Source organism: Maribacter sp. 4U21 (assembly GCF_002742365.1).
GTDB lineage: Bacteria > Bacteroidota > Bacteroidia > Flavobacteriales > Flavobacteriaceae > Maribacter.
Window position 1 is genome coordinate 57,672 of sequence record NZ_MDGN01000072.1, and the last position, 115,343, is coordinate 173,014.

Consider the following 115,343-nt stretch of genomic DNA (forward strand, 5'->3'; position numbering starts at 1 on the left):
TAAAACCTTTCTCCTCTTCTGTGAGCACTTTATTACCAATGTAGTCCGAAATCTTATCAATAAAATAGGCCTCTTCCCCAAAAAGAAAGTATATAGGTCTTATACTTCCCTTACGAATATCATTAACAATCTGTAGTGCTTCATCCATTCGGAAAAAATCATCAATTTTGTAAAATGCAACCGCTCAACTTTCCCAGTTACAACTTTAGGGTCAAAAATAGTCAAAATAAAGCCCTGATTTTTGACCTAATCCGGAAAAAGTTCATCGTTTTGACTCCAGAGGAATGGGTTCGCCAACATGTGGTCATTTATCTCATAAATAACAAAAAATACCCACAAAGTCATATCAATGTCGAAAAACAGATTGTAATCAATGGTTTAAAAAAAAGATATGATATTGTAGTTTTCAATCCTGATGGAACCATTCACTTACTTGTAGAATGCAAAGCTCCGGAAATTAAGATATCGCAGGAGACTTTTAACCAAATTGCGAGGTACAACCTAGATTTAGACGCCACCTATTTAATGGTGACGAATGGCATGTCTCATTTTTATTGTCAAATGAGTAAAAGTGATGAAAAATATCAATTTTTGAAGCAGATTCCTGAATTTAGCCGTTAATTTGTCAACATTTTGAAAATAGCCGTAGTCATATTGAACTGGAATGGAGAAGTGCTTTTGGAGCGTTTTCTCCCCGCTGTGGTCAAATATTCGAAAGATGCAACCATTTATGTGGCCGACAATGCTTCTACTGATGGCAGTATTGCATTCCTTGAAAAAAACTATCCATCAATCGCTATTATTAAAAACAAGGTCAACGGCGGCTTTGCACAGGGCTATAATGAAGCTCTGCAACATATTGAGGCCGATATATTCTGTTTATTAAACTCGGACGTAGAGGTCACCGAAGGGTGGTTGTCTCCTATACCAGATGCTTTTAAGACACTACCGAAAGTAGCGATTATTCAGCCGAAAATACTGGACCTTCTAAATAAAGAATACTTTGAATACGCGGGTGCTGCAGGTGGTTTCATTGATCAGTTGGGTTATCCCTTTTGTCGCGGTAGAATCTTTCAAACTTTAGAGAAAGATAACGGACAATACGACGATACTAAGGAAATTTTCTGGGCAACCGGAGCTTGTATGTTCGTAAAAAAAGAAGTGTTTACGGAACTCAAGGGCTTTGATGCCGATTATTTTGCCCATCAAGAAGAGGTAGATTTTTGTTGGCGCGCCAAGAACCACGGTCATAAGGTATATTATATAGGCACCTCTAAAGTATATCATCTTGGAGGTTCTACCTTAAGCAATATGAACCCGAAAAAGACCTATCTCAATTTTAGGAACTCCCTCTTCTCCATTACCAAGAACGTGCCCCTTCATAAGGCATTTATTATTATTTACGTTCGACTACTGCTAGATGGTATTGCAGCCGTGCGGTTTATTTTTCAATTTAGGTTTAAACATTTCTTAGCCATCTTTCGAGCACATTTTAGTTTTTACAGGCAGTTTAGAAGAATGTACAGAAAAAGGGAAAAGACTAAATTTTTATTAAAATACTATACTACAAAGTCCATAGTGTGGTCTTATTTCGTAAATCAAATAACTAATTTTAACATTTTAGTAAAAGATTAACTAATAAGTCGGTTTAGCGAAATACAAAATATATAATTTTGGTCTCGCTTAAGGCAAAATCAAGTAAACAAAAAACATTAATATAGTTAAACAATTATGAAAAAAATCATTTTAGGATGTCTTGGAGTTACGCTTTTATTATCTTCTTGTGTATCACAGAAGAAATATGCGGACCTCGAAGCAAAACAAAAAGAAACTCAAGATTTATTAAATTCTGCAACGGTTAAGTTAAATGACTGCCTCGAAGAAAAAGCGACTGCGGCTTCTAGACTACAAACCTTAGAAGATCAAAACGCATTTTTAAAGTCTAACAACCAAGAGCTCATCAACAACATGGGCAACTTGACGACGTTAACTACAAAAGGTGCTGAAAACCTTGAGAAGTCATTAGAGAGTTTACAAGAGAAAGATTTGACCATTCGTAAATTAAACGATGCGATCACAAGAAGAGATTCTGTAAACCTATCCCTAGTTCAGAGTTTAAAAGGTGTTCTAGGAAACTTGGATGATGAAGATATTGAAATCAGCGTTGAAAAAGGTGTTGTTTTTGTTTCCATCTCTGATAAATTGTTATTCAGCAGTGGAAGTTACAACGTAACGAACAGAGCAAAAGAAGTACTTGGAAAGGTAGCTAAAGTTGTAAACAACAAGCCAGATTTTGAATTTATGGTAGAAGGTCACACAGATGACGTTCCTTACAGAAAGAATGGTGTGTTATTGGATAACTGGGATTTGAGTGTAAAACGTGCAACGGCCGTTGTTAGAATTTTACAGAACGATTTTAATGTTGATCCTAAGCGTATGACGGCTGCAGGTAGAGCAGAGTTTGTACCGGTATCTGCAACGGAGAAATCTAAGAACAGAAGAACTAGAATAGTTGTTCTTCCAAAAATTGACCAATTCTATAGTATGATAGAAGAAGGAATGAAGGATTCAGCAATTGGAGGAAAGTAATTCCTAAATAGTATAATGAAAAGCGGTCTTTTTAAGACTGCTTTTTTTATACGCATATTTTAAAGGATTAAAGAATATCAAGACTTCCCTTACCCTCTCGTACCACCGTTGGGTAACCTTCGGAAAGGTCAATAATAGTTGAGCCAACATTGCCGCCGTAGCCCCCATCGACAACAACGTCTACGATTTTTTCCCATTTCTCATAAATTAGCTCTGGGTCCGTAGTGTATTCGAGCACATCATCGTCATCCCTGATAGATGTAGATACTATAGGATGGCCCAAAGCATTAACTAAGGCAATGGCTATACTGTTATCTGGAACTCTAATACCAACGGTCTTTTTCTTTTTGAAATCTTTCGGTAAATTGTTGTTCCCGGGCAATATAAAGGTGTAAGGACCCGGCAAGGCTCTTTTTAATATTTTAAAGGTGGCGGTATCAATTTGACGCACGTAATCAGACAGATTGCTTAAATCCGCACAGAGAAATGACCAATTTGCTTTGGCAAGCTTTATGCCCTTTATACGGGCCAATTTTTCCAAAGCTCTTGAATTAGTGATATCACAACCCAGACCGTAAACGGTATCTGTTGGATAAATGACCAAACCCTCTTTGCGTAGTACATTTACTACCCTATTAATTTCCTTTGGATTTGGATTGTCTTCATAAATTTTTATAAACTCTGCCATAGTTCACGTATTCTTAAAAGATAAATCCTTTTTCCTTAACTCGATAGACAAGATTTATTATGCTCCGTAACTCGTGTCAAATTCAATGACGGCTTTCCCTCTAATGTCTCTTGGGCTTGCCCCAAGTTCATTTACTTTCAAATGACCAAAAAGGAAATTCCTGAACCTAGCCTTTAAAGCAACTCTAACTTAGCAAACCGCAATAGCAGTTTTTTAATATCCCCTTTATCAAACTGTATTTCAGCTTTTCTATCATTTCCCGCACCCTCAATCTTCAATACCTTACCCCGACCAAAACGTGTATGGTTCACCAAGGATCCCACGGTCAAATTTGGGTCTATCGCATTAGTATTGCCTACGGGTCTAGAAAGTTCTGGTTTTATCTTACGTAATTTCTTTAACTGGTTTAAATTGGGCTGACCTACAAGGGGTGGTGTACCGGCTTTTGGCTTTACCTGTCTTAATTTTGACTTGTCTACTTCACCGAAGATATCGGCATCTATCAGTGATTTATAACGGTATCCTCCATCTACAGGAGTTAAGTTCTCTACGTATTGCTCATCAATCTCCTCTAAAAACCGACTTGGTTCGGCATCGATTAATTTTCCCCAGCGATACCTATTCTGCGTATAGGTCAAATAAGCTTGCTTCTCCGCTCTGGTCAAGGCCACGTAAAAAAGCCGACGCTCCTCTTCCAATTCGCTCCGTGTGTTCATGCTCATAGCGGAAGGAAACAAATCCTCTTCCATGCCTACGATATACACGTAGGGGAACTCAAGACCCTTAGCCAAATGAATGGTCATTAATGCCACGCGGTCATCATCTCCCGTATCGTTATCTAAATCGGTCGCCAAGGCTACATCCTCCAGAAACTCACTTAAGTCACCGGTAGCATCTGCCAGTTCCTTTTGTCCCTCGACAAAATCTTTTATACCGTTCAGTAATTCTTCAATATTCTCCATTTTGGCGATACCTTCCGGAGTCCCATCCTTTTTAAATTCTAGAAGTATACCCGTTTTTTTAGAGATATGTTCCGCCAAGGTAAACGCATCCGCTCCTTCGTTCATAATCTGAAAACTTTTGATCATGGTAACGAAATCCTCTAATTTTCTTTTGGTACCCGCATTTATCTTAAGGTCTATTTTGGCAATATTCTCCATGACCTCAAAAATAGAACGGTCATAATGATTTGCTGCTACTACGAGCTTATCGATGGTGGTTTGCCCAATACCCCTTGTCGGGAAATTAATGATACGTTTTAGCGCTTCTTCATCCTTAGGGTTTATAACCAATCGTAAATAAGATAGTACGTCCTTTATTTCTTTCCGTTGATAAAAAGAGAGTCCGCCATATATTCTGTAGGGAATGTCCCGTTTTCGCAAGCCATCCTCAATAGCCCTAGACTGGGAATTGGTCCGGTACAGAACGGCAAATTCACCATTGGTCAGCTGATTTTGCATCTTGTTATCCCAAATGGAGCCTGCAACGAACCTACCTTCTTCGGCATCGGTTATACTGCGATGTATTTTAATGGCGGCACCCTCGTCATTCGCGGTCCATACCACTTTTTCTAATTGATTCTTATTCTTGGCAATTATGGAGTTTGCGGCATTTACAATGTTTTTGGTAGAGCGATAATTCTGCTCCAAACGGTACATGCCTACGTTTTCATAATCGCGCTGAAAATTTAAAATATTACTAATGTTCGCCCCTCTGAACGAATAGATACTTTGCGCATCGTCCCCTACCACACAGATATTTTGAAAACGATCGGCCAAAGCCTTTACGATTAGATACTGGGAGTGATTCGTATCCTGGTACTCATCTACCAGAATATACCGGAACCGGTCTTGATACTTCATGAGAACATCGGGGAAGCGGGTCAGCAATTCATTAGTCCTGAGTAATAAATCATCAAAATCCATGGCACCGGCCTTAAAGCACCGGTCTACATAATTTTGGTAAATATCCCCTACCCTTGGTCTTTTGGACATCGCATCTGCCTCCATGAGTTCAGGATTATTAAAATAAGCCTTCACCGTGATAAGGCTGTTCTTAAAGGACGATATCCTGTTTTGAATCTGCTTGTATTTATAAATGTCCTTATCAAGACCCATTTCTTTAATAATAGAAGCAATGAGCCTTTGCGAATCTTGTGTATCGTAAATCGTAAAATTACTTGGGTAGCCCAGTTTGTGACCATCAAAGCGTAGTAACTTGGCAAAAACCGAGTGAAAGGTACCCATCCAAAGGTTTTTAGCTTCAGATGTACCCACAATGTCCGCGATACGTTTTTTCATTTCGCGCGCGGCCTTGTTCGTAAAGGTCAAGGCCAAAATATTAAAGGAATCTACCCCCTGCGCCATCAAATGGGCTATTCTATAGGTAAGCACCCTTGTTTTGCCAGAACCTGCCCCGGCAATAACCATTAAGGGACCATCTTTATGTAAAACAGGTGCCTTCTGGGCTTCATTTAATTCATCTATAAACGTACTCAATTCACTCTTAGTTTAGGAACGTGAATTTAGCCATTATAACGGGATGGCGGAAGCGCTATTTTTCAGAATTATGAACAATAACTGGTAATTCCTTTCAATTTGAATATATTTAGCATCTTATTATCTAGAAAATGCGTCGAAGACTATTAATACCCTCTTTTTTTTACCTTTTCACTATCGGAATTGTTACGAATTGTTTGGCTCAAGCAAAACAAAGTGGTCCGGTAATAGAAGAATTTGGAAAAGTATGGCGTATAGAAAACACGGATTTTAAAGTAGATACCACAAAGACCTACAAAGCCGTGTTTGACATCATGAACTCGCCCGAGGATGTTTCACAAAGAAATGCAAGTTTGGAAACCGCAGCTCGTTTTTTAAATATGCACGCACAGAGCGGTATTCCTCTAAATCAGCTTAAAGTAGCGTTGGTAGTTCATAATAAAGCATCGAAAGATGTCATTACCTCTGAGGCCTACAATCGTAAATATAATGTTGAAAACCCAAATGAAAAGATGCTACAAGAATTAATGGGCGCTGGCGCAGAAGTTATTTTCTGTGGACAATCTTCTGTTTCTAGGGATTTTCCAAAGGAAGAATTGATTGCTGGTGTGCAGCTCTCCTTATCTGCCATGACGGCATTAATACACTTACAGAACGAGAATTATAGATTGATTAAATTTTAAACATACACTATGAGAAAATTAGGAGTATTGGCTTTATTGCTATTTGCCTTTTCCTTGCAAGCACAAGGACCCAATTTAAGTAAGGATTATGAGGCTATAGAAAGTAAGGTTATTGATTGGAGAAGAGATATCCACCAAAATCCAGAGTTGGGAAATCGCGAATTTAAAACGGCGGAGAAAATTGCCAAACATCTGAAATCATTGGGTATTGAAGTGCAAACAGGTGTTGCCCATACCGGTGTTGTAGGACTACTAAAAGGTGATATGCCCGGTAAAGTTGTAGCCTTACGTGCCGATATTGATGCGCTACCCGTGACCGAGCGTAATGATTTGCCTTACAAATCTACCGTTACCTCTACCTTTATGGGCGAGGATGTTGGAGTAATGCATGCTTGTGGTCATGATACGCATACCGCTATTCTTATGGGTGTTGCAGAAGTTATGTCCAAAAACAAGGATAAAATCAAAGGCACCGTTAAGTTTATATTTCAACCCGCTGAGGAAGGTCCGCCACCTGGTGAAGAAGGTGGTGCTTTACTCATGGTAAAAGAAGGTGTTATGCAGAATCCAAAGGTTGATGCTATTTTTGGTTTACACATTAACTCCCAGACCCCGGTAGGCACTATTAGATATAAATCTGGAGGTACCATGGCCGCCGCTCAAAGCTTTACGATCAAAGTAAAAGGAAAACAAAGTCACGGTTCACAACCATGGAGCGGTGTTGACCCCATTTTAATAAGTGCCAAGATTATTGATGGACTGCAGACCATTATCAGCAGAGAAACTAACCTTACGAATGAGGCCGCTGTAATTACGGTAGGTAAGATTAAGAGTGGGGTACGTTTTAATATTATACCGGAAAGTGCGGAAATGATCGGGACCATTCGCACACTGGATTATGATATGAAAGATAAACTGAACAAACGTATGGTAGAAATGGTAAGTACCATAGCCAAAGCCTATGGTGGTGAGGCTACCTGCGAAATCAAGGATGCTACGGATATTACCTACAATAACCCGCAACTGGTAGAACAGATGTTACCGACGATGAGACGCGTTGCAGGTGAGGCCAACATCCAAACCCAAAAAGCGATTACGGGAGCGGAAGACTTTTCTTATTTCCAAAGAGAGGCTCCAGGTTTCTTCTTTTTTTTAGGGGGAATGACTCCCGGAAATACAGAATCGTTTCCACATCACACACCGGATTTTAAGATTGATGACAGTGATTTATTATTAGGCGTAAGAACCTTGACAGAAATGAGCCTAGACTATTTGAACAGTGATAAAACACCACGGTTGGATACCAAACCGAAAGGATAATATAGATGTCAGAAATTGCAGCTCTATTAACTAGTTTCCCTTGGTGGGCGTGGATTGTTTTGTTTATCTTATTGGTGGCTATTTGGGATGTTTTTATCCAAAAACGGCACACCATAAAACACAACTTTCCCGTGGTGGGTCATTTGCGCTACTGGTTAGAAAGTATTGGCCCGGAAATGCGACAATATTTTGTTGCGAACAACAGGGAGGAACTACCCTTTAATCGAATAGAAAGAGGATGGATCTATGCCTCTGCCAAACAAGAGAACAATTACGAAGGATTTGGCTCTGATAGGGATTTGTACGCGCATCAACATGTTTTTATAAAAAATAGAATGATGGCCTATCAAGCACCTGTGGGACATCCTAATCTAGAAGACAAATCGTTTATGCCCTGTGCCAAGGTCATGGGCGCGTATAATAAAAGAAAACGCCCGTACAGACCTGCGAGTATTATCAACGTTTCTGCCATGAGTTTTGGCTCCTTATCCGCAGCAGCGGTAGAAGCAATGAATAAGGGGGTATTTAAAGCTGGTGCATATCATAATACGGGAGAAGGCGGATTGTCTCCCTATCATAAACAGGGGGGTGACGTAGTTTTTCATTTCGGCACAGGTTACTTCGGTGTACGTACCGAAGATGGTAATTTCTCCATGGAAAAAATGAAAAAATTGGTGGCGGACAATCCTTGTATCAAAGCAATAGAGATAAAACTGTCGCAAGGGGCCAAACCTGGAAAGGGAGGCGTACTCCCAGGTGCAAAAATAACAGAGGAACTTGCCGAAATACGTGGGGTTGAAGTGGGTAAAGACGTTCTTTCTCCTGCCACGCACAAAGCATTTTCCAACGTTCCTGAACTTATGGCCTTCATCGAGGATATTGCCCAAGAAACGGGACTCCCGGTCGGCATTAAAGGAGCCATAGGTAAGCTGGACCAATGGGAAGAATTGGCGGATTTGATGTTAAAAACAGGCAAAGGTCCTGATTTCATCACCGTAGATGGTGGTGAAGGGGGAACCGGTGCAGCCCCACCTTCCTTTGCGGATCACGTTTCCCTGCCTTGGGTCTATGGTTTTTCTAGTTTGTATCGTGTCTTTCTAGATAGACAACTAACGGACCGTATCGTCTTCGTAGGGAGCGGTAAGTTGGGCTTTCCTGCAAAAGCGGCCATGGCCTTTGCCATGGGAGTAGACTGTATTAATGTTGCACGAGAGGCCATGATGAGTATTGGTTGCATTCAAGCACAGGTTTGCCATACCAATAGATGCCCTGCCGGTATTGCCACACAGAACAAGTGGTTGCAAAAAGGTGTTAACGTGCCTCTAAAGTCGGACAGACTAGCGCAATATTTCAAATCGTTCCGAAAAGAGTTTCTAGAAATTACCCACACAGCGGGCTATGAACACCCGTGTCAGTTTACCATGGACGATATTCAGGTAAATGTTGATGACAACGACCTTAACCGTAGCCTAGCCTCTACTTACGGCTACAATAAAGTTAAAGTTGACTTCAAAGGTGTGGAAGAATTAAAAGACTGTTCGTATCTTGGCGGCAAATAAAATCTAGTCCTATTCTTAATCAAATCGTATCATTATGAAGAGAATTTTACTCCTTTCCATAGGTATCTTTTTATTTGTTTCAAATATACAGGCTCAGAAAAAGAGTGAATTGATAGCGCAAAATCAAGATTTAAAGTATCGCTTGGATTCAGTGAACAGGATTGTTTCCAAAGCAATACAAGGCGAAAAAATAAGTGTATTAAAGGCTGATGAACTCCAAAATCAAGTAACGGAACTACAAGCGGCCAATGCCACACTTTTAAAGAACCTGAACAGTTTTGCTGCGCTCTCTAGTCAAAATTCTGAAAACATAAATAAGACCCTAGCGACATTAGAACGTAAGGAAGCCCAGTTAAAGGGGCTTGTTGATGGTTTCGCTAGTGCCGACTCTACCGCTTTGGTAGTGCTGACCAATGCTAAAAAGACATTAGGTGAGAATGCCAAAGTACAAGTGAATGATGGTGTGGTCATTATCTCAGAAAAACTGGACTTTTTCTTCGCGGATGGTTTGGGCACCAATCTTTTGGATACTTCCAAAGAGTGGTTAACGAACGTAGCAAAGCTTATCAATGCCAGTCCAAAAGCAGCCGTAACCATTACGGGCATGACGATAACTGGGGAGTTTGACATTGCTATGAATCAGGCCAATACCATTGCAGGGGTTTTGATAAAAGAAAATTCGGTAAGCGGTACCCGCTTAAATGTAAAAAGTGGAGATGGTGGATTTAAAGAATCCATACAGATTAAAATACATCCAGACTACAAGGCTTTTTACGAAGGAGCTAAAGCCGATATGAAGAATTAATTAGAGCCAGAATTGCGCTGGTTATTCTGAATTAATTACTCATATTTTATTTGATTTTTCTATAAGATATATTGTCCTATCATTACTGTGAGATATTAATATCAGTACTTTTCAAGTTAAGTACTAATTCAAGAAATCCAAACTAAGGATTCTGCATAACGATACCATTCACCGGCTTCATCCTTTTTACAGAAAATCAATTCTAAACCGTTCGGACTTCCCAAAAAGTAAGCGGAAATCGTGTGGTCTTGGTTAAAAACAGGAACGGAGATACGAATGGCTTTCGAGCTCTTAGCATTAGTTTGGTATATTTCAGTGCTATAGGCGTATGATACAAAAAGATGATATACTTCTTCCCTTATAAAATTAGCATTATATTGCTTGCCTATGTATGATCTTTCATAAATTTTCATGGGATTACTCGGATTAAGAACTAAGGTGGAATTAATAACCTTATACATTTCATTTTCCTGAGGTTTCACTAATTTGCTCGAAAGACAAGAATTTAAATTCAAGCTCAATATTGATAGGACTATAGTTCTTCTTAAATTCAATCGCATCGTACACTTTTTGATAACAACAAACTGTTGTACAAACGCTTTTAAATGACCCAATTCTAAACAAGATATAGCGTTGAACTACATAACTTCTTCCACTTAGCTCCAATTTTACGATAAATATAAATATAGCCTCCTAAGGGAGTTTGGTCTATAAAAACGCCATAAGTTCCATTACCTGTATTCATAATGACTGGAAAGCTAATAAAGTGTACCGCTTTCTTCACCCTACCTACATTATGATAATCGGCATATGTACCAATCTCATAGTTTAAAGCTTTAGGATTATCAAATTTAGAGGCATCTAATTCTACCACTTTTAAATTCATCATTTTTTTGTCTAAGCGCTTTTTATCCATTGCGGTAAACAAACTATCTACGGGACATTTAACTATCTCTTCTTCATTTTGATGGTTGATATATTGGTCTAAACCATCCTTCAGGACATCACTATAATAGTCACTGGAGACGTCATAAGGATTATTTGTTTTGTAATAAAGGCTTCCTTGTACGCCCTCCATATTTTGGCCATAAACCATGTTTAATAGGTCATAGGCAATTTCGGAATTTGAGTTATTATCAGGAAATGGTTTTGACTGAGATTTACAAGCTAGGAAAACAAGAATAACGAAAAACCATTTTTTCTTTAGGACTACCATATAACTTTGATTTTAATAAAATGAATTTTTACACTAGAACGATAAATGACTTAAGAAAATGAAATCCAAGTATTTGCATGAAGATGCCAATTTCGCATACTATCTTTTTTACAAAAATAAATTTTCATAAGAAATGAGGTGCGGATAAAATAGACACAAAGAGCCTTATCTACACTAAAAACAGGTACCGAAATCTGTGCTAGATTTTTATCTTTATACAGCCTAATATTATTAGCTAGGAGTTCATTATTCCATTTTATTTTCTTGTCAGCCATCTTTGACATTTCTATAAAATCGCTATCATTTAAAAAATCAGTTACAAAAACTTCGGAATTTTGACAAATACTATCCAAAAGATATTCTTTTCTCTTGTAAGGCAACTCTTCATTATCCTCGATAGATTTAGCAGTGTTGAAATTATTCCTGTGTATTTCTGTCGTATTTGGGTAAGACACTAAAAGATTTTCTAACTCTTTTTTTATAAAGTTGTGATTAAATTGTTTATCCACATACGATTTATAATGAATGTTGGCGGTATCTGTTTGATGTACTAAAAACGTACTATTTATAACTTGATAAACCTGTTCCTCTTGAACGTTTGCTAATCTACTTGAATAGCAGGAGTTTAAGAGTAACAACCCTAATGAAACGCCAATGATTTTAATGACTTTTAATCGCATCTTATACTTTTTGATTTACAAAAAATCAAGAACACCTTTTTGAAGATTTTAACATAAATTATACTTCTCGCACATATTTTTATTCGCTATCTAGAATTAGATGTGTACCATAATCATCAACCTATTTCAGGTAAAATAAAGCGTTGTTTCACAGATTTTAATCCAGTAATCATCTTCTTTTTTGAAAATATAAAGCAATCCTCCATCTAAATTTTCTTCGCAAAAAATACCATAAACGATATTTTTTTTTCTATAAATCAAAGGGAAAGTAATGAAGGTATGGGCACCTTGAATTATTCTAACATTTTCATCAGTCTTAATAGTAACTTTATCCAAACCCAAGATAGCTTCATTATCAAATTTTGAACTATCTAGAATTTGAGATTGACTAGAGAGGAAACTTAAATCAATTTCTTTTTGCTCCTGCATAGTAAATAAACTATCAATGTTACATTTAAAAAGTTTTAGATCTGTCGCATAGTTAATAAAATTACTTAAGCCATCAATTAAAATAGTATCGTAAGGATACTCATCCTTACCCTTTGTATAAGAAAATAGAAAACCAATAGATTCGTTCTTACCATACACTGCATTAAGTAAACTATAACCCAAATCCATAGATTTTTTTTCTATTGAAAAATTCTCTCGTTGAGCTTTACATGCAATCATTGTAAATAGAGGTAGTATATACAGTAAAGTTTTAACATTTTTCACCTTTCGCATCGCTTGTACCATTTTGTTCATTTTCTATTATTCTAATTGTCTTATTCCTTTCACTTTCATTTGGAACTAAATCTTTAAAGGCATCAACGGGCTCCAAAACCTCAGTATTATTTTCTTTTTTCACATAAAACAGACCTCCAAAAGCCATAGAATAATAGTAATCCCATCCTAAATCTTTTTAAGACCCATATTTTTTGTCCCATTGATATAATGAGTGAGCCATTCCTGTGACAAACTGTTTCATAAACTCATGATGTATTCGATTCTCTTTATAACCATTTTTCTGAGCGTATTGATTTAATAATACGCTGAATTCGGCATTACTAGTCATTTTATAACCTAGATAGGCATGCACGGATTCATGTATTAAGGTTCTCGCAACAGAAAGTTTAGTGGCATTATTCAGATAACTCTTTGATAACGTAGTTGTTAGTTTGTAGCCTTTAGCAGCTCTATCATATTTCCTTAAGGTACTCGCCGTTACTCCCGATAACTCTCCAACTCCTACTATATTATGATATTTGGTCGATTCATTAAATAATTGCTGAACCGCAGCAGAAAAATTCATAGTTAACCTAAGAGAAGGAAGATATATTTCAGGTTTTATAGGGTCGTTGTAGTAACCAACCCTACCCAATTGAAGAAATATTTGTCCCAAACAAGGTGATTTCTTAACAGATTTATCAACTAATAACAACTTAGGTCTACTTCTAGTATTTTCTGGTTTTTTACTAGAGTAAGTAGTATTACCATTATCGTGTGTTGCATAATTCAAAGATGTTCTACTTCTAGAACCACCACTTGTATTACTAACGTAGACATACTCCCGTGCTATACAATTGGATTTTGTCGGCATTTAATTCATTCTTAACTTTAATTTATGTCCAAAAAACAATTCTGTAACTGAAAGATAAAGATTACATGGAACTAAGAAACAAAATTCTGTATGATTTTAATGTAGAAAAAATATGCATTTCATCGATTAGGTATTATAATAATTGATGAAATTGGTCGTTCTAAAGTCATAAATCAACTACTAATTCAGTAAATTTTAATAATGACATCTGACCAAATTTTTCAACTTTTCGCTTATTTATTGCCATCCGTGGTTACGGGAGCTATTGCTTTTTACTTCTTTAGAATGCACACCAATAACGAAGAAGGGAGAAGGCGTTTTCTATTGCATAAAGATTCTCAAAAAGACACTTTGCCTATTAGACTACAAGCGTATGAGCGCATGGCCTTGTTCTTAGAACGTATGGCATTACCAAGTTTAGTAGTTCGTGTGGCTCCAATAACAAAGGACAAAGCTGCATATGAAAATTTATTGATAAAAAGTATTGAAACGGAGTTTGACCATAACCTGTCCCAACAAATCTACATGACCGACGAGTGTTGGAATGTCATTAAGGCCGCAAAAAATGCTACCGTACAAATGATACGTAAGGCCGCGATGAGCGAAACGGAAACAGCGGATAAACTCAGAGAGGATATTTTAACGGAAACCATGGAAAAGGCTTCCCCGTCCGCTACCGCACTGGCTTTTGTTAAAAAGGAATTGGGCGAGCTTTGGTAAGAAAAATACAAGTTTCAAGTTCAATTATTTTTAGTCTTTGGGTATTGGCTTCTGAATAATCATCGTCACCGAACATTTCAACCGATAAACCTGTATTGCCCTGAGCTCAGCGGTCGTTAACTTAGCGTAGCAGAAGGGAACGGCAAACTACTGAAATTTTTCAAATTTGAATTGGGATTAATTTCCCCCCTTTGGGGGTTAAGGGGGCCTTATTCATTCTCATTAGGCTCAATTGGATTGGTTTCCTCGTTTTTATTCTTAGCGTACAGATACCCCCTTTTCCACCACAATGTCATTTTATCCTTATCGAATATGAGGGAATTCGTGGTTAATATGGTCGGCGTATAATACAGGTTAATAATAGCATTATGTTGGTTGGCCACTAATTTTCCTATACGTATGTTCTGATTTTCAATACGGTCCAGAATAAAACTTAACATGGTGGTTAAAAGTTCAAACGGGTTCCTTGAAGGCATACGGTTCATATAATTCACTTCGGTATGTAATACCACAACATCCACCTCTGTGGCGCCTCTTTTTATAGCCTCTTCTATAGGCACGATACTACCTAGGCCGCCATCCGCATACTCACATCCATTCTTACGAACCAAACTCATGAATGGGGTATAGTTAGATGAAATCCAAATCCAGTCGCAGAATTCATCATAAGTACACTCGTCTATAGACTTATATTCTACTTGGTTCAAAGACAAATTGGAGACCGTAACCACAACATCCTTATTACTTTCTTGAAGTTCCTTAAACTCGGCCACCGTAAGACTGTTCCTAATAAGGTCTCTAAGATTCTCACTTTCTCCAAAGGTTTTCTTTCCTCGGATAAGATTCTTAAGCACGTTCCAATGATTTATGGATATTTCATTGATGCCGTATTTTTTACGAACTACGAACGGACAGTTATTGAATATGGTCTTTTGGTTTACGTTGGAGTAGATTTCCTTGATTTTATCAACCTTACCCAAAGCCAAATGCGAAATAAGCAAGCTACCTGTAGAGGTTCCTACGAAAAGGTCGTACTTTTTGCCCGATTCCTGTATTAGAAACTGGGCCACTCCGCCGGCAAAGGCTCCTTTGCTTCCGCCTCCTGAAATGACTAATGCTCTCATGGTAAATTTAACTTGGTCTTTAGATAACGTAAATCATCACGCTTTAGTTCTCTAGCTGCATTTAGAATTTCCATTTTACTAGTGTCATCTTCCAGTTTTTCATCCAAAAGACGTCTTGCAAAGTTCCGAAATTGCCACGAATGGTGATTGGTCGCTTTTATGAGTTGTCGGTAAACACTAGCATTCATTGCATTGATATTCATTAAATACTGAAAAGCCAACTGTCTTACCTCCGGATTGTAAGTAGAAAAAGTATACTTCACCAACTCATTCAACCATCTAGTTTTCTCCACACCGCCATACTCGGGAGTAACCAAGGCAAGCGTTAACCATAGCAAGCGTACATTTTTATTGGGCAGGCCAACAATGTCTTTTGTGCGATTTAGATAAACACTTCTATATTCCGGAAAATTAGACCATAAGTTAATTAGTGCCGTTTCAATGGTCAGATAGCTATCATCTTCTAGAAGCGTTTCATAGCGGGACTTTAAACTTTCTGAAGATGCACGAGCACCAGAAATGCGATATAAAACCTCTGCTAAAGTTTGTCTAACTGGCACGGTATCGGTCTCAAAAGCCCTAAAAATTAATTCTTTAGGTAAAATTCGATGGTATTCTTTTATGAGGTATTTCTTAAAGTGAACCGATTCACTTTTGTTCCAATACCGCTCATAATCCAAATCATCACTTTGAATGCGTTGAAATTCATCTTCCATCGCAAAGACGGGACTAACGGAAGATGAAGTATTTCTTAGGAAGGATTTCATTTTATCAAAAGGAAGCTCCGTACGCTCTAGCCAATCTGACTTAAAAGTTGACAAGTCAAAGCCGCTTGCTTGTTCTATTTCGTTCAGAAAATCGGTTATGGTAACACTTTTATATTGGTGTTTGACTAGATATTGTTTAACTCCATTTCTAAAATTCTCCTCTCCCACTAGGTCCTTAAGCATCACCAATGCCCAAGCCCCCTTTTCATAAAATGTAAGACTACTGGCTTTTGGATCGGTCAAGGCCTCCCCTTCTCCCTTATCCGATACGCTTTTTAGTCGCACAGCGGTATCGTATAATTTCCAATAATAATGGTTATTCCCAAAGAGTTCTTTCTCCGCCAAATACGCGTAGTAGGTTGCAAAACCTTCATGCAGCCAATGATGATTACCATCTTTTTCGGTCACCAAGTTCCCAAACCATTGATGAGCCAGCTCGTGTGCGTTAACGTTTACGTAGTTCTTGTCTACAAAAGCAATAGAATCGATGACATAGGTATCCGAAAAAATAGTGGTCGTGGTATTTTCCATTCCGGAGTATAAAAAATCACGAACGGGAACCTGTTTATAATTTTGCCATGGATAGGGAAAACCAATTTCTTTTTCCAAAAAATCAAAGATTTCCTTGGTATAACGATAGGTAGGTTCCGCCTTAAGACTATCCTTTGGGTAGTAGTAATTTTCAATAGGAATCCCTGAAGCGGAAAACAGCTCTTGTTTTTTATAGTCACCAATCACAAAAGCCAAAAGATAACTACTCATGGGTTCTTTCATATCGAAAGACGTGATGGTGCTTCCGTTATGATTACTTTTAACCTCCTTGATTCTGCCGTTAGCAATTGTAATAGGCTTATTAAGATTTGATTTAATACTCAAGTCGAACTCCACCTTCTCCTCCATATCGTCAAAACTGGGCAACCAATGGCTGGTATATTTGCCTTGGCCTTGGGTCCATAGCTGCTCATTGCCTTCAACGTCATCATCCCAACCAAGGAAATAAACGGTCTGTTTTGGTGTGCAATCATATTGTAAAAGCAATTCGTACTGTTCTCCTTCCTTAAATTGATGGTGCACTTTGATGATTTGTTGTGTATTTTCCGACCTAATTGGATTCCCACTAAGAAGTGTTTTAGAGAAATGCATGTTCTTAGCATCCAGGAATATAGAATCTACGTCTGCAAGTATTTTTAACTGGTAGCTTACAAGGCCTTTTAGTCTTTTTTCCTGCGGAATCAATTCAATACTAACATCTGCACGAATAAAATCGACCTTATCCTGATGCTGGGCCGTTATCGCACAAAAGAAAAAAACAAAAATTATAAGTAAGCACTGTCTCATTTTGTAGTACCGGTAAAATACACACCAAATTTAACACTTTAGACCAATAGTCGCTTTGATATGCCCTTAATTAAAGATTACGTTGGTACAACATCGCTTTTGACCATACCTTTTGGGGGTTAATGGTCTTATCCCTAAATTCGTGTAATGAATGCCGGTTTTCTTCAAACACCAGTTGCTTATCTAAAAGGCGTTGGCCCTAACCGGGCGGAAAGCCTTCAATCCGAGTTGGGTGTTCATGTGTATCAAGACTTACTTAATCTTTTTCCCAACAGATACATAGACAAGACGCAATACTATAAAATAAACCAGCTACAGAAAAGTAATGCAGATGTTCAGATTATTGGCAAAATAGTTCATCTGAAGACGGTTGAGCAAAAGAAAGGAACGCGTCTTGTAGCCAAATTTCAAGATGACACTGGTGAAATGGAATTGGTTTGGTTTCGGGGTCAAAAATGGATTCGAGAGAATTTAAAACTCAATACACCCTACGTAATTTTCGGAAAATGTAACTGGTTCAACGGGGTCTTCTCTATGCCTCACCCAGAGCTAGAACTACTCAAGGAACACCAACAGGGACTAAAAGTGCATATGCAGCCCGTGTATCCATCTACCGAAAAGCTAAGCAACAAAGGTGTCACCAATAGAGTCATCAGTAAATTAATGCAACAACTTTTCTTGGAGACCAAGGGCAAGTTTTCCGAAACACTCTCCGATGGACTTTTACAGGAACTAAAATTGATATCCAAGAGTGAAGCACTATTCAATATTCATTTTCCTAGGAGTCAGGAACTACTGGCAAAAGCCCAGTTCCGTTTGAAATTTGAAGAATTGTTCTATCTGCAGATGCAGCTTATTGCTAAGAACATGCTGCACAAACAGCGAATAAAAGGATATAATTTTGACCAAGTAGGAGAACTGTTCAATGATTTTTATGCAAATCAGTTACCTTTTGAATTAACCAATGCGCAAAAAAGGGTCGTCAAGGAAATCCGGGCGGATTTAGGGAGCAATGCCCAGATGAACCGATTATTACAAGGAGACGTGGGTTCCGGAAAAACTATCGTTGCCGTATTGACCATGTTGTTGGCTATAGATAATGGATTCCAAGCTTGTTTAATGGCTCCAACAGAAATTTTAGCCAATCAACATTATACCGGCATTTCGGCATTGCTAAAAGATACGGGGATAACCTGCGAACTGTTAACGGGCTCCGTAAAAAAGTCCGCTCGGAAACCCATACATGAACAATTGGAAAATGGGGAACTTCAGATACTCATTGGTACGCACGCGTTATTGGAAGATAAGGTGAAATTTAAAAATTTAGGTTTGGCCATAATTGATGAGCAACATCGTTTTGGTGTGGCACAGCGATCTAAACTTTGGCATAAAGGTAGCCCACCCCTAACCCCTCCCAAAGGGAGAGTAAAAGAAATTCATTACAAATACCAAACAGCAAGACCATCTACCTATGGGCTACTAAAAGAATTACAACAAGAAAACAAAAAACGAACCTCGGAGGCAGCGCAGCTACTTTGGCAGAGTGTGAGGACAGAACAAACATATGGTCAATTTCAGAGGCAGCATCTTATAGATAAATTTATCGTTGATTTTGTATGTATTTCTAAAAAGTTGATTGTTGAAGTTGATGGAGGATATCACGACAACCCCTCTCTAAAAGAAGCCGATACTATGAGAACTCAAATTCTCAATGATTTTGGTTATAAAGTAATACGGTTTAAAAATGAAGAGGTAATCGATGCCATTGATATTGTATTGCATACAATTGAAAGAATATTAAAAAGCCTCCCCTCAGGGGAGGTTGGAGGGGCTATACCACCACATATCCTAGTAATGACGGCAACGCCTATTCCTAGGACGCTAGCGATGAGTTTATATGGTGATTTGGATATTTCAGTTATTGATGAACTCCCACCTGGCAGAAAACCGATAAAGACCGTACATAGGTATGATTCCAATCGCTTAAAAGTATTTCGGTTTATCCGAGACGAAATTAAGAAAGGAAGACAGGTTTACATAGTATATCCACTCATACAAGAATCAGAAGCCTTGGATTATAAGGATTTGATGGATGGATACGAAAGTATTGTGCGGGATTTTCCGATGCCGGAATTTCAGATATCCATTGTACATGGACAAATGAAACCCGTAGATAAGGACTATGAAATGCAGCGTTTTGTCAATGGTGAAACCCAAATCATGGTTGCGACCACAGTGATAGAAGTGGGTGTTAACGTACCCAATGCCTCCGTTATGATTATTGAAAGTGCGGAACGCTTTGGATTGTCACAATTACACCAACTTCGGGGACGGGTTGGACGTGGAGCGGACCAAAGTTTTTGTATTTTAATGACGAGCCACAAACTTTCTTCAGAAGCAAAAACGAGGTTGGAAACTATGGTCCGGACTAATGACGGATTTGAGATTGCCGAAGTAGACCTAAAACTGCGTGGCCCGGGTGATATTATGGGTACGCAACAAAGCGGTATTCTTAACTTAAAAATTGCGGATATCGTAAAGGATAACGAGATACTTAAATCCGCTCGCTATTACGCCCTAAAACTTCTAAAGGCCGACCCATCCCTAGAGAAACCAGAAAATTTGATCATTAGGCACAGCTACGCCCTATTAGTGAAATACAAGAATATTTGGAACTATATAAGTTGATTTAAAAGTCGTCATTAGCTTTTGAACATCGTAATTTCAATTTCAGTTAATTTCCAAAAAACCCCTTGTTTTAATAGATTTGTCTCTTATATTAAGAATACTATGAGCGTATCAAAGACCTTATTTGACAAAGTGTGGGACTCTCATGTCGTACATAAAATTACAGATGGCCCGGATGTACTATTTATAGACAGGCACATGGTGCACGAGGTAACGAGTCCGGTGGCCTTTTTAGGATTAAAAAACAGGAATATCGGGGTAATGCATCCCGAAAAAACATTTGCCACCGCAGATCATAATACCCCAACCATTAACCAACATCTCCCGGTGGCCGACCCTTTGTCTGCAAACCAGTTAAAAATGTTGGAAGAAAACGCCAATGAATATGGTATTTCTTACTGGGGCCTTGGCCATCAAAAGAATGGTATTGTTCACGTTGTGGGTCCGGAATATGGAATAACGCAACCAGGTGCCACCATTGTTTGTGGGGATTCACATACCTCTACACACGGTGCTTTTGGCGCTATCGCTTTTGGTATCGGAACTTCCGAGGTTGAAATGGTTCTAGCAACGCAGTGCATTATGCAGCCAAAGCCTAAGCGCATGCGCATCAATATTACTGGAGAACTACAATACGGTGTAACGCCCAAGGATGTTGCACTGTTCATCATTTCGCAATTGACCACTTCTGGCGCAACGGGCTACTTCGTAGAATATGCTGGTGATGTATTTACGGATATGACCATGGAAGGCCGTATGACGGTTTGTAACCTGAGTATAGAAATGGGTGCCCGTGGTGGCATGATTGCTCCGGACGAAAAGACCTTCCATTACGTAAAGGGACGGGAATTTACACCAAAAGGAGAAGCGTGGGATAAAGCTATGGACTACTGGCAAACCCTTTACACCGATCCAGATGCGATTTTTGATAAAGAACTTACTTTCGATGGTTCCTTAATCGAGCCTATGATTACCTATGGAACCAATCCAGGTATGGGCATGGGAATTTCTAATGATATACCCAATGCCGATGCGGTGCAAGGAGGTGCCACTACCTATAAAAAGTCTTTAGAATATATGAAATTCGATGAAGGCGACACCATGATCGGAAAACCGATAGATTTCGTATTTCTTGGAAGTTGTACCAATGGTAGAATTGAAGATTTCAGGGCATTTGCCTCTATCGTAAAAGGGCGCAGAAAGGCCGACAACGTTACCGCATGGCTTGTACCCGGTTCGCACAAGGTGGAAAGTGCCATCAAGGAAGAGGGTATTTTGGACATCCTTACCGAAGCAGGTTTTGAACTACGCGAACCAGGCTGTTCTGCATGTTTGGCCATGAACGATGATAAAGTACCACCGGGTAAATTGGCCGTGAGTACATCTAACCGAAACTTTGAAGGTAGACAAGGCCCAGGATCAAGAACGCTATTAGCAAGTCCTTTAGTGGCGGCTGCGGCAGCTGTTACGGGTAAGGTAACCGATCCAAGAGAATTAATGGAAAAAGAGATGGCATAACCAATGTACTCTTAGCTATTGGCCACTGGCCTTTATCCAAATAAATATTAAATTAAAGCTATAGGCAAACAGTCGATAGCAAAAAGCTAGAAAAAATGGCATACGATAAATTCGACATATTAAGAACAACCGCTGTACCGCTTCCGATAGAGAACGTAGATACCGATCAGATAATTCCTGCACGTTTCTTAAAAGCTACGGAACGGGTCGGGTTCGGTGATAATCTGTTTAGGGATTGGCGTTACAACCAAGATAATTCAATCAAGGAAGATTTTGTACTGAACGATGAAAAATATAGTGGCAAAATTTTGGTCGGCGGTAAAAATTTCGGTTCGGGGTCGTCAAGAGAACATGCAGCATGGGCCGTTTATGATTATGGTTTTAGATGTGTTATCTCCTCCTTCTTTGCGGACATTTTCCGAGGTAACTGCCTAAATATAGGAGTACTACCTGTACAGGTTAGTGCAACTTTTCTGCAAAAGATTTTCGCTGCTATCGAGGCGGACCCTAAAACGGAAATAGAAGTTAATCTACCGGAACAGAAGGTTACCTTATTGGCAACGGGAGAAAGTGAGTCTTTCGATATCAATGACTACAAGAAAAATAACATGACGAATGGGTTTGATGACATCGATTACCTTTTGAACATCAAAGAAAAAATAACATCTTTCGCTAAGACTACGCCACTTTAAAATCAGATTTCCAACCAAAGGAGCACACTAATGAAAAGAAAGGTGGAAATCATGGATACCACCCTCAGGGATGGGGAGCAGACTTCCGGAGTCTCATTCTCCGCATCGGAGAAATTGACGCTGGCCAAACTATTACTGGACGAACTTCATGTAGACCGTATTGAAGTTGCTTCTGCAAGAGTCTCTAAAGGCGAATTGCAAGCAGTACAGCAGATTACGGCATGGGCCGCTAGTAAGGATTATCTAGACCGGGTAGAAGTGTTGACTTTTGTAGACGGAGGAGTTTCGTTAAAATGGATGGAGGAAGCTGGGGCTAAATCCCAGAACCTATTAACAAAAGGTTCTTTGAATCACCTAAAACATCAGCTTAAAAAGACTCCAGAGGAACACTTTGCGGAAATAGCAGCAGTTTTTGAACAGGCGAAACAAAAAGGAATCATCAATAACGTTTATTTGGAGGATTGGAGCAACGGAATGCGAAACTCAAAAGCCTATGTTTTTGATTTCTTGGATTTCCTTTCCACACAACCTATAAAACGTATTTTATTGCCTGATACTTTGGGAATACTAACTCATAGAGAGACCTATGACTTTCTGAAGGAAATCGTACAACGCTATCCTAAAATTCATTTTGACTTTCATGGTCATAACGATTATGACTTAGGTGTTGCAAATGTTATGGAAGCGGTGAAAGCGGGTTGTCATGGTTTACACCTTACCGTAAACGGTATGGGTGAACGTGCTGGTAATGCTCCTATGGCCAGTGCCATTGCGGTCATCAACGATTTTCTGCCAGAAATTGAAATAGGTGTTAACGAATCTTCGCTCTTCAAAGTGAGCAAACTGGTATCTGCATTTGCCGGACTGGCCATTCCGGCCAATAAACCTATTGTTGGCGATAGTGTGTTTACGCAAACAGCTGGCATTCATGCAGACGGGGATTCCAAGAACAACCTTTATTTTAGTGATTTAATGCCAGAGCGTTTTGGTAGAAAGCGCAAATATGCTTTGGGTAAAATGTCGGGGAAAGCTAATATTCAGAAAAATTTACAGGAACTTGGCTTAAAACTCAATGATGATGAGTTAAAAAAAGTGACCCAACGTATCATTGAGCTTGGAGATAAAAAGGAACGGGTCACCAAAGAGGATTTACCTTTTATTATATCCGATGTGTTGGATACAGAGGCGCATCAACAGAAAATTTTCGTAAAGTCTTACGTATTAACACACGCCAAAGGCTTGATGCCCTCCACTACCCTTTCCGTAGAAATAAATGGTGAAGTATTTGAGGCGAATGCGCAAGGAGACGGACAATATGATGCTTTTATGAATGCTTTGCATAAAGTATATGCATCCAAAAAAATTACCCTTCCGGAGCTCATAGATTACGCGGTTAGAATACCACCCGGAAGTAATTCCGACGCCCTTTGTGAAACCGTCATTACCTGGTCTTTGAACAAAAAGGAATTTACCTCGAGGGGCTTAGATTCCGACCAGACGGTTTCAGCGATTAAGGCCACAGAAAAGATGTTGAATATAATATAGAAAATAGCTTTAAACAGACAACTACAAGCATCAAACAACGATAAAAGAATACAAAATGAAATTAGACATAGCTTTATTGGCCGGTGACGGAATTGGCCCAGAAGTAATAGATCAGGCCGTTAAAGTCTGTGATGTAATCGCAAAAAAATACAATCACGAGATTAACTGGAAGCCCGCATTGACGGGAGCAGCGGCAATTGACGCCGTAGGAGACCCTTATCCAGAAGAAACACATGAAATCTGTGCAAATTCCGATGCTGTTCTTTTCGGTGCTATTGGTCACCCTAGATTTGATAACGACCCTTCTGCGAAAGTAAGGCCCGAACAGGGCTTATTGAAAATGCGTCAAAAATTAGGCCTCTTTGCCAATGTCAGGCCCACCTTTACCTTTCCTTCCTTAATAGATAAATCTCCTTTAAAAAGAGAACGTATCGAAGGAACGGATCTTATCATTTTAAGAGAATTAACCGGAGGGGTTTATTTTGGAGAACGTGGGAGAAAAGATGATGGTAATACCGCCTATGACACCATGACCTACGAACGTTTTGAAATAGAGCGCTTAGCGCATAAAGGTTTTAAAATGGCCATGAAACGTTCAAAAAAACTATGCTGTGTGGATAAGGCAAACGTGCTGGAATCTTCTAGATTATGGAGAGAGACCGTACAGGCAATGGAAAAAGAATATCCGGAAGTAGAAGTCTCTTACGAGTTCGTTGATGCCGTTGCCATGCGACTCGTGCAATGGCCAAGTGCTTATGATGTAATGATTACTGCCAATCTTTTTGGGGATATCTTGACCGATGAGGCATCTGTAATCTCCGGTTCTATGGGACTAATGCCTTCTTCTTCCGTAGGAAGTAAAGTGTCTTTGTACGAACCTATACATGGCTCCTACCCGCAGGCAGCAGGTAAGGATATCGCCAATCCGTTGGCTACCGTACTGTCCGCAGCGATGCTATTTGAGGATATGGACCTAGCGGAAGAGGCGCAAGCTATAAGAGATGTGGTAAATAAATCACTCGCAGAAGGCATCGTTACCGAAGACTTAGCGGAGGGAGCGAAAGCCTACAAAACTAGCGAAGTTGGAGATTGGTTGGCAGCCAATATATTAGTTAATCGCTCAACAAAATAAGAAGCATCGCTTAGAACATGACTATGTTTTGAGTGGTGCTTTTTTCTGTTTGTTAGGAAGTGACAAAGAGAATTAAAAAGATTTCAAAGCTAAACGTGTACCTAATGATAGATGTTGCTATAAGCTTCAGAAATAATAGCGTATACATCGGGGATTACAGTTTGTGCCAATCTAGAATTTCCGTTAAGTAATACGCAAATACCCAAATCATCCTCGGGATAAAGGGCAATTTCGTTTCTATAGTTGTTTACGCTACCGCCATGATGCCACACGGTTTTTTCTTGTTTTGATGTCTCATTTTTAAAAGAATGAATTCGCCAACCATAGCCATAGTGCGATTGTACATGATCGGGCCAACGTTGATAGTATTTGTTGTTATAATTAACTTCAACAAAGGGCTCAAAAACTTGTTCAATGGTTTTAGGTTTTAATACCTCTGGATGATGTCCTAATAAGAAACGCATCCATTTGGCCATATCCAAGGAACTTGCATTGATACCACCTGCAACGACCGCATTGTAATACTTATCGGTCAGCGGTAAACTGCGCCAATGGTCATTCCTTTTGGAATGTGGGAGCGCAACATTTTTTTGATTCGTCAGAACATCATGTTCCATGGAAACGGAGGTCATACCTAGCGGCTTAAAAAACCTGTTGTCGAGAAGCGCGTTTACTTCTTGTCCCGTAACCTTTTTAGCCACCTCTTGACTAAGGGAGAACATGGCATTTTGATAACTATACATGGTCCCGGGGCCACTAATAGGTTCCACCTCCTTGAACCGTTCGGTAATTTTTTCAACAGAAATACCGGCTTCGACCAAATTGGTGTAGCTATGATATGGTGTCCCAGCGGTATGGGAGAGAATATGGGAAAGTTTTATTTTTTTGGTATTTGCACTGTCACCAAATTGAAAACTAGGAAGGTAGTCAACCACTTTATCGTTCCAATCCAGTTTCCCGTCTTCCTGCAAACTAGCCATGAGTACTCCGGCAAATCCTTTTGACAAGGAACCTAATCGAAATACCGTTTCACCATCGATAAAATCATTTTCTTCTACTGCACGTTTACCAAATCCGCCTGAAACCAATATGGAATCTCCGTAGACGATACTTACTCCTGCGCCTACTATATCACCAGAATCTATGGCTATATTAAAATAATCCTGTAAAGCCCTATTTAAATTTGCTTGGAATAGGGTATGACGCTTCAACGACTCTGCATCAACTTCAGTAGTAGTTGATAGTATCTCTCTTTTGGAAATAGCACTTGAATCCACGGGGATGTATGAAGATACCACCAGAAATGTCATGAACAGAAGCAAGATATTCCAGAGCGTTTTATGCTGCTTTTCAAAAATTGATTTAATAGGTTTGAACACGGAATTTTAAGTTGGATTGCTCTTTATAAACTAAAAATCGAGACAAATTATTGTATTAGGTTTTATTCGTCCAACGAAACAAGACATGCGTCAAAGCATAATTAATCTAGATTGTCTACTACTTACCGTTTTTAAAACTTAAGACCGTAAGATATTATTCTTTTGATCCGTAGGGCACAGCTATTCATACCGATGTGAAATATGAATGACTTCATCATCAAACCGTTTTATTTGAATTAACTAGACTCAGAAGAAAAATACTCCTAAAAGCTGGTCAAAGTAATATTACTAAGCTCACATAAGTGGACTTGCTAGAGGATATAATCCGTACTTACAAAGTTGGATAATTTAGCTTCTAACAACTGCTGAATAGTCTCATTATTCAAATCATTGTCTTTAAAGGCGACAAATGTTCGAATCGAGAACGACCTCAAAGCATCATGAACACTTAATGTTGCCTGCGCCGAATCTTTTCGCCCCGTAAAAGGATATACATCGGGTCCGCGTTGACATGAGCTGTTCAAATTAACCCTACACACTAAATTGACCAGCGTATCGATTAAAGGTGCCAGCGCATACACGTCCTTACCAAAAAGGCTTACTTGCTGTCCGTAGTTGCTTTCCGCCATATCATCTAAAGGCTCTTCAATATCAGAAAACGGAACTACAGGTATAATTGGTCCAAATTGTTCTTCTTGATAGACACGCATATCTTTTGTCACTGGAAACAAAACGGCGGGCCAAATATAATTTTCTGTTCGCTGTCCCCCCTTGTCGTTCATGATTTTCGCACCTTTTTCGAGAGCATCATCAATCAATTCTTGAATATAATCGGGTTTCTGTGGTTCTGGTAGCGGTGTCAGTTTCACGCCTTCGTCCCAAGGGTTTCCAAATTTTAGGTCATCTATGGCCTTACTGAACTTCTTTAAAAATACGTCCTGCGCCTCATTATGCACATAGACTACTTTTAGTGCGGTACAACGTTGCCCGTTAAATGAAGTGGTCCCCGCTACGACTTCATTAATGGTGAGGTCCATATCCGCGTCAGGTAAAATAACAGCCGGGTTTTTCGCTTCGAGACCCAAAACCAAACGTAGTCTATTACTTTTTGGATGTTGCTCTTGTAAGGCGTTTGCAGATTTACTATTTCCTATCAAAGCCAAAACATCTACCTTACCCGTTTTCATTATTGGTGCCGCTACCGCTCTACCACGACCAAAAATGATATTGACTACACCTTTAGGGAAACTGCTTTGAAAGGCCTCCAACAAAGGTATTATTAAAAGTACACCGTACTTTGCCGGTTTAAAAATGGTAGTGTTTCCCATGATGATTGCAGGGATCAATAAAGCGAATGCTTCATTAAGCGGATAATTATAAGGTCCTAGACAGAGAACGACACCTAGAGGACCACGCTTAATATGCGCATAAACACCATCTTGTTTTTGAAATTTGGCTGCATCCCTATCCAATTGTTTGTAATCCTCTATGGTATCTTCAATATATTCAATGGTACGGTCAAATTCCTTTCTAGAATCGGGCAGGGACTTTCCAATTTCCCACATGAGCAATTTTACAACTTCCTCGCGCTTGGTTTTCATCTTGGAAACAAACACCTCCATACATTCAATACGATCTTTAACGTGCATGGTTGGCCACACACCCTGTCCCTTACCATAAGCTGCCAAAGCGGCATCCAGTGCCTCCAAAGCCTCTTTTTCCTGCATGTCCGGAATACTTCCCAAAAGCGTAGGCTTATAGGCTTCAGTAGCTGAAATTGTGGAGAAAACCTCAGTGGTTTCCCCGCTCCAGGGCTTTAATTCTCCGTTCACCAAGTAAGTTCTTTGGTCTATGGTATGTTGTATTTGAAATTCTTCTGGAATAGCCATATATGTGTTCTATTATGAATTAAACTAAATATTGATATAGGTCCGGTTTATCGTTTAAATAATCGCCAAAAAAGTTATTTTCCTTCATTCTATTTACTAGCGGCTGCAGGTCAGAGGCAGACTTGAGTTCTATACCCACTACAGCCGGAGCATTCTCCCTACTCGATTTCTTAGCATATTCAAAATGCGTAATATCATCGGTGGGACCCAGAATATCTACAACAAATTCTTTCAGCGCTCCCGGGCGTTGTGGAAAACGTACGATAAAGTAGTGTTTTAGATTACCATAGAGCAAGGCCCGCTCCTTTATTTCCGCCGTTCTTGTAATATCATTATTACTTCCGCCAATAATGCAGACAACGTTCTTACCCTTAATCTCTTCGGAATATTGTTCAAGTACCGAAATGCTTAGAGCTCCCGCTGGTTCAACAACTATAGCGTCCCTGTTATAAAGATCCAAAATCGTTTGACAAACTTTTCCCTCAGGGACGGTCGTCATGTTGTACAATCTATCTTTACAGATAGAAAAAGTAAGGTCCCCCACTCGCTTTACCGATGCACCATCAATAAACTTATCAATAGTAGCCAGCGTTGTGTTCGCATTATTCTCGATAGATGTTTTCATGGAAGGTGCTCCTTCTGGCTCAACACCAATGATCCTGGTACTGGGGGATAGCTTATTAAATACGCCTAGTAATCCAGAAGCCAAACCCCCGCCACCGACGGCAACAAAAATATAATCAATAGCTTCTTTCGTTTGCTCAATAAGTTCCAAACCTACAGTTCCCTGTCCTTCTATGACCTTGGGATCATCAAAAGGATGAATGAACGTCATTTTCTCTTTTTCGCCATATTTAAGCGCTGCAAGGTAGGCATCGTCAAAAGTGTCTCCTTCTAAAACTACCGTAACCCAAGAATCTCCGAACATCTTAGTTTGTTCCACCTTCTGTTTTGGCGTAACCGCAGGCATGAAAATAGTGGCATTTATACCAAGGTGATTGCAGGCAAACGCTACTCCTTGTGCATGGTTACCAGCACTTGCACAGACTACCCCTTTTTTATGCTGCACTTTGGGTAGTGTGCTTATCTTATTGTACGCCCCTCTTATTTTATAGGAACGAACTCTGTGTAAATCCTCTCTCTTTAAGAAGATATTGGCACTGAAAAGTTTGGACAAACGAATACTAGGCATAAGCGGCGTTACCTCCGTTACCTGCCGGATGGTCAACGCCGCCTTTTCTATATCCTCGATTTTAGGAAAATATTCCATGTAATGTGTCCTTTCCTAATCAGATTGGTCTATATATTAAACAATGGGTTTCATCGCGGTCATTGATTCTCGTAATCTCGTACCAACAATTTCTACAGGATGTTCACGTAAGATTTTGTTTATTTCAATCAATTTGGCATTATCCACGCCATTATCCTTTCCTTCGCCAAAATGTTTACCGATGACATCTACATCTATTCTCTTCATGAAATCCGTCAATAAAGGTTTACATGCATGATCAAAAAGATAACAACCGTACTCCGCCGTATCAGAGATTACACGGTTCATCTCAAAAAGTTTTTTACGTGCAATTGTATTGGCGATCAGTGGTGTTTCATGTAAAGACTCATAATACGCAGATTCTGCTATAATTCCGGATTCGGTCATGGATTCAAAGGCCAACTCTACTCCTGCCCTAACCATAGCAATCATTAGAACACCGTTATCATAAAACTCTTGCTCGGTGATCTCATCGCTTCCGGCAGCGGTTTTTTCAAAAGCAGTTTCTCCCGTTGCGGCACGCCATGACAATAGATTTTTATCATCGTTGGCCCAATCTTCCATCATTGTTTTAGAGAAATGGCCCGTCATGATATCGTCCATATGTTTTTGAAATAACGGACGCATAATATCCTTTAGCTCCTCTGACAACTCAAAAGCCTTTACTTTGGCCGGATTGGATAAACGGTCCATCATATTGGTTATTCCACCATATTTCATTCCTTCGGTTATTGTTTCCCAACCATACTGGATTAATTTGGAGGCGTATCCCGCATCGATTCCCTTTTCGACCATTTTATCGAAGCACAAAATTGACCCTGTTTGCAGCAAGCCACAAAGAATAGTCTGTTCGCCCATTAAATCCGATTTTACTTCGGCAACGAAAGAAGATTCTAAAACCCCGGCCTTATGGCCGCCCGTTCCCGCAGCATAAGCTTTAGCCTGTGCCAATCCTTTTCCTTCGGGGTCGTTTTCTGGGTGTACTGCAATCAACGTTGGCACACCGAATCCCCTTTTATATTCTTCCCTTACTTCGGAACCAGGACTCTTTGGTGCTACCATGATAACCGTTAAATCTTTACGTACCTGGGTACCTTCTTCAACGATATTAAAACCATGTGAGTAAGACAAGGTTGCTCCTTTTTTCATCAAGGGCATTACCGCACCAACTACCGCTGTATGTTGTTTATCTGGAGTAAGGTTTATGACCACATCTGCGCTAGGAATCAATTCTTCATACGTACCAACGGTAAAACCATTTTCCGTGGCGTTGATAAAAGATTGTCTTTTCTCCTTAATCGCAGCATCTCTTAGCGTATAGGAAATATCAAGGCCAGAATCTCTCATATTCAAGCCTTGGTTAAGGCCTTGAGCCCCGCATCCAACGATGACAATTTTTTTGCCTTTTAAGGCCGTAACACCATCAGCAAATTCTGAGGAATCCATGAACCTACATTTTCCTAATTGGGTTAACTGATCTCGTAATGATAGTGTATTAAAATAATTTGCCATTTTGTGTTCTGTTTAATTTAGCGCCGTCCCCGATTGGCATCGGTAATTTCCAGCAGTTGTTTATTATTATAGTTGTTATTAATTGTGTTGAAATTCCTTAATTAAAGCTGATATCTGCATCTCGTCCTTTGATACCGAAATACGACCGGACCTCACAAATTGCATAATGCCAAAAGGTTTTAATTGTTCATGCATTTCATCTATTTCAAACCTTCTACCACTTTTGGCCAAAACAAAAAAGTCTCGTGCAACTGTGACAATCTGTGCATTACTATCTTTTATAATATTCTGAATTTGTCTCTCGTCGAATAAGAGGTCGGACGCAATTTTGAACAAGGCAGATTCTTGATATATGGTCTCATCATCCTTGTGATAAAATGCTTTAATGACTTCAATCTGCTTTTCTATCTGCCCTACGATATTCGTAACCCATTTGTTTGTCGTGTAGACTACTATGGTAAATTTAGAAACCTCGTCAATCTCTGATTTTGAGACGTTTAAGCTTTCGATATTAATATGCCGCTTTAAAAATATACCTGATATTCTATTCAGTAATCCTACATTATTTTCGGAATATACCGATATGGTAAACCATTGCTTTTCCATACTCATTTATCTATGTGCTACTATTCTTATTCTTTTATAATCTGCGAACCATTTACCATCTACGTATAAATCTGGTCGAAGAAATTCCTGCACTTCTGTTAAAATATCGATGACATCCGAATTATCTACCTCCACCAAAAAAGGTTTGCAAAACATTTGAAGCCAATCTTTAATTCCTGTTTTATTATCCGCGAGTTCTGTTGGTCTGGCATACCATTGCGCCGAACTAACCAAGAAACCAACAGACTCTAATACCATTGTATATTCACCTATTGAGGGAAAGTACCAAAGCTTAAGCTCAGCTTGTTTTTTATATCCTCTCTTCAGAAGGGACTTCCGTAACTGCGTGGTAATCTTTTTTACATTATCCTTACCTCCAAATTCGAGTACTATTCTTCCTCCCTTCTTCAAATTAAGATACATGCAAGTAATGGCCTCATTATAATTAGTTACCCAATGTAAAGCTGCGTTAGAAAATATGGCATCAAAAGGGGCATCGAAATTAAAACGAATGGCATCTCCCACTTTAAATTTGCATAAAGGAAACTGAGTTTTTGCCTTACTAATCATCTCCACGGATATGTCCATTCCAACAACATCCTTACTTCGTTCATTTATTAAAGCCGTTAATTCTCCTGAACCACACCCTAAATTCAGTATACGTTCGTTTACTTTAGGATTTAGAATATCGATCAAAGAAGCCCCATACGCATATACAAACGAGTGTTTATCGTTATATAAATTAGTATTCCATTGATGCGTCAATTGTTCCATATTACTTTTTAACCGCAATTATAATGCCCGTGGACCAATTCATCTTCGTTAGACTAAAATCTGTTCTATCCTCTAAGTAACGGACCAATCTATCCACATTCTTATCATGACCTTCTGGCCAGTTAGCTTGCGCAGTCATATCATCTATCACATAAAATCCGCCAGGATTGATCATTTCTAAAACAGTTTCAATCTCACTATATTTTCCCGGCCACGCATCCGCAAAAACAAGGTCAAACTTCACATCTCTATTTGCCTTAAGCCATGCTGCGCCATCATCACAGACTATAGTAAGCCTTTTATCATGCCCAAAATATTGTTTTGCTATGGCTATCAATTCGGAGTCATTATCTACGGTGGTTAGATGCGCGTCCGTATCCATACCCTCTATCATCCAAGACAAAGAGAGACCAATCCCCGTACCTAACTCAAGAACTTGAGCTCCGGGCTTGGAACTAATCAAAGTTTTAAGCAAAGAACCAATAAGCAAATCGGAAGGCATGGAAAAACCTATTTCTTCAGATTTACGTTGAATCTCTGGATAAATTTTAGGAATATCAGTAATATTCTCTTGTTGCATCTTTAATGTCATTCTAGGATACTATGAAACCTTATTTTAAACGAACCTCGGAAACCGCAGCGCCTGATGGTATCATTGGGAACACGTTATCCTCTTTCTCCACTTTCACTTCCAAGAAATAAGGTTTGTCCGAAGCAATCATTTCTTTGACCGCTGCCTTTAAATCCTTTCGCTCGCTCACACGTTTTGCTTCGATATGATATCCTTCGGCGATTTTAACAAAATCCGGATTAACCATTACCGTGGAAGCGTAGCGTTTATCAAAAAATAGTTCTTGCCATTGCCGAACCATTCCTAAATGATCATTGTTCAAAACGACAATCTTTACAGGTACGTTATGCTGGTATATGACACCTAGCTCTTGAATGGTCATTTGATAGCCTCCATCGCCTATAATGGCAACGACCTCTCTGTCCATTGCGCCCATTTTAGCACCAATGGCCGCGGGTAGGGCAAAGCCCATGGTTCCGAGACCACCAGAGGTTATATTGCTCTTTGTTTCCTTGAATTTAGCATACCTACAAGCAATCATCTGGTGTTGTCCAACATCGGTTACTACGGCAGCCTTATGTTCTGTAGCGATATTTATTTCCTCGATAACTTCACCCATGGTCAAACCTTCTTTTGTAGGATGGATATCATTTTTGATGACCGTATCGAACTCAATTTTATACTTCTCCTTAAAGACATTATGCCAAGATTCATGAGATTTAGCATCAATCAATGGAAGTAAACTTTTTAAGGTTTCCTTGGAATCTCCTAATACAGCTACATCAGCATGGACATTTTTATTAATTTCCGCAGGATCTATTTCAAAGTGAATTACTTTTGCCTGCTTGGCATAATCTTCTAATCTACCGGTGACACGATCGTCAAAACGCATTCCTATGGCCAACAATACATCGCACTCATTGGTAAGAAGGTTTGGTCCATAATTACCATGCATCCCTACCATACCCACATTTAGGGGATGATCCGTATCTAAGGCAGAAGCCCCCATAATGGTCCAAGCGGCAGGTATCCCAGCTTTTTCTACCAAAGCTTTTAGTTCTTCTTCCGCTTTGCCCAAAATAACGCCCTGACCCCAAACGATAAAGGGTTTTTTTGCCCCGTTGATAAGTTTAGCAGCGGCTTCTATAGCTTCAGTTTTGGGTTTTGGTGTTGGGTTATAACTCCGAACTCCTTTGCATTTCTTGTATGAAAAATCGAACTCCTCAAACTGGGCATTCTTTGTAATATCGACCAAAACGGGACCCGGTCTTCCAGATTTGGCGATATAAAATGCTTTGGCCATGATCTCCGGAATTTCCGAAGCCCTAGTGATTTGATAATTCCATTTTGTCACTGGAGTGGAAATACCGATAATATCGGTTTCTTGAAAGGCATCTGAACCTAGCAAATGTCTTGGCACCTGACCTGTGATACAGACCATTGGCGTAGAATCTATCTGCGCATCTGCCAATCCGGTCACTAGATTGGTTGCTCCAGGACCTGATGTGGCCATAGCCACGCCAACTTTACCCGATATTCTGGCGTAGCCTTGTGCAGCATGCGTGGCTCCCTGCTCATGCCGGGTTAAGATATGTGTTAATTTATCCTGAAATTTATATAGCTCATCATATACGGGCATTATTGCGCCACCCGGATATCCGTAAAGCAAATCGACACCTTCTGCCAATAAACAATGAATGATTGCTTCAGCTCCAGAAATCTTAATAGTAGATGCTGTCTTTGATGTCTTTTGTTTTTCTTTTATTGTTTCCATAGTACAACTCAAATTCAAGCCTTACGCTCACATTCAAAAATTATATTTTTTACCAATAGCTATCTCTATTGTTAGAACTCGTCCGTTACACAACCTTGAGCAGCCGATGATACCGAACGTGCGTATTTGTATAACACGCCCTTTTTAAACTTTAGTTCCGGTGCTACCCAAGTAGTTTTACGCTTCGCCAACTCCTCATCGGAGACATCTACACTAATGGAATTTGTCTCCGCATCAATGGTGATGACGTCCCCATCCTTAACCAAGGCAATGGTACCTCCCTCCTGGGCTTCTGGAGATATGTGGCCTACTACAAAACCATGGGTGCCTCCAGAAAAGCGGCCATCGGTTATCAAGGCTACGTCTTTGCCCAAACCTGCACCCATTATGGCGGCAGTTGGTTTAAGCATTTCCGGCATTCCGGGTCCGCCTTTGGGCCCTTCGTATCGGATAACGACAACATCTCCTTTTTTTACCAATCCCGTACGAATCCCGTCATTGGCATCATACTCACTATTGAACACTTTGGCCGTTCCTTTAAAAAGCAGACCTTCCTTACCGGTAATTTTCGCAACTGAACCGTTTGTGGCCAGGTTTCCGTAAAGCATTCTTAAGTGGCCCGTTGCCTTAATGGGCTTATCCAAGGGCATGATTACATCTTGACCTTCTTCTAAATCCGGCACATTCTCTAAATTCTCCGCCAAGGTCTTTCCGGTAACCGTAAGACAATCGCCATGTAAGAGACCATTCTTTAATAAATATTTTAATACTGCGGGGATACCACCGACCCTGTGTACATCTTCCATTAGGTATTTTCCACTTGGTTTTAGGTCCGCTATAAACGGAGTGGTATCACTGATATGTTGAAAATCTTGGAGTGTAAATTCTACATCTGCAGCCCTTGCGATAGCTAAAAAGTGAAGTACCGCATTGGTAGAACCACCCATAATGGTGACTAATCGGATAGCATTCTCTAAAGATTTGCGAGTAACGATATCCAAAGGCTTAATATCTTTCTCTAAAAGAATACGCATTTGTTTTCCTGCGGCAATGCACTCCGCTTCTTTATTATTACTTATGGCAGGATTCGAAGAATTGTAAGGCAAGGACATTCCCAATGCTTCAATTGCGGACGCCATGGTATTTGCCGTATACATACCACCACAAGCTCCAGCACCTGGAACGGATTTCTTTATAATAGACTTATATTCCGATTCTCCCATAGTTCCAGCTACTTTCTCTCCCCAAGCCTCGAATGCAGAAACGATATCTAATTTTTTATCATTGTGACAACCAGATTCTATGGTACCACCATATACTAGAATCGAAGGACGATTAAGACGCAGCATAGCCATTAAGGCTCCTGGCATATTCTTATCACAACCCACAACCGTAACCAAGGCATCGTAAGACATTCCCTGTACTACGGTTTCCATAGAATCTGCGATGATATCCCTAGAAGGTAATGAAAAACGCATTCCAGGAGTTCCCATAGAAATACCGTCACTCACACCAATGGTATTAAAAATCAATCCAACAGTTTCCTCGGTGTTAACGCCTTCCTTAACCAATTTGGCCAAATCATTAAGATGCATATTACAAGGATTACCCTCATAACCCGTACTCGCTATACCCACCAGTGGCTTGCTAAAATCTTCATCCTTGAAACCAATGGCATAAAGCATGGCCTGTGCTGCAGGCTGGGTAGAATCCTGTGTAACGTTTTTACTGTATTTGTTCAATTCCATAATCTAGTTCTCGTAAGCTCTTAATCGATTTAATTCTCGTCTACTATCAAAGATAAAAGTTTAAATAGCGCAATAATTTTAACAAAGACAACTGGTTCAAATTCAATTTCATTAAAATTAGTTTAAGTTGTTGACTATAAGCAAAATAACGCTTCTTTTTATATCATATTCAATAAACATCGCTTTTGATTTAATAACATAAAAAAACCTGTATCGGAAGCATCTGATACAGGTTTTTTAAATCAATAAAAAAGCTATATCATTCCTTAGCGGGAATAATTAGAATTACATTGACCGTTACTTTGTTAGTTTTCATTAAGCAATAGTACATAAAAATTTTCATTTGAAAATTGGCAAACAAGAATTAATTACTTTCGTGGCTTTTTAAACCCTAAATTTCCTTAAAAAAATTTTATGGAGAAAACCGCAACCAAAGCCATACAATACAGGCGTTCCGTACGGGTCTTTAAAAAAGACCTAGCACTAGATGATGAGAAAGTAAAACAATGCCTCAGGAATGCCGTGCTAGCCCCTACCAGCAGTAATCTTCAAATATGGGAATTTTATCATATTACAGATGCTGCCATTCTGAAAAAAATGACCGAAGCATGTCTTGGCCAAAATGCAGCAAAAACAGCACAACAATTGGTTGTAGTAGTGACTAGAAAAGATTTATGGAGGCAACGGGCCAAAGCGAATAGTAACTTTTTAAAAAAGAGCTTCGGTGACAAAGACCCAAAAGACTACAGCAAGCGAGAGAAATTTGCCCTGAACTATTACCAAAAATTGATACCCTCTATTTATACGGATTTTCTTGGCATATTGGGTTGGTTCAAATATATCGTATTCCAAATCATTGGCCTCTTTAGACCTATCTATAAACAGGTGAGAAATTCCGACATGCGCGTTGTTGCACATAAAAGTGCCGGACTAGCAGCACAGAATTTTATGATTAGCATGGCGGCAATAGGTTATGATACCTGCCCCATGGAGGGCAGCGATACGGGAAGAGTTAAAAAGATACTTAACATTCCAAAATCAGCTGAAATAAATATGGTCATCGGCTGTGGCATACGTGATGAAAACGGTATCTATGGGCCCCGTTTTAGAGTTCCCTTTGAAGAGGTCTATAAAAAAGTATAGGCTACAGCAGCTTAAAAGCGATTTTAGAACCTGCTCTTTTTTGTGCCAAGATAGCCGTTGCCTTATGTGATAATTGTAATATTCTTGGATAGCCACCTGTTGTCTGTCCGTCTTTCATCAAGACAATTAATTTACCGGACGGAGTCAGTTGCACGGTACCCGGTAGGGTTCCGGATGTAAGCATGTTGATAGCGTGACCATCAATACATTCTTCTAACTGGTAGGCCATTCTATCGTTCTCTTTTGCCACCGTAAAATCGCCATCAAATAACTGCGCTAATTGCTCCTCTTGCAACAAATCGTACTCCGGCGCCCTATATACTTCCAAAACGGTTTCCTCTAGGAACGAGTCTACCTTTATTTCAAGAATCTTTGGCTTAAAAAGCTTATTGTATTCAAAAGGCACTACATCCCCATCCTTAAGTCGGTTTTCTCTGGTAATTGGTTTGTATAGGGAACAACTATTAAGAATGTTTTTCAATTGAAAGCCTCCCTTTACGGCCAAATACGCACGAAATCCCTTATCCAATCTTCCGTAGGAAAGAATATCCCCAATATTAATCTGATATACCTTGTAATTCTGAATGGGCATATTATTCAAGGTAGCGGACATTACAGCACCTGCCAACGTTATATAGGTCTCTTCTTCAAATATCAATGTTGGTCCCGTCATGGTTATTTCCAACACAGCATCCGTAGTGTCATTTTCCAATAACGTATTGGCCTTAAAAACCGATAATTGGTCCATGACGCCAGACACGGGAACACCCTTGTTCCTAAAGTTAAATCTACCTAAATCTTGAACCGTAGTGTAAAAACCGGACTTTAATACTTTAAGCATCTATCCTAATTTTTTCTGGTTGATAAATACCTACTTCTGCCTCTATTTTGTGTAAATCATATTCCGCTCTAGAAATTTGATAGAATTGAATTTTATCGCCTACACTCACAAAGCATGGGCTCTCATTCTTAAGATTGAAAATAGGAACGGTACAACTACCGATAATATTCCAACCTCCAGGAGATTCTTGTGGATAAATACCCGTTTGCCTACCCGCCAATCCCACAGCACCTTTTGCTACTTTAAGCCTTGGTGTTGCCCTTCTTGGTAATTCTAAGGCTTCCGGCAAACCACCTAAATACATGAACCCCGGCAGAAAGCCTATGCCGTAAACGGTGTATACATTTTTTGTATGCAGTGCTATTACTTCATCCGTACTGATACCCAAGGTCTCCGCTACGTATTCCAGATCTATTCCAAATTCCAAATCATAACTCACGGGCAAACGCCACAAATAACGTTGCCCCCTTGTGATTTTTTTTTCCTCCTGATACCAGTCTTGAATTTTATCCCTGAACGCGGCATAATCTAATGGGATATTTCTGTTCAAAACCAAAAGCGAATTATAGGCCGGAACGGTTTCCCAATCTTCCCCCTCTAAACAGTTTTCGTGCAGATAGTTTTCAAACTGCAATATGCTATTTAGTATGGTTTCGTTTACCTCATTGGGCCATTCTATTAGAATAGCATGGACACCATAAGGTTTTATATGGATGGAGGGAAGTTTCACCTGGCTAAAAATATATTATGATTTGGTAATTCCTTAGAAAGATACGCTAATATTTGAAAAGCTGAAGAAGTATCGCCGTGTACACAAAAAGTTTCAGCAACGATAGGCGTTTTTCTTCCAGAGCTTGTTAGCACACATTTTTCTTTAATAAGCATTACTACATGCCCTAAGACATTAATGGGATCCGTTATTAATGCATTGGTTTCTGTTCTTGAAACAAGACTTAAATCGTCCCTGTAATTTCTATCAGCAAAGGCCTCTAGTACAATTTGAAAACCCATTTCCACTGCCCGGTGTGCCACTACAGAACCAGGAGGCACATAAAGTTTGAACCTCGTTTTATATATTTCAATAGCCTCTAAAAAGACATTTGCCAATTTTTCATCCTTGGCAATATCATTATATAAGGCGCCATGAGGTTTTATATGCCGAAGCGCTATTGCTTCATCCTTACAAATCAAAGCTAAGTCAGCTACCTGTTTCTGGATACTTTCCTGTAGCAGGGACGGACTTATCGCCATAGAAACCCTTCCAAAATTCACCTTGTCAGGATAAGACGGATGCGCACCAATTTTCACGTGATGTTTTTTTGCTAACGCAACAACGGCTTTCATACTATCGTAATCTCCGGCATGACCACCGCAGGCAATACTGCAAGATGAGATGTAGGGAAATAGATCAGCTTCATTACCAACACCCTCGCCCACATCACAATTTATGTCAATAGAATAATGTTTCATTTACAACAATCCAAATACCTTTAATATACTCTTGGCACCAAGTAAAATAGAGAGCGCCAAAATCACTATCCCAATGATATTCTGAAATTTGGTATTCTTATATGTTCCCATAACCGAAGCCCTATTAACGACCCATAATAGGAATACCGCTATTACCGGAAGAAGAATGCCATTGGCAATCTGTGCGAATTTTATAATCTCAATAGGTTTTATACCAAATGAAAGGAAAAATACGCCCAGACCTAAGATAAGCATCCATACCAATCTAAACTTTATGTTTTTCAAATCGGCCTTCCATCCAAAACAACTATTGGCAACATATGCAGCCGCTAATGGCGCGGTTATGGCAGATGTTATTCCTGCGGCGAACAGGCCAATACCCATAAAGTATTTGGCAGCCGAACCATACAATGGTTCAAGGCCCTTGGCCATATCCATAACGTTGTTCACCGTTGTACTCTGAATGGCCGAAGCCGAAATAATAATACAAATAGACACCAATCCGCCCAATATCAATGCCACAAAAGTATCCCTTCTTGCCGCTTTGAGGTCGGCCGTGCTTTTCCACTTTTCGCTGACCAAGGACGCATGTAAAAATAGGTTGTAAGGCACTACAGTAGTTCCTACCAAGGCGATAATGGTTAAGATACTATCACTAGGTACGGTAGGTACTAGTAAGCCTTTTAATACCTCTAGCATATTAGGTTGGGTTATCGCCGCGGTTAGCACAAAGGACAAACTCATTATAATCACAAGAAAGACAAATACCTTTTCCAATATCTTATAACTACCAAGATATAGCAGTACAAAGGCCAGCAATCCAATGACGAGGGGATAGTATGAAATATGAGCTTCCCCAAAAATAGCTTCCAAGCCTAATGTTCCACCGCCGATATTACCAGCTTCATAGGCGGCATTACCAATAACTATAGCCCCAAGGATAATGGCCAGTACCGTGTTTCGCAACCATGGTGTCCTTAATTCCTGCTTAATGACATCGGCCAGTCCCTTTTGGGTGACAATGCCCAAACGTGCGGACATTTCCTGTAATACCACCGTTGCTATGATGGATAACAACATGGCCCATAATAAGGTATAACCATAACCTACCCCTGCGAGAATACAAGCGGTAACCGTACCCGGGCCAATAAAAGCCGCAGCTACCAGGACTCCCGGACCAACTTTCTTGAACATACTATTTGGTATTATTTAGGGCATAGATGGCGAAGGAACCTAACCAATGGGTACCTCCATAATTATCATCTACGATATTCGGTAATGAATATGTTATATGTTGTTTTGCGATTTCTTTGAGGTGTGCGTATTCCGGTAATACTTCCGCAATTCCATACAAACACCAGGCTCTGCTAAAATTAAGTCCGTCTAAATGCACCAATTTACCATCAGTTCTATCTAATATTTTTCCTGGAGCCAACTCGAATTTTGGGTTGGTCAATTGCGGCAAGAAAGCATCGAACCAAATTTTAAAATTCTCTGGCTCATAAACCCTACTAACCAAATACGCTTCCTCTAAACAAGGGGACAAGAAATCAAAACCGCTTGGTTCCCATTCCAAAGGACAACCGCCCATGGTATTATCGTTGGCGTAAAACCGTTTTACCGTTCGCTCAATGGCTTCCTTTAAGCTAGTGTTGTTCAAAGTTTCCGCATAATCAAGAGCAAAAGAAAGCCCAAAAGCTGAATTGGAATGTTCTCCCACACGAATAGGATAATTCAGTTTGGGCAGAAAATCCAAATAAGATTGTACCATTAAATCTGTAAGCGGTTGTAAATTTTGCGCTAAGTCTCTCGCCAATGGGTCATTCCAAGTATGGAGTTCTTCTGCTAACTTCAGTATCCATGCCCATCCATACGTTCGTTCAAAGGAAGCGTTACCGGGAATTTTGAAGTACGCTACTTCCAATGCGATGTTATCTTCTGAAAGTGAGGCCGCTAATTTCTCACGGATTTTATCGGCTTTATCCAAATTAGGGAATTGCTTCAGAAGTGAAATCAAGGACCAATGTCCATGAACGGCAGAATGCCAATCATAGCAACCATAAAACGCCGGATGCAACTCACTAGGCTCCGCAATAAAAGATTTATCATTTAAAGATTGATTCAATTTATTCGGATACTCAATTGAGATACATTCCAAAGGAAGTGTAGCCAAACGATTTGCCTCTTCAAGGATTAGTGTGGGGGGAGTATGTGTTATGCTTTGAGCAAGTTCGGTTTTTACCTCATTTTTACAACCTATCAATAAAGTTGTTGAGAATAGTAGAAATAGTATGAATTGGCGCATAGCAAAAAAGGCTTCTTAAAATTAGTTCGTAAACTACCCCCGGGCAAGCCCGCAAGACATTAAAATGAAAATCGCGTTTACTTTCAACACAAGCGTCGGAGCATTTTAATCTCGACTATCGAGTAAATATAAGTTCAAATTAGGTAAATGCCCACAAGTTGCCAGCCTGTTTTCACCACAGTTTTAACATTTTTTGATGCCGTTTATCTAAAAAAATGCAGTTCGTCTAAAAGTTGGGTGTCATACATCGATAGTTCATAATAATTCAAAAAAGCCACGGTTATACTAATCCCAAACCAAATTTAACCTACTTAATGACTTGTTTAGAATGTAAGAAAGAACTCGGTTATTTAGACCATAAAAATGCAATGGATAGCCTAGGTGTAGAACTCTGCGCCCATCATCATACCATGATGAAAGAACTGATTAAAAAGAACAACACACCCCTTGAAGCCATACAGTTGTATTATGGCCTTAAAGAAGCCGGCGTTCATGCCATGTTAGAATGGTGGGACGGTAAAAAGTCCATAGACATTGCCCTTTCTAGGGTAAAACTGAATATTGAAATTGACTCCGACTATGAAAAATTAACGGAGGACCAGGCCATTAATAATCTAGAGGAAGCGATGCATTCTTTTAAAAATGGATTTACCACCATTAGGGTTCCCCATATCGTAGTACGCAATTACCTCGACGAAACGGTGAGGAATATCATTGGGATTACGGAGGGGCTAAAAGCAAATACCAAAGTGATTTAAAACAAAAACCATGAGAAATTCCCATAAAGTTTTAAAAACTCCCATACGATTTGCCTTAGCGGCATTACTAGGTGGCGTGTTGATGCGTATATTACAGATACCTTTCGCATCTGTAGTCACTTTCATGTCATTTTTGGCGATAGCGGTATTATACTTCGTTAGGTTCAGTAAAAAAGTGGACAAGAAACCCGTTGCTTATATTAAAATGGTACTGGTACTTTTTTGGACCACCAACGGTCTTTTAAGAATATTGGACTTCCCCTATACTATTATTTTTCAGATAGGTACGGCCATTACCTTTATTACTTGGTTTGCCATGGAAGGCACCTCCTATTTTATGGACGATGACCGAAAAGCCAAGAACAGTATTATAGAAATCATATGGAACTTTGCCATGGTCGTGGGCGTCTTAACTATCATTTCCGGTGGTTTGATGCATCTGCTCAACTGGGAATATGCCATACCTACATTGACCGTTGGCCTCAGTATCGTAACCGTATATATATTGAAAGATATTTTCAGTCCCGCAAAGGAAATGAACAAAGACCCGAATAACGAAGAATTTCAATTGTAAAGCATAGCCCTAAATCTTTAATTACCTACTTTTCTAGATTTTCGTATCTTAAACCAAACGTTTAGGTTATGAAAAATATAGATCGAAGACAATGGCTAAAAACTGCCGGTTTATCCGGCAGTTTTACTTTTTTAGGAGGTTTGCCTGCGCTGGCAATGGACTCACCCCAACACATCACTACAGAAGGAGGAAGAATTGCCAAACTAAATTCTAACGAAAATCCGTATGGACCATCCAAAGCCGTCCGTAAGGCTATTGTCAAATCCTTTGATAAAGCCTGTAGATACCCCTCGCTGGTGTACAAACCGTTAATTGCACAAATCGCTGAAAAAGAAGGCGTACCAACCGAATACATCGTTTTAACAGGAGGCTCTACAGAAGGCTTAAAAGCTGCGGGGCTGGCGTACGGTAGCCAAGGAAAGGAAATCATAGCGGCAGACCCTACCTTTCAGTCCATGCTTACCTATGCTGAGAATTTTAAAGGCTACGTGCACCGTGTTCCTGTAGATGAAAGCATGGGCCACGATTTAAAGGAAATGGAGCGCCGTATGAACTCCAAAACCGGTTTAGTCTTTATTTGTAACCCCAACAACCCCACAGGGACTTTATTGGATAAGAATGTCCTTCGCGATTTCTGTATCGCCACCAGTAAAAAAGCTATGGTCTTTAGCGATGAGGCCTACTACGATTTTATAACCGAGCCCGATTATCCTTCCATGATAACGTTGGTCAAAGAAGGTATGGATGTTATTGTATCCAAGACCTTTTCCAAAGTATTTGGCATGGCCGGCCTACGCATTGGTTATCTGGTAGCACGACCGAAAATTGCGGATACCTTAAAAAAACATGTGATGGCCATGACCAACCTTTTGGCCATAGAAGCGGCCAAAGAAGCCTTAAAGGATAATGAATTCTATAAATTTAGTATCGCAAAAAATGCAGAGGCCAAAGCCGCTATCTACAAAACCCTAAATGACTTGGGCTTAGACTATGTGGAGTCCCATACCAATTTTGTCTTCTTTAAAACGGGTAGACCAATTGAGGAAATGATTACTGCCATGGAACAAGAAAATGTACTGATCGGAAGGCCCTTCCCTCCTTTCTACAAGTGGGCGCGTATAAGTACCGGAACTATGGAAGACATGGTACTGTTTGATAAAGCGCTACGGAAGGTGATGGGGTAACTTTATTCTTTACTGACCAGACCTTATGGTTTTCTTTAGGTTGATAATTTAAAACTTACTCTTGACGGCACGAGCACGATGCTCGCACTAGCGGGGGAATATCAACAAATTTTCATAATTTTAGATGCAGCAGAGAAAACAATTGCATCAATTGAACAATCATTTTCAACGTTAACAACGTCAAAAAATATAGATGGACTATCTTCAAAAGGTGATTGTTTTTGGGATTGTATGGCTTCTCAATGAAAAGGCATTGCGCGTAGTATGGTAGGTGGTGCGGTTGCTGGTACAGGTGTAGGTGCAATTATAGGGGCTGGCGGTGGCACAATAGTATTTCCAATTTTAGGAACAGCAACAGGAGCTGTTGCAGGAGCTGTTTCGGGAGGAGCAGAAGGTGCTATTTATGGAGCTACTACTGCGGCGATGTTTGCAGCAGCCGATTGTGGTATTCTTTGTGGACAAACTGATGTTTCGGGTTCGGGTGGTTCTTGGAGATTAACTAGCGCAGGTGGTTGTACAAGAGTTGAAGAACCAATAGGAAATACTGGCAATATTATGGTTTTCCAGGTATGTCAATAAATTATAAACTTATGAAATATTTCAAACCTTTTATAAAAAAGAATTTTTATACTATTAGAATTTTTTTAATCGCAACTAATACTTTACTATTTCTTTATCTTTTATACTTCTATGATAAGAAAATATCTTTTGATAATGTTATGCAATATTTGACTGACTACAGGATGTATTTAGCTTCTATCTTTTCTGTTCTGGGTGCATTCTTGGTAAGCAACACTTTATTTAACAAAAAAAATATCGAAAACATTACTTCATCATAACATTCAAACATAGTATTCAAACTAAAGGGTTGTTTAAGTATTAAACAACCCTTTACTGGTTTACACTTGACAGCTATAAATACTTTACAACCTGTAGTCCCACCCTCATAGTAGCATCACTTTTAACCTATCCAAAACCGTTTCCATCATCCAAACTATGTTCTAGTATTACTTAAAACTAAGAACCAATTATTTCTGTATCTTGAAAAGCGATAAATAGTCAAGTAAATTAAGATTCAACTATGAGAACAACTAAAATTTTTATAGCCCTACTGCTGACCCTAAGTAGTACCCTTGCGCATGCACGTATTAACAAAAGCAACAGCAAGAGTGGTATTGCTATCCCCAATGATTCGTTGCGCATAGCGGAACTCGACAGTTTTTGGGCAGAAGTTTCAAGAACGGTAGCGGAGGGAGATTTTGATGGTTATGCCGCCGCCTACCATGAAGATGCGGTCGTTGTCTTTACCACTGGAGAAAACAAAACCTCTGTTTCCATTGCTAAAGCACTAGCGAACTGGAAACAGGGTTTTATAGACACCAAAGGAGGAAAAACAACAAATAATGTGTCTTTCCGTTTTTCACAGCGAGTAGGCAGCGAAACAACGGCCCACGAAACCGGAATTTTTGCCTTTCAATCTAAAGATGGTACCGGTAAGACAAGTCCAAAGCAATATGTGCATTTTGATGCCTTACTCATAAAACGTGATACCATGTGGTTAATGGTCATGGAATATCAAAAATCCAAGGCAACCGAAGCGGAGTGGAATCTTTTGGAATAGCATATACAAAATACGCGGTACAAATAGTAACCAAATGATACAGGCCGTCCGTTCGAGTTATTTTGAGCTGGTCACTGAGCGGAGAAGGTATTGTGGTAATTTTTATGCTTTAGTGACCAGACGGTTTCCTCTGGGTCAATAATTTAAAACGTACTCTTGACGGCACGAGCATGATGCACGCGCTAGCGGGGGTTGGACTGGTAGACCAGCGCCTTATAAGGAAAATTATACAGGTAGAGATTTTTGTAATTAATTTACTAAATTTCCAATTTTACAATGGTTCGTTCTTTAATTATATCAATCTTATTAATCAACTTCAATATGCAGCAATTTAATATTGATGAAAATATTTTGAATCGTAGTTTCTCGGATTACGAAAGTGAATATTTTATTAAAATAGACCAAGAAGAAATGCACGATTATGAAATAAGCTACCATTACAATTATTATTATCCTTCTGGAACCCCTTTCAACTTTAGTTTTATGAAACATCGTGTTTCAAAAGCAGGATTTGCAGTAGCAAAGGATAAATCCATTGAACAGGTTGTATTATACTTAAAGATTTTTGATATTGATATGTTTTATAAAGATTTGGTCAAAAGGTACGGGAAACCAGAAACAACAAGTATTTCTAAATTTTATTTGGAAAAACATGGATACAAAATCCCCTCTGAAACTGATGGGTTCAATGAAAATTCGTATGATTCTCTACCTACACCACTATTAAAAGATTTCAAAAACCTTAGAAATGTTACTTGGTATGAAGTAAACGACTCTGTTAACAAAATAGAAACCAATCTCATTGTTAGGAACAAACCAAGCAATATAATTTTAGGTACGCAAACCCATGAAGTGGAGATTACATTCAGAAGATAGAGATATTTTTAAAGATTTCCCATCAAGTTAAAACTTTAATATCTTGATGGGAATTTTTTTAATATTAATACTAACTTATCAGGATTATTTATTGAATTTTTTTGTCGTCCTCGTTCGGTCTAATGGAGGTTTATTGGAATAAAAAAAACCAGCTGGCGCGAGCGTCACGCTCGTGCCCATGGTTCTAGTGACCTTTCATAAAAACTAACCGCTTCTACTCACGCCATTTTCTTGAACACCCTTTTACCATAACGGGCCAATAAAATGCCTTCATTATCAATTATTGGCACTCCCACAACCACGCTAATCCATTGCGGTAGGCAACAAACTTAAAAAGTAGTACTCATATAGTATTATTTTGATTGAACGTGACACGCTTTGCTAATCGCGCACCAGTAAAGGCTTTTTTAAAAATTACGAGCAAGGATATTTTAAGGGCACGAGCATAATGCTCGCACTATCAACTGGTATTAATTGAAAATAACCAGTGCTTTTTTAAAAGTACCAACAAGGATGTTTACGCTAGCTACCGAGCATAAGTGCTAAACTTATCAACGCTAAACCTTTAAACTTCCTCACCCCAGCCAACCTTCCCTATCCAAACTACGGTATTGTATGGCCTCACTGATGTGATTTCCGTTTAATGCTTCGTCACTGGCCAAATCGGCAATGGTACGGGCTACTTTTAAGATACGGTCATAGGCACGTGCAGAAAGGTTTAAACGCTCCATAGCATTTTTAAGCAATGCTTTCGAAGCTACGTCCAGCGAACAGAATTCTCGAATCTGTTTGGTACTCATCTGCGCGTTGTAATGCACGTTTTCTAGAGATTTGAAACGCTTGGTTTGAATTTCCCTTGCGGCCGTAACACGTTTACGAATGTCCACACTACTTTCCCCTTTTCTATCCTCCGATAGTTTCTCAAAGGGTACGGGTGTTACTTCGATATGAATATCGATACGGTCCAATAAAGGTCCGGATATCTTGCTCAGATAACGTTGCATCTCCGCCGGAGAAGAAGTTACAGGGGCGTCTGGGTCATTAAAATAACCTCCGGGACTGGGGTTCATACTGGCGACCAGCATAAAACTACTAGGATAGGTTACCGTAAAACGTGCCCTGGAAATGGTTACTTCCCTATCTTCCAAAGGCTGACGCATTACTTCTAAAACACCTCGCTTAAATTCGGGCAATTCATCCAAAAACAACACCCCGTTATGTGATAAGGATATCTCTCCCGGCTGCGGATACGCTCCTCCTCCTACCAGAGCCACATCCGAAATAGTGTGGTGCGGACTCCGGAACGGGCGTTGGTTCATCAGGCCCATATTCTTTATTTTACCCACAACGCTATGTATTTTGGTGGTTTCCAAAGCCTCTTGTAGGGTCATTGGTGGTAAAATGGAAGGCAGGCGTTTTGCCAGCATGGTCTTGCCAGCACCTGGCGGACCGATTAAAATTATATTATGTCCACCTGCGGCCGCAATCTCCATACAGCGCTTTATGCTCTCTTGTCCCTTAACATCCGAAAAATCGAACTCCGGAAAATCCAAACTTTTATAAAATTCGGCCCTCGTATCGATGATGGTCTGTTCCAAAGGCGTGCCTTGGTCAAAAAACTCCAGCACCTGTTTTATATTATCTACACCATATACTTTTAAATCGCCCACAATTGCGGCCTCCTTGGCATTCTGACTAGGCAGAATAAATCCCTTAAAACCTTCTTCTTGTGCCTTTATAGCAATGGGCAAGGCTCCTTTTATGGGCTGCAGACTACCATCCAAGGATAGTTCTCCCATAATGATATATTGCTCAATTTCTTCGGATTGAATTTGACTAGAGGCGGATAAAATACCCAAGGCTAAGGTTAAATCATAGGCAGAACCTTCTTTTCGGAGGTCTGCCGGAGCCATATTAATGGTTATTTTCTTTCCGGGAATCTTGTATCCGTTATTCTGTAGTGCGGCCGCTATTCTGTAGTTGCTTTCCTTGATAGCATTGTCTGGCAGACCAACTAAATGGTATCCAACGCCCTTATCCACATTCACCTCGACTGTTATCGTCGTAGCCTCCACACCAAAAACGGCGCTACCATAAACCTTTGTAAGCATATTACTCCTTTGGCCTAAAAATAAGAATTTCTTTAGAGTTCTTAATTTCGGCCTCGTTCATGAGCATTTTTCGGAACATTCCCTGATTATATAACTCTGCTTGGTCCCGGTAATATGCACTAAATGGATTTCCAGATTGTCCCGTTGGTAAAATGCTTAAGCTATTTTCGATATCTGAAAAATCTATAATACGTCTTGTAGATGGTCCACTTGTCGTTTCATAGAAACCTTCTCCATCATAACCGAAATACATATTGTTGATAACCTCCCGTGTTCCGCTTATGGGAAATGGGCCTACATTGAAAAATGACCGTAAAGCGGCAACCTGACCGATAGGGTGTGGATGTTCCAAGGTGTGTACCTTATTCCAGGTCCATTTGGAGCTATCAGAACCAAAATCCGAGTTCAAGGATACAATCGCTTTTTTGAAAGCATCCACCACAATATCTTTTTGAGTTTCTACTTTGTCAGTCGTTGTAACATTGTCCCACCAAACAGAATTTGGTTTGGCGGCCATTGGGGCAATTACCCTTTTATGAAGGTGCGTCGCCAAGAATTGTTGAAACAGCTCATCCCCTAATTCGTCGTGGAAAATATTTTTTAAAAAGTAATACACCCATCGGGTATAAATGGTACCGGCAACACTTTCCAAAGGATAATCCCCTTGCCATTGTCCTAATAAATCCAGTGCTTTCAATTCAATATCGTTCAGGCTAGAAACATCCATTAATTTGGTAAAATCCTTCACCACGAGAGGGTCTACCGATGAAGTTACATCCAAAATCATTTCACTGGTCGAAGCAATATCCCAATCATCCTTAGGTTCCAACAGGTCTACGATTCTTTTACCTCTATTCTCCGGTAAATAATACCCTGGATATAACATGCCCGCAATAGAATCTGGCTGATTGTTAGCCGAATAAACATAGTTCCATGGGGGATTTACAGCCTGTGGATTTTCTGAAAAATCCAATAGTGTTTTTTGTACGGGTAACCCTGTATCATTATCAAATACCATTTTTGTCTGCACACTATCAGCAATGGTATATAGTTGTGCCGTAGCGAACCAGCCAATATTATTCTCGGCATCGCCGTACATAATGTTCAAACCGGGAGCATGCAATTTTGGAAGCGCTTTTTTGAATTCAGTTACGTTGGAAGCTGTACCCATTTCATAAAAAGCGTCCAATCCCTTATTTTCCATTTGGGTGTATATCCATGACATGGCTATGGGCCGCTCATATTTTACAAGGGCCGGAACACCTGTCAAAAGTGGTCCATGAATGGATTTCTTATAGGTATACTTGAGCTCGACCGTATCCTTAACTTTTATAGTTTTGGTAATAAGCTCATAATCTTCCCAGCCATTTTCGGTGGCATATTGATTCTCATTTTCGGGATTATTTTCTTCATAATAAAAATCGATATCATCGTTTTCGAACATGGTGATGCCATAAGCAAGGTCTCTATTGTGACCTAATAATGCGAAGGGAATTCCCGCCATATGATATCCGTATTTGGAGTATGTCGGTGTTTCCAGATGTGCTTCGTACCAAACAGAGGGTTGTGAAAAACCTATATGAGGGTCATTCGCCAAAATCACCTTAGCATTTTTCGTTTTCTCAGGTCCTATGACCCAACTATTACTTCCTTCGAACATGGGAAGATCTAACTTCCCTAGCGCCTTTGTGACCGATGCTGTAATCGTATTTTGAACGGAATCTTTGGAAGAAGGTTCGTAGTTCTTAATCCATTCTAAATCCGCGCTACTCATTATCTCTAAATCGGTAAGATAAGCCGGGCCTAATTTATTGTTGATATTGGTTAGTAGCGGGTCCGTTTTATGGGCCATCGCAAAACTAAAGGCCATGTAACCCATGGTATTATAGACATCCTCTAATGAAAATTCGGTTTTATCAATGCCCGTTAAATAAAATTCAATGGGTGTGGGTCCTTCTACAACAAACTGGTTTATTCCATCGAGATAGGCTTCCGCCAGTTGTATGGATTTTCTGTTTCTATCGACAGAGGCCACGGTTTTTTTTGATGCTTCATCTATACCTAGATTGAGAAAAAACTTATCCGTTTCAATAAGGTCCTTTCCAAAAACTTCCGACAACCTCCCACTTCCCACTCTTCTGAGTAGTTCCATCTGCCAGAGCCTATCTTGAGCATGTACAAAACCTAGGGCACGAAAAGCATCCAAATCTGTTTTACCGTAAATGTGTGGTATCCCGTAGTCATCATAATATACTTCTACCTCATCTTCAAGACTTGATAGCAGTTTTTTTCCGGAATAATCCGGTTTAAGGATTTGAATGCCTGCCACTCCGATTATGAGGAGAACCAAAAGCAGTCCTAACAAAAAGAGTGTTATTTTCTTTAAAATTTTCATCTATTGGTCTTAGGGGGAATTTGACCTCAAGGTAGTATTATTTTTTTGAAATAAAAACGCTCGTAATCCTGCTTTTTATTGACACCGCCAAAGGTTATAAGGCCCAGAGGCTTACCTCGAAATAAAATATTCGATTCTAGGAATGCCACGTAGACTTATCCTGAGATTGTTTGCTAAGACGCTACAAAAAACCACTTATACTACTATTCCTTAAAATTTCGTAATCCTTCTAGTAGCCAGATACGGTACGTTTCCGCATCGGTATTTTGGATGGACGTATTCAACACCTTTAAATCGGGTGAAAGAAGTACATAGAACGGTTGTGATACGGCATTAAAATTCACGTCCTGAAAAGTCCCCCATTTTTGTGCGATATTGGTTATCTCCTTAACACGACCAGAATCATATTGAAATTTGAACTGCTCTTCTACGGGTAATTCTTTTCTATCATCCACATATAAGGAAATAAGCACATAATCATTTTTAAGGATTGGATAGATATCCGGCTCGCTCCAAACGTTTTCTTCCATCTTACGACAGTTTACACAAGCCCACCCTGTAAAATCTAGTAATATGGGCTTATCTTTTTCTTTTGCAAAGGCGAGACCACTTTCAAAATCCTTGAAGCAATCGATTCCTAAGGGGCAATCACTTTCCTGTTCAAAAACACTGTAGAATTCAGGTGGTGGAAATCCGCTCAGCAATTTTAAATTGGTCACATTCGTAAGACCCAACATCAGATATATCGTGAAAACGGCACTTAGAATTCCGGTAATTTTCCTTCCTAAGGATAGCTTCTGTTTTGGCCCATCGTGCGGAAAACGAAAAATACCGAACAAATAGAGCGTCAAAAGCAAACCTAGTACAATCCAAATGGCCAGAAAGATTTCTCTTTTTAGAATGCCCCAATGCCCCACCAAATCGGCATTGGATAAGAATTTAAGGGCAAGCCCTATCTCTAAAAATCCGAGTACGACTTTCACTGTTGTCATCCAGCCACCGGATTTTGGCAAGGAATTTAACCAAGCCGGAAAGAGCGCAAATAACATAAAAGGCAGCGCGAGTGCCGCACCAAACCCGGTCATACCGGCGGTAAGGTTTATCGCTACATCGCCCTCTGCTAAAGTTGTGCCTCCTAGTAGTCCACCAAGAATGGGGCCCGTGCAGGAGAAGGAAACTATGGCCAAAGTTACAGCCATGAAAAATATACCCAGAACACCCCCCACTTTACTGGACGCGGCATCCATTTTATTGGCCCAAGAACTAGGCAAAGTGAGTTCGTAATAACCAAAAAACGAAAAGGCAAAAAAGATAAAAATTGCAAAGAACGCTAGGTTGAGCCATACATTGGTCGCAATCGTATTCAGTATTTGTGAGTCTACCGAATCAAATAAATGAAAGGGTAGGCTCAGTAAAAAATAAATGAGGACAATGAAAAATCCGTACAAAAGCGCATTGGCTATTCCTTTCGATTTTTTTTGAGAATGTTTTGTAAAGAAGGAAACCGTTAAGGGTATCATAGGAAAGACGCATGGAGTTAACAATGCGATTAAACCACCCAAAAATCCTAGAGCGAACAGTACCCACAGACTAGAACTTGTGCTTATGCTCTCTTGACCTTGAGTCAGTAGCACCCTATTCTTTAAATCTAATCGTAATTTGGCCCCCAATTCTTTGCTCTTTTCATCCATAGCAACAGTCTCTTCTGAAATGTCGGAACCATCTAGGGAAAAGATAAAATCTTCATCTGCTGGAATACAGACCTCCTTACAGATTTGATAAAAAAGATTTACCTGAACCTGTTTCGCATTGGCATTAAGCACCTGTATTCTTTGGGTAAAAATGGCCTCATTCTTAAAAAAAGTTTCCGCTACCTCAAAAATTTCACTGTACTCCTCTACCGTTTCGCTTTCCTTAGTTTGGCCTATAAGTCGGTAAGCCTCACCGGCTCCCTTAAATGTAAAAGTGCTTGGCAATGAGCCACCCTCAGCGGTAAACTGAGAAAAAATATGCCAGCCCTCATGAATAGCTCCTTTGAGAATTAAATCGTACTCGGTGTCCGATATTTGCTTTACCTCCTTGCTCCAAATAACAGGATTTTCATCATCCTGCCCCACAACGAAGAACGATGCCAACAAAAAGAAAACACTAAAAATTAAATACCTCATACTGCTATCGCTATTTTCATTATTTCGGTCGTTGTATCCACCACTTTAAACCTATTATCTGCCCTTCTTCCTATGACCCATACAATTTTATCTTCGGAGCAAAGTAACCATTGTGCTTCTTTAGCTATAAGAGAAACCTTTTCATCCTTAAAAAATTTAGCCAGTTTTTTCTTTCCGTTAAGACCGATGGGATAAAAATAGTCGCCTTTATTCCATTTCCTTAACACCAGCGGATATTTTAACGCATTTTTATCCACATAAATTATAGTATCGCTATTTTCTTCTCTTTGTGTAACTATTGAAAAACGCAAGGATATAGGTTGTTCTAGTACTTCCTGCTCTTTATCTATCCTGTAAGTAGACGGTATTTCTGCGGCATCTTTTAGCGCTGACAATAGTAAATACTCCCTGTCTTTTAACAAACGGTGAGTCTTGGATACAACAGACTTACCGCTCATGCCTACTAATAAATTTTTAACGTTACTCCATTCCCTAAAACCATATTCACTAAAAAGACTGTAGATATAGGCCTCTAACGGATGACAATTATTTAGGGCAGAAATAGCGATTTTAAAGTGATTGCCCTCGGAAAGAAAGTGTTGCTTTTTCCACGTATGTATTTCTTGCTTTGCCAATTCATTGGTTTGGTCCAAGTAAGCGATACTGTCCTTAAAATTGGACAAGAATGAAGGGTGAAGGTCTTTGAGGGCGGGGACAATCTGATGCCTTATGTTGTTCCTGAGGTATTTCGTATCCGCATTGCTAGCATCTTCTCGCCATGTTAAGCCATTCTTTTCAGCATAGTCCTGTATATCTTTTCGAGCATATTTTAACAAAGGCCGGTAGACCGTATCTGTTTTTTCAGGAATACCCGTGAGCCCTTCTATTCCCGAGCCTCTTGATAAATTAATAAGAAAGGTTTCCAAGTTATCATCTGCGTGATGCGCGGTTAGTATATACTTTAAACCATGCTCAGAAAGCAATTTCTTAAACCAGTGGTATCTTAGCTCTCGCGCGCCCATTTGAATGGAAACCTTCTTTTCGTCTACGTAAGCTTTTGTATTGAAATGCGTGATGTAAATTTTTTTGTTCCATGCTACGGACAGGTTTTTAACGAAAGCTTTGTCCAGATCACTTGCTGCTCCTCGTAATCCAAAATTACAATGTGCGAGGACAAAATCCATTTGGCATCGATAACAAAGATGAGCAAGTACTACACTATCCAAACCACCACTACAGGCTATTAAAAATCGATTTTCCAATAGTTCTGGAAAATTCTTTTCTATGTGATCTGTAAAATCCTGAAGCATGCCGCAAAGGTAGTTAATTCGGGGATTAAGGCCGCTACTCCTCCAAAACTTGACGCATGGCCTTTGCTTTAAGTAAACATTCCTCATATTCGTTTGTCGGGATAGATTTTTCGGTAATGGCACTACCTACGCCATAAGACAAGTATTTGTTGGTCTGGTTGTAAAGAATACTTCTGATGACCACATTAAAATCAAAATCTGAATCTGGTGTAAAATAACCTACCGCACCGCTATAAAGGCCCCGCTTAAAGGATTCTAGTTCTTCAATTATTTTCATTGCCGAAATCTTGGGAGCGCCTGTCATACTGCCCATAGGAAACGTATCCTTCAACAAGTCCACTGCATCCATATCTTGGGTTACTTCTGAAGATATCGTGGAAATCATTTGATGTACTTGGTCAAAGGAATACACCTTGCACAACTCCTCTACCCTTACACTACCCTTTAGCGCACTTTTTGATAAATCGTTCCGTACCAAATCAACGATCATAATATTTTCGGACCTTTCTTTCTCATTAGTTTCCAGCTCTTTTCTTAGTAAGATATCTTTTTCTTTGTCTGTAGACCTACTGGCCGTACCTTTTATGGGTTGTGAGATTATTTTGGTTCCTATTTTCTTCAAGTACCGTTCTGGTGAAGCGCAGAGCAAGAATTTATCGAACAATTTCACATAGCTCGCAAAGGGAGCTTTAGAAATTTCGTTTAATTTTTTATAGATGTCAATGGGGTCGATGAGACAATCCTCCATGTAGAATTCTTGGCAGAAATTAGCTTCATAGATGTCCCCTTTACGGATATGACTCAACATTTTTTCCACCTGCCTAAAATACTCGTCCTTAAAGATCCGCATTTTAATATGTGCTTTGCTTTTGGTCGTTGCGACTTTGATGCTGCTTGATTGGTAATTTGAAATTTCCGAAAAATCGGTTTCAATCTCATCGGCAACCATATTCAGATAAACAAAACGTATCTCGTCATCTACGATTTGAATTATCTTCTTGGGTTGAAAAAAATAGAGGTCGGGAAACTTAAGACCATCAAAATTATTGGAAGATAGTGGTTCAACGTCGTTTTTAAGGTCGTAGGACAGGTAACCAAAAATCCAATCTTTGGTTTGTAACTGATACTCTTTTAAATTTTCAAAAGCATTGGTACAATCTGTAGTAAGGGCCGTTAATCCGTCTACGGCAAGCAGTGTATCAAAAGAACTATAGGAGTTTGTATGCTGATTGCTATCTAGCCATACCACTTCATCAAACTGTTGAGACCAAGACAGCAGTGCTTCTTTAAAAATTTTGGGACTCGCTGTCGTATAGGTTTTTGTCTGCCTCAAAAATTAGCCAATTGCTTCCATGAAGTTTTCAAGTGCTTCCTTGTGGGACTTTGATAGGTCTTTATCCAGAATACCTTTTTCCATATCAAAATTATCATGAAAACCGGGCAGCGAAAAAGAGGCTACAAGCTCTGCTCCAAAACGGGCAAGTAATTTCTCCGTTACTTCAAATGCTCCCTTAGCTCCTCTCTTACCACCAGAAGTAGACATCAAGAGCAGTTTTTTACCGTCGATAAAATTCTTGTCAACTCTAGACAACCAATCAATCAGGTTTTTGAAATATGCGGAAGGATTGCTGTTATGCTCGTTTACGGAAAGAATAATTCCCTTTGCATTCTGTATGGTATTCTTGACCTCTATAAGCGAGTTAGAATAACCGTTCTCCTTCTCGTAGTCCTCGCTATACATAGGAAATGGGCAATTAGCCATGTCCAACAATTTCAATTCGTTACCACTTATCAAGGAGGCCGTATACCTTACCAATTTATAATTTATTGAGGTTGATGAATTACTACCGGCAAAGCCAAAAATATAGGACATAATTATTGTGGATTGTTTGCTATACGAAAATAGCCCAAATCCTATAGAGTTGCCACTATTTTCTATAGTTTTGCATCGCAAAACATCCAAACATACTGTGATTTAAGTATATAGGGTAAGAGAAATATGATGCAGACAAAAGATACGAGGCTTTATTTTATAGATGCTATCCGGGCTTGGGCAATTTTGATGATGCTCCAGGGTCACTTTATTGATGGCCTTCTGGACAATGCCTTTAGAGACAACTCCAATATTATTTTCAATGTTTGGAAATATTTTAGAGGTATCACTGCCCCTGTATTCTTTACCGTTTCCGGATTCATATTCACCTATTTATTGATAAAAGTCCCGGAATTAGGATGGGACAATCCGAGGGTAAGGAAAGGTATACGCAGAGGCTTTCAATTAGTATTCATCGGTTATTTCTTAAGAATTAATCTGTTAGGACTATTTCAGGGAGAGATTTATCCGTCGTTCTATCTCGTGGATGTCCTCCACTGTATTGGGCTTTCCATTCTAGGAATCATAGGAGTTTATGTCCTAACGGCAAATAGAAAAAAATGGTTATTCCCTTCAGTACTATTAATAATAACTACCTCACTATTTTTATTTGAACCCTATTACAAAGAGGTAAACTTCTATTTACTACCGCAGTGGATCGCAAATTATTTTACCAAGTCCAATGGTTCTGTATTTACCATTTTACCTTGGTTCGGTTACGCCACCTTTGGCAGCTTCATGTCCATCATCTTTAAGAAATTTAAAAATCATGAGAAACTATATTCCCGTGCCATAGGCATTTGTATAGTTTTGGGAGCGCTTTTAATTTTTGGCTCATCAGAGTTCTTTTTGGCAATTTCACAAGCAACCGGAATTCAGCTGTTTGCAGATATTTTCTTTAATAATTATTTGTTTATTCGATTAGGGGATGTCTTAGTCGTGTTTGCCGTATTTATGCTTTTGCGTAAATTCCTCACGAACAAAGTAGGTCTAAAATTAGGACAAAGTACCCTATCTATATACGTTATACATTTTATAATTCTTTATGGGAGTTTTACGGGATTGGGACTTTATGGATTCTTTCATCATAGCTTATCCCCCTGGTTAGTGGTTACCGGTGCCGTGGTATTTATGATTGTTTGCTCTTACCTGGCACTGCTGTATGAAGACCATAAGGCAGCCATAAAAGCAGTTAGCAACAAAGGTTTTGGCATGGTAAAATTACATGTGGAACGTACCATACTGTTAAGTTTTGGCGTTTTAAGATTTCTTTCTATAAAGCTATTAAGATTATTTGGACTGACTAAAAATTAGTCTTACCCCTATTTCTGCTTCCACTTTTTATCTAAATTGACCAAAAATTATTTTCATGGAAGAGAAAAATTATGCCCCCATCGCAGTTGATTTAGAAAAAGATAAACGTTACGCTTGGTGCACCTGTAGTCACAGCGCCAACCAGCCCTTTTGCGATGGTGCCCACAGAGCACATAATAAACCGCCTTCCTTGGGGTTCACTGTGGAAGAAGATAAACAGGCCTATCTGTGTACGTGCAAAAAGACCGGAAACCCTCCATATTGCGATGGGTCCCATAACAATAACTGAGTCAACATACGCCCAACTTCATCGCTTTAAGCTATTAAAGTACTGTTAAACTTCTAAGACCTGTAGTTCTTAAACGACATAGTTCATAAAATACTTATGATTATGTTCAATTAAAGAAGCGGTCTTATGCTTTTGCCTTTCTTAATAGGCCTGCTTAGCAACGTTTTTATATTACCGGAATTAACGCCAGAAACGAATACAGGAGTAAAAACCCTCTATAGCATTGAAGCTGATGTACCCATTTCTGGTTTTCTAAAGTTAGCGACCAATAGCGACGAAAATACCATTACTTCCCTTATCGATAAAATTGATAAAAACTGGAAAGTGCGTTACGAAATTATGGCTCTAGAAACCCTTTATTTTTCGAATGATTTCAGAGTAAGGCTTGCATTACGGAAACTATTGGAGAAAAAGACTCAAAAGGAAATCGTAGGTAATTATGATAGAACATTTCAATATTTCTAGAACAAAGAACCGACATACACAGAAAATTATTTTGAATTTAAAGCGAAGCTACACGAGGCAATAGACCCTAAATTTTATACATACTTCTCAGGGAGAGCGGACCAAAGTAACATTCGTTTAGATGAAGTAAGTTGGGGTGGTGTCCTGCAAGACGGTATTCCTCCCTTACGCCAACCACAAATGTTGACGGCCGCCGAGGCGACATATTTGGATGAGGATGACGTCGTTTTCGGTATTGAAATCAATGGAGACGTTAGGGCATATCCAAAACGTATACTGGCGTGGCACAAGATGTTCGTAGATACCCTAGGGGATATACCCGTTGCAGGGGTGTACTGCACACTTTTCGGTATCGTAATCCTATATAAGACAGAACATAAAGGCATCAACTATGAATTGGGTACGAGCGGTTTTCTATACCGTTCCAATAAATTAATGTATGATAAGAAAACACAATCGCTCTGGAGCATCTTGGAGGGAGAACCCGTAATAGGCCCATTGACCAACAAAGGCATCCAATTAGACTTTTTAAGTGTTGTTACCACTACTTGGGGAGCATGGAAAGATTTGCACCCAAACACCAAGGTATTATCGCTAAATACGGGCCACCGAAGAGATTATGCTGAGGGCGTGGCTTATAAAAGTTCTTTTGGCACGGACGACCTGATGTTTACCATCCCAAAAATAGATACCTCCTTAAAAAACAAAGATGAAATTTTGTCCGTTCGTTTACCGGATGATACTACGGAAAACTATGCTATTGCCAGTAAGTTCCTAAAAAAGAATCCTATTTATCAAGCTAAAATTGCCGGCAAATCCTATATCATCTTTACTGATAAGAGTGGCGCGCACCGTGCTTATTTTTCAGAAGGAATTGAGTTTAGCAATTATGACCGAAAGATTTCCGCTACCGACGATTCCGGGACCGATTGGAAGTTAGAAGAGGACCAACTCGTGGGCGGTAACGGAAAAATCCTTGAAAGATTACCGACACACAGTGCCTTTTGGTTTGATTATAAGGCCGCATTTCCTGATACCATTTTAGTGAAATAATAAGGTACATTATTTGCTGACAATAGAGTTTTTGCTCCGATGTGAATTAAAATAGTGAGTAAACTTCCTTGGGGTGTTATACCCTTTGGCGGTGCCCATAAAAAAGGATGCGGCTCTTAGCCGCATCCTTTTTGAATCTATTACTTACTTACCTAAATATGTAAGGCCCTATCCTCGGTAGCCGCTAACGCCGCTTCCTTCACCGCTTCAGCATAGGTAGGGTGTGCGTGGCTCATACGAGCAATATCCTCTGCCGACGCCCGGAATTCCATCGCTGTCACGGCTTCTGTAATTAAATCCGCACAACGTGCTCCGATCATATGCACCCCAAGAACCTCGTCGGTCGTTTTATCAGCGAGTATTTTCACGAATCCGTCGATATCCATGCTTGCCCTAGACCTCCCTAATGCTCTCATAGGAAACTGACCCACTTTATAGGTAACGCCCGCTTCTTTCAATTCTTCTTCGGTCTTACCGACAGCAGCAACCTCAGGCCAAGTATAGACAACACCCGGTATCAAGTTATAATCTATATGTGGTTTTTGTCCGGCCAATTGCTCTGCAACTAGAGTTCCTTCTTCTTCGGCCTTGTGCGCTAACATAGCCCCTTTGACCACATCACCTATGGCATAAATATTTGAAACGTTGGTTTTGAGATGCCCGTCAACTGCTACCCTACCTCTATCGTCTAATTTCACTCCTGCGGCTTCCACATTAAGACCTTCTGTGTAAGGTTTTCTTCCAACGGAAACCAAGCAATAGTCTCCTTCGAAAACTACTTCTTGTCCCTTTTTATCGTCAGCCTTTATAATGACCTTATCACCCTTACGTTCAACGGACTTTACTTTATGCGATGGGGCAAACTTCACCTTTTGTTTTTTCATCACTTTCATAAGTTCTTTAGAAAGTGCGGCATCCATACCGGGAATAATACGGTCCATATACTCTACCACAGTAACCTCTGCACCTAGTCTTTTATATACTTGACCCAGCTCTAATCCAATAACTCCGCCACCAATAACAATCATATGCTTTGGGATTTCTTTCAGTTTTAAAGCTTCGGTAGAAGTTATGACTCGTTCCTTATCCAGCTTAATAAAAGGTAAGGTAGAGGGTTTTGAACCTGTGGCTATGATGATATTTTTAGCCTCGATAGTCTCCGTTTTGCCATCGCTCTTTTTAATATTGATATGTGTAGCATCTTTAAAACTACCCAAACCCTCATGGACATCGATTTTATTTTTATCCATCAAAAACTGAATCCCTTTGGTAGTCATGTCCACAACGCCTTGCTTTCTTGCAATCATCTGTTCTAGATTCACCTTCACCTCTCCAGGAATTTCGATACCGTGCTCAGAAAAATGCTTCACAGCGTCCTCGTAGTGGTGGGAAGAATCTAACAAAGCCTTGGAAGGTATACAACCTACGTTAAGACAAGTACCGCCTAGCGTAGCGTATTTTTCAATTATTGCAGTTTTCATTCCCAATTGCGCACAACGAATGGCGGCTACATATCCTCCAGGTCCTGAGCCGATAACGGCTACGTCATATTGATTCATAAAAATGGATTATGGTATATTAATTTTATCCCACAAAAATACGAATGTTTTAGAGGACTACAAGACGTAATTTAATTGAACCCATTTAAAGTATGGGAACCGCTGTGGTGTGTTTCACCTCGCTGATGGAAAATGAACTTTGTGTGCTTCCGATATGATGTAAAGCGGTTAATTTGGAAATCATAAACTCCCGATAGGCAGGCATGTCTTTTACGTGTACCTTTATAAGATAGTCATAATCCCCGCTTAAATGATAGCATTCCACCACTTCTGTCAATTTTAGCACATCCTTTTCGAATTGCTGAATATTGTCCTTCGTATGCTGCACGAGTTTAATGTGACAGAATACGGTAAAACTACGATTCACCAATTCCTTGTTCAACAATGCTACATACCCGTTTATCGTGTTGGATTTCTCCAGCCTTTTGATTCGCTCGTATACGGCGGTGTTGGAGAGACCTAAGCTTAGGGCATATTCTTTCGTTGTTTTCTTGCAATCCTCTTGCAACAACCTCATAAGTTTATGGTCGGTTTCGTCGAATTTCATAAGGACAAATTTTCATGATTATCATTCATAATGAGCTCTAAAAAGAAATAAAATCTAAATTAATATTAATTTATAAAAAAATAATCTAATAGCAGGTATTCCTATTGACTAAATATCATTATAAATGTATTTTTAATGAAAATTTAAATGAGATGAGTAAGAAAGCAGCCAACGATTTACAGGATTTACAATATTTTGGAGAGTACGGCGGTGTTAATCCGTCCGTTTCCGATTCTTCAACCTATACCTTTTTATCTGCTAAGACGATGTTCGATACGTTCGAAGGTAATACGGAGGGTTGTTATTTGTACAGCAGACACTCCTCCCCTTCTAACCTTTACCTGGGCGAAGCCTTGGCAGCTTTGGAAGGTACCGAGACGGCAAATGTCACCGCTAGTGGAATGGGCGCAATTACGGCTGTTATCATGGAGCTGTGTAGTGCTGGGGACCACATTGTCAGTAGCCGAACCATCTACGGAGGAACCTATGCTTTCATGAAAAATTTTCTGAAGAAATTCAACATCAGCACCTCCTTTCTGGACATCACGGACTTAGATGCGGTAGCCAAAAGCATAACCCCGGAAACAAAAATGATTTACTGTGAAAGCGTGAGCAATCCGCTATTAGAAGTTGCCGATATTGCGGCACTATCCAAAATAGCCAAAGCGCATAATATTCCTTTAGTGGTGGACAATACCTTTTCTCCTTTAACGATTAGTCCTGCTAAACTCGGTGCCGATGTTGTTATTCATAGCCTAACGAAATTTATTAACGGCACCAGCGATTGTGTTGCCGGAGTAGTCTGTGGTACAAAAGAATTTTGTCTACGGTTAAAAGATGTAAACAGCGGAGCTGGAATGCTTTTGGGAAGCACGCTGGATAGTTTGCGGGGAGCATCCATACTTAAAAATATGCGCACATTGCATATACGTATGAAAAAACATAGCGAAAATGCACAATTTTTGGCCGAAAGGTTTGAGCAGGACGGATTACGAGTCGTATATCCAGGCTTAAAATCCCATCAGGGACATTTGACACTGAAAGATTTAATGAATCCGCAATACGGCTATGGTGGTCTTATGACCATTGATGTAGGTACCCTTGAAAAAGCGAATGCCCTCATGGAAATGATGCAAGACAAGAAGTTAGGGTACCTAGCGGTAAGCTTAGGTTTTTACAAAACTCTGTTCAGTGCACCTGGAACCTCTACTTCGTCTGAAATACCAATGGAGGAGCAACTAGCTATGGGCTTGGGAGATGGTCTTATTCGCTTTTCCGTTGGCCTGGATGACGATATTCAAAGAACCTATGACTTAATGAAAGCTTGTATGGAACATCTTGAGATTTTGAAATCGGATACCATGAAAGTGTAAAGCCTTAGCTAGACAGGTTTGCACATCCGTAGCATAAATCGTAATATTACCAGATAACCAAACTACCGCTACATGGCAAACCAAAAGTCCAACAAACATAGACAGGACGAGCATATTGTTGAAAATAGAGAATTAAACATCTATGAGGCTTTAATTCCTGTAATTACTTTGGTGGGAATGCTCGCTTATAATGTGTATGTATTTGGAGACGACGCCTTAAGTGGCTCCAATCAATTTATTCTTTTATTAGGAGGAGCAGTAGCGGCGATAGTGGGTTTCATGAACAAAGTCTCCTACAAACAAATGCTTGCGGAAGTTGCCGAAAACGTAAAATCTACCACGGGTGCCTTGCTTATACTATTAATGGTCGGTGCCTTAGCGGGTACATGGCTTATTAGCGGTATTATTCCCGCGATGATCTATTACGGGCTACAGATATTAAATCCCACTATTTTCTTGCCAGCTTGTGTAATTATTTGTGCAATTATTTCCATTGCTACCGGGAGCAGCTGGACAACTGCCGCAACCGTTGGTATAGCCTTAATAGGAATTGGGGATGCTTTGGGCATATCCTTGGGTATGACAGCTGGTGCCGTACTTTCCGGAGCCTACTTTGGAGATAAATTGTCACCCTTAAGCGATACGACGAACCTAGCACCTGCTATGGCCGGGGGAGAATTGTTCAGTCACATTAAATATATGACGATTACCACCGTTCCCACAATAGTGGTGACATTAGTGGTCTTTATCATTATCGGTTTAAATATTGATACCTCGGGAACAGCGGATATCGATGGTATTCTCACATCCATTGACGCCACCTTCAACATAAACGGATGGCTATTTTTAGTACCCGTGGCGGTCATTTCCCTTATTGTAAAGAAGACACCACCCTTGGCCGCTTTACTCATAGGCACGTTACTCGGAGCCGTATTTGCACTTTTCTTTCAACCCGATATTGTAGCTGGCATCACCAATGTCAAAGAACTAACCTTTGAATCCGGCTACAAGGGTATTTTAAAAGCGATTACCGTACAGACGGCTATACCTACCGATAATGAAGCCTTGAACGACTTATTTTCGGCAAAGGGCATGGCAGGAATGCTAGGTACTATTTGGCTTATAGTTTGTGCCATGGTATTTGGGGGAATTATGGACGGCATTGGTGCCTTAGCCAGAATTAGTAGTGCCCTATTAAGTTTAGCAAAAACCACCTTTGGTCTTTTCGCCAGTACGGTGGCTAGTTGTTTGGCTTTGAACGTTACTGCCTCAGACCAATATCTTGCCATTGTAGTTCCAGGAAAAATGTTCTCCAAGGCCTATGCAGATAGAGGACTGGCGCCAGAAAATCTCAGTAGGACCTTAGAGGATTCCGGTACCGTAACCTCAGTGCTGGTTCCCTGGAACACTTGCGGGGCATACCATAGTGGCGTATTGGGCGTAAGTGTAATGGAATATTTTGTTTATGCGATATTCAATTGGTTAAGCCCTATCATGACCTTGATCTTTGCAGGACTGGGAATTAAGATAAAACAATTAATCGATAAAAAAGAAGGCGAATAGTCTAATCGGAGCCATGAAGACTCTTGAGAAAATTGTTGCATAATTTTATTGGAATTCCCTTATATATCCCTTCTATATTTTATAATTTCACATATTAATTATAAAACTATAGCGTATGGCTTCTGTAACCCTAAAGGGAAATATAATAAATACCTTAGGAACTTTACCTTCAACTGGAAGTAAAGCACCCGAGTTTCAACTTACAAAAAACGATTTATCCACCGTTAAACTATCAGATTATCAAGGTAGTAGAGTGGTACTTAATATCTTCCCGAGCGTAGATACTGGCACTTGTGCACAGTCCGTTAGACAGTTTAACCAAGAGGCTGCGGAATTAGACAATACCATTGTCCTTTGCGTATCCAAAGACTTACCATTTGCCCAAGCCCGTTTTTGTGGCGCGGAAGGGATTGATAACGTAGAAATGTTATCGGACTTTAGAGATGGTAATTTTGGTAAAGCGTATAATTTAGAATTTACGGATGGTCCATTAGCCCCTTTACATTCTAGAGCTGTTGTGGTGGTTGATGAAAACGGAAAGGTTATTCACACGGAACAAGTTCCCGAGATAGTGGACGAACCAAACTACAAGGCTGCTCTAAAAGCACTTATGAATTAAAGAAGCACGCGCTGAAATTATGCCCAAAGAATCTTTTTTGGTCAATCGACTAAAGAGTGTAGGCTTTGCCCTTAGGGGTGCCCTATTGCTCATTAGAACGGAAGCCAGTATTAAAATACAGATATTCATCACCCTTGTGATGACCGCCCTTGGCTTCTATTATGAAATATCCAATATAGAATGGATACTTCAAATATTCGCCATTGCAATGGTCTTGGGAGTAGAAGGGATGAATACCGCCGTTGAAAAAGTGGCAGATTACATAAAACCGGAGTTTGACCCTAAGATTGGTTTTATCAAGGATATTTCCGCTGGGGCCGTTATGATGGTTTCCATCGCAGCGGCTATCATCGGTTGTATCATCTATATACCGAAGATTTTTTAATAGGGCTCTATAAGACGCATGTAGTGCAAATAATCTTGGGGAAAGCACACGTGGCTTAGAAAGAAAGTTAACATTGATTTCGCCACAAGCACAAGGGCATTTTAAATCTCGCTTATCGAGTAAATTTGTATTTTTACCCCTAGAACAAACGAATTCATGGCAAAAAAGGCTACTAAAACTAAGCCAAAATCAAAACCGGTAAAAAAGAAAGTTTCCGTTGGATTATCAAAGCAGAATAAGATAATCCTCGGGAGCCTTTTGGTGCTTTTCAGTATTGCGCTATTTTTCTCTTTTGTTTCCTTTTATTTTACCTGGCAGGATGACCAAAGCTTACTAACGGAGTTTAAAGATCGTAATGAGGAGGCCAAAAATCTTTTGAATAAATTCGGTGCTAGCGTCAGTCACTTTTTTGTCTACAAAGGTTTTGGGATTGCTTCCCTAATAATCCCATTTTTGTTATGTTTGTCCGGTATTTATTTGTTTTTGGGCCTTGACCGAAAAGGAATGCTGAAGAAATGGATATGGGGATTAATTTTCTTGATATGGATTTCGATAGCATTCGGTTTCTTTGCCTTGGAAAGTCCACTTTTAGGGGGACTAGTGGGTTATGAAATGAATGATTTTCTTCAAGATTACACCGGTAAGATAGGTGTGTTATTGCTACTTGTTTTTGGTTTGATTTTCATCATGGTACGCTTGTTCAAAGTGACTCCAGAAGGTATCGGGCAATTTTTCAGGTCTAAGAAACAAGCGCTACATTCCGAGTTTAAAGCGGCAAAAGAAAAATCAATTCAAGAGCAGGCGGAATTTTCGAAAGAGGAAGAAGAGGTACCGGTGGTTATTGATACCTACACACACAAAAAGGATATCCCACCAATAGTAAAGGAAGTAGCTGAAAAAGAATTGGAAGTTACCGTGCCACAGGAGGAAGAGGAAGAACTCGCAATGAAGGTAGAACAAGTTGTGGAAGAGCCGGAAGAACTGGATTTACTGGCCAATAAATTGGTCGATGACTTTGGAGAATTTGATCCTACCTTAGAACTCGGCAATTATAAGTTCCCAACTATTGAACTCTTGGACCAGCATGGTGTCACAGGTGGCATCACTATAAACCAAGAAGAATTAGAGGAAAATAAAAATAAGATTGTAGACACCCTTAAAAACTACAAAATCGGGATTGCGCAGATAAAAGCGACTATTGGCCCTACGGTTACGCTCTATGAAATAGTACCTGATGCTGGTGTTCGTATTTCTAAAATTAAAAATCTTGAGGACGATATCGCCTTATCTTTAGCTGCACTGGGCATACGAATTATTGCCCCCATTCCCGGTAAGGGCACCATTGGTATTGAAGTCCCCAATAAGAACGCAACTATAGTTTCTATGCGTTCGGCAATCGCTTCCAGTAAATTCCAGAAGGCGGAAATGGAACTACCCATTGCATTCGGTAAGACCATCAGTAATGAGACTTTTGTAGTAGACCTTGCAAAAATGCCACACTTATTAATGGCCGGTGCAACAGGGCAAGGTAAATCGGTAGGTCTCAATGCAGTCCTCACCTCTTTGCTCTACAAGAAGCACCCCGCGGAGGTGAAGTTTATTTTGGTAGATCCTAAAAAAGTAGAATTAACCCTCTACAATAAAATAGAACGTCATTTCTTAGCTAAGCTACCAGATTCGGAAGAGGCCATTATAACGGACAACACTAAGGTCATCAACACATTAAATTCCCTTTGTATTGAAATGGACAATAGGTATGAACTATTGAAAAAGGCCATGGTTCGAAACCTAAAGGAGTACAATACCAAGTTCAAAGCAAGAAAACTTAACCCGAAAGATGGTCATAAGTTTCTGCCTTACATAGTGCTGGTTATCGATGAGTTTGCCGATTTGATTATGACCGCAGGGAAAGAGGTGGAAACCCCGGTGGCCAGACTAGCACAATTGGCACGGGCCATAGGCATACACTTGATAATAGCCACCCAAAGACCTTCTGTAAACGTAATTACGGGTCTTATTAAAGCCAATTTCCCTGCGCGTATTGCATTCAGGGTAACATCAAAAATAGATTCCCGCACCATTCTAGATGCACAGGGCGCAGACCAACTTATAGGTCGCGGAGATATGCTTTACACCCAAGGCAATGATGTAACCCGTATTCAATGTGCTTTTGTAGATACGCCGGAAGTCGCAAAAATCACCGAATATATAGGCAGCCAAAGGGCCTATCCAGAGGCTCATGAACTCCCCGAGTATGTGGGTGAAGAATCTGGCACGAGTGTTGATATTGATATCGCGGATAGGGATAAAATGTTTCGAGAAGCTGCAGAAGTAATCGTAATTGCGCAGCAAGGTTCCGCTTCTTTAATACAAAGAAAATTGAAACTTGGTTACAACAGGGCGGGTAGGATTATTGACCAACTTGAAGCGGCTGGAATCGTTGGCCAGTTTGAAGGTAGCAAGGCGAGACAAGTGCTTATCCCGGATATGATCGCATTAGAACAATTTTTTGAAAACGAAAGTAATTAATTATACTATGAAGAAGTTCCTATTTTTAACAGTAGTCTTTTTAACCGCAGGATTTGCACAGGCGCAAGATGCGGCCAAGGCAAAAGCCTTATTGGACGAAGTGTACACTAAAGTAAAAGGGTATGATAATGTTTACGTAGATTTTAAATTTGCATTGGATAATGCCGAAGCGGGTATTAAACAAGAAACAAGAGGAGACGTTACACTATCCGGAGAAAAGTATCTTTTCAATTATTTGGGTTCCCAACAATTATTCGATGGCAATAAGGTGTACACCATAGTTCCTGAGAATGAAGAAGTGACCATTGAAGACCAGTCTGATGAGAAAGATGCCATAACGCCTTCCAAAATGCTTACATTTTACAAAGAAGGACATAATTATGCTTGGGATATCTTACAGAACGTTCAAGGTAGAAAAATACAATACGTAAAATTGACACCAATTGATTCCAATTCTGAAATAAAAAGTAGGCTACTAGGTATTGATGTCAACACTAAGCATATATACAAACTCATTGAAACTGGAAACAATGGTACCAAGACTACCATTACCGTTAATTCTTTCAAAACAAATCAGCCTGTTTCAGAGACCTTATTTACCTTTGATGAAAAGAAGTACACAGATGCTGGGTACTACATTATAAAGAATTAGCACTTTTGAGGATTTTAGACCGGTATATACTATCAAGGTTCGCATTTAATTTTTTCAGTTCGTTTGTTATATTGATGTTCATCTTCATATTTCAGACGATTTGGCTCTTTATTGATGATCTTGCCGGTAAGGGTTTGGATATCATTATCATAGGAAAGTTCCTTTTCTATTTAATGCCAGATTTAACTGAAAAAGTGCTACCCCTTACCGTATTGCTATCGTCCATACTTACTTTTGGAACCTTTGCCGAAAATTATGAGTTCGCCGCAATGAAGGCGTCGGGAATATCGCTACAAAGGTCTATGTTCAGCTTAATCATTTTTGTTACGATTTTAGGTGGGGTCACCTTCTTTTTTGCCAACAACGTTATTCCGCTATCACAACGAAAAATCTATAATCTAAGAAAGAACATTGCCAAGGTAAAACCAGCGGCCGCAGTTTCCGAGGGTATTTTTAGCGATTTTGAAGGAATGAACATTAAAGTCGATGAAAAATATGGAGAGAACGATCGTTTCTTACGCAACGTAATCATTCATAAAAAAACCAAGTCTAATATTAATAGTACAGTAATCAAGGCCAAAAAAGGAGAATTGATTAGTAGTGAAACTTCGGATATTATTCAGTTGGTCCTAACGGACGGACATTATTATGAGGAAATAGAAAGCAAGAAAAACAAGTTTAAATATCCTTTTGCAGAAGCTAGTTTTGATACCTACATTATGAACATTGAGGTGCCGGAACTGGACAATGAGGATTTAGAGGAAGAAAGAGATATCAGTACCGCCAAGATGAAAAATATCAGCCGGCTATCAAAAGATATTGATTCTATCAAAACCGATAATTTTAGGATAGTTCGTGCTTTTTCCAAGAATATCGTTAGCAGAATGGGTCTGTTTTCCCCATTAGCCGTAAGGGATACCTCTATAGTAAAGAGTAAAGAACGTATACTAAAGGACTCGATAAATGCCGCAAAAATAGCCTTGCTCAAAGAGAATAAACCTAAGCAGGACTCCATTAAGGCGGACTTATTACATCTTTTTCCCGATTGGCAGCGGATACAAGTGCTAACTAGTGCCAAAAATGCGACCTCGGGAATACTGGGCTCCGTGACGGGCAAGAAAGATGAAATTCAAAAAAGATATAAGAACTACAACCTCCACATCTTATCCTTACACAATAAATACGCTTTGGCCTTTTCCTGCATTATTCTATTTTTCGTGGGAGCTCCCTTGGGTGCTATCATCAGAAAGGGAGGCCTGGGACTTCCAATGGTTATTGCCATTGTTCTCTTTTTAGTGTATTATTTCATTGGTGTTTTTGCAGGCAATTACGCCAAGGAAGGTAATATTCACCCTATGTTAGGAGCATGGGTTTCTACCCTGATTATGCTACCTTTGGGCTTTTATTTGACGAAAAGGGCAACCGAAGATAAAGGAATGACCAATTTTGGTGCGGTGACGGATTTTTTCAAAAATCTGTTCCGAAAAAAGAAAGAAACCGATTAGATGGGAGTACAAATGCCAGAAACAGTTCAGCTTAATACCATACAAGAAGCGATTGCCGATATACGAGAAGGCAAGGTCATTATTGTGGTAGATGATGAGAACAGGGAGAATGAAGGAGATTTTTTGGCTGCGGCGGAATTGGCCACACCGGAAACCGTAAATTTTATGGCAACCCACGGAAAAGGGTTGATTTGTGCGCCACTGACCGAAGGAAGATGTAAAGAGCTGGGACTCCACATGATGGTCAGCAATAATACCGACCCTATGGAGACCGCCTTCACCGTATCGGTAGATTTAAGGGGAAACGGTGTTACCACGGGGATATCGGCATCGGACCGTTCAAAAACTGTCTGTGCTTTAACCAATAAGAAAACCAAACCACATGATTTAGCCAGGCCAGGACACATTTTTCCTTTAGTAGCTAAAGAAGGTGGTGTCTTACGAAGAACAGGACATACCGAGGCTGCAATTGATTTTGCACGATTAGCCGGATTAAAGCCCGCTGGAATTATCGTTGAAATCATGAACGATGACGGCAGCATGGCCCGTTTACCACAGCTGATGAAAGTGGCGGAAAAATTTGACCTTAAAATAGTCTCCATTGAAGATTTGGTCGCTTACCGAATGGAACACGACAGTCTTATCGATAAGGAGAACGACTTTGAAATAAAGACCCGTTTTGGAGATTACCGGTTACGAGCGTACAAACAGACCACCAATAATCACGTACATATAGCCCTGACCAAAGGCAACTGGTCTAAGGATGAAAAGGTGTTGACCCGCATTAACTCCACCTTAATCAACAACGATATTCTAGGCACCCTGACCAATAGTCCTGACCAGAAGTTAGAGAATATGTTCAATGCTGTGAATAAAGAAGGTAAAGGTGCTATTGTATTTATCAATCAAGATGCAGAATCACTTAACTTATTAAATAGGTTGGCAGAGCTTCAGGAATTACAGAAAAAGGGAATTTCTAAAGCGCCCAAAATAGAAATGGATTCGCGTGATTTTGGAATCGGGGCGCAAATATTACACGATTTAGGAATCAGCAAAATGCGTCTATTGACCAATAGTAGACAAGGAAAACGTGTGGGTATCGTGGGTTACGGATTAGAGATTGTTGAATACGTAACCTATTGATTAAAGGGATTAGACCATACTAGAAATAATCGAATGCATTTTTTTAGCGCGCTGCGCTACTTCTTCCTCTGTCCAACTTAGTTTTACCAAAACGGAGATAGTCCTTCCCATCCACTGGTCCGATTTGGAAAAATCGGCCTTCGAGTAATCCGGCAAAAGTTGGGAGATTTCATTAGGTAATTTTCCCAGAGATTTTAAATTGGTCAAGTGTTCCCACTTCCTGTAATAATGCCAATTATTATCAAACCAATAAAAACAAGCATCAACACCTCCATTAACCAATGCTTTATGTGTATTTCTGGCTATTCCTTCCGAGGGAAGGAAGAAATTTAAAAAGGAGTAATTCTCTTCCCCTCCGGTAGGCACCCTTCTAAAAGTCACCCCATTAACGCCTGCTATTTCGTTTTTTAAAACGCCGTAGTTTTTCTTTTGTATAGCGATAAACTCGTCCAAACGTTGTACTTGTGCACAACCTACTGCCGCGTTTAATTCAGATATTCTAAAATTATAGCCTAAGAAAGGATGCGTTTCCGCTCCCCTATCATTACCCACATGGTCATGGCCGTGGTCGGAATAGTGGTCCGCATTGCGATAAAACTCTTCATTATTGGTAATTAAAGCACCGCCTTCACCACAAGTTATGGTTTTAACGTAATCAAAAGAGAAACATCCCAAGTCTCCATAACTCCCCAACGGTTTACCGTCAAAACTACCTCCTATCGCTTGGCAAGCGTCCTCTAAAAGTAATAGACCGTGCTTTTCACAGATTACTTTCAACGCTCTTAGGTCGGCCATGGAACCACACATATGCACGGGCATTACCACCTTGGTCCGTTCCGTTATGGCAGCTTCAACCGCAGCAGGCTTTAAGGTTAAAGTATCATCAATATCAACTAAAACGGGTATAGCTCCCAGCGCGAGTATAGATTCAAAGCTGGCCACAAAGGTGAACGTTGGCATAATGACCTCGTCCCCTGCTCCAATACCGGCACTTGCCAAAGCCACAGTAAGTGCTGCAGTTCCACTACTGACCAGTTGCACATATTTTGCCCCCATTCTCTTGGACAAAGCGGCTTCTAATTCCTTAGCCTTCCATTGTCCGCTGCGCATCCCGTCAAAACCATAGCGCATGAGCACTCCCGTATCTAGCACAGTTTGTACTTGTGCTTTTTCATTATCTCCAAACAATTCAAATCCAGGCATATTACTTCAATATAAAATTAAAAAAACCACAGTTTTACGGCCATCACTATGACCATAATCACTAAAAATACTTTAATAAATCCATCACCCTTCTTAACAGAGTATCTACTTGCAATCCAAGCCCCACTGCCGTTTCCGATAGCCAAAATTAGACCAATCTTCCAGTTTACCTTATCATTCAAGGCAAAAACCACCAAAGCAGAAATCATATATAGAAAAACGACCGAAACCTTGGTAGCGTTGGAACGTACCAATGACATTCGATTAACGTAATGTAAAAATAAAATCATCAGGAAACCAAGGCCTGCGTTAATGAATCCGCCATAAATTCCAAAAAAGAAAAATACTACAATTCCTATCCAAAGGTATTTTCCGGTGAGCCGCTCTTCTACATCCTTAAAATTAATTTTTGGACTGAAGACGATGATGAATACCACCGAAATCATAACTATAGCTAAAATTCTATTGAATACCTCCCCTTTAACATCCACCGCAATGTAGGCGCCAATAATTGAACCAAGAAATGCAGCTATTCCCAAATAGGCATTAAAGGGAAAAGTGGAAACTCCCTTACTCTTAAAACCTGCCGTGGCGAGCGCAGTCTGTATAACTATAGCAACCCTATTGGTACCGTTGGCAATGTTAGAAGGAAGTCCTAAAAATATGAGAACGGGGAGCGATAGTAAGGACCCGCCGCCAGCGACCGTGTTAATAAAACCCACAGCAAAACCCACTACGACCAGCAAGGGGTAATGATACCATTCCTCCATAATGCAAAAATAAAGGGTTGCAGGGTATTTAACTAGAGAATAATTTTTCTCTTAGATAGCCGATTACCTTCGGTGTTCCCGGTAAGGAATCCTTGGCAAACACAAAACCCGAAACTTTCGTTTCGGGTTTCTTTTGCGGAGAAAGAGGGATTCGAACCCCCGGAGGTGTGACCCTCAACAGTTTTCAAGACTGCCGCATTCGACCACTCTGCCATTTCTCCAAGTGTCTCATCAGGTATTCCCTGAATGCGGGTGCAAATATAGAAAGCTTTTTCTATCTATTAAAGTCTTTTTGGTAAATAAATCTATAATTAAGACGAACTAAAGGGTATATATTATTGCCTATTACATTTATCCTTGTTACTTTTTCCCCTTACTAGTATAAAACATGGAAGTACCTTTGGTAAGTATACTTATCCCTTTTAAGAACACCGCCCCTTTCCTGGAAGCTTGCCTAGATTCTATCATCTCACAGACCTTTACAAACTGGCAAGTCTTGGCGGTAAATGATGACTCTAGCGATATGAGTTTGGCTATTGTTCAAAAATATGCGAACAAAGATTCAAGAATAAAAGTTTTCAATACTAACGGACGGGGAATTATTGAAACGCTCCGAACTGCCTATGATTATAGCGAAGGAAAATTTATCACCAGAATGGACGCTGATGACCTAATGACACCAAAACGTTTGGAGCTTATGGTGGCCGATTTAGAACAATACGGAATGGGGCATGTTGCTATTGGACAGGTTAAATATTTTTCAGAAAAGGGTGTTGGAGACGGTTATGAACGGTACGAAAAATGGTTAAACGCATTGACCGAAAAAGGCACGAATTTCTCGGAACTGTATAAGGAATGTGTAATCCCTTCCCCGTGCTGGATGCTACATAAAGTTGATTTAGATGCCTGCGACAGCTTTAAACCTGATGATTATCCCGAGGATTATGATCTAACTTTTAGATTTTATGAACATGGACTTAAAGTCATCCCTAGTAAGCAGGTATTACTTTTATGGAGGGATTATGATCATAGAACATCTAGAACGAGCGAGCACTATGCACACAACTACTTTTTGGATATAAAGCTGCGCTATTTTATTAAACTACATAATAATCCCAATGAAAATTTGGTTATTTGGGGCGCTGGAAACAAAGGAAAAACGATAGCGAAAAAGTTAATTGAACGAAATGTTCCCTTTCAATGGATATGTAATAATCCCAAAAAAATAGGAAGAGAAATTTACGGTAAAACACTTTTGCCCATTAATTCCCTAGAAAAAATACCAAACTCTCAAAGTATTATCACCGTTGCCAACGAAGAGGAACAAAAGCATATAAATGACTATTTTAATAAAAAGGGAAAAATCTCCATGAAAGATTATTTCTTTTTCTGTTAAACCAACTTACATAAATTGAAACTTAGCAACGTGGTTCTTTTATAGTTAAACAGTCTATTTTATTAGGAATCAACTTCTATATTTTAGTTATCTTTGAGCAATCAAAAACAGGAATGCAGTTTAAACATCCAGAATTTCTTTGGGCCCTTTTTCTACTACTCATCCCTATTTTTATTCATCTTTTTCAACTCCGAAGATTCAAGAGAACACCGTTTACCAACGTAAAACTACTGCAACAAGTGGTCTCCAAATCCCGAAAAAGTAGCACCTTAAAAAAATGGCTGTTACTCTTTTCAAGGCTCGGCATCTTAACTGGTCTGGTCCTGGCATTTGCGCAGCCTTTTAGCGCTAGTGAAACTGCGGTTAGGGAAAAGGAAAACGTTTTTTACTTGGATAATTCCTTTAGCATGCACGCCAGGACAGCCAATGCTACTTTATTCCAAAATACCGTTCAGGAATTTATAAAACGTGTTCCAGAAGATGAAAAGTTTCATCTGTTCACTAACGATAACACGTTTTTGGATGTTGAAATAAGTGACCTTAAGAATGATCTGCTAGAAATAAAACCCAGCACCGAACAGTTGACCTTAAAAGAAGTCGTTTTAAAGGCAAAAACGCTTTATAGCCAAGATAATAGCAAGCAGAGAAACACTATTATTATATCCGATTTTCAACAGCGTTTAGGCGACTTGCCCAATGATAGCACTGCCACGACACATCTATATTACATCAATCCACTTAAAGAAAAAGTAGAAAACATCGCAATCGATTCCATTTATCTCAATCCCAATGAAAACGGTAGCATGGATTTAACCGCATTGGTCAGCTCAAATTATAGTCTAGAGACCACGGCCGTGTCCCTGTATAATGGTGATAAATTAATTGCAAAAACGGCAGCCAATTTTGATACGAACAATAAGGCCAAGGTCTTGTTTTCGATTCCTTCAGGTGAAGAGATAAACGGCAGGATAGTGCTTGCAGATAATGGGCTCACCTATGATAACGAATTTTACTTCAACATCAATGCCCTAGAGCAGATTAAGGTTTTAGACATTGGAACAACGCCCAACTATTTGAAAAGAATTTTTATCGCACCACAGTTTCAATACCAAAAGACAAACTTAAATCAACTAAACTACGGAGCCCTGGAAACCTACAATCTTATTGTCCTTAATGAGCTTACAGAAATTCCATCCGGTCTTATAACGGCGTTACGTTCGTTCACTGACGATGGCGGAAGCTTGGCAATTATTCCTGCGCAAAAAATAGATTTGGCGGCATACAATCGGTTATTATCCTTCTATTTCAATACGACTTTTGATACTAAAATAAATCAAGAAGTAGCCATATCCAACATAACATTTGAACATCCCCTTTATTATAATGTATTCCAAAAAAACGTCTCCAATTTTCAATATCCTACCGTAAAAGGGTACTACCCCATAAGAACGAATACTACTGCAGCACTTTCATTGCAGAATAAGGCTCCTTTCTTGGTAGGCAGGGATAACGTTTATATGTTTGCTGCCTCCTTAGAGGACACCAATTTTAAAAATTCCCCATTGATAGTCCCTACTTTTTACAATATAGGGGCCAACAGTCTAAAATCTTCAGAACTATACCATTTTATTGGTAAACGGACACAGGTAGATGTTCCCTACATATTGAACAAAGACAATGTACTGAAATTGCTAGGTAAGGATTACGAGTTTATTCCCCAACAAAGAGCTCTTCCTAAAAAGACACGATTGTTGTTTGATGATAATCCAGCAGAAAGCGGTGTTTATCAAATACTGGACAATGACCAGGTTCTGCGTAATATAAGTTTCAATTACGATAGAAAAGAAAGTGACTTGTCCTACCTAGAACTGGGCGCAGGGACTTCAACAATTGTAAGTAGTTCTATCGCCGACTTTTTTGAAACCAGTCAAAAAGAAAATACCATAAACGAGTTTTGGAAATGGTTTGCTATTTTAGCATTATTGTTCGTTTTTATAGAAACCATTCTCCAAAGATTTTTAAAGTAATTTCAAAATGAACGAGCAACTAAGCGAATGGACGTACTCATAAAATCGGCAAAGATTATAAATTCCGGTACAAAGGATATCCACCTTAAGAAAAGGGATATTTTAATTACCAATGGCGTTATACAAAAGATTGCTTCACGGATTGATCCTCCCGCAAAAACAAAAGTAGTATCCTATAAAAATCTGCACGTATCATTAGGGTGGTTTGATAGTGGTGTAAGCTTTGGTGAGCCCGGCCATGAAGAGAGAGAGACCTTAGCTAATGGTCTGAAGACCGCAGCTAGTAGCGGTTTTACGGATATTATACTGAACCCCACCGGTAAACCTGTTCCGGACAGTAGTTCAGACATTATATTCCTCAAAAATGCTGCGAAGGACGCCCTAACCAGATTGCATCCTTTGGGAAACCTTACCGTAAAAGGCGAAGGTGAAGTCTTAGCGGAGTTGTACGATATGAAGAACGCCGGTGCTGTTGGATTTTACGACTATAAAGCGGCTGTTTCAAACCCAAATTTGCTAAAAATCGCCTTGCAATACGCGCAAAATTTTAACGGAATTGTATGCTCTTTTCCGTTAGATAAAAAAATTGCAGGAAAAGGAATCGTTAACGAAGGGATTACCAGTACAAAGTTGGGTCTAAAAGGTATACCTGCCTTGGCAGAAGAACTTCAGATAGTACGAGATTTGTTCATACTAGAATATACGGGAGGTAAACTTCACATACCGACCGTTAGCACAGAAAATTCAGTGAAGCTTATCGCATCGGCCAAGAAAAAAGGATTGAACGTAACCTGCAGCGTCGCCATCCATAATCTATTGTTCAAGGATGATAGTTTAATAGATTTTGATACGGATTATAAAGTAATGCCACCCTTAAGAACAAAAGGAGATAGAAACGCTTTATTGAAAGGGGTAAAGAATGGTACTATCGATTTTGTGACATCGGACCATACGCCATTGAACATAGAACTAAAACAGGTAGAATTTGACAATGCCGCTTTCGGCACCATTGGCCTAGAAAGCTTTTTTGGTTCCTCGCGGACGTTATTTGAACTAGAAGAAGTGATAAAAATTCTTACCAAAGGTCGTTCAGTATTTGGTTTAGACACTCCGGAACTCAAGGAAGGTGCTTTGGCTTGCTTAACCATTTTTGAACCAGATACCGAATACGAATTTTCTAAGGACCTTATTATGAGCTCCTCAAAGAATAGCATGTTCTTAGGTAAATCAATGAAAGGCAAAGTATTGGGAACTATGGTTGAAGATACTTTGATATTAAATTTTTAATATGGCTGATTCAAAAAAAGTCGAAGGAAAAACTACGGCCATTGTAGCATACCTCACCATAGTGGGTGCATTAATTGCCCTATCCATGAATTCGGAACCAAAGCATGATTTTGCAAGGTTTCATACGAGGCAAGCCTTTGGGTTGCATTTACTTTTTATTGCTTTTGGGATTCTCTCCAATAATTGGGGAAACTTATATTCCTTCTTTGGCTTATTTCTTTGCTATTCCATTCTATGGGTATACGGCTTTAGCGGTGTACTCAGCAATAAAAAATTGGAAGTACCCGTTTTAGGCCCCTATTTTCAGAAATGGTTTACATTTATACAGTAATTCAATAAGATGACAACAGCTCCCCTATCTTTAGAACACATCATTAGACCCTCCTCCTTAAAAAGTGAAAAGGCTCCGGTTCTTTTTTTATTACATGGGTATGGAAGTAATGAAGAAGACCTTTTTTCTTTTGCGGAAGAACTGCCTACCGAATTGTGTATTATTTCAGTTAGGGCACCATATACACTACAACCCTTTGGTTATGCGTGGTATGCCATAAATTTTGATGCCCAAAATGGAAAATGGAGTGATGACGAACAGGCCATTACCTCTAGGGATAAAATACATGCCTTTATAGAAGAGGCCTGTAAGACCTATGGTCTAGATACACACAATGTTTCCTTATTAGGTTTTAGTCAAGGAACTATTCTAAGCTACGCCGTAGCCCTCTCCTACCCGAAAAAAATTAAAAATGTAATTGCCCTGAGTGGCTATATCAACGAAGGAATTTTAACAGAAGATTATCAAAGCAAAGACCATTCGGGCTTACAGATTTACGCCTCTCACGGTCAAGTAGACCAAGTAATACCAATAGCATGGGCACAGAAGGCGCCAGATGTTCTATCTCAATTAGAAATACCACATGTTTTTGAAGAATTCCCAACAGGACATGGAGTAGCGCCACAAAATTTTTATTCCTTTAAAAGTTGGCTAGAAAAAAGGCTCTAATTACTTTTTGTATATAGCAAATGGTCCATTAACGTAAAATCTACGCCCAAATCATCTTTTAGTTCGTATTTAATAAGAAGTTCACCCCAATATTTTCCATCGGAAAAATCGGTCAAGATCCATTTGTGGTTCAACACTTTTATTTTATTGATTTTAAAATCGCTTTGCATACCTGCATAAGGGATTAAAGGATTATCTCCGGCAGACTCGTTCGTTTCCAACAATTTATCGGCAATATATCCAGCGGGATTTTCAAGCTCTAGATGTTCATAGTATGCCAGCGCATCATCATTGTTTTCCAAAGAAAAGTATTGCATCTCTAAAACACGCAGTTCTGACTGCTGAAGGGAATCCTTTAAACCCACCACCTCTTGTTTAAGTTTTTCGATGCTCGTATTATTGGCATCCGCCATTTTACCGCTACTTACGAATAGGTAGAGGCATATAAGTGATACAAAAATAAATAGGTAAAGAAAAATTTTACTTTTCATAAATTATAGTTCAATAGTGAGATTATCATAAGCTAAATGTACATTTTCAGGAAGATCTTTTTCCACTTCCGCATGGAAACCCAAAAGATGGCTAATATGTGTAAAGTATGCCTTCTCTGGCTTTACTTTGTTTACAAAATCCATGGCTTCCTCTAAGTTAAAATGAGATTGATGCGCCTCTATCCGCAGTGCATTGACCACTAAAACTTTTGAGCCAATAATTTTATCCATTTCCTTTTTCTCCATGGATTTTACATCCGTGAGATAGGTAAAATCTCCAATACGATACCCAAAAATCTTCAATCTATTATGTAAGGCCTGTATAGGGGTTACCGTCATTCCACCAAGTTCAAAACTTCTATTTTTCTTAACGATGTTCACCGTTACTGCCGGTGCACCGGGGTATCTTTCTTTTTTATTGAAAATATAATCAAAACGACGTTTTAATGCTTTTACCACGCGTTTACGGGCATAAATAGGAATGTCTCCCTGTCTAAAAAAGAATGGTCTTATATCATCTATACCAGCCGTATGGTCCGAATGTTCGTGGGTAAACAAAATACCGTCTAGTTTGGAAACATTATGGGTAAGCATCTGTTGTCTAAAATCTGGTCCACAATCAATAGTGAAATTATAGGTGTCCCATGAAAGTAAAACGGATACCCTAAGTCTTTTATCTTTAGGGTCATTACTTAAGCAAACAGGGTGTTTACTCCCGATTATAGGAATACCCTGCGAAGTTCCGGTACCTAAAAAAGTGATTTTAAGTGTGTCGTTCATCCAAAACAAAGTTAAGTTATATTTGATTATGAGCTACCAAGAATAAATCAAAGCATTAGCCGTTTTATAACAGTAATCCCAAGAATATAAAACAAAGGACAGACCCTTAAAACTAATTGCAAATTTTCTTATGGTTTAGGCTGTAGGTAGTTTGTTCTTTTTAACTTTGTTAAAAGCAAATTCATAAAATAATGGCTTCAGTTCTAAAGAGAGATAGTGCCTTTGAAAACATTCCTTCGATAAAGGCAAAAACTTTAAGAATAAACTTAAACCCCGACATTTACGGAACCTTTGCGGAAATTGGTGCTGGCCAAGAGACGGCACGTCATTTTTTTAGATCGGGAGGGGCTTCAGGTACTATTGCCAAAGCCATGAGTGCCTATGATAAGGATTTCAGTGATGCTATATATGGTATAGAAGCGGACGGTAGATATGTTACCCAAGCACGACTAAAAACCATGCTCTCTCATGAAATGAATTTGATGGAAGAGCGTATTAGTAGGGAAAAGCATCCGGAAAGACTGTTCTTTTCCTATGCGAACACCGTTGCTACGATTGATTTTTCAAAACGATATAAGGGACACGGTTGGGTAGGTATTCGCTACCAGTTAGACCCTAATCAGAAAGAATTTGATGAAATAATCCTTCATATCCGTTTTAAACAGAATGAAGCACGATTACAGCAAGAAACTTTAGGGATTTTGGGTGTTAACCTTATTTATGGAGCATTTTACAAGTATCATAAGCCTAAGAAAATGCTTAAATACTTGTACGACCATATCGATAAGGATACCGTAGAAATTGACATGGTCAATTTTAATGGTCCAAGTTTTAAGGATGTAGATAACAGGTTGATGAGTTTACAACTGATTAGGAACGATATGACCGATGCGGTGATGTTTGGTCCGGACGGCAATAACGTATTGCCCGCAGCTGTACTTTACAAAAAGAATATTCTTGCACTTCGTGGTAGTTTTAGGCCCGTTACCAAAGTAAATCTGGACATGTTCGAGAAGTCATATGATATTTTTATTCGTGACCCTCAAGTAGACCAGGATAATAGCATCGTTATTTTTGAAATTACCCTATCCAACCTCAAGGCATCAGGAGAAATTGATGAGCAAGATTTTATGGACCGTGCAGAACTACTCTGTTCATTGGGACATTCGGTAATGATTTCAAAATTCCAGGAATATTATAAGCTTGTTGAATACCTACATAACTATACTAAAAATAGAATTGGCCTTACCATGGGCGTGAACAATTTAGTAGACATTTTCGATGAAAAATATTATCGCCACTTAAGTGGGGGCATTTTGGAAGCCTTTGGAAAGCTTTTCTTTAAAGATTTACAAGTGTATCTTTATCCTATGAAGAATACCGAAACTGGGCAAGTAATGACCAGTAACAACGTGAAGGTGCATCCACGAATGAAAGAGCTTTACAAATTCTTCAAATACAATGGAAAGGTGATGGACATTATTGACTATGAGCCAGAAATAATGCATATTTTCTCCAGGGATGTACTCAAAAGAATCATCAACGGAGAAGATGGATGGGAGGAGATGTTACCAGAAGGTATTGCTGAAATTATTAAAGAGAAAAAGCTCTTCACCAGAAAAGACACGGAACAGATTTCAGAAGCAAAGTAACTAAGTCCGGTAAATTATAAAAGCCCCTTTTAAAGGGGCTTTTTTTATGGGTTACGCTAAAAGTTGTGCAGCGTGGTCTTTGGCTTTAACCTTCTCTATAACCTTGCTCACCTTACCTTCACCATCTACAACAAAGGTCATTCTATGAATACCATCATACTCCCTACCCATGAATTTTTTAGGACCCCAAACTCCAAAAGCATTGATAACGGTATGGTCCTCATCCGTCAGCAATGGAAAAGGAAATTCATACTTATTTCTAAAATTCGCCTGCTTTTTTTGAGAATCCTCACTTACTCCAAGTAACTCATAACCAGCATCTTGAAGCTCTTTATAATTATCCCTTAAATTACAGGCTTCAGCCGTACAACCTGGAGTATTTGCACGAGGATAGAAAAAAACCACCAAATTTTTACCGGAATAATCAGATAAATGTATAGTATTGCCATCTTGATCGGTGCTCGAAAATGCAGGGACTTTATCACCTACTTTTAATGTTTTCATAGTTATTCTATTATTAATTATGTTTAACAAATTATATGTAAAATTAAACAAATATGACTAAAGCTGAAAAAGTTAATTTTGCGATTACCAAACTACAGGAACTTTACCCCGTAATTCCTGTTCCCTTAGACCATAAGGATCCGTATACATTACTAATTGCAGTTTTAATGTCCGCCCAAAGTACGGATATCCGTGTAAATAAGATAACCCCGAGACTTTTTGAAAAAGCCGATAATCCTTTTGATATGGTAAAACTATCCGTTGAGGAAATTAGGGATATCATACGTCCGGTAGGGCTATCACCAATGAAGTCTAAAGGTATTCATGGACTCTCAAAAATTTTAATAGATAAATACGATGGCGAGGTTCCAAGGGAAATAGCATTATTAGAAGAATTACCGGCTGTAGGTCATAAAACGGCCAGCGTAGTTGTCTCGCAAGCCTTTGGCATACCTGCTTTTCCAGTAGACACCCACATTCATAGGCTCATGTATAGATGGGGTTTTACCAATGGCAAAAATGTGGTACAAACAGAAAAAGATGCAAAACGGCTATTCCCAAAGGAATTATGGAATGATTTGCATTTACAAATAATTTGGTACGGAAGAGATTACTCTCCCGCGAGAGGTTGGGATTTGAATAATGATATCATTACCAAAACAATAGGAAGAAAAACTGTTTTGGATGACTACTATAAAAAAATAAAGACCCGCAAATAGCGGGTCTTTATTAATTTAAAAAGGTTTCAAACCTCAAATTTTTGTATTCAATGTCATAAAGTGCCTGTGAAAAACTCAATAAAAAATTGATAGTTTTAGGACAAACTTTATTAAACTCGGTCTGTTCTTGATAATTAGAGTAAATTTTTTCCATATTTCCAATGTTGTTACATTTTAAATAACGCAACTAAAAAGGAAATATTGTTTATGTTGTTTTTGAAGAATCTAGTTGGTAAGAACTATATTGTTTTTCTCAATTATCTTTCTAAGGTTTATCAGTGCATATCTCATTCTCCCAAGAGCTGTATTTATACTGACTCCAGTGTTTTCAGAAATTTCTTTAAAGCTCATATCTTTGTAGATACGCATTACTAAAACCTCCTTTTGGTCATCCGGTAATTCTTCTACCAAATAACGTAAATCTGTATCTATTTGGTCTTTAATTAACTGCTTTTCCGCATTTAATTTGTCATCACCGATAACTGAAAAGATATTGAAGTCATCACTTCCTTCAAACATTGGCATTCTTTTGTTCTTTCTAAAGTGGTCTATAATTAAGTTGTGCGAAATACGCATTACCCAGGGCAAAAATTTACCCTCTTCACTATAAGTACCTTTTTTCAATGTCTTTATAACCTTTATGAAAGTATCTTGAAAAATATCCTCGGTGATATCCCGATCCAAAACTTTAGAATAAATAAAGCTTGTTATACGTTGGTTATGTCTATTAATAAGTACTTCTAGAGCCTTCTCGTCTCCGCTGATGTAATCTCTTACTAATTCTGAGTCTTCAATTTGTAATTTCATATTAGTCATTTTCTTTTGGATTAAAGATTTGGGCATCTTGTTAGTAATTGTAATTAGTTATTTATTTCTGGGATAAAACTATATAAAACCGCTCCTTCTCAAAAAAGTATGTTGTCAAATAGCCTTTTTATGATGTGAAACAACGAAAACCTATTTTTCAATACAATAAATGGATACTTTACTAGTTGCGTGAGAAAGTGGTGACAGAATTTGATTCCAATGGATATGTAGTAAAGAAACAATAGGCGTCAAGTCATTCTTAAAAAAAGAAACCCTAAGGAAAATCCTTAGGGTTATTTATATTGAAGAGATAATTAGTTAATTTAATTCAAGTTGCTTTCAAATTTTATTCCTTTTGCTTCGGTAACTTTCAGCGACTTTGAGTAGTTTAATAAAAACTGTATTGTTTCAGGTTTAGCTTCAACTGATTTGGACTGGTCTTTTTTCTTAGCGTATAATTCTTCCATACTACTTTCGTTTTGGTTCAATTAGAGAACGGCAAGGAAATAAATATAGTAGATCTGCTCGACCTGTGGCCAATTAATTCGTTAAAACAATACTATTCGCTTCAACAAGCTTTCTCAGGTTAATTAAGGCGTAGCGCATTCTTCCAAGTGCGGTATTAATACTAACACCTGTATTATCGGAAATTTCCTTAAAACTCATATCCTTGTATATACGCATTTGTAGGACCTCTTGCTGATCTTCTGGCAATTCTTTGATCATCCTAGCCAAATCAGAATCTATTTGGTCTTTTATCAATTGTTTTTCTGCATTGAGGCGTTCGTCTCCCATTAAGGAAAAAATATTAAAACTGTCCGCGCCCTCAAACATGGGCATCCTGTTGTTTTTTCTAAAATGGTCTATAATAAGGTTATGGGCAATACGCATTACCCAAGGGAGAAATTTACCTTCCTCACTGTAGGCACCACGCTTTAAGGTACGTATAACCTTCATGAAAGTATCTTGGAAAATATCCTCCGTTAGTTCGCGATCACCTACTTTGGAATAAATAAATCCCGTTAGCCGGGCATTATGACGTTTGATAAGAACACCTATGGCTCTTTCATTACCGTTTATATATTCTTTAACAAGTAGGGAATCTTCAATTTGTGCTTCCATAGCTTTACTTTTTTGTGGTTAAAAGTTGACCCCAAGTTCAAATGAACAAGGGCCTTGTGGGTTACTATTCTAACTTAAAAAGTAAAGGTGCGCTATAGGCTTATTGAATTTTTATGAATTTCAAAGATAGAAAAAAATAAATATTCCCAAAGAAATGCCAAAAAAATAAAGGGTTTAAAATCCTAAAAGACTTTTACTGGCTATTGAATAGGCCATATTGTATCTTTGCGAACTTAGAGAAAAATATGCCTTCAATTGCTAAAGTAAACCCCAAAGAGAATATCATAATCAAGGGTGCAAAACTGCACAACCTTAAAAATATTGATGTCGTAATACCTAGAAATAAGTTAGTTGTTATTACGGGGTTGTCCGGCTCCGGAAAATCTAGTCTGGCTTTTGATACCCTTTATGCCGAAGGTCAACGACGTTATGTAGAAAGTCTGTCTTCTTATGCCAGACAGTTTTTAGGCAAATTAGATAAACCAAAAGTAGATTATATAAAAGGAATAGCTCCCGCCATTGCCATAGAGCAGAAAGTAAATTCTACCAATCCAAGGTCTACGGTAGGTACGACCACGGAAATTTATGACTACATTAAGTTGCTGTATGCACGGATCGGAAAAACTTTTTCGCCCGTTTCAGGAAATGAAGTAAAGAAGAATACGGTAACGGATGTTATTGAGTATGTTAAAAAGTTCCAAGAAAACACCAAACTACTACTTCTTGTTCCAATTGTAATCCGAGAAGATAGAGATACGCTTAAATCCCTTCAATTATTCTCAAAGCAAGGCTATGCGCGCATAAAGTACAAAGGTGAAGTTTTAAGAATAGATAAGGCGCCTGAGAACATTGAAAAAGAATTCGACCTAGTAGTTGACCGTATCATCACTAAAAATGATGAAGATTTTTACAACAGATTAGCAAATGCTGTGGACACTGCGTTTTTTGAAGGTAAGGGACAATGTATTATTGAGAAACTGGAAGATGGAAAACAGCAATTGTTCAGCAACAAATTTGAACTGGACGGCATGCAATTTCTGGAACCGAATGTGCATCTTTTTAGTTTTAACAATCCCTATGGGGCTTGCCCAAAATGCGAAGGCTATGGTGATGTCATAGGAATAGACGCAGACTTGGTGATACCTAATACCGCACTTTCTATCTATGAAAATGCCGTGTTTCCATGGCGCGGCGAAAGTATGAGCTGGTATAGGGACCAGTTGGTAAATTCCGCTTACAAATATGATTTCCCCATTCACAAACCTTGGTTTGAACTGAATGAGGAACAACAGGAATTGGTTTGGAGCGGTAATGATCATTTTATTGGCCTGCATAAATTTTTTGATACGCTAGAGGAGAAAAGTTATAAGATACAGAATAGGGTTATGTTGTCCCGCTACCGCGGAAAAACCAAATGTAATATCTGCAACGGTAAGCGCCTAAGACCAGAGACGGATTATGTAAAAGTAGGTGGAAAATCCATATCGCAACTAGTGGGACTATCTATTGAAAAGCTCATTATCTTTTTTGGTGAACTAGAGCTAAGTAAGAATGATGCCCAAATTGCTGACCGTTTGCTTAAAGAAATCAATACACGATTGGGCTTTTTGGACAAAGTAGGATTAAATTATCTGACCTTGAATAGAAAATCCAATACCTTATCCGGAGGAGAAAGTCAACGAATAAATCTAGCCACTTCATTAGGCAGTAGTTTGGTCGGTTCCATGTATATTTTGGACGAACCTAGTATTGGACTTCATCCTAAAGACACCGAAAATCTTATTGAAGTACTTATTTCATTAAGAAATCTTGGCAATACGGTTATCGTGGTTGAACACGATGAGGATATTATGAAAGCCGCAGATGAAGTTATAGATATTGGTCCCGAGGCTGGAACCCATGGTGGTCATATAGTTGCGCAGGGAACCCTTGCCAAGATATTAAAATCTACGTCCCTTACGGCAAGTTATCTTAATGGTACCAAGGTGATAAAAGTTCCGTCCGAACGACGTACTTCCAAAAATCATATTCAAATCAAAGGCTGCAGGGAACATAACCTCAAAAATATCAATGCCACCTTTCCCCTAGATATGTTAACCGTGGTGACCGGAGTTTCCGGTAGTGGTAAAAGTACCTTAGTAAAAAAACTGCTCTATCCTATAATTTTAAAAGAAGTTGGTGGTTACGGTGAAAAAGCGGGTCAGTTTACGGCAGTAGAGGGTAAATACAAGCATATTAAACACGTAGAGTTCGTAGACCAAAACCCTATTGGAAGGTCTTCTAGGTCCAATCCGGTTACCTATATAAAGGCATATGACGATATCCGAAATCTGTTTGCGGCACAAAAACTAAGTAAAATCCGGAATTACCAAGCCAAGCACTTCTCTTTTAATGTTGATGGCGGCCGATGTGAGAAATGTAAGGGAGAGGGGGAAATCACGGTAGAAATGCAGTTCATGGCCGATGTTCATCTAGAATGTGATACTTGTGGGGGTAAGCGTTTTAAAAAAGATGTTTTGGAGGTAACCTTCAATAATGCAAATATTGATGATGTCCTTAATATGACCATTGATGACGCCATCACCTTTTTTGAAACCGGCGAGCAAACTAAAATTGTAAAGAAACTAAAGCCGTTACAGGACGTAGGTTTGGGCTACGTTACCTTGGGGCAGTCCTCTTCTACCCTATCCGGTGGAGAGGCACAGCGGATAAAATTAGCATCTTTTTTGGTAAAAGGGACTACAAAAGACAAGGCACTCTTTATTTTTGACGAACCCACAACTGGACTTCATTTTCACGATATCCAAAAACTATTGACCTCTTTTAATGCCCTTATTAAAAAAGGACATTCCATTGTGATGATAGAACATAATATTGAGCTGATCAAATGTGCGGACTATATTATTGACCTTGGACCTGAAGGTGGCGAAAATGGTGGTCAATTACTGGCAGAAGGTACACCGGAAGAAGTCGCTGAAAATAAAAAATCTTTTACGGCGAAGTATTTAAAGGAGAAATTATAAGAACTGAAATAGTAAAAACCTTCATATCAATTTAATTTAAGTAATTGATAATCAAATTTTTAAATTTAATTAATATTTTTTGGCACGTTGTTTGATACTAGGTAAGAGAATGTGAATAATTACATTCAGAATTTAAAACCTTATATCATGAAAAATTTAGTACTCCTTTTTACGGCGATGCTTTTAGGTACCACAGGTGTTGTTGCCAAAAGTACAACAGAAGATAAGGTTGCAACACGCAATGCTTATTATAACAACAACGCTTTCATTTTTGTTGAAAATGGCATTACGTTTTCAGTTTTCCCAGATGGTGAGTTCGATTTTTATATCGAAAATCAAGTTATAGGTAGAAGAAACGGGATTACATTTAATTCTGGCTTTGATTATAGCCCTTTTGCCCAGTATGATGATTACGGAGCAGTAATACAAGTAGAAAATGTACCCATTTTTTACGATTTCTACGGACGTGTAAATCAAATTGGTGATGTAGATATCCGTTACAGGAACGGAAGAGTTAGAATATTGGGTGGTATGACCGTATTTTATAATAACAGCGGGTTTTTCAACCATCATGTTGGTTTCATCAACGTATATAACAGACATTATGTTTACCGACCGTTTCATAGATGGTTCGCAAGACCGGCCTTAGGATTTAGTTTTGTGTTGAACAGACCTTATAGAAGATTCTATACACCAATTAGATATACCTACTATAATCCTTATAGAAACAACTTCAGAAGGTCTTATGTACAGATTGGAAGAGAGCATAGGTATAACAAGGTTCGTAGAGAAAGAGCTAATATCTATAGAAATGACAGAAGAGTTGCGGTACGTGACAATTCGTTCAGAAGCAATAGAAGTGTTGCCAAAAGAAATAATTCCAATAGGGGAAACACCATTTCCAAAAGGAATGATGGTTTAAGAAAAGGGAGAAGTGTTGCTTCTAATAGCACCTCACGTTCTAATAGAAACAACAATGTCTCAAGAACTACTTCTACCAGACGAAGCACATCTACGGTAAAACGTGGAAATAAAAACGCGGTAAGAGGTAATCAAGGAAGAACGGTTACCAAAAGAGAGGTAACTAGAACTCCTAGAAGTACCAAAATAAAAAATAGAAGTGTTGCCAAAAGAAATAATTCCAATAGGGGAAATAACATTTCCAAGAGGAATGATGGTTTAAGAAACGGGAGAAGTGTTACTTCTAATAGCACTGCACGTTCTAATAGAAACAACAATGTCTCAAGAACTACTTCTACCAGACGAAGTACATCTACGGTAAAACGTGGAAATAACAACGCGGTAAGAGGTAATCAAGGAAGAACGGTTACCAAAAGAGAAGTAACTAGAACTCCTAGAAGTACCACAATAAAAAGAAGTACTACCACGTATAAGAAACCTGTTAGTAGAAGTGCTAACGTACGTAGTACTCAAGGTAGAACACAGAGAAGTGTTGCACAACAAAGAACACAGCGAAGTTCTAATACTAGAGCTACGAGCAAAGCTCCTTCTAGATCAAGGTCTACGGTAAGTAGAAGCACAAGATCAAGGTCAGTGAGTAAAGCTAAAGCTCCTAGCAGAAACACAAGAAGTAACTCAAGGTCCGCTACTACAAGAAATAGTAGAAGACTATAAAAATAGTTTTTAGGTTGGTTAGTTGTTTAGCCCCGTAGTGAAACCATTTCACTGCGGGGCTTTTTTTAATGAACGCCTATTTTGAGTTTTCAAAATAGCAACTTGAATTAACCCTGAGTACAGAAGAATGTTCCCTTTAAAGCGAATATGGTTTGATCAATAATTACTTCTCACAAAACAATTTTAAACAACTTTCCGAACTTTTTTGGAAGTCTACATTTAATAATCAATTCTTCTTTTGTTAAAGGATGAACAAACTTGAGTTCGCTGGCATGGAGGTACAAACCCTTTCCTTTTAGAATTAAATCATCTAAAGCGTAGACTGCATCTCCCAAAATAGGATTACCTAGGGCCAAAAGATGCTTACGAAGTTGATGTCTTCTTCCTGTGCTAGGTTTTAGTCTTACTAAGTTTAAGAAATCAAACCTTTCTGATGGTATCACTTGTAGCACTTCAAATTCAGATTCAGCCGCTTTATCGTCTACCGGGTATTGTAGTAGACCCTTTCTTTTCATATCCTTAATGGTAACAGCGTGGTAAACCTTGCTAATTTTCTTTTCTTCAAATAGTTTACTTAAAAGCATAATACTTCTGCTCGTTTTTCCGATTAGCAATAATCCCGTTGTGGGATAATCAAGTCTATGCACTGGTTGCGGCATTACGGCATCGGCTTCTTGGCTGGGCATTAGGTTCTGAGTTAGGGCATTAGCTACTGTTTTAAAACTATTACCGCTCACCAATATCCCTGCAGGTTTATTAATGATGGCCAAGTAATCGTCTTCGTAAACTACCTCTAATTTTAATAGTAACTTCCGCGCTAGACTATTACGACTAGAGGCAAGTAATTCGATTTGCTCCCCGCCCTTGATAAATGTAGCCGTACTTCCAACTGTCCCATTAACCAGGATCAATTCCTTTTTAACCGCTTTTTTTAAAGCTGATTTGGTCACTAATAGGTCAAAAATCCCTACACCATATTCTTGTAATCGAACTGGGTTTTGCAAGACAGGTACCGCGTGACTAGCTATTACCAGCATTTATTTTTTAAGAAATTTAGAAAGTACCCCATTAACATCTTCGGATATCTTAAATCGATATAGAATAAAGGTGTACATAAGAACAAGCAAAGCACTCTTTAACGCAATATTCAAAATAGGGTGAAAAGAAAACTGTAAATAATAAAAGATAGCGCCCAATACAAGCAACAAGGAAAATACCTTTACGGTTTCTCTGGTAAATGGTGAAATTTGAAATTTCAACTTCACGTAATACAGCTTTAGGCAATTGTACACAAAAAAAGCAGAAAAACTGGCTATGGCAGCGCCATTTAAACCATAAGTAGGAATTAACCAAAGATTTAGTCCTATGGCCATGAGGGCCAGTAAAACTCCAAAAAACAGTATAGAACAATAGTAATCCGAATTATAGAGTATAGAATTATTATTGCCCAGAAGCGCATCAAATACTTTAGCCAGACCTATCCAAAAAACAATAAAGAACCCTCCGGCATAACCATCTGGCATTAACTTATACAGATCATTTAGATTCAAAATAATAAGAAGAAACAGCAAGCCGGAAATTATAAAAAGGGTCAGTGAACTTTTCTGGTACAGCCCCTTTAAGGAGAATACATCGTTCCTATTGAGATATTCCGCTGTCATGGGATAAGTAATTTGATGCATGGCCCTAGCCGGAACCGCTATGGAGACGGCTATAAAACCGGCAACACCATAATAGGCAACATTGGCTATAGGTAAAAAGTTGTTCAACATTACCTTATCTATTTCCATTAGTACAATGGCCGTGGAACCACCTAGAATAATCAGCGCACTATACTTTACGATATCTCGCCAATTCCCGGGAATATTCCATATTAACTTTGGCATATGTAATCTATAGGCATAGAATTTCATAATTAGCATACGGAGTAAATAACTTACCACTACTGCATTGATAAAGAATTCTATTTCGATATAATCGAAAACGAATAATACAAGAAGTATGGATTGACAAACCCTACAAAAAATCTCCTTCATGAAATTTCCGAAAACAGATTTCATACGAACACGCACCCAGGCATAGAAAACCTCAAAATAAGCCATGGCCAAACCTATTAGAAATATATGCCAGACATAATCTCTGACAACTGGGTTTTCTCTAGCCAACAAACTACCAATGGCTTCGTTGGCAAAAAAACTAAGTAAAGCAATGGGTACGATAAGCACCAATGGTAATAATAGCATCATGGTCAAAAAACCATCTTGGGCTCTATTTTCATTGAAGCTACTGTAGAATTTCACTAAACTATTTGGAATTCCGAACGCCAGTATGGGCATGAGCACAGCAGAAACGGACAAGACAACTTGAACGAGCCCATAGTTTTCCGGTTGCATGAATTTCGTATACAAAAACAAAGTATTAACAGCACCTATACCAAAGCCAATATAAGTGACTATGGTATTGCTCATTGACTGTTTTAAAACGATTCCCATTAAATATGCTCGGCTAATTTTCTTGTAAGCTCCCTCCTACTATATTGGTTAATATTATTGGAGGCAACGTTCAATGCATTCTTTTGATATTGTTGAAACCAGTTTAAAAGTACATTTTTCAATTGAAAATGTGCCTTATAATCGAATATTGCTCCTGTCTTGGTATCCGCTACAAGTTTTGCCACTTCCCAGTCCTCTGGTCCAATACCAAGAATAGGACGCGCTGCAGCCATATATTCAAACAATTTACCCGGAATAATGCCTACGGTTTCCGGAGCATCTATTTCAGCAAGCAAAAGTATTTGTGAGCGTCGTTGATACGCAACTGCCTCATCATGTTTTACGTAACCTACTACATGCAGGTAATTATCCAGACCAAAGGATTTTAGAGATTTTAAAATATCCTCGCTAACAACGCCTATAAAACGAAGTTCCAATGCCGCTTTAAAAGCACTATGCTCATTGACCAATTCTGATAATACCTTCCAAAAATTTTCGGGGTTCCGTGCGGAAAGCATGGAGCCTACGTGAGAAATTGTAAACTTCTTATCTAAATTAACTTTAGCTGGGGTTACGCTATCGAAACCATTGGTGATTACATGTATAGGTTTACGGGTCAGTTGTTGAAATTCGTCTTTAGTTGTTTGGCTTGTGACCACAATTTTATCGGCATTGTTTAACACCAAATGCTCCAGTTCTTTATGTCTGTTCCGAGCAATACCGGTGAGTTTTAACTTTTTATGGTATCCTATGGATGTCCAAGGGTCCCGAAAATCAGCAAGCCAAGTTACCTTTTTAAATTCCTTTAAATAGTGTCCTATAAGATGTACGCTATGTGGTGGACCAGTGGTTATTATACTGGATATCCCTTCTTTATCTATTACGTCGTATAAAAATTTTATCGAAGGTCTAACCCAATATTTGCGAGCATCGGGTATAAAGAAATTACCGCGAACCCATAGCATCAATTGCTCTAATATAGATTGATTTTTATGCTGTATTATACCAGAACTAATACGTTCAGTTTTCTTCCTAGAAAGCAAACTTGCGAATCGGTACGGTTCCCAAATGGGGTGTTTATAAATAGTAATATCATCGGGAATATCACTTTCAAAACTTTTATCAATTAACGGGTAATGTGGATTTTCGGGGATGTAGAGCACTGGTTCTATTCCAAAATTTCTTAAATACTTCACAAATTTCAACCAGCGTTGTACTCCAGGGCCGCCAGCCGGTGGCCAATAATAGGTAATGACCAACACCTTTTTCATTATGATTTCTCCTGCTTTTTGTTTTTCCAGAACGAAAAGCCAATTCCGCCTAAAAGAACGAGTCCTAATAAAATTGTGCTTGCTAAGGCCACTGAACTACCTTGTTCTACTACCGCAGGCTCAAATTTAAATTCAATAGTATGTTCTCCTTCGGGGACTTTCAATGCCCTAAGCACGTAATTAACCTTAAAATGCTCCTTTAATTCTCCGTCTATATAGGCATTCCACCCATTGGCGTAGTACATTTCGGAAAAGACGGCAACCCCAGCATTCGCATTGGTAGCAGTATAGGTAAGGTGATTGGGTTCGTAGTCCGTTAAACGAATAGCTGTAAGAGAATCTACCTTATAATCATACCTATTTATATTCTTAAACTTTTCTGTGTTCACTACCGCGATACGTTTCGTATCCAAACTATCTAAGGCTTTTATTTCTTCATCCGCAGTAGTTACTTGCACTAACTTTTCTACAAACCAAGCATTACCATTGGCATTGGGGTTTTCTATTGGAAACTTATTCCCCTCTTCATCTTCACGTACAAGATACTTGACATTGAGCATATTAAAAACGGAAAGATTTCCCTTGTAAACATGAAACTCGAAAAGGTCCTGCATTCCAGCGGGCTTCGCCGCATGGTATCCCGTTATGGCATTATGAAAATATGCTGTTTTAGCAGAGTCAAAACCATCGGTTTGGTCAAAAACCCTGAACTGTCCATCATCCTTTAAAATCATTTGGTCGGCCCCTGTTTTTTGAAAAGGTTCTAACATTCTTCTTTTAGAAACGAAATTATCGGCATTGACATAACGCAAATTCACACCAACGAGGTCAAATACAATCATAGCACCTAAAACTATGACGACCATATTGGTTTTGACTTTCCCTTTAAGGTAAAACCATAACAATACCGCAGTCGCTAAGACTAAGCCTAAAGAGCGTAATAAATCACTGGTGTATACCGCTTTGCGATCTAAGCGAAGCATTTCCGGTAGTTCTTCAAGTCCCGTCATCCTCAAATTAGCATCCGCCGCACCAACAAAACTCAATGTTCCCTTAAAAACAAATAACAAAACACCCAAACCTAGTACCGTTGCCGATGCATATTTGAGCGCATTTATTTTATCTGCCTGTGACACCTTATCCTTGAACAACTTCTTTATAGCTAAAATAGCCAAGATAGGCACGCACAGTTCTAAAATAACCTGAATGGAAGACACCGCCCTGAACTTATCGTACAGCGGAAAATAGTCTATCATGAAGTCAGTAAGTATACTGAAATTCTTTCCCCAAGATAAAATTAGGGACATTAACGTACCAAAAAGTAGCCACCATTTATGTTTGCCTTTTACCAAAAACAGTCCCAGTGCAAACAGGAAAAAAATTATAGCCCCTATGTAGGCCGGACCGGACACCCCTGGTTGTTTACCCCAGTATAAAGGAATTCCGCTAACAAAGTCTAAAGCGCTAGACCTTGGTAGTCCCTTGTCTACTAAGTAATTAAATGATTTTGATTCCTCGCCCAGATTTTCCTGACTGGCACCTCCGAACAATCGTGGAACAAAAAGATTCAAAGACTCCGTAATGCCATAACTCCATTGGGTAATATATTCCTTACTTAAACCACCCGTATTGTTTTTTGGAGAACCATCTGGGTTTATGGTCAATTCACTTTTGCCACGCGTACTCCAATCCGCATACTCCTTTGTGGCCATTAAGCCCGTGGCATTCGTAGCTATACCTAGTAATACCGCAACCAATAGCAAACCGACCGAGGTGAAAAAATGCTTAAGGTCTTTTCTTTTTATGGCGTCTATAAGATATACAATACCAAGTACCAAGACCAACAACATAAAATAATAAGTCATTTGATAGTGATTGGCCACAATTTCGAGTGCCATAGCTATTGCCGTGAGTAGAAATCCCCAGAGGTATTTTTTTCTGAATACTAGAACTATACCAGCCAAAAGTAATGGCAAATAGCCTAGAGCATGAGCTTTTGCGTTGTGACCCGCACCAATTATGATGATTAAATAGGTGGAGAAGCCGAATGCAAGTGCCCCTACAATGGCCAATCGGTAATCTACCTTTAAACAACACAAAAGGATATAAAAGCCGATAAGGTACAGAAACAGATAATCCGCAGGCCTTGGTAAAAAACGAAGGGTACGATCTAATTGTTTTATATAATTATGAGGATAATTTGCACCAAGCTGATAAGTGGGCATGCCTCCAAATGCACTATTGGTCCAATAGGGTTCAGTGTCCGTCCTTTTACGGAAATCATTTTGCTCCTTTGCCATTCCCGTATACTGAGCAATATCGTGTTGATATATGACTTTACCTTGAAGTACCGGGTGGAAGTAAGAAACTGCTGCTAGAACAAAAAAGACAGTTACGAAAAAATGAATCAAAAAGAATTTTAAGCCCTTCTTCATATTGATTAGCGGAGATTGGTTAGACAAAGATAACTAGTCTAGTTCTTCGAAATCAATATACTCCCCTACTTTTTCGGAATCACCTTTTCTCTTTGTTGATTTTTTATTGATGATCACTTCCCCTTCATCCGTTTTATAGGAATTAGATTGCTGTTCAAATCCTTCAAAAGCCTGCTTAAAATGGGACTCTGTTTTCTTTGCTGCGTAATTAATTATTTTGGGAGCGAATAATCTTGCCAAGATTTTGAGCAAGTAATATCCCAAAAGAATAATCAGTATTGTTTTTAAAAAAGCCATTTATTTATGAATGATATATATCAAAAATACAATTATCACGTTGTTATACTAGATTCAAAGTATTAAAATAATTATAAAGTCGTATCCATGAGCAAACCCTTTTACGTTAAAAGAGTTTCAAGTTTTATCCTTTTTCTTTTGTGCATACTGCCAATGGCTTTAAAGAGTCAATATACAGATGTTATCAATTCAAATAGACCAGGTCTTTCTGTAAGTGCCTATGCCGTTGGGAAAAATGTTGTGCAAGCGGAACTAGGTCTGTTCTATGAACAAAGTGACCATACTTTGCTGAACACGCAATCCGATATGTGGGGAACGGACATCTCTTTGCGATACGGATTATTGTTTGAAAGACTAGAATTAAACTACGAGGGAAGTTTTCAAGACCAGGAAATCCTATTTAACAATTTTGATATCACCGCAAAAAGAACTGATTTTACTAGAAATAGACTAGGATTAAAATTTTTAGTTTACGATCCCTTTAAAAATCCCGAAAGAAATAAACCCAATTTATATAGTTGGAGAGCAAACAATAAATTTCAACTTAAAAATCTACTTCCTGCGGTATCAATCTATGCCGGTGCAAATTTCGTGTTAGGAGATAATCCCTACTACCCAGGAGAGGCCACAATTTCTCCCAGGGTAATGCTAGCTACACAAAGTAGATTAACACCTAGATTCGTTATGATCACTAATGTTGCTTATGACCGCATAGGGACGGAGTTTCCCGAAATGAGCTATATCATTTCCCTCTCCCATGCTTTTAGAAATCCAAAATGGAGTGCATTTGTGGAGCATCAAGGGATTCAAAGCGACCGCTATGCAGACCTATTAATCAGAGGTGGTATTGCACATTTGTTAAATGAACGCTTACAAGTAGATTTCAATTTAGGCGCTAGTTTCAAGAATACCCCCTCAAGAATATTCGTAAGTGCCGGTGGCTCTTACCGTTTTGACTTCCACAAAGACAGTTTAGTACCCATTGAGGATCAAGATGCAGATCAAAATGGTGGAGCTATCGAAAAGAACGCCATGAAAAAGAAAAAAAGAAAAAATAAGGGCAGCGGTGCCGAAGATATTGATTTGGGACCTTCCAAAAAACAACTTCGAAAACTAAAGAAGGCCGAAAAGAAAAAGAAAAAAGACTCGGGAGAAATAGAGTTCTAGGATAGTATCGCAATGAAACATTTATACCGATGCTATTTTTAAGTATTGATTAATATCCCTAATATTGATGGTTCTAAAAACCATCGATGATCACTATAAAAGAGGTTTCCTCCAAATCGGATTTAAAGAAATTTGTAACCTTTCCTTTTGTTCTTTACAAAGATTCTAAATATTGGGTACCTCCCATAATCAATGATGAGCTGGAGTCCTTTGACAAGACCAAAAATCCAGTTTTCAAGGATGCGGACGCATGGTTCTTTCTGGCCTATGAAAATGATAAGATCGTTGGGCGGGTTGCGGCAATTATCAACAGATTGGAAGTACAAGAACAAAACGTAAAAAAAATGCGTTTTGGGTGGTTCGATTTTGTTGATAATACGAGTGTTTCTGAAGCTTTACTACAAAAAGTCAGCGAAATAGGAACAGCCAATTCCTTGGAATATATGGAGGGCCCTGTAGGATTTTCCAATTTAGATAAGGTTGGCGTGCTAGTAGAGGGTTTTGATCACATTGGCACCATGATTACCTGGTACAACCATCCTTATTACAAAGAACATTACGAACGCTTGGGTTTTGTAAAAGAGAAGGAATATATGGAGAATAAGTTTCCGGCACGGAATGCAGACCCCAAACTATTCACTAAATTAAATGACCTTATTAAAAGGAGATATGGTTTGAGTGAATTGAATTTTACCAAAACAAAGGAAGTATTGCCCTTGGCCGATGAGATGTTTGACCTTTTCAATAAAACATATGCGAGCCTTTCCTCATTTGTGCCCATCACCGAAATACAAAAGGCCTATTTCAAGAAAAAGTATATCAGTTTTATAAATCCAGAGTACATAAAGTTCATTAAAGACAAGGAAGATAAGCTTGTAGCTTTCGCCATAGTCATGCCCTCTTTTTCAGAAGCGTTACAAAAAGCTAAAGGAAAACTCTTTCCCTTTGGATTATTTCATCTATTGAACGCAAAAAAGAACAGTAAGGACGTTATCTTTTATTTGATTGGTATTGACCCTGAATATCAGAATAAAGGGGTAACGGCAATAATTTTCAATGAATATTACAAGACTTTTACTAAAAAAGGCATAGAAATGTGTTATAGAACACCAGAGTTAGAGGAGAACCTAGCGATAAAACAGATGTGGAAACATTTTGACCCGGTTATTTACAAAAGACGAAGAACGTACCGAAAAGATTTATAAATAGACCACCTCGGGGCAAACCAACGAGTTATTCGTAGGAAATGAACATATAATTTCTAGGCAGACTTTAGGGTATGCTGCCCTTTTGGAGGTGCCAATAAAAAAGCCCGGACAATTGTACGGGCTTTTTATAATTTGAAAAATATGTTTTATTCTCCCATTGCCGCAGCAACAGCAGCAGATAGTCGTTTGTATGTACCGTTCTCCAATCGTTCTCTAATGGCAGAAAAGGCCTCTAGCGTTTCGTCAATATCAGCCATGGTATGTGTAGCGGTCGGTATCATCCTTAATAGGATAAGCCCTTTAGGTATTACCGGATAAACAACTATAGAGCAGAAAATACCGTAATTTTCTCGTAAATCCTTTACTAAGGCCATTGCCTCGGGTATACTACCGTTCAAATACACAGGCGTTACACAGCTGGTGGTATTTCCTATATCAAAACCTTTGTCCTTTAATCCGTTCTGTAAGGCATTAACGTTCTCCCAAAGCTTTGCTTTAAGTTCAGGCTGGGTACGTAACATATCCAACCTTTTTAAAGCTCCCTTAACATATAGCATGGGTAGCGATTTGGCGAACATCTGCGAACGCAGGTTATATTTTAAGTAATCTATAATTTCTTTATCGGCCGCTAAAAAGGCACCGATGCTTGCCATAGACTTGGCGAATGTTGCGAAGTAGACATCAATATCATCTTGAATCCCTTGCTCCTCTCCTGCTCCTGCTCCCGTTTTTCCTAAAGTTCCGAAACCATGTGCATCGTCTACCAAAAGACGAAAGTTGTATTTTTTCTTAAGGGCGACGATTTCCTTCAATCTACCCTGCTCACCGCGCATTCCAAAAACACCCTCAGAAATTACAAGAATACCTCCTCCGGTCTGCTCGGCCATTTTTACGGCACGTTCCAAATTAACTTCTAGGCTTTCGATGTCGTTGTGCTTGAACGTAAAACGCTTGCCCATATGCAACCGTACACCATCTATAATACATGCATGGCAATCTACATCGTAAACAATAATGTCGTCTTTAGAGACCAGTGCATCAATAGCAGACATAATGCCCTGATAACCAAAATTTAAAAGGTAAGCAGATTCTTTATTAACAAAGTCCGCACATTCCTGCTCTAGCTGTTCATGGAATTTTGTGTGTCCGCTCATCATTCGCGCACCCATAGGGTAAGCCGCACCATATTCTGCAGCCGCCTCACCATCAATTTTTTTTATTTCGGGTAGATTGGCAAGACCTAGGTAATCATTGATACTCCAGGTAATTACATCCTTACCCTGAAATTTCATTCTATTGGAAATAGGTCCTTCCAGTTTAGGAAACACGAAATAACCCTCTGCCTGCGAAGCCCACTTCCCTAATGGTCCTTTATTCTCTATAATTCTGTCAAATAAATCTGTCATTGCCTACATTTTGTTCTAAGTGCAAAAGTAAAAATTTTTAGGTTGCATTCATAAATTATTTACAACATGAAAAAGCGGGTGAAAAACCCGCTCTTTCTGCAAATACGTACGATTGTATTATTTTACGAATTGTATCTCTTGCGTTTCTTCTACAGGATTGGTCTCTAAAAAACCTTGGTCCTCCATCCACTGATCGCTATATATTTTGCTCATATATCTAGAACCGTGATCAGGAAAGATCACCACGACTTTACTTTCCTCAGTAAAAGTATTTAATTCGTTCAGTTGCTTCAAAGCTTGCATTACTGCGCCACTAGTATACCCCACAAAAATACCTTCGGTTCTAGAAACCTCTCTTGCGGTATGCGCACTTTCTGCATCGGTAACCTTAATAAACTCGTCTATAATCTTAAAATCCGTTGCTCCGGGGATTAAATTTTTTCCCAATCCCTCTATTCTATAGGGGTAAATTTCATTGGTATCCAAAGTACCCGTCTCATGATACTTCTTCAGGACCGAGCCATAGGCATCCACTCCGATGACTTTTATGTTCGGGCTTTGCTCCTTCAGAAAACGAGCCGTTCCTGAGATAGTGCCACCAGTGCCACTACACGCAACTAAATGTGTAATCTGCCCAGCGGTTTGTTCCCAAATTTCTGGTCCGGTGGATTTATAATGAGCATCCATGTTCAACTCATTAAAATACTGATTAATGTATATGGAACCTTTTGTTTCTTTATGCAAACGTTTTGCAACCTCGTAATAAGACCGTGGGTCGTCTGCACTTACATGGGCAGGGCAAACGTATACCGTAGCTCCCATAGACCTTAGCATGTCTATCTTGTCTTTAGAAGATTTTGAACTTACCGCCAAAATACATTTGTAGCCCTTTATGATACTGGCCATTGCTATGCTGAAACCAGTATTACCAGAAGTTGTTTCAATAATTGTACTACCTTCCGTTAAAATTCCTTTTCGTTCCGCTTCTGTTATGATATGTAAAGCGATACGGTCCTTGGCGGAATGCCCTGGATTAAAGGCCTCTACTTTGGCGTAGAAATTACCAATGAATCCTTTAGTGATTTTATTAAGTTTTACTAAGGGAGTACTACCTACTAGCTCTAAGATATTGTTGTAAGCCTTTATCTCATTCTTCATAAGGGGATTCTAATTTTACGACTTTCCAACAAACTTTTAGGTCAGAAAATCGATACAAAACTACTATTTTTTTTCAACTAGGGTATTTTTCCTTCTAAATCCAGTAAAAATGCATACTCTTTAGCTACCTCCTTAAGTGATTCAAACCTACCTGATGCGCCGCCATGTCCGGCATCCATATTAATATCGAATAGCAATAGCGTGTCATCTTTCTTCATGTCCCTAAGTTTAGCTACCCATTTCGCCGGTTCAAAATACTGTACCTGAGAATCATGTAGACCTGTAGTGACCAACATATTGGGATAACCTTGCTGCTTAACGTTATCATAGGGCGAGTAAGATTTCATATAATCATAATAGTTCTTTTCATTAGGATTACCCCATTCATCATATTCTCCTGTAGTAAGGGGGATTGTATCGTCTAGCATGGTCGTAACCACATCTACAAAAGGTACTGTAGCAATAACACCATTGTAAAGCTGTGGTGCCATATTTACGATTGCCCCCATTAAAAGCCCACCAGCTGATCCACCTGAGGCATATAAATGCTCTGGGCTCGTCATTTTTTGATCTATTAAAAATTTAGAGCAATCCACAAAATCCGTAAAGGTATTTTTCTTGTTCAATAGTTTACCGTCTTCGTACCAAGGGCGACCCAAGTATTCGCCACCACGGACGTGGGCAATCGCATATACAAATCCTCTATCCAAAAGACTTAAACGAATGGAGGAGAATGAAGGATCTATCGTATAGCCATAAGAACCATAAGCATATTGTAAGATAGGCGTATCGGGATTTAATGAAGTATCCTTGTGATAAATAAGGGACATAGGAACTTTAATACCGTCCCGTGCCGTTGCCCAGATACGTTCTTCTTTGTAATTCTCTTTGAAAAAGCGTCCACCGAGAACCTGTTGTTCCTTTTTGACCTCTTTTTCCTTTGTGCGCATGTTAAAATCAATAACGGAACTAGGTGTTCTTAAAGAGTTATAACCGTACCGTAAAATTTCAGTATCAAAATCAGGATTTGCACTGGTGTATGCGGTATACGTTTCACTTTCAAATGGCAAATAATACTCCAAAGAGCCATCCCATTTCACTATCTTAATTTTACTGAGTCCGTTCTCTCTTTCCGTAAGTACAAAGTAATCCTTAAAGATGTCCATATACTCTAAAAGCACTTCTTCTCTGTGCGTGATGAAATCTTTCCAATTCACCGATTCCGTCGCAGTTTCCGGAGTCCTCATTAATTTAAAGTTGGTAGCACCATCCTTATTGGTAAGAATATAAAAACTGCCCTTGTAATGGGATATGGAATACTCCAAACCCCTTTCTCGCTTTGAAAAAAGCTGAAATACACCATCAGGTTGGTCACTGGGCAAAATTTGATATTCTGAAGTTAAGGTGCTCGAAGAGCCAATAACAATGTATTTTTTTGATTTTGTTCGATAGACATACGTGGTGAACGTTTCGTCCTTTTCATGATAAACAAGCTCATCCTCGGATGAAGGCGTACCCAATCTATGCTTGTAAATTTTATCCGACCTTAAGGTGACCGTATCATTTTTGGTATAGAACAAGGTTTGGTTATCATTGGCCCAAACACCGCCACCCGTTGTATTCTCTATTACATCATCAAATACTTCTCCCGTCTCAAGATTCTTGAACCGTATGGTGTACTGTCTACGGCTAACTTTATCTACACCATAGGCGGCAATTTTATTATTGGGGCTTATGGCAATACCTCCAATCTTAAAATAATCCGTTCCTGCGGCCATTTCGTTTCCGTCGAACATCACCTCTTTAGGAGCCTCTAGGAGTTCTTTATGTCTTGAATAAATTGGATATTCCTTGCCAATTTCATAAAGCGTTTGGTACCAATACCCGTTCAACTTATAGGGTACGGAGGAGTCATCCTCCTTAATCCTACCCTTCATTTCTGTAAAAAGTGCTCCTTGAAACTCCTTGGTATGCGCCGTAAGCTTGCTGTAGTATTCGTTCTCCTGATTCAAATAAGAAAGCACTTCCTCATTCTCTCTGTTATTTAACCAGTAATAATCATCTATCCTAACATCGTTATGAGCTACAATTTCTTTGGCGATTTTTTTTGCTACGGGAGGGTCTATTTTGGGCATCTTATCTCTTTGTTCATCTTTACAGGAAGCGGCAAAAATAATACTAATTAATAGAAGTATTTTTTGTAATTCTCTATGATTCATTATCTAAATTAAAATTCCAGTAATTTAGTATTTTTACACTTTAGAAACCTATAAATAATATACAATGTTTGGAGATATGATGGGAATGATGGGTAAATTAAAGGAGACCCAACAGAAAGTAGAAGACACCAAGAAACGCATGAACACGGTGCTTTTGGATGAAAAATCTGCCGACGGCCTATTAGAAGTGGTTATTACCGCAAATAGAGAGTTAAAGCAAATTAGTATCTCGGATGATTTGCTACAGGACAAGGAACAACTAGAAGATTATCTTATACTTACCTTGAACAAGGCAATTGAAAAAGCAACTTCAGTAAATGAAACCGAGCTTGCCGCGGTAGCCAAAGAAGGTATGCCCAATATTCCGGGGATGGATTCGTTATTTAAGTAATCGTTATACTCAAATATCATGAAGAAACTACTTTTAGTACTGTTGCTTCCCTTATTCTTATCGGCTCAAGCGCCGATTGAAGTATCGAACGATACTAAATGGGAATATAATCTTGAAAAAGCTTTAAAACTTGCCAAGAAGAGCGATAAAAACATTCTTATTTATTTTACCGGAAGTGATTGGTGCCCCCCATGTAAGATGCTTAAAAAAGATTTTTTTGAAACCACCCAGTTCACGGAAGTTTCTGCAAACTATGTCACGTTGTATGTAGACATGCCAAGAAATCAAGATCTTCTGTCTGCCGAGCAGATGAAGCACAATAAGGCGGTAGTGGCAACCTATAACAAAAAAGGTGTATTCCCATTACTTAAAATAATAAACAATAAAGGGAAAGCCCTAGACGAATACTCTGGGTATGCAATGAATGGCGATGTACGTTATCATATACAACTTCTCGAAAAGAACAAATAAAAAAGGCTTTCCAGTAAGGAAAGCCTTTTCATTTTAGGGAACTTTGAGGGATTAATTGTTGATCAATCTAAATTCAGTTCTTCTATTTACAGCATGTTCTCTTTCTGTACATGTAACACCCTCTCTACATCTGTTCTTTACTTTGTTCTCACCGTAACCATTGGCAACTAAAAGGCTAGAGTTAACTCCTTTAGTAATTAAATAATCTGCAACGGCTTTAGCACGTCTCTCGGACAAATCCTGATTAGAACCAGAGTTTCCCCTTACATCCGTATGTGAAGCAATTTCCAATTTAACACCAGGGTTTTGTTGTAATACCGGCATTAATCTAGTGTCTATTATTCTTTTTGCGTCAGCAGTTAAAGAGGCACTACCAAGATTCCAGTTGATAGGTAACGCTTGATACTCCACTAAAGAACACTCTACCTCTTTCCAAGTAGTAAGTCCGCCTTTTTCCTTCAATACTTCTTTAGTAACTGTCTTGGTCACGGCAGGAATAGTTTCTTCTACAGTGTAAGCGTCCTTATCCAGTACCGTTTTAGTTATAGTTCTGTATTCTGCAGGAATAATTTCTTCAACTACTCTAGCAGGCTCTAACAATACTCTTTTGGTGTAAGAAGCATTCTTTGAGCCGAGGGGCGTCTTAGAAATGGACGCATCCGCTCCTAGAACCTCCGTGCTAACGGTGGTAAATTCTGCGGGATAGCCCTTGTAACACCAATACCTACAATCATCAGGATTTCCCGATGCACAGTCTGGGGCTGCCGCTCCCAATTCCCATTGCGCGTAGGCAGGCTTAATTTCAATCGTTTCCGAAGAAGGTCTAAAACTAGCCGGAGTAATACTTAAAGTGTTTCCTCCTTCTTTGGAAACGTACGTTACCGTTTCTGTTCCCCATTTCTCTGGAATAACGGTAAGCTTCTTCCCTGCCGCTTTTACCTCAACTCTTTCCGTAACGGTTTTGAAAGTCGCAGGAATTGTTTTCAAAACTTTGTAAGCTGGCTTTACGGTCAAGGTCATTGTTTCATTGACGTACACATCCGGTGTGGTACAACGAACATAACATTTGCCCGGTTCCGGGTTTTCTGGTAGGTCTTGCGCCATTGTCATGGCCGCTGTCATAAATGCAAATACAAATAGTACTTTTTTCATAATGGTTGATATTTATAATTTATAGTGTATCTATAAGAAACCCAACTTTTGAAAAAGTCACTATAAATTTGAAAAAAATTAAAAACAGTCTTGTTTTCTATAATAGATAGAATGGTTATCTTTAAAAGAAAAGCGCTGGAAATGATTGAAATAAAGAAGAAAAATGAGAATGGATTTCAGTTTTTGGTGAAATCGGAAACGGGAAAAATATTATTGAAAAGTGTCCCTTTTTCTAACAAAAAAGAGGTTGAAAGAACCTTGAAAGGACTCCATATAGCTAATTCCCCGTTAAAACACTTTGAACGTAAAACAAATTTTGACGGTAAGTTTTTGTTTAATCTCAAAAACGAGGATGGTACCGTTATTGGGAGTAGCGGGCTCTATAGTTCCGAAGCCGGCATGGAAAACGGAATTAAAAATCTGAAGAGCAGCTTCGTTAAGACTGATACATTTTAATTATCACAGGTTTCGTAACCTCTCTAAAAGATAACTATGCATAGTATCCGTGTAATCCATATGGGTAACCATTCTTAGTTTACCCTGACCCATACTTATGATATGAATATCTGAACGTAGTAATTTTTCCGTAAACCCATGGCTAGAGCTATGGGTTTCGTCAATTTCAAAAATAATAATATTGGTTTCTATGGGTTCTACTTTTTTTATAAAACTTAACTCCTGTAAGGTACTCCCTATTTCAACAGCTTTTTTATGGTCTTCCGAAAGACGTTCTACATGCTCGTCTAGTGCAAATATTCCCGCAGCGGCTAAAAATCCGGATTGACGCATTCCCCCACCTAAGATTTTTCTAATACGAAGTGCCTGATGAATAGTATCCTTATCCCCTACCAAAACAGAACCTACTGGGCAGCCCAATCCCTTACTAAGACAAACACTGATGGTATCGAACATGGTGCCATATTGTTTGGGAGTTTCTGCTTTCGCCACTAAAGCATTCCATAAACGCGCACCATCTAAATGATATTTAAGATCGTGTTTCTCACAAACTGCCTTAATCCGTTCCAGTTCTTTAAAATCCCAACAAGCCCCACCACCTTTGTTCGTAGTATTTTCGATACATACCAGCTTAGACAAGGGACTATGATAAAAGTCTGGTGGATTTATAACACTTTCAACTTGCACTGCGGTCATCATGCCCCTATGACCATCGACCAAGCGACAAGAAACACCACTATTAAAACTTACACCACCACCTTCATAATTAAAAACATGCGCATATTTATCACAAATAAGTTGCTCTCCCGGCTGCGTATGCAGTTTGATTGCCGTTTGATTGGTCATGGTACCGCTTGGGAAGAAAAGAGCGGCCTCCATACCAAACATAGTAGCTACCTTTTCCTCCAAAGCATTTACCGAGGGGTCCTCTTTAAAAACATCATCCCCAACTTTGGCACTCATCATAGCATCCATCATTCCTGCCGAAGGCTGTGTTACGGTATCGCTTATAAGATTTACTTTCATTAATTAATATAATTCAGTTTAAAAAATTTAATGAAAGCAGTCCATTCCAATAGGCGAACCATCTGGTAATTTTGGAGCGGCAATTACTTCAAATTTATCTGGATGGGCATAGAAATTATTGATTCGTCTAACCATCTCCATAGCATTGGCATCCTTTCCTTTTGACATTATTGCGGCTTTTAAGGCCGTTAACTGGGCATTGGCAATGGCATTGACCTGAGGGTGAACCGCATCATGTGCCGCTAAATTCATCAAGTGAAACAGGACTCTATAATTAATGTTGCGTTGCACCTCTTGTAGGTAAACATCTTTGTACGATTTAAATATAGTGTTCGCTACCAATTCATTAAATACCTTTTCTAGACCAATATTACTAGGCTCCAGTGCTTTCTGCTGAACCAGTCTGGATGCCCGCTCTGGATGTAACAACAACCCTAGTGACATGTCCGCAGCGGTTTCTGGGGCGGAAAGGGCATCAAAAGACACTCCGGTCTTACCGTTAATAGACTCCCTAGTTCTTCCATAACCGAACGCCCTAGGAGGAAACAGCTCTAGCTTATCCCTAGGAATAGCAATCTCTTCAGCTTCCAAGGTCCTTAATACTGCCTTTAGCGCTTTTTCTTGAGTGGATTTATCAATGGTACGGACGACTTCTTGCCCGTCTCCTTTAACCGCATAATTATACTCCAGACCGCCTACAACCTTAGCAACCCCTTCTGTTTGATACCTATGGAAGAAGTATAACGGTACAAAAACATCCTCGAGAACGGAATTAGGCTCATTGGTTTTTATGTTATCGATAGAAAAATTACGAATAGCAGTTTTTCTGACCTGAAGCATGGTATTCAACTCTGCACTAATATCTTCCCCGTTATCCCATAGATGCGCCAAAACATGCGCGCTACCCTGCGGACGTGCGTCTTGGTCGGTAATGTACCGCAAACCTTTTGCTTTGGCGTCATCCAATATTTTGTTCAGCGCTTCTTCCTCTTCCACATTATCTGGAAAGGTTGCATACGAATAGGCTACCGTTACCTTATCCCACTCCCCAATTCCTGTCGCATAGGCATTTGAAAAGTCAATTTCTCCATTAGATACGGAGAACTGAGGATGCGGATAGTCCATTACAGAAGCTCTGTCATTAGTACTAGCGGCATAATTATGTGCAAAACCTAGCGTATGCCCGATTTCGTGTGCAGAAAGTTGGCGTATTCTAGCTATTGCCAAGTCCAACATTGGCTTGTGATTATCATCTCGTTCCGCAAATGGCTTGTTCATAAGTGCCTGCGCTATCAAATAATCCTGTCGTATTCGTAAACTGCCCAAACTTACGTGCCCTTTCATAATTTCACCCGTACGTGGATCAGTAATACTGCTACCGTAACTCCACCCACGTGTAGAGCGGTGAACCCATTGAATTACATTGTACCTAACGTCCATTGGGTCTGCATCATCCGGTAAAATTTTTACCTGAAACGCATCCTTATAACCTATAGCTTCAAAAGCCTGGTTCCACCAACGACCACCTTCCAGTAATGCAGAACGTACTGGTTCTGGTGTTCCGTTATCCAAATAATAGATAATGGGTGCCACAGCTTCACTGACCGCATCGTTAGGGTTTTTCTTTTCCAATCGGTGTCTGGTAATGAAACGTTTTAGAATGGACTCTTCAACTGGAGTGGCGTAATCATAGTACATAAAAGGATAGGAACCTGAACGTGGGTCGAACTTGCGTTGTTTAAAACCATCATCGGGCAGTTCAATAAAAGAACAATGCTGGGCAACCGTAATGAGACCGGAGTTTGGCGCAACAGAATTAATGAAGGCCCCTGTAGCTTCACCTTTGAAGGTCATGGTCATATCAAATTCCACATTTTTGGGAAACGCTTTAGTTCTCTCAAGGGCCATGGCACTTTTCGTTTTATCCAAACTATAAGAACCTTGTTTCCCTCTTTTTAAACGTTTTGAGACACCATGCGCATCTTGCATTAAGAAATCCGTAATGTCAATGACATACGTACCATTCTTTTCCTCTTCTATCTTAAACCCACCCAATATGGATTTAGCGAAGGCCTGTTCAACGGATTTCCGTTCTAAATCATTTTCCGTTAAGGCGCGAAATTTTAAGTTTGGTTGCACCAACAGTAATTTATTTCCCGCTTTCTTAAAATAGACCACTTGCTCGTTACCCAATTGTCCGCGATCTAAACCTATATCATTGCTCCCTATACCACTACTGAGAGAATATACATAAAGAAACTCTTTATCTAGCTTGTCCACTTCTAAGTAAACCTTGTCCGATTCCGCGTCATAATAAAAATTAAAAAATCCCTCATATTCCTTGAAATCTTTCTTTTTCTCCGAAAATTGAGCGGTACTCATTTGAAAGGAAACCAATCCGATGAGAAGTAGTAATACGTTTTTCATTCTAGTTCGTTTAGAATCTAAAAATATGCAAAATATGGTAAACTAATTTTAGTTCTTTAGAGCATGTGAGTTAAAGAACAAATCATAGAAAATCTCATCATTTATTGAATATTCATTAAAAAATGGAACCTATTAATAAAGAATAACTACCTAATAATTATTTTAAAACCACTACCTTTTAAGAAAACAAGTATACCATGGGGAATAATGAAAATAAAATATTTTCATCTTACCAAAGAAATCCTGAATTATATGATGAAATCTATGAAACCGACGGTTCCATAAAAAGTGTCTACCAGAAACTTTTTAATCTTTATGGGGAGCATTCCATTAAGGATTATGTGAATTTAAATTCAAAAGCGAAATCCTCCTTTTTCAATCAAGGAATTACCTTTCAGGTGTATGGAGGCAATGAGACCCAAGAAAAGATTTTCCCCTTTGACCTTTTTCCTAGAATTATAGACCCTCTTGAGTGGGAAGTCATAGAAAAAGGTGCCATACAACGAAGCAAAGCACTTAACCTTTTCCTTTGGGATATCTATCATGATAAAAAAATATTAAAGCAGGGTATAGTTCCCTTAGATCTCATTAGCTCTTCAGAAAATTATTTGGACCAGATGAACGGCATAGATCCACCTGGGGGAATCTACAATCATATTTCCGGAACAGATGTCATAAAACATAGCGATGGCAAATATTATGTATTGGAAGATAATATAAGATGCCCGTCTGGAGTAAGTTATGTTATCTGCAACAGAACAGCGCTCAAAAGAGCCCTTTTTGGTGTTTTTAACCACTATCAAACCCATACCGTAACCAATTATGCAGAAAATTTGCTCGAACTTTTGGAGTCGGCAAAACCTAAAGGAGTGGACGTTCCCAATTGTGTAGTAATTACCCCTGGAATGTATAATTCTGCATTTTACGAGCATTCGTACCTCGCTAAGACTATGGGCGTAGAACTAGTAGAGGGTCGTGACCTTTTCGTGGAAAACGATTTCGTTTATATGAAAACAATACGAGGTCCTTTAAAAGTTGATGTAATTTATAGACGTATTGATGATCTTTTTATAGATCCCTTAGAATTTAAACCAGATTCATCTTTAGGTGTTCCCGGCCTGTTCGCAGCGTATAAAAAGGGAAATGTCACCTTGGCTAATGCACCTGGAACCGGTGTTGCCGATGATAAAGCGGTATATACCTACATGCCGGAAATTATAAAATACTATTTAGACGAAGAGCCTATTTTAAATAACGTACATACCTACCACTGTAGTAGGCCCGATGAGCTGAAATACGTTTTAGAACACATCCACGAACTGGTCATTAAACCAGTAGATGAAGCTGGCGGTTATGGTATTTCTATTGGTAATAGACTTACAAAAGCAGAAATAGAAAAGGTAAAAAAACAGGTCTCCGACCACCCTCGAAAATACGTAGCACAGCCCATAATGTCATTATCCGTGCATCCCACTTATATTGATGAGAGTGCATCGTTTGAACAGCGCCACGTAGACTTACGAACATTTACCGTCTTGGGAAAAGACAAAGAATTTGTTTTAAAAGGCGGACTAACCCGTGTGGCACTTCAAAAAGGAAACTTAATCGTGAACTCCTCGCAAGGAGGGGGATCAAAGGACACTTGGGTACTGAAAAAATAGTCAGCCGTCAAAAAAATCATACTTAAAAATTACACCAGAAACAATAATTCTATGCTAGCAAGAGTAGCCAATAATCTTTTTTGGATGGGTAGATATATAGAACGTTCAGAACATATCGCCCGTTACCTCAATGTAAATTATTTTGCCTCATTGGATGCGCCCAACATAAAATCACAGAATAGGCAGTTCGTACTTCAATCTATGTGCTATATGGTCGGTGATCCAGTAGCGGACGAAAATATGGTATTACAGGAAGAGGACGTCCTGTTCAAAATAGGTCTGGACCCTGATTTTCCGTTTTCCATTATCAACAATGTGAAATACGCTCGCGAAAATGCCAATAGCGCTAGGGACCTAATCTCTACGGAACTCTACGAGGCAATAAATAAGTTTTATCACTTTGTCCTCAACTATCCAAAGGATAGATTCGTTAAGAACGGTTTACATGACTTTACGGTTAATGTTACTGAAATGACAGCTATTTTACGAGGTAAAATTAGAGGTACCTTATTACATGATTCCGTGTATGCCATTATACTAATGGGCGTTAATATAGAACGTGCAACGCAAATCACAAGAATCATAAACACAAAGTACAATGATGCACTAAAGGCTCAAGGGAGCTATGGCGATAAGTTCAGTAACAGTTTTGAATGGTCTACCCTACTTAAGTGCGCAGAATCATATGATATGATGAGACGTTTCTACAAGAAGACCCCGACGAGTATTTCTACCTTGGAATTTTTAATTTTGAACCCAAATTGTCCACGCTCCGTAATGAATTCGTTGAATCAGGTTTATAAAAATGTGAAAATTTTAGACCCAACAAAGAAATATAACAAGAATTCCACGGCCTTCCTCATCGGTAGGGTAAGGGCGGAATACGAATTTAAATATATCGAAGAAATTGAAAAGGATATCAAAACGTTCATAGAGCATATTCTAAAAAGCCTAACAGAAATAAGTAATAAGCTAGAAGAAGAGTTTTTTACCTATTAATAACAGGTTAATTAACGTACCTTAGCCCTATGCCCAAAGAATATTCCATTACCTATAAAGCGGAAAATAAATACGAAAACTGGGTGCACAACGCACATTGGCAATTTTTAATTATTCCTCAAGAAAATAGTTCTCAAGAATATGTGTCCGTCGAATTTTCGAATTCTATTAACGCATTTAACGAAACTTCTATTAACGGTTATGGCTTTAAGACCATACGAGCGCACCCTAAACAGAAATTCAAAGAAATTTCCTTTGAGGCATATTTCAAATTAATTAAAAAAGATTTGAACCCGTTCGATTTTGAACCCGAACAGGATATTGTAGCATCATTCGACAGATTAAAAGAACTTAACTTTAGAATAGATTTCGCTGCTTTTCTAAAAGCTACGCATTTAACCACCTTACCCAAATTAGACCGTCCGCTTTTTAAATTTGATACAAACCTTTCCATCTTTGAAAATCTAAAGGCGCTTACCGACTGGACTTACATTCATATTTATTTTAAGACCGGGGTAACGGATGTTGGGACCATGCTGAATGATATTATAGCGAATAGGCATGGGGTATGTCAAGATTTTACACATCTTTTTTGTGCTTTGGCGAGACAAAACGGAGTGCCAACAAGGTACGTTTCGGGGTACTTACATCAAGGCAACGGTTATTTTGGTGATTCGCAAATGCACGCCTGGGCAGAAGCGTATATTCCCAGCTTAGGTTGGGTAGGTTTTGATCCTACGAACAACCTCTTGGCCAACGATAACCACATCAAAGTGGCTCACGGAAAGGACTACAACGACTGTTCTCCCTTAAGAGGTGTTATTTACGGACAGGGGAAAAACGAAACCTCGCACACAGTGCTTGTCAGTAGTCAGCAACAGCAACAATAAAAGGCAGGTTGCACTGCTACAATTGCAAAAAAAGAACCTTATTTTTACACAAAATTTTAGGGAATGATAATTACGACAGACCATTATAAAGGTCTTTTTGATCGCCTTGGTGCGTTAAGGAGGTATCTTTGACATCGAAGCCAAACTGATAGAAATTGAAAATGAACAGGAAAAGACCTTGGCCCCTGACTTTTGGGATAATCCACAGGAGGCGCAAGCGCATATGAAGTTCATCCAATCCAAGAAACAGTGGGTAGACGATTACAATGCCGCCGAAGTACTGGTCAATGATTTGGAGGTCCTAATAGAGTTTCTACAAGAGGGAGAAGTTTCTGAAGCCGAAGTTGAAGCCCAATACCAAAAAACATTGAACGTTCTTGAAAAAATGGAGTTCAAGAACATGCTTTCTGAAGAAGGTGATGAACTCCCGGCCGTACTGCAGATCACTGCAGGTGCTGGTGGCACGGAGAGTTGTGATTGGGCCGCCATGTTGATGCGTATGTACATGATGTGGGCAGAAAAGAACGGATATAAGGTCAAAGAACTCAATTACCAAGAAGGAGACGTTGCCGGTATTAAAACGGTGACCTTAGAAGTAGATGGCGATTTTGCCTTTGGTTGGTTAAAAGGTGAAAACGGCGTTCATAGATTGGTGCGTATCTCTCCTTTTGATAGTAATGCTAAAAGACATACCTCCTTTGTATCCGTATACGTTTATCCTTTGGTGGATGATAGTATCGAAATAGATATAAACCCTGCGGATATAACGATTACCACGGCACGATCCAGTGGTGCGGGCGGACAGAATGTAAACAAGGTGGAGACCAAAGTGCAACTGGTTCACCATCCTACCGGAATACAAATTTCATGTTCAGATTCCAGAAGTCAGCATGATAATAGGGCAACCGCAATGAAAATGCTCAAATCCCAATTATACGAGATTGAATTGCGTAAAAAAATGGAAGCACGGCAGGAAATAGAATCCTCTAAGATGAAAATTGAATGGGGCTCGCAAATTCGTAACTACGTAATGCATCCCTATAAATTGGTAAAAGATGTTCGTACCTCCCATGAGACAGGAAATGTGGATGCAGTAATGGATGGAGATTTAGACGCATTTCTAAAAGCTTATCTCATGATGATGGGACAAAAAGACGAAGAATAATATAGTAATGAAATTATGATTAAAATATATCACAATCCTAGATGTAGAAAATCTAGGGAAGGATTGGCCGCGGTCGAAAAATCTGGCAAGGAGTTTGAAGTAGTAAAATATTTAGAGAACATTCCTTCTAAAGAAGAATTACGGGAAGTTATAAATTGCCTAGGGATAAAACCAGAAAGTCTTGTGCGGAAAAACGAAGCGGTTTGGAAAGAGAACTATAGAAATAGATTACTTTCTGACGAAGAAGTCTTAGATGCCATGATTGCACATCCTAAGCTTATTGAGAGACCTATAGTCATTAGTAACGGAACTGCGGTAATCGGTAGACCACTATCGAATATTGAAGA

The 115,343-nt window shown here is 39.2% G+C and carries 103 protein-coding genes and 1 tRNA gene (2 of these 104 cut by a window edge); 51 read left to right on the top strand and 53 right to left on the bottom strand.

From position 1 onward, the window contains the following. Positions 1-148, bottom strand: the start of a protein-coding gene (holA, locus tag BFP77_RS14175; protein ID WP_099574672.1) for a DNA polymerase III subunit delta. 854 nt of this gene lie to the left of the window's left edge; 148 of the gene's 1,002 nt are visible here — the first part of the coding sequence; it begins with the start codon at positions 146-148; the stop codon falls past the left edge of the window. Between the two features lie 26 nt (positions 149-174). Between holA and BFP77_RS14180 the strand changes: the two genes are divergently transcribed. The 3 genes from BFP77_RS14180 to BFP77_RS14190 all read left to right on the top strand — a co-directional run bounded on the left by BFP77_RS14180 (position 175) and on the right by BFP77_RS14190 (position 2,589). Then, positions 175-621, top strand: a complete 447-nt coding sequence (locus tag BFP77_RS14180) for a type I restriction enzyme HsdR N-terminal domain-containing protein (protein WP_099574673.1) — start codon at positions 175-177, stop codon at positions 619-621. Positions 622-633: 12 nt separating this feature from the next. After that, positions 634-1,635 carry a glycosyltransferase family 2 protein gene (locus BFP77_RS14185; protein WP_099574674.1) on the top strand — a complete coding sequence of 334 codons (1,002 nt, stop codon included), beginning with the start codon at positions 634-636 and terminating at the stop codon, positions 1,633-1,635. A gap of 96 nt (positions 1,636-1,731) precedes the next feature. Further along, positions 1,732-2,589: an OmpA/MotB family protein gene (locus tag BFP77_RS14190; protein ID WP_099574675.1), complete on the top strand. Its 858-nt coding sequence runs from the start codon at positions 1,732-1,734 to the stop codon at positions 2,587-2,589. Between the two features lie 67 nt (positions 2,590-2,656). Here BFP77_RS14190 and BFP77_RS14195 read toward each other — a convergent pair whose 3' ends face one another. After that, positions 2,657-3,277 (bottom strand): L-threonylcarbamoyladenylate synthase, encoded by a 621-nt coding sequence (locus BFP77_RS14195; protein ID WP_099574676.1) that lies wholly within the window; start codon positions 3,275-3,277, stop codon positions 2,657-2,659. A gap of 173 nt (positions 3,278-3,450) precedes the next feature. Then, a complete protein-coding gene (locus BFP77_RS14200) occupies positions 3,451-5,775 on the bottom strand; it encodes an ATP-dependent helicase (protein WP_099574677.1) in 2,325 nt (774 codons plus the stop codon). A gap of 197 nt (positions 5,776-5,972) precedes the next feature. Between BFP77_RS14200 and BFP77_RS14205 the strand changes: the two genes are divergently transcribed. Genes BFP77_RS14205 through BFP77_RS14220 form a run of 4 tightly spaced genes read left to right on the top strand, consistent with a single transcriptional unit; the run spans position 5,973 to position 10,142 of the window. Then, entirely contained in the window at positions 5,973-6,458 is a 486-nt protein-coding gene (locus BFP77_RS14205; RefSeq protein ID WP_257212975.1) for a DsrE family protein, read from the top strand. 9 nt (positions 6,459-6,467) lie between these two features. Then, entirely contained in the window at positions 6,468-7,778 is a 1,311-nt protein-coding gene (locus BFP77_RS14210) for an amidohydrolase (protein WP_099574679.1), read from the top strand. A 5-nt stretch (positions 7,779-7,783) separates the two neighbouring features. Further along, on the top strand, positions 7,784-9,337 hold the full coding sequence (locus BFP77_RS14215) for an FMN-binding glutamate synthase family protein (protein WP_099574680.1): 1,554 nt from the start codon (positions 7,784-7,786) through the stop codon (positions 9,335-9,337). A 34-nt stretch (positions 9,338-9,371) separates the two neighbouring features. Next, positions 9,372-10,142 carry a hypothetical protein gene (locus BFP77_RS14220; protein WP_099574681.1) on the top strand — a complete coding sequence of 257 codons (771 nt, stop codon included), beginning with the start codon at positions 9,372-9,374 and terminating at the stop codon, positions 10,140-10,142. A gap of 128 nt (positions 10,143-10,270) precedes the next feature. Here BFP77_RS14220 and BFP77_RS14225 read toward each other — a convergent pair whose 3' ends face one another. The 6 genes from BFP77_RS14225 to BFP77_RS14245 form a co-directional block, all read right to left on the bottom strand. Further along, entirely contained in the window at positions 10,271-10,603 is a 333-nt protein-coding gene (locus BFP77_RS14225) for a hypothetical protein (protein ID WP_143751916.1), read from the bottom strand. 155 nt (positions 10,604-10,758) lie between these two features. Continuing rightward, on the bottom strand, positions 10,759-11,358 hold the full coding sequence (locus BFP77_RS14230) for a hypothetical protein (RefSeq protein ID WP_099574683.1): 600 nt from the start codon (positions 11,356-11,358) through the stop codon (positions 10,759-10,761). A gap of 50 nt (positions 11,359-11,408) precedes the next feature. Beyond that, positions 11,409-12,038: a hypothetical protein gene (locus tag BFP77_RS14235; protein WP_099574684.1), complete on the bottom strand. Its 630-nt coding sequence runs from the start codon at positions 12,036-12,038 to the stop codon at positions 11,409-11,411. A gap of 126 nt (positions 12,039-12,164) precedes the next feature. Then, a complete protein-coding gene (locus BFP77_RS14240; RefSeq protein WP_143751917.1) occupies positions 12,165-12,782 on the bottom strand; it encodes a hypothetical protein in 618 nt (205 codons plus the stop codon). After that, entirely contained in the window at positions 12,739-12,909 is a 171-nt protein-coding gene (locus BFP77_RS17025; protein WP_180272365.1) for a hypothetical protein, read from the bottom strand. Before BFP77_RS17025 ends, BFP77_RS14240 begins: the two co-directional genes overlap by 44 nt. Positions 12,910-12,939: 30 nt before the next feature. Further along, entirely contained in the window at positions 12,940-13,617 is a 678-nt protein-coding gene (locus BFP77_RS14245) for a hypothetical protein (RefSeq protein WP_099574686.1), read from the bottom strand. A 201-nt stretch (positions 13,618-13,818) separates the two neighbouring features. Between BFP77_RS14245 and BFP77_RS14250 the strand changes: the two genes are divergently transcribed. After that, entirely contained in the window at positions 13,819-14,337 is a 519-nt protein-coding gene (locus BFP77_RS14250; protein ID WP_099574687.1) for a DUF7935 family protein, read from the top strand. A 209-nt stretch (positions 14,338-14,546) separates the two neighbouring features. Here the strand turns inward: BFP77_RS14250 and BFP77_RS14255 are convergent, their stop codons facing one another. Beyond that, complete coding sequence (locus tag BFP77_RS14255) at positions 14,547-15,461, bottom strand: patatin-like phospholipase family protein (protein ID WP_099574688.1); 915 nt, start codon at positions 15,459-15,461, stop codon at positions 14,547-14,549. Continuing rightward, complete coding sequence (locus BFP77_RS14260; RefSeq protein WP_099574689.1) at positions 15,458-17,566, bottom strand: M1 family metallopeptidase; 2,109 nt, start codon at positions 17,564-17,566, stop codon at positions 15,458-15,460. The genes BFP77_RS14255 and BFP77_RS14260 overlap by 4 nt, the downstream gene beginning before the upstream one ends. A 147-nt stretch (positions 17,567-17,713) precedes the next feature. Between BFP77_RS14260 and BFP77_RS14265 the strand changes: the two genes are divergently transcribed. The 5 genes from BFP77_RS14265 (at position 17,714) to leuB (ending at position 25,141) form a co-directional block, all read left to right on the top strand. Next, positions 17,714-20,254 carry a DUF559 domain-containing protein gene (locus tag BFP77_RS14265; protein WP_099574690.1) on the top strand — a complete coding sequence of 847 codons (2,541 nt, stop codon included), beginning with the start codon at positions 17,714-17,716 and terminating at the stop codon, positions 20,252-20,254. A 102-nt stretch (positions 20,255-20,356) separates the two neighbouring features. Beyond that, positions 20,357-21,772, top strand: coding sequence for a 3-isopropylmalate dehydratase large subunit (gene leuC, locus BFP77_RS14270; RefSeq protein WP_099574691.1), 1,416 nt, complete (start codon positions 20,357-20,359; stop codon positions 21,770-21,772). 95 nt (positions 21,773-21,867) lie between these two features. Then, the gene (gene leuD, locus BFP77_RS14275; RefSeq protein ID WP_099574692.1) at positions 21,868-22,464 is read left to right on the top strand and encodes a 3-isopropylmalate dehydratase small subunit; all 597 of its coding nucleotides are present in this window, start codon (positions 21,868-21,870) and stop codon (positions 22,462-22,464) included. Between the two features lie 30 nt (positions 22,465-22,494). Beyond that, entirely contained in the window at positions 22,495-24,009 is a 1,515-nt protein-coding gene (locus tag BFP77_RS14280) for an alpha-isopropylmalate synthase regulatory domain-containing protein (RefSeq protein WP_099574693.1), read from the top strand. 55 nt (positions 24,010-24,064) lie between these two features. After that, positions 24,065-25,141 carry a 3-isopropylmalate dehydrogenase gene (gene leuB / locus BFP77_RS14285; RefSeq protein WP_099574694.1) on the top strand — a complete coding sequence of 359 codons (1,077 nt, stop codon included), beginning with the start codon at positions 24,065-24,067 and terminating at the stop codon, positions 25,139-25,141. 101 nt (positions 25,142-25,242) lie between these two features. Here the strand turns inward: leuB and BFP77_RS14290 are convergent, their stop codons facing one another. From BFP77_RS14290 to ilvD, 9 genes are all read right to left on the bottom strand, one after another. Then, positions 25,243-26,520, bottom strand: a complete 1,278-nt coding sequence (locus BFP77_RS14290) for a serine hydrolase domain-containing protein (RefSeq protein ID WP_257212976.1) — start codon at positions 26,518-26,520, stop codon at positions 25,243-25,245. Positions 26,521-26,831: 311 nt separating this feature from the next. Continuing rightward, entirely contained in the window at positions 26,832-28,409 is a 1,578-nt protein-coding gene (locus BFP77_RS14295) for an NADP-dependent glyceraldehyde-3-phosphate dehydrogenase (RefSeq protein WP_099574695.1), read from the bottom strand. A 19-nt stretch (positions 28,410-28,428) separates the two neighbouring features. After that, the gene (gene ilvA, locus BFP77_RS14300) at positions 28,429-29,679 is read right to left on the bottom strand and encodes a threonine ammonia-lyase (protein WP_099574696.1); all 1,251 of its coding nucleotides are present in this window, start codon (positions 29,677-29,679) and stop codon (positions 28,429-28,431) included. A 36-nt stretch (positions 29,680-29,715) separates the two neighbouring features. After that, on the bottom strand, positions 29,716-31,191 hold the full coding sequence (ilvC, locus tag BFP77_RS14305; protein WP_099574697.1) for a ketol-acid reductoisomerase: 1,476 nt from the start codon (positions 31,189-31,191) through the stop codon (positions 29,716-29,718). A 78-nt stretch (positions 31,192-31,269) separates the two neighbouring features. Then, a complete protein-coding gene (ilvN, locus tag BFP77_RS14310) occupies positions 31,270-31,797 on the bottom strand; it encodes an acetolactate synthase small subunit (protein ID WP_099574851.1) in 528 nt (175 codons plus the stop codon). 6 nt (positions 31,798-31,803) lie between these two features. Continuing rightward, complete coding sequence (locus BFP77_RS14315; protein WP_099574698.1) at positions 31,804-32,571, bottom strand: methyltransferase domain-containing protein; 768 nt, start codon at positions 32,569-32,571, stop codon at positions 31,804-31,806. A 1-nt stretch (position 32,572) separates the two neighbouring features. Beyond that, positions 32,573-33,163: an O-methyltransferase gene (locus tag BFP77_RS14320; protein ID WP_218963478.1), complete on the bottom strand. Its 591-nt coding sequence runs from the start codon at positions 33,161-33,163 to the stop codon at positions 32,573-32,575. 19 nt (positions 33,164-33,182) lie between these two features. Beyond that, positions 33,183-34,916: a biosynthetic-type acetolactate synthase large subunit gene (gene ilvB, locus BFP77_RS14325; RefSeq protein WP_099574699.1), complete on the bottom strand. Its 1,734-nt coding sequence runs from the start codon at positions 34,914-34,916 to the stop codon at positions 33,183-33,185. Between the two features lie 71 nt (positions 34,917-34,987). Continuing rightward, positions 34,988-36,664, bottom strand: coding sequence for a dihydroxy-acid dehydratase (gene ilvD, locus BFP77_RS14330; RefSeq protein ID WP_099574700.1), 1,677 nt, complete (start codon positions 36,662-36,664; stop codon positions 34,988-34,990). A gap of 414 nt (positions 36,665-37,078) precedes the next feature. Here ilvD and BFP77_RS14335 point away from each other — a divergent pair, with 414 nt between their 5' ends. Next, the gene (locus tag BFP77_RS14335; protein WP_099574701.1) at positions 37,079-37,807 is read left to right on the top strand and encodes a nitroreductase family protein; all 729 of its coding nucleotides are present in this window, start codon (positions 37,079-37,081) and stop codon (positions 37,805-37,807) included. A 1-nt stretch (position 37,808) separates the two neighbouring features. On the opposite strand, the gene BFP77_RS14340 is transcribed toward BFP77_RS14335, so the two are convergent. The 5 genes from BFP77_RS14340 to BFP77_RS14360 are packed head-to-tail and all read right to left on the bottom strand — an operon-like array spanning position 37,809 to position 42,423. Beyond that, complete coding sequence (locus BFP77_RS14340; RefSeq protein WP_099574702.1) at positions 37,809-38,648, bottom strand: biotin-dependent carboxyltransferase family protein; 840 nt, start codon at positions 38,646-38,648, stop codon at positions 37,809-37,811. After that, positions 38,641-39,378 carry a 5-oxoprolinase subunit PxpB gene (gene pxpB, locus BFP77_RS14345; protein ID WP_099574703.1) on the bottom strand — a complete coding sequence of 246 codons (738 nt, stop codon included), beginning with the start codon at positions 39,376-39,378 and terminating at the stop codon, positions 38,641-38,643. Before pxpB ends, BFP77_RS14340 begins: the two co-directional genes overlap by 8 nt. Further along, complete coding sequence (gene pxpA, locus BFP77_RS14350) at positions 39,375-40,118, bottom strand: 5-oxoprolinase subunit PxpA (protein WP_099574704.1); 744 nt, start codon at positions 40,116-40,118, stop codon at positions 39,375-39,377. Before pxpA ends, pxpB begins: the two co-directional genes overlap by 4 nt. Then, complete coding sequence (locus tag BFP77_RS14355) at positions 40,119-41,312, bottom strand: Nramp family divalent metal transporter (RefSeq protein ID WP_099574705.1); 1,194 nt, start codon at positions 41,310-41,312, stop codon at positions 40,119-40,121. 1 nt (position 41,313) lies between these two features. Continuing rightward, on the bottom strand, positions 41,314-42,423 hold the full coding sequence (locus BFP77_RS14360) for a DUF2891 domain-containing protein (protein WP_099574706.1): 1,110 nt from the start codon (positions 42,421-42,423) through the stop codon (positions 41,314-41,316). Positions 42,424-42,737: 314 nt separating this feature from the next. Here BFP77_RS14360 and BFP77_RS14365 point away from each other — a divergent pair, with 314 nt between their 5' ends. From BFP77_RS14365 to BFP77_RS14395, 6 genes are all read left to right on the top strand, one after another. Further along, positions 42,738-43,181: a hypothetical protein gene (locus tag BFP77_RS14365; protein WP_099574707.1), complete on the top strand. Its 444-nt coding sequence runs from the start codon at positions 42,738-42,740 to the stop codon at positions 43,179-43,181. Between the two features lie 10 nt (positions 43,182-43,191). After that, positions 43,192-43,755, top strand: coding sequence for a hypothetical protein (locus BFP77_RS14370; RefSeq protein WP_099574708.1), 564 nt, complete (start codon positions 43,192-43,194; stop codon positions 43,753-43,755). A 68-nt stretch (positions 43,756-43,823) separates the two neighbouring features. After that, on the top strand, positions 43,824-44,939 hold the full coding sequence (locus BFP77_RS14375) for a pyridoxal phosphate-dependent aminotransferase (RefSeq protein WP_099574709.1): 1,116 nt from the start codon (positions 43,824-43,826) through the stop codon (positions 44,937-44,939). A 264-nt stretch (positions 44,940-45,203) separates the two neighbouring features. Next, positions 45,204-45,518 (top strand): hypothetical protein, encoded by a 315-nt coding sequence (locus BFP77_RS14380; protein WP_099574710.1) that lies wholly within the window; start codon positions 45,204-45,206, stop codon positions 45,516-45,518. Positions 45,519-46,020: 502 nt separating this feature from the next. After that, the gene (locus BFP77_RS14390) at positions 46,021-46,560 is read left to right on the top strand and encodes a DUF4440 domain-containing protein (protein WP_099574712.1); all 540 of its coding nucleotides are present in this window, start codon (positions 46,021-46,023) and stop codon (positions 46,558-46,560) included. Between the two features lie 321 nt (positions 46,561-46,881). Then, a complete protein-coding gene (locus BFP77_RS14395) occupies positions 46,882-47,436 on the top strand; it encodes a hypothetical protein (protein ID WP_099574713.1) in 555 nt (184 codons plus the stop codon). 575 nt (positions 47,437-48,011) lie between these two features. Here BFP77_RS14395 and BFP77_RS14400 read toward each other — a convergent pair. The 6 genes from BFP77_RS14400 to BFP77_RS14425 form a co-directional block, all read right to left on the bottom strand. Further along, positions 48,012-49,547 (bottom strand): YifB family Mg chelatase-like AAA ATPase, encoded by a 1,536-nt coding sequence (locus BFP77_RS14400; RefSeq protein WP_099574714.1) that lies wholly within the window; start codon positions 49,545-49,547, stop codon positions 48,012-48,014. 1 nt (position 49,548) lies between these two features. After that, entirely contained in the window at positions 49,549-51,942 is a 2,394-nt protein-coding gene (locus BFP77_RS14405) for a penicillin acylase family protein (protein ID WP_099574715.1), read from the bottom strand. 203 nt (positions 51,943-52,145) lie between these two features. Continuing rightward, positions 52,146-54,110 (bottom strand): protein-disulfide reductase DsbD family protein, encoded by a 1,965-nt coding sequence (locus BFP77_RS14410; RefSeq protein ID WP_099574716.1) that lies wholly within the window; start codon positions 54,108-54,110, stop codon positions 52,146-52,148. Further along, on the bottom strand, positions 54,107-55,420 hold the full coding sequence (gene tilS / locus BFP77_RS14415) for a tRNA lysidine(34) synthetase TilS (RefSeq protein ID WP_099574717.1): 1,314 nt from the start codon (positions 55,418-55,420) through the stop codon (positions 54,107-54,109). The genes BFP77_RS14410 and tilS overlap by 4 nt, the downstream gene beginning before the upstream one ends. Positions 55,421-55,454: 34 nt before the next feature. After that, positions 55,455-56,753 (bottom strand): anthranilate synthase component I family protein, encoded by a 1,299-nt coding sequence (locus BFP77_RS14420; protein ID WP_099574718.1) that lies wholly within the window; start codon positions 56,751-56,753, stop codon positions 55,455-55,457. A 3-nt stretch (positions 56,754-56,756) separates the two neighbouring features. After that, positions 56,757-57,293 (bottom strand): NADPH-dependent FMN reductase, encoded by a 537-nt coding sequence (locus BFP77_RS14425; RefSeq protein WP_099574719.1) that lies wholly within the window; start codon positions 57,291-57,293, stop codon positions 56,757-56,759. A gap of 126 nt (positions 57,294-57,419) precedes the next feature. Here BFP77_RS14425 and BFP77_RS14430 point away from each other — a divergent pair, with 126 nt between their 5' ends. The 4 genes from BFP77_RS14430 to BFP77_RS14445 all read left to right on the top strand — a co-directional run bounded on the left by BFP77_RS14430 (position 57,420) and on the right by BFP77_RS14445 (position 60,414). Continuing rightward, positions 57,420-58,607 carry an acyltransferase family protein gene (locus BFP77_RS14430; RefSeq protein WP_306475430.1) on the top strand — a complete coding sequence of 396 codons (1,188 nt, stop codon included), beginning with the start codon at positions 57,420-57,422 and terminating at the stop codon, positions 58,605-58,607. 55 nt (positions 58,608-58,662) lie between these two features. Continuing rightward, complete coding sequence (locus BFP77_RS14435) at positions 58,663-58,896, top strand: CDGSH iron-sulfur domain-containing protein (RefSeq protein WP_099574720.1); 234 nt, start codon at positions 58,663-58,665, stop codon at positions 58,894-58,896. A 126-nt stretch (positions 58,897-59,022) separates the two neighbouring features. After that, on the top strand, positions 59,023-59,361 hold the full coding sequence (locus BFP77_RS14440) for a hypothetical protein (protein ID WP_099574721.1): 339 nt from the start codon (positions 59,023-59,025) through the stop codon (positions 59,359-59,361). A gap of 156 nt (positions 59,362-59,517) precedes the next feature. Next, a complete protein-coding gene (locus BFP77_RS14445; protein WP_257212980.1) occupies positions 59,518-60,414 on the top strand; it encodes a DUF3179 domain-containing protein in 897 nt (298 codons plus the stop codon). 152 nt (positions 60,415-60,566) lie between these two features. Here BFP77_RS14445 and lpdA read toward each other — a convergent pair whose 3' ends face one another. Together lpdA and BFP77_RS14455 are read right to left on the bottom strand one after the other, a co-directional pair. After that, a complete protein-coding gene (gene lpdA, locus BFP77_RS14450; RefSeq protein WP_099574725.1) occupies positions 60,567-61,973 on the bottom strand; it encodes a dihydrolipoyl dehydrogenase in 1,407 nt (468 codons plus the stop codon). Between the two features lie 85 nt (positions 61,974-62,058). Further along, entirely contained in the window at positions 62,059-62,520 is a 462-nt protein-coding gene (locus BFP77_RS14455; RefSeq protein WP_099574726.1) for an Lrp/AsnC family transcriptional regulator, read from the bottom strand. 152 nt (positions 62,521-62,672) lie between these two features. Between BFP77_RS14455 and BFP77_RS14460 the strand changes: the two genes are divergently transcribed. From BFP77_RS14460 to ribB, 8 genes are all read left to right on the top strand, one after another. After that, positions 62,673-63,893 (top strand): aminotransferase class I/II-fold pyridoxal phosphate-dependent enzyme, encoded by a 1,221-nt coding sequence (locus BFP77_RS14460; RefSeq protein ID WP_099574728.1) that lies wholly within the window; start codon positions 62,673-62,675, stop codon positions 63,891-63,893. Positions 63,894-63,965: 72 nt separating this feature from the next. After that, positions 63,966-65,456 (top strand): Na+/H+ antiporter NhaC, encoded by a 1,491-nt coding sequence (gene nhaC, locus BFP77_RS14465; protein WP_099574730.1) that lies wholly within the window; start codon positions 63,966-63,968, stop codon positions 65,454-65,456. Positions 65,457-65,571: 115 nt separating this feature from the next. Continuing rightward, entirely contained in the window at positions 65,572-66,075 is a 504-nt protein-coding gene (tpx, locus tag BFP77_RS14470) for a thiol peroxidase (protein WP_099574731.1), read from the top strand. 19 nt (positions 66,076-66,094) lie between these two features. Next, positions 66,095-66,460, top strand: a complete 366-nt coding sequence (locus tag BFP77_RS14475; protein WP_099574732.1) for a diacylglycerol kinase family protein — start codon at positions 66,095-66,097, stop codon at positions 66,458-66,460. A gap of 156 nt (positions 66,461-66,616) precedes the next feature. After that, positions 66,617-68,989, top strand: coding sequence for an FtsK/SpoIIIE family DNA translocase (locus BFP77_RS14480; RefSeq protein ID WP_099574733.1), 2,373 nt, complete (start codon positions 66,617-66,619; stop codon positions 68,987-68,989). A gap of 7 nt (positions 68,990-68,996) precedes the next feature. Next, a complete protein-coding gene (locus BFP77_RS14485; RefSeq protein WP_099574734.1) occupies positions 68,997-69,641 on the top strand; it encodes a LolA family protein in 645 nt (214 codons plus the stop codon). Positions 69,642-69,667: 26 nt separating this feature from the next. Continuing rightward, the gene (locus BFP77_RS14490; RefSeq protein WP_257212981.1) at positions 69,668-71,146 is read left to right on the top strand and encodes an LptF/LptG family permease; all 1,479 of its coding nucleotides are present in this window, start codon (positions 69,668-69,670) and stop codon (positions 71,144-71,146) included. Further along, positions 71,147-72,289 (top strand): 3,4-dihydroxy-2-butanone-4-phosphate synthase, encoded by a 1,143-nt coding sequence (gene ribB, locus BFP77_RS14495; protein ID WP_257212977.1) that lies wholly within the window; start codon positions 71,147-71,149, stop codon positions 72,287-72,289. 9 nt (positions 72,290-72,298) lie between these two features. Here ribB and BFP77_RS14500 read toward each other — a convergent pair whose 3' ends face one another. The 3 genes from BFP77_RS14500 to BFP77_RS14510 form a co-directional block, all read right to left on the bottom strand. Next, on the bottom strand, positions 72,299-73,492 hold the full coding sequence (locus BFP77_RS14500) for a DegT/DnrJ/EryC1/StrS family aminotransferase (protein ID WP_099574737.1): 1,194 nt from the start codon (positions 73,490-73,492) through the stop codon (positions 72,299-72,301). A 17-nt stretch (positions 73,493-73,509) separates the two neighbouring features. Then, entirely contained in the window at positions 73,510-74,262 is a 753-nt protein-coding gene (locus BFP77_RS14505; protein WP_099574738.1) for a sulfite exporter TauE/SafE family protein, read from the bottom strand. Positions 74,263-74,398: 136 nt separating this feature from the next. After that, positions 74,399-74,483: transfer RNA gene (locus tag BFP77_RS14510), tRNA-Ser, on the bottom strand. Positions 74,484-74,650: 167 nt separating this feature from the next. On the opposite strand from BFP77_RS14510, the gene BFP77_RS14515 reads away from it, so the two are divergent. The 5 genes from BFP77_RS14515 (at position 74,651) to BFP77_RS14535 (ending at position 79,972) form a co-directional block, all read left to right on the top strand. Then, on the top strand, positions 74,651-75,658 hold the full coding sequence (locus tag BFP77_RS14515; protein ID WP_099574740.1) for a glycosyltransferase: 1,008 nt from the start codon (positions 74,651-74,653) through the stop codon (positions 75,656-75,658). A 113-nt stretch (positions 75,659-75,771) separates the two neighbouring features. Then, positions 75,772-77,685, top strand: coding sequence for a BatA domain-containing protein (locus BFP77_RS14520; protein WP_099574741.1), 1,914 nt, complete (start codon positions 75,772-75,774; stop codon positions 77,683-77,685). Between the two features lie 27 nt (positions 77,686-77,712). Further along, on the top strand, positions 77,713-78,972 hold the full coding sequence (locus tag BFP77_RS14525; RefSeq protein WP_099574742.1) for a dihydroorotase: 1,260 nt from the start codon (positions 77,713-77,715) through the stop codon (positions 78,970-78,972). Between the two features lies 1 nt (position 78,973). After that, positions 78,974-79,303: a hypothetical protein gene (locus BFP77_RS14530; protein ID WP_099574743.1), complete on the top strand. Its 330-nt coding sequence runs from the start codon at positions 78,974-78,976 to the stop codon at positions 79,301-79,303. A gap of 9 nt (positions 79,304-79,312) precedes the next feature. Next, positions 79,313-79,972 (top strand): alpha/beta hydrolase, encoded by a 660-nt coding sequence (locus BFP77_RS14535; protein WP_099574745.1) that lies wholly within the window; start codon positions 79,313-79,315, stop codon positions 79,970-79,972. Here BFP77_RS14535 and BFP77_RS14540 read toward each other — a convergent pair. Next, complete coding sequence (locus BFP77_RS14540; protein ID WP_099574747.1) at positions 79,969-80,463, bottom strand: hydrolase; 495 nt, start codon at positions 80,461-80,463, stop codon at positions 79,969-79,971. The genes BFP77_RS14535 and BFP77_RS14540 overlap by 4 nt on opposite strands. A 3-nt stretch (positions 80,464-80,466) precedes the next feature. Further along, positions 80,467-81,243, bottom strand: a complete 777-nt coding sequence (locus BFP77_RS14545; RefSeq protein ID WP_099574748.1) for an MBL fold metallo-hydrolase — start codon at positions 81,241-81,243, stop codon at positions 80,467-80,469. A 191-nt stretch (positions 81,244-81,434) separates the two neighbouring features. Between BFP77_RS14545 and BFP77_RS14550 the strand changes: the two genes are divergently transcribed. Next, positions 81,435-82,895, top strand: coding sequence for a nicotinate-nucleotide adenylyltransferase (locus tag BFP77_RS14550; protein ID WP_099574750.1), 1,461 nt, complete (start codon positions 81,435-81,437; stop codon positions 82,893-82,895). Positions 82,896-82,946: 51 nt separating this feature from the next. Here BFP77_RS14550 and bcp read toward each other — a convergent pair whose 3' ends face one another. Further along, positions 82,947-83,399, bottom strand: a complete 453-nt coding sequence (gene bcp, locus BFP77_RS14555) for a thioredoxin-dependent thiol peroxidase (RefSeq protein WP_099574751.1) — start codon at positions 83,397-83,399, stop codon at positions 82,947-82,949. Positions 83,400-83,452: 53 nt separating this feature from the next. Between bcp and BFP77_RS14560 the strand changes: the two genes are divergently transcribed. Next, on the top strand, positions 83,453-84,118 hold the full coding sequence (locus tag BFP77_RS14560; RefSeq protein WP_099574753.1) for an endonuclease III domain-containing protein: 666 nt from the start codon (positions 83,453-83,455) through the stop codon (positions 84,116-84,118). Between the two features lie 225 nt (positions 84,119-84,343). On the opposite strand, the gene BFP77_RS14565 is transcribed toward BFP77_RS14560, so the two are convergent. From BFP77_RS14565 to BFP77_RS14570, 3 genes are all read right to left on the bottom strand, one after another. After that, complete coding sequence (locus BFP77_RS14565) at positions 84,344-84,925, bottom strand: RNA polymerase sigma factor (RefSeq protein WP_099574754.1); 582 nt, start codon at positions 84,923-84,925, stop codon at positions 84,344-84,346. Positions 84,926-85,248: 323 nt separating this feature from the next. Then, entirely contained in the window at positions 85,249-85,392 is a 144-nt protein-coding gene (locus tag BFP77_RS17030; protein ID WP_180272366.1) for a hypothetical protein, read from the bottom strand. Positions 85,393-85,465: 73 nt separating this feature from the next. Further along, positions 85,466-86,047 (bottom strand): RNA polymerase sigma factor, encoded by a 582-nt coding sequence (locus tag BFP77_RS14570; RefSeq protein ID WP_099574756.1) that lies wholly within the window; start codon positions 86,045-86,047, stop codon positions 85,466-85,468. A gap of 245 nt (positions 86,048-86,292) precedes the next feature. Here BFP77_RS14570 and uvrA point away from each other — a divergent pair, with 245 nt between their 5' ends. Both uvrA and BFP77_RS14580 read left to right on the top strand, forming a co-directional pair. Further along, on the top strand, positions 86,293-89,070 hold the full coding sequence (uvrA, locus tag BFP77_RS14575; protein ID WP_099574757.1) for an excinuclease ABC subunit UvrA: 2,778 nt from the start codon (positions 86,293-86,295) through the stop codon (positions 89,068-89,070). Positions 89,071-89,217: 147 nt separating this feature from the next. Continuing rightward, positions 89,218-90,705, top strand: coding sequence for a hypothetical protein (locus BFP77_RS14580; RefSeq protein WP_099574855.1), 1,488 nt, complete (start codon positions 89,218-89,220; stop codon positions 90,703-90,705). A 170-nt stretch (positions 90,706-90,875) separates the two neighbouring features. Here the strand turns inward: BFP77_RS14580 and BFP77_RS14585 are convergent, their stop codons facing one another. The 5 genes from BFP77_RS14585 to BFP77_RS14605 are packed head-to-tail and all read right to left on the bottom strand — an operon-like array spanning position 90,876 to position 97,200. Further along, positions 90,876-91,742, bottom strand: a complete 867-nt coding sequence (locus BFP77_RS14585; protein WP_099574759.1) for an RluA family pseudouridine synthase — start codon at positions 91,740-91,742, stop codon at positions 90,876-90,878. Continuing rightward, positions 91,743-93,173 carry a lipopolysaccharide biosynthesis protein gene (locus tag BFP77_RS14590; protein ID WP_306475431.1) on the bottom strand — a complete coding sequence of 477 codons (1,431 nt, stop codon included), beginning with the start codon at positions 93,171-93,173 and terminating at the stop codon, positions 91,743-91,745. A 23-nt stretch (positions 93,174-93,196) separates the two neighbouring features. Next, positions 93,197-94,468 (bottom strand): glycosyltransferase family 4 protein, encoded by a 1,272-nt coding sequence (locus BFP77_RS14595; RefSeq protein ID WP_099574761.1) that lies wholly within the window; start codon positions 94,466-94,468, stop codon positions 93,197-93,199. Beyond that, on the bottom strand, positions 94,468-96,903 hold the full coding sequence (locus BFP77_RS14600) for a YfhO family protein (protein WP_099574763.1): 2,436 nt from the start codon (positions 96,901-96,903) through the stop codon (positions 94,468-94,470). Before BFP77_RS14600 ends, BFP77_RS14595 begins: the two co-directional genes overlap by 1 nt. 33 nt (positions 96,904-96,936) lie before the next feature. Beyond that, positions 96,937-97,200, bottom strand: a complete 264-nt coding sequence (locus BFP77_RS14605; RefSeq protein WP_099574764.1) for a DUF4834 family protein — start codon at positions 97,198-97,200, stop codon at positions 96,937-96,939. An 87-nt stretch (positions 97,201-97,287) separates the two neighbouring features. On the opposite strand from BFP77_RS14605, the gene BFP77_RS14610 reads away from it, so the two are divergent. Continuing rightward, positions 97,288-98,367: a transporter gene (locus BFP77_RS14610; RefSeq protein WP_099574765.1), complete on the top strand. Its 1,080-nt coding sequence runs from the start codon at positions 97,288-97,290 to the stop codon at positions 98,365-98,367. 86 nt (positions 98,368-98,453) lie between these two features. Next, positions 98,454-99,572 (top strand): GTP cyclohydrolase, encoded by a 1,119-nt coding sequence (locus BFP77_RS14615; protein ID WP_099574767.1) that lies wholly within the window; start codon positions 98,454-98,456, stop codon positions 99,570-99,572. Positions 99,573-99,721: 149 nt separating this feature from the next. Here the strand turns inward: BFP77_RS14615 and BFP77_RS14620 are convergent, their stop codons facing one another. The 3 genes from BFP77_RS14620 to BFP77_RS14630 form a co-directional block, all read right to left on the bottom strand. Further along, on the bottom strand, positions 99,722-100,981 hold the full coding sequence (locus BFP77_RS14620) for an aminotransferase class I/II-fold pyridoxal phosphate-dependent enzyme (protein WP_099574768.1): 1,260 nt from the start codon (positions 100,979-100,981) through the stop codon (positions 99,722-99,724). Positions 100,982-101,098: 117 nt separating this feature from the next. Continuing rightward, positions 101,099-102,139, bottom strand: a complete 1,041-nt coding sequence (locus BFP77_RS14625; RefSeq protein ID WP_099574769.1) for a PLP-dependent cysteine synthase family protein — start codon at positions 102,137-102,139, stop codon at positions 101,099-101,101. A 77-nt stretch (positions 102,140-102,216) separates the two neighbouring features. After that, on the bottom strand, positions 102,217-104,358 hold the full coding sequence (locus tag BFP77_RS14630; protein ID WP_099574770.1) for a S9 family peptidase: 2,142 nt from the start codon (positions 104,356-104,358) through the stop codon (positions 102,217-102,219). Positions 104,359-104,422: 64 nt separating this feature from the next. On the opposite strand from BFP77_RS14630, the gene BFP77_RS14635 reads away from it, so the two are divergent. Continuing rightward, entirely contained in the window at positions 104,423-104,749 is a 327-nt protein-coding gene (locus BFP77_RS14635) for a YbaB/EbfC family nucleoid-associated protein (protein WP_099574771.1), read from the top strand. Positions 104,750-104,767: 18 nt separating this feature from the next. After that, positions 104,768-105,220 (top strand): thioredoxin family protein, encoded by a 453-nt coding sequence (locus BFP77_RS14640; protein WP_099574773.1) that lies wholly within the window; start codon positions 104,768-104,770, stop codon positions 105,218-105,220. 51 nt (positions 105,221-105,271) lie between these two features. Here the strand turns inward: BFP77_RS14640 and BFP77_RS14645 are convergent, their stop codons facing one another. After that, complete coding sequence (locus BFP77_RS14645) at positions 105,272-106,372, bottom strand: OmpA family protein (protein WP_099574774.1); 1,101 nt, start codon at positions 106,370-106,372, stop codon at positions 105,272-105,274. A gap of 111 nt (positions 106,373-106,483) precedes the next feature. Between BFP77_RS14645 and BFP77_RS14650 the strand changes: the two genes are divergently transcribed. After that, positions 106,484-106,828: a YegP family protein gene (locus tag BFP77_RS14650; protein WP_143751918.1), complete on the top strand. Its 345-nt coding sequence runs from the start codon at positions 106,484-106,486 to the stop codon at positions 106,826-106,828. A gap of 3 nt (positions 106,829-106,831) precedes the next feature. Here the strand turns inward: BFP77_RS14650 and BFP77_RS14655 are convergent, their stop codons facing one another. Beyond that, on the bottom strand, positions 106,832-107,854 hold the full coding sequence (locus BFP77_RS14655; RefSeq protein WP_099574777.1) for a threonine aldolase family protein: 1,023 nt from the start codon (positions 107,852-107,854) through the stop codon (positions 106,832-106,834). Between the two features lie 27 nt (positions 107,855-107,881). Next, complete coding sequence (locus BFP77_RS14660; RefSeq protein ID WP_099574778.1) at positions 107,882-110,281, bottom strand: zinc-dependent metalloprotease; 2,400 nt, start codon at positions 110,279-110,281, stop codon at positions 107,882-107,884. Positions 110,282-110,478: 197 nt separating this feature from the next. Here BFP77_RS14660 and BFP77_RS14665 point away from each other — a divergent pair, with 197 nt between their 5' ends. The 5 genes from BFP77_RS14665 to arsC all read left to right on the top strand — a co-directional run. Next, positions 110,479-111,942 carry a circularly permuted type 2 ATP-grasp protein gene (locus BFP77_RS14665; RefSeq protein ID WP_099574779.1) on the top strand — a complete coding sequence of 488 codons (1,464 nt, stop codon included), beginning with the start codon at positions 110,479-110,481 and terminating at the stop codon, positions 111,940-111,942. Between the two features lie 51 nt (positions 111,943-111,993). Next, a complete protein-coding gene (locus BFP77_RS14670; protein WP_099574781.1) occupies positions 111,994-112,941 on the top strand; it encodes an alpha-E domain-containing protein in 948 nt (315 codons plus the stop codon). Between the two features lie 29 nt (positions 112,942-112,970). Further along, positions 112,971-113,831 carry a transglutaminase-like domain-containing protein gene (locus tag BFP77_RS14675; RefSeq protein WP_099574782.1) on the top strand — a complete coding sequence of 287 codons (861 nt, stop codon included), beginning with the start codon at positions 112,971-112,973 and terminating at the stop codon, positions 113,829-113,831. Positions 113,832-113,897: 66 nt separating this feature from the next. After that, positions 113,898-114,996, top strand: a protein-coding gene (gene prfB, locus BFP77_RS14680; RefSeq protein WP_143751921.1) for a peptide chain release factor 2 whose coding sequence is annotated in 2 segments (ribosomal slippage) — positions 113,898-113,960 and positions 113,962-114,996 — 1,098 coding nt in all. Because the reading frame shifts where the segments join, the coding sequence is not laid out codon by codon here. A 15-nt stretch (positions 114,997-115,011) separates the two neighbouring features. Continuing rightward, on the top strand, positions 115,012-115,343 hold the 5' portion of the coding sequence (gene arsC / locus BFP77_RS14685) for an arsenate reductase (glutaredoxin) (RefSeq protein WP_099574785.1). Its footprint extends 13 nt past the window's final position; only the first 332 of its 345 coding nucleotides appear in the window; its start codon is at positions 115,012-115,014; its stop codon lies off the right edge, out of view.

Coding starts and splice junctions, on each gene's coding strand:
- BFP77_RS14180 (WP_099574673.1), top strand. CDS start 175: ATGCAACCGCTCAACTTTCCCAGTTACAACTTTAGGGTCAAAAATAGT.
- BFP77_RS14190 (WP_099574675.1), top strand. CDS start 1,732: ATGAAAAAAATCATTTTAGGATGTCTTGGAGTTACGCTTTTATTATCT.
- BFP77_RS14195 (WP_099574676.1), bottom strand. CDS start 3,277: ATGGCAGAGTTTATAAAAATTTATGAAGACAATCCAAATCCAAAGGAA.
- BFP77_RS14210 (WP_099574679.1), top strand. CDS start 6,468: ATGAGAAAATTAGGAGTATTGGCTTTATTGCTATTTGCCTTTTCCTTG.
- BFP77_RS14215 (WP_099574680.1), top strand. CDS start 7,784: ATGTCAGAAATTGCAGCTCTATTAACTAGTTTCCCTTGGTGGGCGTGG.
- BFP77_RS14220 (WP_099574681.1), top strand. CDS start 9,372: ATGAAGAGAATTTTACTCCTTTCCATAGGTATCTTTTTATTTGTTTCA.
- BFP77_RS14225 (WP_143751916.1), bottom strand. CDS start 10,603: ATGTATAAGGTTATTAATTCCACCTTAGTTCTTAATCCGAGTAATCCC.
- BFP77_RS14230 (WP_099574683.1), bottom strand. CDS start 11,358: ATGGTAGTCCTAAAGAAAAAATGGTTTTTCGTTATTCTTGTTTTCCTA.
- BFP77_RS14235 (WP_099574684.1), bottom strand. CDS start 12,038: ATGCGATTAAAAGTCATTAAAATCATTGGCGTTTCATTAGGGTTGTTA.
- BFP77_RS14240 (WP_143751917.1), bottom strand. CDS start 12,782: ATGAACAAAATGGTACAAGCGATGCGAAAGGTGAAAAATGTTAAAACT.
- BFP77_RS17025 (WP_180272365.1), bottom strand. CDS start 12,909: ATGGCTTTTGGAGGTCTGTTTTATGTGAAAAAAGAAAATAATACTGAG.
- BFP77_RS14245 (WP_099574686.1), bottom strand. CDS start 13,617: ATGCCGACAAAATCCAATTGTATAGCACGGGAGTATGTCTACGTTAGT.
- BFP77_RS14250 (WP_099574687.1), top strand. CDS start 13,819: ATGACATCTGACCAAATTTTTCAACTTTTCGCTTATTTATTGCCATCC.
- BFP77_RS14255 (WP_099574688.1), bottom strand. CDS start 15,461: ATGAGAGCATTAGTCATTTCAGGAGGCGGAAGCAAAGGAGCCTTTGCC.
- BFP77_RS14260 (WP_099574689.1), bottom strand. CDS start 17,566: ATGAGACAGTGCTTACTTATAATTTTTGTTTTTTTCTTTTGTGCGATA.
- BFP77_RS14265 (WP_099574690.1), top strand. CDS start 17,714: ATGAATGCCGGTTTTCTTCAAACACCAGTTGCTTATCTAAAAGGCGTT.
- leuC (WP_099574691.1), top strand. CDS start 20,357: ATGAGCGTATCAAAGACCTTATTTGACAAAGTGTGGGACTCTCATGTC.
- leuD (WP_099574692.1), top strand. CDS start 21,868: ATGGCATACGATAAATTCGACATATTAAGAACAACCGCTGTACCGCTT.
- BFP77_RS14280 (WP_099574693.1), top strand. CDS start 22,495: ATGAAAAGAAAGGTGGAAATCATGGATACCACCCTCAGGGATGGGGAG.
- leuB (WP_099574694.1), top strand. CDS start 24,065: ATGAAATTAGACATAGCTTTATTGGCCGGTGACGGAATTGGCCCAGAA.
- BFP77_RS14295 (WP_099574695.1), bottom strand. CDS start 28,409: ATGGCTATTCCAGAAGAATTTCAAATACAACATACCATAGACCAAAGA.
- ilvA (WP_099574696.1), bottom strand. CDS start 29,679: ATGGAATATTTTCCTAAAATCGAGGATATAGAAAAGGCGGCGTTGACC.
- ilvC (WP_099574697.1), bottom strand. CDS start 31,191: ATGGCAAATTATTTTAATACACTATCATTACGAGATCAGTTAACCCAA.
- ilvN (WP_099574851.1), bottom strand. CDS start 31,797: ATGGAAAAGCAATGGTTTACCATATCGGTATATTCCGAAAATAATGTA.
- BFP77_RS14315 (WP_099574698.1), bottom strand. CDS start 32,571: ATGGAACAATTGACGCATCAATGGAATACTAATTTATATAACGATAAA.
- BFP77_RS14320 (WP_218963478.1), bottom strand. CDS start 33,163: ATGACATTAAAGATGCAACAAGAGAATATTACTGATATTCCTAAAATT.
- ilvB (WP_099574699.1), bottom strand. CDS start 34,916: ATGGAAACAATAAAAGAAAAACAAAAGACATCAAAGACAGCATCTACT.
- ilvD (WP_099574700.1), bottom strand. CDS start 36,664: ATGGAATTGAACAAATACAGTAAAAACGTTACACAGGATTCTACCCAG.
- BFP77_RS14335 (WP_099574701.1), top strand. CDS start 37,079: ATGGAGAAAACCGCAACCAAAGCCATACAATACAGGCGTTCCGTACGG.
- BFP77_RS14340 (WP_099574702.1), bottom strand. CDS start 38,648: ATGCTTAAAGTATTAAAGTCCGGTTTTTACACTACGGTTCAAGATTTA.
- pxpA (WP_099574704.1), bottom strand. CDS start 40,118: ATGAAACATTATTCTATTGACATAAATTGTGATGTGGGCGAGGGTGTT.
- BFP77_RS14355 (WP_099574705.1), bottom strand. CDS start 41,312: ATGTTCAAGAAAGTTGGTCCGGGAGTCCTGGTAGCTGCGGCTTTTATT.
- BFP77_RS14360 (WP_099574706.1), bottom strand. CDS start 42,423: ATGCGCCAATTCATACTATTTCTACTATTCTCAACAACTTTATTGATA.
- BFP77_RS14365 (WP_099574707.1), top strand. CDS start 42,738: ATGACTTGTTTAGAATGTAAGAAAGAACTCGGTTATTTAGACCATAAA.
- BFP77_RS14370 (WP_099574708.1), top strand. CDS start 43,192: ATGAGAAATTCCCATAAAGTTTTAAAAACTCCCATACGATTTGCCTTA.
- BFP77_RS14375 (WP_099574709.1), top strand. CDS start 43,824: ATGAAAAATATAGATCGAAGACAATGGCTAAAAACTGCCGGTTTATCC.
- BFP77_RS14380 (WP_099574710.1), top strand. CDS start 45,204: ATGGTAGGTGGTGCGGTTGCTGGTACAGGTGTAGGTGCAATTATAGGG.
- BFP77_RS14390 (WP_099574712.1), top strand. CDS start 46,021: ATGAGAACAACTAAAATTTTTATAGCCCTACTGCTGACCCTAAGTAGT.
- BFP77_RS14395 (WP_099574713.1), top strand. CDS start 46,882: ATGCAGCAATTTAATATTGATGAAAATATTTTGAATCGTAGTTTCTCG.
- BFP77_RS14400 (WP_099574714.1), bottom strand. CDS start 49,547: ATGCTTACAAAGGTTTATGGTAGCGCCGTTTTTGGTGTGGAGGCTACG.
- BFP77_RS14405 (WP_099574715.1), bottom strand. CDS start 51,942: ATGAAAATTTTAAAGAAAATAACACTCTTTTTGTTAGGACTGCTTTTG.
- BFP77_RS14410 (WP_099574716.1), bottom strand. CDS start 54,110: ATGAGGTATTTAATTTTTAGTGTTTTCTTTTTGTTGGCATCGTTCTTC.
- tilS (WP_099574717.1), bottom strand. CDS start 55,420: ATGCTTCAGGATTTTACAGATCACATAGAAAAGAATTTTCCAGAACTA.
- BFP77_RS14425 (WP_099574719.1), bottom strand. CDS start 57,293: ATGTCCTATATTTTTGGCTTTGCCGGTAGTAATTCATCAACCTCAATA.
- BFP77_RS14430 (WP_306475430.1), top strand. CDS start 57,420: ATGATGCAGACAAAAGATACGAGGCTTTATTTTATAGATGCTATCCGG.
- BFP77_RS14435 (WP_099574720.1), top strand. CDS start 58,663: ATGGAAGAGAAAAATTATGCCCCCATCGCAGTTGATTTAGAAAAAGAT.
- BFP77_RS14440 (WP_099574721.1), top strand. CDS start 59,023: ATGCTTTTGCCTTTCTTAATAGGCCTGCTTAGCAACGTTTTTATATTA.
- lpdA (WP_099574725.1), bottom strand. CDS start 61,973: ATGAATCAATATGACGTAGCCGTTATCGGCTCAGGACCTGGAGGATAT.
- BFP77_RS14455 (WP_099574726.1), bottom strand. CDS start 62,520: ATGAAATTCGACGAAACCGACCATAAACTTATGAGGTTGTTGCAAGAG.
- BFP77_RS14460 (WP_099574728.1), top strand. CDS start 62,673: ATGAGTAAGAAAGCAGCCAACGATTTACAGGATTTACAATATTTTGGA.
- nhaC (WP_099574730.1), top strand. CDS start 63,966: ATGGCAAACCAAAAGTCCAACAAACATAGACAGGACGAGCATATTGTT.
- tpx (WP_099574731.1), top strand. CDS start 65,572: ATGGCTTCTGTAACCCTAAAGGGAAATATAATAAATACCTTAGGAACT.
- BFP77_RS14475 (WP_099574732.1), top strand. CDS start 66,095: ATGCCCAAAGAATCTTTTTTGGTCAATCGACTAAAGAGTGTAGGCTTT.
- BFP77_RS14480 (WP_099574733.1), top strand. CDS start 66,617: ATGGCAAAAAAGGCTACTAAAACTAAGCCAAAATCAAAACCGGTAAAA.
- BFP77_RS14485 (WP_099574734.1), top strand. CDS start 68,997: ATGAAGAAGTTCCTATTTTTAACAGTAGTCTTTTTAACCGCAGGATTT.
- ribB (WP_257212977.1), top strand. CDS start 71,147: ATGGGAGTACAAATGCCAGAAACAGTTCAGCTTAATACCATACAAGAA.
- BFP77_RS14500 (WP_099574737.1), bottom strand. CDS start 73,492: ATGCCTGGATTTGAATTGTTTGGAGATAATGAAAAAGCACAAGTACAA.
- BFP77_RS14505 (WP_099574738.1), bottom strand. CDS start 74,262: ATGGAGGAATGGTATCATTACCCCTTGCTGGTCGTAGTGGGTTTTGCT.
- BFP77_RS14515 (WP_099574740.1), top strand. CDS start 74,651: ATGGAAGTACCTTTGGTAAGTATACTTATCCCTTTTAAGAACACCGCC.
- BFP77_RS14520 (WP_099574741.1), top strand. CDS start 75,772: ATGCAGTTTAAACATCCAGAATTTCTTTGGGCCCTTTTTCTACTACTC.
- BFP77_RS14525 (WP_099574742.1), top strand. CDS start 77,713: ATGGACGTACTCATAAAATCGGCAAAGATTATAAATTCCGGTACAAAG.
- BFP77_RS14530 (WP_099574743.1), top strand. CDS start 78,974: ATGGCTGATTCAAAAAAAGTCGAAGGAAAAACTACGGCCATTGTAGCA.
- BFP77_RS14535 (WP_099574745.1), top strand. CDS start 79,313: ATGACAACAGCTCCCCTATCTTTAGAACACATCATTAGACCCTCCTCC.
- BFP77_RS14540 (WP_099574747.1), bottom strand. CDS start 80,463: ATGAAAAGTAAAATTTTTCTTTACCTATTTATTTTTGTATCACTTATA.
- BFP77_RS14545 (WP_099574748.1), bottom strand. CDS start 81,243: ATGAACGACACACTTAAAATCACTTTTTTAGGTACCGGAACTTCGCAG.
- BFP77_RS14550 (WP_099574750.1), top strand. CDS start 81,435: ATGGCTTCAGTTCTAAAGAGAGATAGTGCCTTTGAAAACATTCCTTCG.
- bcp (WP_099574751.1), bottom strand. CDS start 83,399: ATGAAAACATTAAAAGTAGGTGATAAAGTCCCTGCATTTTCGAGCACC.
- BFP77_RS14560 (WP_099574753.1), top strand. CDS start 83,453: ATGACTAAAGCTGAAAAAGTTAATTTTGCGATTACCAAACTACAGGAA.
- BFP77_RS14565 (WP_099574754.1), bottom strand. CDS start 84,925: ATGAAATTACAAATTGAAGACTCAGAATTAGTAAGAGATTACATCAGC.
- BFP77_RS17030 (WP_180272366.1), bottom strand. CDS start 85,392: ATGGAAGAATTATACGCTAAGAAAAAAGACCAGTCCAAATCAGTTGAA.
- BFP77_RS14570 (WP_099574756.1), bottom strand. CDS start 86,047: ATGGAAGCACAAATTGAAGATTCCCTACTTGTTAAAGAATATATAAAC.
- uvrA (WP_099574757.1), top strand. CDS start 86,293: ATGCCTTCAATTGCTAAAGTAAACCCCAAAGAGAATATCATAATCAAG.
- BFP77_RS14580 (WP_099574855.1), top strand. CDS start 89,218: ATGAAAAATTTAGTACTCCTTTTTACGGCGATGCTTTTAGGTACCACA.
- BFP77_RS14585 (WP_099574759.1), bottom strand. CDS start 91,742: ATGCTGGTAATAGCTAGTCACGCGGTACCTGTCTTGCAAAACCCAGTT.
- BFP77_RS14590 (WP_306475431.1), bottom strand. CDS start 93,173: ATGAGCAATACCATAGTCACTTATATTGGCTTTGGTATAGGTGCTGTT.
- BFP77_RS14595 (WP_099574761.1), bottom strand. CDS start 94,468: ATGAAAAAGGTGTTGGTCATTACCTATTATTGGCCACCGGCTGGCGGC.
- BFP77_RS14600 (WP_099574763.1), bottom strand. CDS start 96,903: ATGAAGAAGGGCTTAAAATTCTTTTTGATTCATTTTTTCGTAACTGTC.
- BFP77_RS14605 (WP_099574764.1), bottom strand. CDS start 97,200: ATGGCTTTTTTAAAAACAATACTGATTATTCTTTTGGGATATTACTTG.
- BFP77_RS14610 (WP_099574765.1), top strand. CDS start 97,288: ATGAGCAAACCCTTTTACGTTAAAAGAGTTTCAAGTTTTATCCTTTTT.
- BFP77_RS14615 (WP_099574767.1), top strand. CDS start 98,454: ATGATCACTATAAAAGAGGTTTCCTCCAAATCGGATTTAAAGAAATTT.
- BFP77_RS14620 (WP_099574768.1), bottom strand. CDS start 100,981: ATGACAGATTTATTTGACAGAATTATAGAGAATAAAGGACCATTAGGG.
- BFP77_RS14625 (WP_099574769.1), bottom strand. CDS start 102,139: ATGAAGAATGAGATAAAGGCTTACAACAATATCTTAGAGCTAGTAGGT.
- BFP77_RS14630 (WP_099574770.1), bottom strand. CDS start 104,358: ATGAATCATAGAGAATTACAAAAAATACTTCTATTAATTAGTATTATT.
- BFP77_RS14635 (WP_099574771.1), top strand. CDS start 104,423: ATGTTTGGAGATATGATGGGAATGATGGGTAAATTAAAGGAGACCCAA.
- BFP77_RS14640 (WP_099574773.1), top strand. CDS start 104,768: ATGAAGAAACTACTTTTAGTACTGTTGCTTCCCTTATTCTTATCGGCT.
- BFP77_RS14645 (WP_099574774.1), bottom strand. CDS start 106,372: ATGAAAAAAGTACTATTTGTATTTGCATTTATGACAGCGGCCATGACA.
- BFP77_RS14650 (WP_143751918.1), top strand. CDS start 106,484: ATGGTTATCTTTAAAAGAAAAGCGCTGGAAATGATTGAAATAAAGAAG.
- BFP77_RS14655 (WP_099574777.1), bottom strand. CDS start 107,854: ATGAAAGTAAATCTTATAAGCGATACCGTAACACAGCCTTCGGCAGGA.
- BFP77_RS14660 (WP_099574778.1), bottom strand. CDS start 110,281: ATGAAAAACGTATTACTACTTCTCATCGGATTGGTTTCCTTTCAAATG.
- BFP77_RS14665 (WP_099574779.1), top strand. CDS start 110,479: ATGGGGAATAATGAAAATAAAATATTTTCATCTTACCAAAGAAATCCT.
- BFP77_RS14670 (WP_099574781.1), top strand. CDS start 111,994: ATGCTAGCAAGAGTAGCCAATAATCTTTTTTGGATGGGTAGATATATA.
- BFP77_RS14675 (WP_099574782.1), top strand. CDS start 112,971: ATGCCCAAAGAATATTCCATTACCTATAAAGCGGAAAATAAATACGAA.